Origin of the sequence: Calothrix sp. NIES-2098 (assembly GCF_963875125.1) — a bacterium.
Classification (GTDB): Bacteria; Cyanobacteriota; Cyanobacteriia; order Cyanobacteriales; family Nostocaceae; genus Aulosira.
The window spans coordinates 7,634,601-7,749,943 of record NZ_CAWNKJ010000001.1 but is presented as its reverse complement, the minus strand read 5'-3'; the positions used below and the strand labels follow the sequence as shown (position 1 = coordinate 7,749,943).

Genomic DNA, 115,343 nt, shown 5'->3' with positions numbered 1-115,343 from the left:
ATTTTCTAGACCTAAATCAGCAACTTGATTGTGTAATTGTTTTACATAATCTTGTTCGCCAAATAATGCATCTCCGACTAAAATTACTGTTACTTGTTGCGGACATTGAGCTAGTGCATCAATTAAAATATGTTGTCCTTTCCAAGGTGCAAGTCTGCTGAAGTGACCAATAACAAATTTTCCTATTAAACCTAATTCTTGCTGTAATTGTCTCACATCAGACTCATCAGTTTGATAAATTTCTGGTTCAAAGCCGTTATAGATAACAGTAGTGAGATTTGCGTGTCCTCCCGCTTGCACAAAGGCTGTTTGACTCGCTTGGGAATTGGCAATTACTACAGAGGCAAAATGATTGGCTAGGTTAACAGCAATGCGGCGGTTAGTTTGGCTAAAATGTTCTTTTGAGAGAATATCATGCAAATGATACACCAACGGACGTCGGGCAAAAAAACTAGCGATCGCGCCTATAACTAATGCTTTTTGAGTATTAGCATAAATTAAATCATATTTCCTTGCTCTTTTTATGACTTTAATGATTAGCGGAATTATAAGTCTGAGACTTTTTAACCCTTGAATTAAACCACTAGATTTTTTAACTTGAATTGCTTGATTTGTTAAAACTTCTACTGGAATTTGATTTTGCTGTAGTAAAGTTTTAAATCCTCCATCTGCAAATAAGCCAACAAGAGAGCGATCGCGATATGGTTTAGCAATATCTATTAAACATAATTCTGCTCCCCCTGGCTTACCACTCTGGTCTAAAAAAAGAATTTTCAGCATATTTGTCATTAGCCATTTGTTAAGAGTCAAGAGTCAACAGTCAACAGTCAAGTGCTAATAGATAATAGTGATTTCTTCTCCCCCTGCTCCCTTCTTTGTCTCCCTTGTCTCCCCACAATTCCCACACTCCCCACACTCCCTCATCTCCCTAATCAATCTCTATTTCCTAACAGAACTTCCCTTACTTGCTGGGCTATTTTCTGCCAGTTAAAATTTGTGGCGGCGTACTGGTGACAGGCTTCACGGGAAGGGATGAGTATACTTCCTAGCAAGACTTGTTCTAATTTATCGGCAATAGCTGAAACTTCTATAGAATCAGTAATTAAATCAGGAGATAATGGTTCTACAATTTCTGGCATTCCGCCTACGGGAGTACATAAAACAGGAGTACCACAGGCTAGAGATTCTACTACTGCTAATCCAAACCCTTCAAAAGATTGACTGGGCATAATTGTTAAGTCAGCAGCTTGGTAAGCTAAAGGTAGCTGTTCGTCGGGGAGAAAACCTAAAAATTTAACGTTGTCTTCTAACCCCAATTCTTTTGCTTGTTGTTGTAGCGCAGCTTGTATGTGACCGCGCCCGGCGATCGCTAGCCAAACATCAGGGATTTTTGGTTTAATTATTGCTAGGGCTTGCAACAGTTTATCCAGTCCAACTCGATGCACTAAACGGCGAGATGTAAATAATATCTGGCGGCTATCAGGCCAGCCTAATTTGCTTCTAGCTTCTTGCTGCGATAGATTTGCTTGAAATTTATTAATATTAACTCCACCAGGAATAATGTGAATTTTCTCCCAAGGAACTTGATATTGTTGATGTAAGATTTTACCAAAAGCTTTGCTCAGAACAATAAAGCGATCGCAGCGTTTATAAGTGCTTTCTTCTATTAGCCAGCGTTTGAGTAAAACACTCAATCTCTGATTATCTATTTCCTCTTGGCTCTCCGATGCCCAAGGGCCATGAAAGTTAAAAGTAATTGGTACTCCTTTCGGTAAAATATCTAAAATCGGGAAGCTATATAAGGCAAAATGCAGGTTAATTGCATCAGGCTTGCCTACTCTAGTTTTCTGAAAATTAGTGCGAATAGACCACAATCTTCGCCAAATTGCACTATCTGGCTCTGCTAAATTAGTTAGTTTGATTGGTGTATTTACCTGATTTTTAGGTAAACCTACTCCACATAATTCAACTAAGTCGTGATTCGCTGCGAATTGATGAGTTAATTCATAAATATAGCGTTCTAATCCTCCAGGTGTTTTGGGAAACCAGCCCATTCCCAGGGTGAGGATAGATGCTGAAGCGAAATGATTTTTTTTACCTTCCATCTATTTTACTCCTGCGATTTATTGAACTTGCTTCCGTTAGTTTTCACACCAAGTTCAACTGCTATTATTGAATTTCAGCAGAAATTAATGTTGCTATTCTTTCTATTCGACCCTTTACTATATCATCAGTACTTTTAAGTTAATAACTCATAATTTTTTTATAGCAAAGTCACAACTTGCTTGAGTTTTTATAGCAAACCCCAATATGGATGAAAAGTACCGAGTAAAAATATTCCTAGCAGAATTCTCTTTTCTAAACTATTTACATTGGACTGTCAACTAGTAAATTTAAACTTGTATTTTTATTGACTACATAGTACTAGTAACGATGAATATTATACTATTGTATTTAGCAATTACTGAATTATTCTAGGCGTACAATGTCAGATGTGTCGATAAATATTCTGTATTCAGTTTTACTATATTTGATAATAAAAAAGTAAATATTAATACCTTGCCAAAAAATATGCGATCGCTTGAAGTAAGAAAGTTAAAAACATATGTGGTTTTGATAAAGTTTTAGTAAATCCGAACTTTTTAATGTCATGTCTTTGTTATCTATGTATAGACAGCAGATGGTAATTTGTTGAAGTACAAACTTTATGTCTAAAAATTCCGGATAAAACCCGTTGTACCTTTGAATTCTGAAATTCTGCTGCATCTAGATTCAATAATTTATTGATTTAGGTCTAGACAATTTTAAGTAACCCAACGCAAAATCAACCTATAAGCCCAGAATCAGTAATAATTCGGGGTTTTGACAATTAACTTAGATTTCAGTAATTAGCTAATATCAACTATTAATTGCTAGATATCAAGTCCTATATTTCAGTTATGTGAGAATTTTTGATTCTCATAGATAACTATTAGCCATTAATATTCTCCGAAGCAATAAAAATGTACTTTTTATACCTTATTTATATAAATTTGGAGATGATATGAAATTTAGATTAATGCAAGAACTCAGAAGAATCTGCTATCAAATTAACCAATTGGCAAAGCAGATGTCTCGAAAGCGAAGTTTTAAACAAAGAAAGTTTGTCACGTTTTTACTTTGCTTGACAATCGGAGTAATTGTTAGTTCTACTGCCATAAGTACACGCTGGACTGTCAGCGGCTCGCCTACCAGCGCGTATAAAACATCTTGGATTGGTAATACTTTTGGTGGCGGAAAAGAATGGGTACAAAACCATATAGAAGCAATGTATGTTGCTGCTAATGGCACAGTCTATACCAATAGTATTTGGGATGAAGCAGGTAGGGAAGCCGGAATTTATAAAGATGGCAAAATTATTGGTATGGCTGATGATACTCACGGTTGGAGTCGTACTGGTGGTAAAGCCGTAACAGCAGATAGTAAATATATTTACTTAGCTATAGCGCAAGGAGCAATTGGCAAAACAGAGAAAGATTATCCGCCAGAGGGAACAAATTGGTACTGCGTCAGACGCTATGACTTATCTGGAAAACCTGCACCTTTTGCTGATGGTCGTGGTTGGGATAAAAGTATGCTAATTGCTAGTACGAAAGGTGAAATTACAGGATTAGCAACTGCAAACAAAGAATTATATGTCAGCGATTCGGCTGCTAATCGCATTCGGGTTTATAGTACCGAAACGATGAAGGAACTACGCAGTTTTAGCGTTGCTAGACCAGGTGCAATAACTGTCGATCGCGAAGGGAATTTGTGGATTATTCAAAGCAAAAAAGGTAAGATTCCTGCCAGAATTCTGCATTATTCCCACACGGGAAAACAATTACCTCAAGAGATTACTCAAGTTGTCCAACCAACTGCGATCGCCATCGATCCTCAAGGTAGGCTTTTAGTAGCTGAAAATGGGCCGCATCAACAGATATTAGTTTACAACGTTACAGATAAACCCTTACAGGTTGGGACTTTCGGCACTAAAGGTGGTGTTTTTGCAGGTAAAGCTGGAGAAATCCAAGATTTAAAATTTTACGGCATCACAGGAGTAGGTGCAGATGCCGCAGGTAATATTTATGTAAACAGTAATGGTTTTAATAATTCGGGAACAGACTTAAGAAAATTATCACCATCAGGAAAGCTAGTTTGGCAATTGTTGGGATTGTTGTTTATCGATAATGCTGATGCAGATCCGCAAACTGATGGCGTCGATTTGTTCACCAAGCAAGAACATTTTGTGATGGACTACAGCCAACCGCCAGGAAAGCAATGGACTTTCAAGAACTACACCCTCAATCCTTTCAAATATCCTCAAGATCCACGGTTACATACATCCCCAGATGCTACGATTTTCCGCCGCATTCAAGGCAAGCCATATTTGTTTATCACAAATATGTATAGTAGCTTTCTGCAAATCTATCGTTTTGATTCCAACAACAAGAACAAAATAGCCATTCCATCGGGAATGTTTGTTGAAACTAATGGTGCAGGTAAAGCATCAATTTCTGGTAATTGGCCGCCACATCAACCACAAAAAGGCGAATGGATTTGGCGCGATCGCAATGGTAATGGTGCGTTCGATGAGGGTGAGTACGACAAAAGCGAAGATTATCCCTACTTAGGAGGCTGGTGGGTAGACAGCAAAGGCGATGTTTGGAAAGCGTTGCGTAGTATAGATGGTATCGGTATCCGCCACTACCCGCTACAGGGAATTGATCCTCATGGCAATCCTATCTATGGATATAGTTCCATGAAAAAGCAAAAAACGCCGAGTATCTTTAGCGATTTGCGGCGGATTGAGTATTTCCCAGAAACAGATACCATGTATTTGTCAGGCTTCACTGTAGCTCGTCCGGCAACAGGTGACGATACTGGTGTTGTCGGATCGGAGATTGTCCGTTTTGATAATTGGAGTCAAGAAAATCCTACTCTGCGTTGGCGCACTGTAGTTCCTTACGACACTACAGGGAAGCGCGAAGTGTCTACCGCCGCCATGAGTGTAGCAGGAGACTATGTATTTATCGTCACATTTAAAACAGCAGAAGTACACGTTTATAATGCCAAAACAGGAGTACAAGTTCAACAATTCAAACCCGGCCCAGAAGTTGCAGGTGAAAGTGGTTGGATTGATATACCTTATGGTATCCGCGCTTTTCAGCGTGCCAATGGTGAGTATTTAGTATTCGTTGAAGAAGATTGGAAAGGGAAAGTAATTGTCTATAGATTACAAGGATAATATTCTTCTTCATAAAGTCGAGATTTTGGGACTTTCAAACTCTAGCAATTTATAACAATTTTAGAAGGGCACAACATTGTTGTGCCCCTACGTATTTTTTAATTACTGTTAGATTTTTAAAATTTAAATTACATTTTTACAAATAAGCTGTTAATACCAAAACTTGACTGAATATTAGCGCCAATTAAACACCATATTTTACTTAGACAATAATTATTTTTGTTTTGATATTAATAGAGGCATAAAATTAGCATATTCTGTTTTAATGCGTTTGTTAAAACTTTATATTCATATTGCTAAATAGCTGATATTTTTACACAAATAACAAAATATTATAGATGACATTTTTGGTTGACTAAACTATGATTTGATAACAAGATAGGTCAAAAAAACAAGTTATAAATGCTTGTAAATCTCATAACTTTTTCAAGATTCATTAAATATCTTGCACTTTAACTATGAGTTATCCAAGCCTAGATAAAGCTAATAACAATGAACATCAAAAGTTATTTACAGCAGTTACAAAAACTAATTCCTCATACCTGGCTTGAGCAAGCGCAATATCTGCACTCTAGTTTTATCTTGCGCTGGATTTTGCAGAATGGAAGTCAGCCACTCACATTAAGCCACAAATCAGCAATGGTGTTTTCTCCTCACCAAGATGATGAAACATTGGGTTGTGGCGGAACGATCGCGCTGAAACGAGAACATGGCGTATCAGTAGTAGTAGTTTTTCTAACGGATGGACAGGAATCTACTAATTCTGATGTAATTACTGAGATTCGCAAAAAAGAAGCAGAGAAGGCATTAGAAATATTAGGAGTAAATTCATCAGAAATATATTTTTTAGCAAAACGAGATGGTACTTTACCACATTTAAATGATGAGGAAAAACGACGAACTATTACACAGTTAGTTGATTTGTTAAAGTATTATAAGCCAGAAGAAGTATACGTACCTCATCGGAAAGATTGCCATCGAGATCATGAAGCTACTTATGATTTAGTCAAAGCTGCGATCGCTCAAGCAGGAATTACAGTCGAATTGTTACAATATCCTATTTGGCTGTTCTGGAGAGCGCCATTATTTATTATGCTGAAATTGCAGGATATAGCCGCAGCCTACTATCTCTCGATCGCATCAGTTCAAGACAAAAAAAATAGAGCAATTTCTTCATATTGTTCTCAAATAAATAGCCTACCTCGTGGCTTTATACAACGATTTTCTAGGTCGCCGGAAATATTTTTTAAATCTGAGTCCTAATATTTGGCGATCGCTATAGTTCTTTGCTCAAGACTACCCCTCTTCATTTAGGTAGCAAATAAATCAACACCAGGACATATAAGACTATTTTCTTTTTTGTGTCTACATACCTTTATGTTCTAAAACATTCATTTCTAAAACGTGCTTTCTGTGGAGTAAATTAAAATGCGGATACTACACCTTACCAATCATGTACAACAAATTGGCAATGGAATCGTCAATGTAGCAGTAGACCTAGCTTGTTTGCAAGCAGACGATGGCCATGATGTCGCTGTCGCCTCAGCTGGGGGAGAATACGAAACATTACTCGCACGTCATGAAGTTCAACACTTTCACCTCGATCGATCGAGAACACCAATAAATGCGATCGAGGTTGCTTGGCGTTATCGACAGATAATCCAAGAGTTTCAGCCAGATATTGTTCATGCACATATGATGACAGGGGTTGTGCTAGCAGGACTTTTGAGAAAAGGTTTTGAATATAGTTTAGTTTCTACCGTACACAACGAGTTTCAGCGTAGTGCTGTACTGATGGGATTGGCAGATCGAGTAATTGCAGTTAGTAAGGCTGTAGCCGATTCAATGGTACAGCGTGGTATACCTAAGAGTAAGTTACGAGTAGTATCCAACGGTACATTAAATAGCCCCCGCCATCGTAGCATTAAAGATTATCAACCATTACCTTTATGTCGTCCAGCAATTACTACAGTAGCTGGGATGTATACTCGCAAAGGTATTGTCGAGTTAATTGAAGCATTCACCAAAATTGCACAGGAGTTTCCGCAAGCACATTTATATTTAGTCGGAAACGGCCCCGATCGCCCAATGTTTGAAACAATGGTGCAAAGTACACCTTTTGCAGACCGCATTCATTTTGAAGGCTTTCAAGCAGAACCACAACGCTATATGCTCTCAAGTGATATTTTTGTTCTCGCTTCTCACTGCGAATCATTTGGATTAGTGCTAACAGAAGCGCGAGAAGCAGGTTGTGCAATTATTGCTAGCGATGTCGATGGAATTCCAGAGACTTTGGATGGTGGACAAGCTGGTTTATTAGTACCGCCAAAAGATAGTCAAACTTTGGCAAATGCTTTAGGCCATTTGCTCAAAGATTCGCAACAACTACAAAAGTTTCAATACCAAGCAAAACAAAACCTAGAACGGTTCAGTGCCAAGCGAGTTAATGAAGAAACCCTAATTGTATACTATGAATTAATGAGTAACTACAGTCTGTTTAAGGTAATAAGAAACAAAGAACTTGTAGTTAGTAAATAACATAAAAAATCTCTTGAAGGCGATCGCAATATCTACCCCCAAGAGTTATGTTCCAAGTTTGTTATTTAATTTCCAACTTTTTTATTCCTCCACACCAACTCACATAAGCCGTATTATTTTATTCCACTGTTACTGATTTGGCTAAATTTCTGGGCTGGTCAACATCTAAACCGCGACGGGCAGCGATATGATAAGCCAATAATTGCAGAGGTACTACGGAAACAAGTGGGGAAAGTAGTTCATCTACAGTTGGTACTGGTAATAAATCGTTGAAGATTTCGCCTGCTTCGCCATCTTTGACGGGTGTGACACCAATTAAGCGAGAATCTCTGGCTTTGGCTTCCTGGGCGTTAGAAATTACCTTTTCATAAACACTACCAGGAACTGCGATCGCAACTACTGGTACTTTCGCATCCAAAAGCGCGATCGGGCCGTGTTTCATTTCTCCGGCGGGATAACCTTCGGCGTGAATGTAGCTAATTTCTTTTAATTTCAAAGCGCCTTCTAAAGCGATCGGGAAGTTAATTCCTCTGCCTAAAAAGATGAAATCTTGAGTTTCAGCAAAATCGTGGGCTAAATGTTCGGTTAATTTTTCTTGAGTTTCTAAAGTTGCTTCAATTTCTTTGGGAATGTGTCGTAAACCTTCAATAATCTCTGCTATTTTATCTGGGGAAATTGTCTGACGATGCGCCGATAAATCTAACGCTAAAGCGTAAAACGCCATTAATTGCGCAATAAAGGTTTTTGTTGCTGCTACCCCAATTTCTATTCCTGCTAAGGTATTGATAATATGGGGAAGCATATGACCGAGGCTGCTTTCTGGGCGATTAGTAATCCCTAGCAATCGCGCTTGATATTTACTTTCTCTACCTTGGCGGCGTTCTTTTTCCATCGCTAAAGCTGCTAGAGTATCAGCTGTTTCACCTGATTGTGTCACCCCAATAATTAATGTGTTGGGTATCAAAGGTGATGGCGCATAGCGATACTCAGAAGCATAGTGTACTTGTGTAGAAATCCCTGCTAGTTGTTCAAGCAAGTATTTTCCTACTAATGCGGCGTGCCAACTAGTACCGCAAGCAACGATTTGAATTTGTTCTATGTCTGCGTAAAATTCTGGAGGTAAACCGAGATTAATTGGTGACTGAGTAGATGCAGCCGAATTACCATTATTACTGAAATAAGCTTCTAAACTAGCGCGTACTACTCCTGGCTGCTCGTAAATTTCTTTGAGCATAAAATGCTTGAATCCCTGCTTTTCTACCATCGTGGGATTCAAGTTAAGCAATCGAGGTTGCTTTTTGAGGCGATCGCCAGCAAAATTGTAAATTTCCACGCCTAACGGAGTCAAGCGCGCAATTTCTCCATTATCTAATGGTAGTACTGCGCGGGTATAAGCAACGATCGCGGGCGTATCGGAGGCACAAAAGAACTCCCCTTGTCCAAAGCCAATTACCAAGGGTGCTTGTTGCCGAACGAGAATCAATTCATCTGGATAGTCTGCCGAAATTACTGCGATCGCAAATGCACCTTCCAGGTGCTTGACTGCTTGACGAACTGCATCTAGCAAAGACGAGGAAGATGTTTTGAGAATTTCGGCAATTAGGTGAGGAATGACTTCTGTATCTGTGTCTGAACGAAACTGATGTCCTTTTGATTTCAGTTCATCTCGCAACTCGCGGTAGTTTTCAATAATGCCATTTTGCACTACCGCTACTCGCATCGCCGTATCTAGATGGGGATGGGCGTTGTACTCTTCTGGTTTACCATGAGTCGCCCAGCGAGTGTGACCAATGCCTATTTGCGCCGGATTTTCTGTTTTTTCGAGTTTAGAACGTAAGTTATGCAGTTTGCCTTTAGCCCGCACGCATTGAACATCACCTTCCCAGATGGTAGCGATTCCCGCGGAATCGTACCCACGATACTCCAGTTTTTCTAACCCAGCTAGTAGAATTTCTGTCGCCGCTTGAGTGCCGATATAGCCAACGATTCCGCACATTTTAGTTCACTACTCCCTGTTGAGGATGATTCCAACGTGTTTAAGTTGATACCATTGAAGTGCCATTTTAGCAAAGAAAAAAGGAGCTTATCGCTCCTTATTACAGTATTTATTTTTAAAGAACAATATTGTAGGGTGGCAAATATCCACCCTACGATCCTAAAGGTGCTTGCTAACTAAGACACTTGATTGCGAGCCAAATGAGAAATTAAAAAGAATTCCTCAATAAGCTAGACCCATGCTGCGAGTTGTTTCAGCGCCCAGGTAAACCCGGATGCTTAAAAAGTCGGTGGGACAAGCGGTTTCACAGCGTTTGCATCCTACGCAGTCTTCTGTACGGGGTGAAGAGGCAATTTGAGCAGCTTTGCAGCCGTCCCAAGGCACCATCTCCAATACATCAGTAGGGCAAGCGCGGACGCACTGGGTGCAGCCAATGCAGGTATCGTAGATTTTTACGGTATGAGACATTGAAAAAAGGCTCCTTTCGAGTGTTCTTCTCTGCGAAGGAATCATAATCAAGGCATAGTTTACCGCAGTGGCTGAGGCTCCGTAATCAAAAGGCTACATAACTTTAAACTATGTAATAGGCATTCTGTGAAATTTAGCCTTCGTCATATCGTCCCCAACGCCCGATTCCCCGATAAATCAACCACATCACAGGACAGCTTCTTTCCTTTGCCTCTCTGCGACTGCTGCTATTTGTAAAGATTTATGAATCTTTACTCAATCTCTTCTAGGCAGCAAACAGAGTGTTAGGAAATTCACCTATACTACTCAGCAGGCTAAACCTGGATACAAAATTCAACTGAAGAGTTGACCGAGTAATATTGTGATTGATTCGATGCTAATCATAGCATTTTGTCAATGGTAATTTGAAGCGTAATCAGCGTTTCATGATAACTACAAATCATGCGTGCATTCGTGAATTTGGTAGTTTAAATAACCGATCGTATTGGACAAATAAGCATTCTGAGAATTAGATTGTTTTACACATAATTATTCATCTGTTAAATTACAGACAATGCGATCGCTCTAGAAAGTTATCCATAATAATCTTGATTGATATTTTGACTGCTAGTAAACATCCTGAAAGTGGTTTCTCGAAGTGACGAGCGATCGCTGGTTCTCAGCCCAAAAAATTTAGCAGACGATGATTAATCTTCATGCGAATTTACTTAGTATAGAATTTTATATCGACCCAAAAATTTAGCGATCGCCTCAGCGGTTTCATCCATTTTTTGTCTACCTTTGAAATAATTAGTATGATAACTAGTCAGATGTATGTCCTTACCAGAGTTTCTTAATAAGGTAATGCGATAACCTGTAACGCTGCGATTTCGCCTTTCTTGAACATGAATATCAATAATATCTTGTAATTGATACTCTACAGTTCTAGAGATGATAAAAAACCACTGACATTTTTTAGTTAAAGAACCGCGACTTTTATCAAAAACACAAGTAACAACATCACTACAGAAAGCAAGCCATAACAGATTCATTATGACTACAACTACAAAAATTCTAACTATGAAAATATCTTCCTTCTCTATCTTTAAATTTGACTCTTGAGGATTGTTGACAAACAGATTAATTTTATCCGTAATATTATTGAGTTCATAACTAGTAATGTTAGGGCGAAAAGTCTTGACCGAGGAAAAGACTATTTCTCCTACATTGGTAATTAAGATAACTCTTTGGAATTGACCAGTCGAATCGCTAATATTATGTTTATCAAATTTAGCTCCTTGCAATTTCCCTATCGGGATATTTTTAGTATGAAAAAATAAAATGTTTGTCTGAACTAAATGACAAGTTTCTGACTGTGCTTGGGAACGCTGACAAATTAACGCATTAGTAGTGAATTGGGATGCAAAGATGCTGAAAAAAGGCAACCAGATGCAGCAGCATAATCCCGCTACGATCCACATATACCAAGGTCGGAATGTCAAAATAAGTTTATTTGGACTCTCTTGTATAAATGCCATAGGCGCTCGTTACTGATATTGAATGCTTTAATATAGCCTCAACAACGATCTACAGTTGGCAGATTTTGATTTACATAACTCAAACAGACAGCGATTGTCTATCAACGATCCACTTTCACAACGCGATCGCTGTATCTCAACCCAGGAGATTTAGCAAACTATTAATTATAATCTAAATTCGTTAAGCTAAAAGAGGTTACTAAGATACCATTTTTATAATGTAAATCAAATCACATAAGCTTATGGAGCCAGACTCTTTACCAACCGAGGTGATTTTGACGCATCCGCGTCAATCCCTCGGTAGAGCGCAACTTGATTGGACACCCCAACCAGGAAATTACCTCGATTTTGAAGGTAAAACCTACGCAGTTTTGGAACGCCGCCATAAATACCAACTTAAAGCAGGGCGTTACCGCTTGCATAATATCGCCCTTTACGTACAGTCTGCTCAAAGACCAGCTGAGAAAAGCTTGGTAGACGGACGCTGGGTAATCGGCGATGCCACTTGTTGCTACAATGCGCAATCAGAAATCGTTCGTTGTGCAGTCAATCCCAGCGGCCCTTGTACATCTTGCCGATTCTATGAAAGAATCGAGGCTGAAGGATGAAATTCATACTTCACACTTAACACTTCAGCCTTTTTCAAACACCTCTCCTACAGTTAAGCGGGTGCCATTAACAAAATCCCATCCCGACTGAGGACGTTTGCCAGCTAACTGAACCTCTCGCAACAACAACATACCTTCACCAGTTTGGACAATCGCTCCAATTCCCTTGGTAATGTTTACCACTTCTCCCGGACTACCGGATAACGTTGACAAATCAGGCAATTTGTGAGTTATTTTTTCTAATTCTGGTGGTAGCTTATAGCTGTAAGCAGAACCAAGGGGAACGGTAGCAGTAATTTTTAGTGCTTGGTTGCGAAAGCTGGCAGTGCAGTTAGGGTAAAAGCCTCTGATTTGGTTGTGTAATTGCATAGCGCTCTTTGACCAATCTAAACTATAGTCCTGCTTTTTAATTAGTGGTGCATAAGTCGCTTCAGAATTATCTTGAGGAATTGCTGTGATTTCTTGTCGTTCCAGTTTAAATAAGGTTTCCAGCAATAAGTCTGCACCTAATGTAGCGAGTCTTTCAGCCAAAGTGTAAGCATTATCAAGTAATTCAATAGGTGTAGTTGCTTTCAGCAGCATTGCACCTGTATCCATGCCAGCATCCATTAACATGGTAGCGATCCCCGTTTCTGACTCACCGTTATACAAACACCATTGAATGGGAGCAGCACCCCGATATTTAGGCAAAATTGAACCATGCACGTTAATGCAGCCTAACTTCGGCATATCTAAGATGTTTTGTGACAAAATTTGCCCATAGGCTACAACGACAAAGGCATCTGCATCTGTTTCTTGGAGTTTGTTTAACGTTTCAGTGTGTTTTTTTAGCCGTTGGGGTTGCCATACAGGCAAGTTAGCAGCAGTAGCAAGAGTTTTTATTGGTGAAGGTGTCAGTTTATTCCCTCTTTCCCGGCGTTTATCTGGTTGAGTGACAACTGCTAATACCTCAATATCTGGGTGATTCAGCAATTTTTCGAGAGTGGGAACAGCAAACTGGGGAGTACCAAAAAATACGATTTTCATGCTAGTCAATAGTCAAATATTAATAGTTAATGGTCAAGAGTCAAGGGTTATATCGTGTCTGGTGAAAGACTGATCGTTGAGACTGCAAGGGGTCAGGGGACACAGAAAGAAAGAGTTTTCAGATTTTTGCACAGATATGGGATTCATAACTCATTAACCGGACATGATGTTAATAGACTTTGGACTCTTGACAATAAAGATAAGTTTTTTAGTGCTAAAGTAGTTTGATATTGGTGAAACTCAAGGTTCCTTGATAAACTTATAATTAAGTTTAAGTTAGCCAGCAAATAACGTAGTAATAACTGCTGCTGCTGCTAGCGAAATCAACCCTTTGGCAATGTTTGACGGCAATCTTCTGGGCGTCTACCAGCTAAATCTCGTTTCGTGTGTTCCCTTAAATTGAGCTATGTCACTGTATTCTCACAATTAATGTAGAACAGATGACAATTTCTGCTCTTGGGTAGATACTAGTAATGGTTTTTGAGTTATAAATATGTTGCGCGTCAGCTTTGCCAGCTTTTCAAGTAACGCCTCAAATTTCCCTTAATTCAAATTCTGCGATTTTGTCGCAGGTTATATGTAGGGAGAGAGCCTGCGGGTTAGCGATCCCTAAAACAACTCCTAACAGTCCACTTATTTAAATCTCGGCTGTTGTTATTAACAGCTGAAATTGGACTCTTAATGCCTTTTGAGCGATACCCCTAGGTACGATTAGGTGTTAAGTGTCAAACTAGCTTGTTTTGTACTTTATATGGCTTAGTCGATCTGTATTATTACTATAATAACAGAGGGCTGACTAATACCAGTATATTAGCTTTTATTAGGTGTAAACTATGATACTTAAGTTTTGTAAAGCTGTGATAAATTTGAACAAATTATCTCGTTAAAAATTTGAGTTTCTTGTTATACCTATAGTTATAGCCAAACCTCATTGCTGCCCAGGTCTGCTCCTCACACAGCAACCGCCCCCCTAGAGAGTCAACCCATGCTTAAACCTCTTTTGCTGTCTGGATGGTTTCGCGTAAAACCATTTATTAAATATGCTGTCGTTGTGATACTGATTGCACCGCTAGTAGCGGCATCAGGTCATTCTACCTCGGCTAGGCAATCAGAAGTAGCAAAAAGCACCTCTGAGAGTGAATCATCCGGTTCAAACTCAACAGAAATAGCTGCTGTTAGCGAACCTGATGTAGCTGATATTTTACAAGCAGCACCAAGTAACACCTTGACGAGAGAATCTGACTCTCAACTACAAGGTATGGGTATTATTGGACAACCGCAATTCTCATCAACGGAAAAAATAGAGTCTTCTCCAGAAGCAGCAAATGTTGTTACAGAAGATTCTGTTGCCAGCAATGATGTAGCTGCTAAAGATTCATTAACAGCAGTAGAACTCGCGCCCTCTACCAAGCTGTCTTCTAGCCAATTAAATTTATTACAAAAATTAAGAAATTCTAAAATCCAATCTTTAACAGCAGATAATTCTCTGCCAAAAAAGATAATTGTTACGCAATCGTTGGCAGCAACTCAAGTTTCTCCGATTTTGAAAGAAACACAACCAGAAGCCAACAAGGAAGTACCTGTTTCGGAACAATCTGGCCCAGAACAAGCAGCAGCAGATCCTATCGGTAGCCCCCATCCTATTCCCTGGAAATGGATTATGGCTACGCAAGAGGCAATTGGCTCTAAGGGCGGTGGAGTACGTTACTACCGTAGCGTTCCTGTAGTTTCTCCAGACGGCAAGCATATTGTTTATAGTCGGGTACGACTGGAAGTAAAACCCGAAATGTACAACAGCCGTGTTACTAGTGTTTTGTTTGTGGAAGAAGTACAAACCAAAAAGTTACGGGTAATTGCTTCAACTTCTGTACTTAGCGATCCCCTGTTGCAAGCAAAAGCTCAGTCTTCAGAAGCAACACAAGATCAAGGTAAAATTGGCGTGTTAGTGCCTGTTAGTTGGTCAGAAAAAGGCGAGCGCTTCTTAGCACGGAGATTTGAAGGTATATTCAACACAGCCGATGCGACAGATCGAGCAGTTATTTGGGATAGACAAAATAATCAAGCTAACACTGTTTCTCCTGTAAATAATCCAGATGAGCATGAAAAGATTGCAGTGTTATTAGGTTGGAGTAAGAGTCAACCCGATCACGTACTATTCCGTGCTGGCGAACTAGGTGATGAAGATTGGCCTTTAGTAAAAGTGGCAATTGATGGTAAGACTGTCAATACAAATCCAGATACAGATCAGCCAATTACTTTTGGTCAAAAGCTGACAGATGCTTGGGCAGGCCCCCAAGTCGCCTATCGATAGTTTTTTGATCTAAAATCCCTATAGAATCCCGTTGTTGCTGAGTTGACAACGGGATTTTTTTGTTATTGCAAGAAGCTTATTAGTCGTATGATTAAAAATAAGTTTTGATATCAAGTTTCAATTAAAGATAGTATCTGTCATTGCGACCGGAATGCAGTGAAGGGAAGCAATCTCATTAATTCTGAGGTACTACAACAAACTGCAACTTAGTATGAGTTTGATATTTTCAATTAAATATAGCGATGTGCTTGAGGAATCGAGATGATTGAAAATAGTATTCCCGTATCAACTCTTTTTATTGGGCTGAATGGTCTTATTGCCTTTTCTCTTTCTTATATTGCAGCAGATGAAAGGCTAAAAACAAGGGTTTGGCATGGGGAATCTAAAGCAGATGTCGCACAACAGCCCAACCCTCTAGACAATCCTAATCCTTGGGCTAGTAGTGTTGAGAATATAACTCAAAAACTCTTTCCTGAACTAAGAAAAGATCATAGTCTGCTACAAAGAAAGGTGCGCGCGCATGGCAATTTTGCTGAGTATGTACCTCATGGATTGTTATTTATAATTGCTCTGGAATTGATGCACACACCAATATGGTTGGTGTGGCTTTTGGGTAGCGCTCTTACTGTTGCTCGGATTGCTCATGCATGGGGTTTAATTAATACTTATGGCCCTTCTGTTGGGAGAGCAATTGGCTTTTTCACTACTTGGTTTGTTTATTTAGTTGGTAGTTTTGCTTGTATTTATTACGGCTTGAAATCAATAATGTAGAAGATGTTTTGTTCAATTTTATGAGCAATTCAACATCGAACTCAAGGCGAGGATAAACATCTTTGAAATTTTGGCTTTCGCACAAAATTATTAGCCATTAGCAATTAGCCAATCGCTATTAACTAGAAAAATACTTAGTATAAAACTACAAAGTCGTTTCGCTACTAGTTTCTACTAATTCTTCTGTATCTTCTTTGACTCTACGGATGGGCAAGTTGGCAATCAAAGCTGTAGTTCGTTGGTTGCTTTCTAGAGAAAACTCCAAGTGATCTGTATCAACTTCTACATAACGACAAACAATCTCTAGGATTTCTTGTCGCATTTTTTCCAACTTCTGCGGGTCTAAGTCAGCGCGATCGTGGGCTATCACCAATTGCAGGCGGCGTTTAACGTGAGTGCGACTGGTATCTGGAGAACGAACAAAAAGCCTTTCTAAAAGTTCAAGAATCATTGCAAATAGGTCTGCGGGGACAGGAAAATTAGTTAACCAATCTTAGTCCACAACAACTTTCTCAAACGAGTAAAGATGTTGTCATGGTGTGAGTCGAGTTCAAGAAATTCGACAGATTCCCCTTCCAATCTGCGAGCAATGTTCTCAAAGGCTGTGGCAGCTAAAGAAGGTGTGTCTGATAATACCAGAGGTTCGCCGCGATTGGTAGAGACAATAACACGCTCATCGTCGGGGATCACACCAATGAGGGGGATGGCGAGAAGTTCCTGAACATCTTGAACAGACATCATATCATTGGCTCGCACCATTGCGGGTCTGATCCGGTTAATTATGAGATGAATCCGCTTAATACCTTGTGCTTCTAATAACCCAACTACCCGGTCAGCATCACGGACGGCAGAAATTTCGGGTGTGGTGACGATAAGGGCTTCTTTTGCGGGTGCGATCGCATTTTTGAAACCCATTTCAATACCCGCCGGACTATCGATGATTACGTACTGGTACTTTTGCGCCAGGGCGTTCACCAATAACTTCATCTGGTCGGGTGTAACTGATTCTTTGGTGCGATTTTGGGCTGCGGGTAGGAGTACGAGATTAGTTTGTCGCTTATCTTTGACTAAAGCTTGTTCTAAGCGACACTCCCTCGCTAGAACTTCCACCGCCGTATAGACAATGCGGTTTTCTAGTCCTAGTAGCAAATCCAAATTTCTCAAACCAAAATCCGCATCAACTAAGGCTACTTGACGCCCAATTTTGGCTATAGCCATGCCCAGATTTGCTGAAACTGTGGTTTTACCCACCCCTCCTTTACCGGAGGTAATGACAATAATGCGAGTCATGATCGAAACACGCTCAATAGGGTTTAGGAAATATAGTAATTACTTAAGGCTCCCGATCGATCCTACTTAAATTGGTTGCGGGAAAAATCAATAGCCCTGGCGATGCGAATGCCTTGCGGTGTTATGTGCGCTACTTCGGGAGAAAACTGTGTTGGCGATTTTTCTGGTGCCCTAGCTACGGCATCTGCAATCCGCAATTGGGTTGGTTCCATTTGCAAGGACATAATCAGACACTCACGATTGCCACTAGCACCAGCATGGGCGATACCCCGTAACCGACCCCAAACTAAAATATCTCCATCTGCAACTACGATACCACCTGGATTTAAATCTCCCAAAATGATGACACTTCCCGGATGACGAATTTCAACTCCAGAACGTACTGTCATTTCTAGATAAAGGGCATCTGCTAAGGGGGTGGGGGTAGTTTTAACTTCCGAACTGAGAGAAGTTTCTAGTTGGAGTTGTTCTACAGAATAACCAGAAGAGACAGCCGCGATCGCAGTTTGACGGCGACTAGTAGCTACAGATTTTAACTGTAATTGAACTTCACTTAAAACTTCCGCCAGTTCTTGGAGTTGTCGGCTATCTAACAAGCGGTCTTTTGCCATCAGATACACTGGTGTATTGGGTGTGCGAAAGCGTTCTGCTTGTAGGCGTTGGCGCATCTGTTGCCAAACTTCGTACCAGCTAAATTCTGCGGCTGGTACTTGTGCTTCTGTCGGCAAAATTAATAAAAGTCTTCCCTCCTCAGTTTTCCATTGGACTTGAATATTATTTTTTACCTGATTTTCTGGTAATGGTAAATCAAGAGCATTTAGATCGGAAAGGGCAGAAATTGAATCTAAATTGGGTATAGCAGCATGAGAGGCTGCATCTTGAGGCGGAGAATTTATCTGTGAGTCAGGGTTCTCTAGATTTGATGATGCATCAACAGCAGCAGAATTTGTCTGTGAGTCAGGCTTGTCTGAATTTACTTCCGCATCAGCAGGCGCAGAATTTGTCTTTAAATAATGAAGAACAGAATTTAGTTCTACCTCAGGGAGAACAGAATTTGACTCTCGATCGGAAACGTTAGATATTGAATCTGCATCAGGAAGTGCAGAATTTGACTCTAAATCGGCAGAATCAGAAGTCATGCAGCACCAGCCAAAAAACAAGGAACAATCGGAGCAATTATCAATACAAAATTAGTTGCATTGGGCAACAATATCCTCACACCAGAAAGTGCTGAGTATATCAGACAAAATAAAAATCTTCACTCATAACTCAGGACTCCTTACTCAAAACTTTGTTCGTCAACCTGCGATAAATGGTTGCTAAAGAATCAGCATCGCCAACATTACCAGGAAATAATACTACTGGCAACTTCGGAAATTGAGGATGGTCTGTTGGTGTCAGAACCATCGAACAACCAGCTAAAATTTGACCGAGTAAACGGGCTGAAGTTAAGGCAAGGCCAGTACTGAGGACATCATTAGAAGTAATGCCGCCTTTACCGATTAAGAATCCTATATCAGCTGGTAAACCTCGAACAATATCCATTAATAAAGCAGACACCTTGATGCCAAACTCTAACCTTGTATTAACGTCCTTAAAAGTTAGTTCTTGACGGCTTGTATAAACTACTGGGGTTTTACCAGCGTTGTGTGCCGCTTTTACACTTTCCAGGATCTCGGTTAGCAGTGTAGCAGATTGATTCGCTGGATCGTGAAGAAGTTGGGCAACATTGACTTCAATTCCTACCGTTTCTGTTTCTTGTAAGAGTGCTTCTAGTTGTTGCGTTGTCTTTTTGACGTGGGAACCAACGATAACTGCACCTGGTTTACCACCACGTACATACTCTGCCATGTTTTCGGCGGCAATCGGTTGGGGAGGTAAGGCGGCTAAAGCGGTTAAAATACTGGCGGCACTGCGGAATAAAAAGCGTTTACCCTGACTAGCTGCTTTTAAGATATCTCTGGCAAACGAGTTGAGATCGGCTTGAGTTTCACCATCGACAACAACGCATTGATTACCACTCAGTTGCAGTAACCGTTCTAAAGTTCCAGCACGAATATCGTCCAGCAAAAATCTTTCCACAGACTCAGCCGGAATTTGTCCTGCGGTTTTTTCTTCTACGTACTTGGGCAAATAACTGTGATGGTAGCTGAATACTGAATCGCGAGCAAACTCAGTTTCATGCACTGGCGTAGGGACACCATCAATAAATAAATAATGTATGCTGTCGCGGGTGATGCGTCCGCCTTCAAAAAATGCTGGGACGAGAAAATGGGCATCAAAGGGGCCGAGTTCTTCAGCGATCGCATCTGTTTCGATGGGATAATGTCCTCTTAAGGTCGAATCAGAACGACTCACAACCAGAAAATCTGCAATTCCTTCCGCATCTAAGGCAATTTTCAAATTACGGCAGACTTCTTTGGTAACAGATGCAGCTGACTCTGGTGGTAAAGCGCGGGTATTTGTCAGAATAAAGAAAATCGGTGAATTATCTTGCAATCCCAAGCGTAAAGTTTCCACATCCCAATGCATCAGCAGCAAACAGCTGTGGACTGTTTGAGAACCTGTCGGGTCATCATCCAGGACAATAATTTTTGGTTTGTTGCTCATTTAAATCAACGCGGCGACTGTAGTTTGCTGATTTCCGCTTGCACATCCAGGGCAATCTGCAATGATTGATTGAGGAATTGCGCGTATTCACCTGCCTGACTACTAAGTTGTAAGGCTTGGAGATTAGCTAAATTATTGACAAATAACTCTTGATTATTAGCAAGCAGTTTTTTATTATCTCGTAAAATTCGTTCGGTTTTCAAAGCTCGAACTAAATCTTCTCTGATTAGTTGCAAGGCTGAGATGACTTTATCTCGGTCATTGATACTGCTTTGCGTATTGCCAGATGTTGCTAATTGGTCGTTAATATCTATGGCTTTGATGACTGCATGATATTTATCGACTTCATCTAAAAGAATTGACAACGCTTGCGGACAAGTGAACCGCCGCCAGAGCGATCGCCCAACTATCACCGCAATTGGCACTAGAATTAGTAAAATGATTCCTAATTTAATTGAAGAACCAATTATTGGCAAAATAATAAACGCATAAATCCCACCAACAATAATTGGTGTGAGCGCTAAAGCCACCAATCCTTCATTCATCAAAAATCCTAATCGCTTCTCGCGGTCTGCCATAATAGAAGGTCGAAAAACGTCTTCTGAATCAAATCCAGTTAAGCGTCTTAATTCTCCTTTACTAATTTCCAAACCTAATAAGTCCGGCTGCACTACTGGATACTCCTTCAGGAAGCGCGAGTTGCGTATATATTGTAGTCGGTTTAGCGTAGATGCGACGGTTGTTGAGGTATCAGGTTCAAATGTAATAACTACTCTCGCCACCGATTGAGCCAATCTACCTGACCAACCCAATCTGTCGCTTCTGCTTGAGATAAAAGGCGATCTAATGCCGCAATCAAATCTGAAAGTGACCAACTATTCTGAGCAGCAAGAATAATACCGCCATGTTGAGGATACTGTTGCGCTAGAACAATAAAGTCTCTCACGTTGAAAGTAAAGATACATCTACCCTGAGCAGTTGCGCGTAATAATTGAATTTCATCACTAGCATCCAAGGGCATCCAGTCATTTGGAGTACGCGTGACATCATGCCCTTTCGATACCAATGCTGAATGTAGCGATTTAATGGATGTATCTGCATCCAGATGAAGCTTGAGCTTAACCATTCACAATTTCTAAGGATTGCTCAGAAGCGATCGCAGCGTCAATTTGCTCCTTATTTACTGCATAAAAACTCAGAGCTTCTCTTACCTGTGTCTCAGTCAGATCGTACTCATTCTTTATCTGACTTGTATTCATACCCCATTTTTGGGAAGCGATCGCCACAGTCTGCACTCGAATTCCTGTTCCTTTGACGATCGGTACAAGTTGCCCATTTGACGCCTGACGATAAGCAATTTGTGGAAAAGATGCTTTCAGGGTACTGACTTTTTCGGTTACAGCCCATAGAATAAATTGGTCAAGCGAAATCCCCTGAATCTGAGCTAATTGCTCAATTTCATGCTTCAACTGGTCAGGTAAATTTAGGGCATATGCTGTCATTTTCAGTTTTTAGTTTCTAGCTCTAAAAAAATCATATTCTAAATCTTTTGCTTCCTTGCCATCTCGTCTTGGAATCAATTTCAAGGCTAATAGCTAAGATGAAGATGCTCTTGCCTCCCGTACCGAACGTTAGGTGATGTCTACCACAAGCTGCTCCGCGTCTACGCATCCACTAAAAGTTACATTGCATCGGCTTACAATGCGATCGCATCAACTCAGATTGCAATTGTATCGACTGCCTAACTTAATTGCTCAAAGCCAGCACAACTCCCAACTCTACAATCGGGCATTCTAGGAAAGACATCAAGAAAGCGATCGCTTTATTAACCAAAGTGATTAGTCTGTTAAAGAAAATCGTTGCTTTGTTAAACAAAGTAATTAGTCTGTTAAAGAAAGTCGTTGGTTTGTTAAACAAAGTGATTAGTCTGTTAAAGAAAGTCGTTGGTTTGTTAAACAAAGCGATCAGTCTGTTAAAGAAAGTCGTTGGTTTGTTAAACAAAGCGATCAGTCTGTTAAAGAAAATCGTTGCTTTGTTAAAGAAACTACTTGTTACGCAAATTTTGAGACACCTTAATTGCTCGACAAACTCAGCGCAACTCGAAAACCAACATTGATGTATTTATTATCTCGCGCGTTACAGTTGCGTACCGCTGAACGGCAATTCCACGGGTTCATATTCCAGGAACCACCCCGCAGCAAACGAGTATGATTATCACTCATCCAAACACTTCCATCGGCTGGCGCTCCTTTATAATTTTTGTGCCAGCTATCTTCGCACCATTCCCATGTATTACCATGCATATCAAATAACCCAAAGGGGTTGGCAGGAAATATTCCGACATCCGTTGTCTGTCCGCAATATTTACCCTTGGGCCCAGAAGCGTAAGTGTAATTCCCGTTGTAATTAGCTAAATCGGTTGTAATTGTTTCACCAACACAAAACGGAGTAGTTGTTCCTGCACGACAGGCGTATTCCCATTCTGCCTCAGTTGGTAAGCGATAGGGTTTTCCCGTTGCTTGCGCAAGTCGAGCACAAAATTCAACTGCTTCATCCCAGGAAACTTGTTCCACAGGTCGATTAGTGCCTTTAAAATGAGAGACTTCGGGATTTAATTGAATATTCACCTTCTCTAGCGCCGCAACAGCTTTCCATTGGCTCTGAGTAACCAAATATTTCCCCATGAAAAAGGGTTGAAGCGTAACAGTGTGTTGTGGACTTTCAGAGTTATATCGTTCTGCTTCATCTCTTGGAGAACCCATCAATAATTCTCCACCGGGAATTGCAACCATTTCTAAAACTAAATCATTACCCAGGTTTTCTGTAAAAAACTTGGCTCGTCCCCAAATGCGATTAATTATCCAGGCTCTGGTGTTCTTTGATAAGTCGGATTTGACATTTAGAGTAGCAAACTCAAATTCAAACAGCTCGGTTTGAATTTGCGCTTTCCACTGCGGCGATTTTTGGGTAATGACCCTTTCTTCTATCGCCACGATATCTTCATGGTGTAATCCTAAATATTGCTGATAGTCTTGCAAATCTTTTTGAGTGGTTTGGTCAAAAGGATATTGATGTTTAACTGCATCAATTAGTGCTTGTTCATACTCCTGTAATTTCTGCTGATACTCGCGATAGGGTTGGAGAACTTCTTCTTGAATTTCCTTAGCTCGATCCTCAGATAAACCTAACTCATGTCGCTTAGATTCTAGTATTTTCAAAGCAAAAATCGAAAAAGTCCCCTGACCTTGTTTTGCGCGACTTCTAGCTTCTTGAAAGAATATTTGCTCGGCTGAGGGATTAAGAAGAATTGTGGGCGCTAGTTTTAAGGCTTGCAACGCTTCTGCAGCTTGAGAATAGCGCAAACTGAAGTGACGGCGTACCATTTGAGTTAACACCTGAGCCAGATGGTCGCTCACCTGTACTTGATTCTGCCAGATGATTTCACCTGTCAATGGGTCTTCTTGCAAGTCAGAGGGTAAATCACCAGTCAAAGCTTGAATTATCGTCATCCCCACAGCATACACATCACTACCCAAACAAGGTTTACCATTCTTTTGCTCGTTGGGCATATAGCCGGGAGTACCGATAACAACGCTAGAGTATACCTCACCTTGAGAATTCACTATCAAAGAGCCAAGTTCTTTCACTGCTCCAAAATCAATCAGGAAAATTCGACCATCTTCATGTCGTCGCATTAGATTTTGCGGCTTAATGTCGCGGTGAATCACTCCTTTACTATGTATAAAAGACACAACTTCTAGAATATCTTCCAACAACTGAGTTGCATTATCCTCACTCAGCTGCGCACCAGGAATGAATTCTTGGCTCAAGTCTTGTCCTTCGATAAATTCTTGAATTATGTAAAGATTTTCGTTTTCGTTAAAATGTGCTAATAATTGGGGAATTTGGGGATGTTGGCCTAGCTTTTCGAGAATAGCCGCTTCTTTTTCAAAAAATTCCACAACACGGGGATGAGACTGATTAGGACGCAGTTGCTTGACTACACATAAAGGCTTGCTAGGTTGCAAAATATCCCTAGCCAGAAATGTTACAGCAAAGCCACCGCCGCCTAATTGTCGAATGATTTCGTAGCGTCCAGCCAGTGTATTCAAGATGACTGTCAACCCCCAGAAACCGGATGAATTTTAGTGTAATTGTCAATGATTGAATGTGACAAGTCAACTTCAGCAATGGTGAAGAGAATTCGCATCTACGCAAACTTAATTCTGCCTTTACCTCTTTTGATGTAGACTTTATGCAGAGTTTAACTCCCCATAGGGATATAGAATGCTAGGCGATCGCTATGGTCAAAATTAAAGCTTTTGCGCCATTAGTTCTACACATAATTTAGTATTATTACGTTATAAACTTTCTCCAGCTTCTTTAAGTGCAAAATCAATAACTGTTTGACTTAAGCGAATATTATGATTTAGCATTTCTTGAATAGCTGTTTTAATAGATAGAGGATAACCTTCACGTTTAGCACGTAATAAAATCCCAATTGAACCTGTCACTGACAGACCGCTTAATCTAGCTATTCTTCTACCCACAGCTTCATCAATACAAACAGTTGAAATATTTTCGTTTAATGCTAATTGAATAACTGATGCTTCTCCCAAATCTAAGGAATTAAATAGAAAGGGAGAAATGTTTAAAGGCGAACTTTGCTTTTGTAACCACGATGCCGATTGAAATTCATTGACAGCCAAGCCTGTAGAACCACCAATGAGTATTTCTTGTGAGACTTCAAAAGGAACAAGAACATCTAGATAGAGAGACTGTAAAATCTTCAAATCACCTAAAGCAGCAACGATAGCAATTAAGGGAGAAGTGTTAATCACTATTTGGTTAGGACTAGGCATTTTCTAGATCTGATAATAATTCTTCTTCACTTAGGTCAATCAAGGAAACTTCGTAGTCTTTAAGTTTGAGGATAAAAGTTACCCTGTCAACGCCTACTAATGCCGCAGCCATACCAGATGAAAGACGTTTCATTTCATATAACTTAACTGCCATTGCCCATTTAGATTCTTCTTCAAATTGTTCTCTAGTTTTGCCAACAGCATCAGGTAATGTTGCGGGGTAGTTAATTGTCATTTTTAAAGACATATATCTTTTATTGTCTAGATTAATTTGAGTTTATCAAATCTAAAGAAAAGTTGATAACGGTAAGTAAGTTAGAGAATTTAACTGATTGATTTTTAGGTATTAATTTAGCGATCGCCAAAAAAAAGAGGCAGATAAATCATCCGCCTCTAAAATTAGATTAGTATAAAAATTATGGATAAAGACCGCGATCGCTCAGTGCTTGCGCAACTCTTCCCACTCCCAGCGTGTAAGCTGCTAAACGCAGAGTCATTTGCCTTTTCCTTGAATGTTCAATTACTTGACGGTAAGCTTGCACCATCAAATGTTCCATTTCGCGGTTAACTCGATCTTCATCCCAGAATAAATAAGAAAGTCCTTGTACCCATTCCAAATAACTAACTACAACACCACCAGCGTTCGCCAAAATATCTGGTAGTACTACTACACCCCGTGCCTCTAGTGATTCGCTAGCTTGCAGTGTTACCGGGCCGTTAGCTGCTTCTGCAACAATATGCGCTTGTATTTGATTCACATTCTCTTCGGTAATTTGGTTTTCCAAAGCTGCTGGAATCAAAACATCGCAGGGTAAAGTCAGCAAGTCTGCATTGCTAATTGCTACGGTTTGTGGGAAACCGACAACACTTCTGTGATTTCTAGCAGCGTAAGCTTTCAATGCAGGAATATCTAAACCAGTTTCGGAATATATCCCCCCAGCACTGGTGGAGACAGCAATGATGATTGCACCTGCTTCCTGTAGCAATTCAGCAGCAGCCATACCCACATTTCCGAAACCTTGAATGGCTATGCGCACACCCACCAGGGATTTACCTTCATCCGCCAAGGCTTCCCGGACAATAATCATTGTCCCACGACCAGTTGCCATTTCCCTTCCTCTGGAACCACCAACTGAAATCGGTTTACCAGTCACAACCCCTGGTACAGCATGGCCAACGTTAACTGAATAAGTGTCCATCATCCACGCCATTTCACGGGCGGAAGTACCGACATCTGGTGCGGGAATGTCTACTGATGGGCCAATATCTTTAATTAATTCGCTGGTGTAACGGCGGGTAATTCGCTCTAATTCACCAACGCTGTAATACTTTGGATCTATAGCAATACCACCCTTTGCACCACCATAAGGAATACCTAACAGCGCACATTTCCAAGTCATCAGCATTGCTAGGGCAGAAACTTCTCGCAGTGTTACAGCCGGATGGTAACGAGTTCCTCCTTTATAGGGGCCTAAAATATCCGAGTGTTGTACCCGATGCCCTGCGAATACCCGTATTTCCCCATTATCCAGTCTTACAGGAATAGAAACTGTAACAACTTTGCGTGGGTGGCTGAGAATTTCTAAGATTCCTTGATCTAATTTTAATTCTTTTGCTGCCGCTTCTAGATAGCTACAAGCTTGATCGAAAGGACAAATATGCGCTGGACTTGCAGGTTCCAGCGGCATTACAGGTGTTGCAACCATAAAATTTACTCCTAATCGCGGTATCTTTGCGAACCGGATATATATATATGCCTAGCTTATCCTTTCTTTTAAAGAAAATTAGAGTTTTTGTAGTTTTTGTTACAATTTAATTTCGCTTTTATGCATTATATGAAAAATGAACACAGATTATTCTGTGTTCATTTATAGCGATCGCTTTTATCAAAATTTACTAATCCCGATTAATTGGGCGCGAATACCTCAGGCGTAAAGCTACCATGCAAACCATAAGGTATGTGATGCTTGAGATGCAAACGCGCGATCGCTCCTTTATTTAGATCGCTAGCATCCAAAATTACTACATCCGAGCGATGGTAAGCCGCATCATAAACCAAAGCCAGCACCCAACCGTCATCTTCCTTTTCTGAACCTGGACGGGGAACAAAAATCGGTTCGCCCATAAAACCACAAGGTGCAGCACTCCATAGTTGTCTTTCTCCTGAATCTAAATCAATTTTCAAAATTGATTGCAAGGGAGCATTCCCCGTCTCTGCATGAGTCGCACCTATATACAAGTAACGATATGGGCGTCCCACATTATTAGGATGAATGCTAGGAAACTCACAACAACGACTTTCAATTAACTCTTTTTTTACTGTTCCATCCGTGAGGTTGAGAGTAAACCGCCAGAGTTGTCCTGGCGAACCAGCCTCGAAATTAACTTGGCGAAAATCGCTTTCCGGTTCAACTTCTGGTAAAGATTCGTAGCAAATCGAGTCAATGATAATTTCATCTCTCACTTCAAAAGCATTAACATGATGAAAGACAAAACCCGATTGAGTTTCCAGAATCTTCATGTCTGCTTTTCCAGCCTTGGGATTGCGGGGGATAACTATCAGTCGAGTTGGCTGCTTTGAGTCAAACTTGATACATTCTCCGGCGGCACGAATTCCCAAAGCTAAAGGTATGGGATTGAAGGTGACAGGATTCTGAAAGAAAATGCAGTAATTGGGAGTAATGACAAAATCGTGAATAAAACAGAAACCCGGAACGCTATGGGCGCGCTTTCTAATAATTTGACCTGCTGAATTTAATTCAAAAATCGTAATTTTGGTAGAAAGTCCTGGCTGAATCGAAAAGTTGACCAAGCAAGGTGCGCCATTATCTTGATTGCAACTGGGGTCAAGGCGGGGGTGGGCGCTAAAAGCTTCACCTGGAGATAAAACACCGTTGAAATATTCTCTTCCCAAGGTTTCTAAAGTGTAAGGGTCGAGAAGATGGGGTTCAGCCGCTTCCCAAAGTGCCAATAGTTTATTACCCCAGTAGATGACGTTGGTGTTAGCAATATTTTTAATTTTGAAGTCAAAAAGATTAGCTAACCAACCACCTGGTTTTTGTGTGCCAAATACACCACGATAAAGAATTTTTCCGGCTTTTTGTTCTGCTACATAGCCTTCAGTGCGGACAAAGCGATTGCGAAAATGAGCGCGACCATTAACAAAGCTGATGCGGCTAATCATGCCATCGCCATCAAAGGGGTGATGAATGCGTTGACCATTGATATCTAGTAAACCAGGGCCGTTTCTAAACAGCGTACCTTGGAGTTCTGGAGGAATTTGACCTTCTATATCATCAATCCAATAATCAAATTCTTGATATTGAGATTCATATCCTCCTTGCCAGTCAGTGCGACTGTAAGATTTTTCTAAAATTGCGCTTTCTGTAATTTTTGAACTCTGCATATTTTTTATATCCTTTTGTTATCTTGCGCAAAGACACAAAAGAAATCTCGACTTAGTAAAGGCTTCAGTTCGTGAAAAATAAAGCACTAAAGTCCTGACCGCGAAATCATCGCCGTTTCCTTGTCTTTGGGCAAAATAATTTTTTATTAACGACTTTGGATGTGATTACTTGTAGCCTCAATTTCTGAGATCAATTCAGGCACAAATGGCTCACTAGTACTTGCTGAGACTGGTTGCAATGATGAAATCTGAGTTTGCTCTTCCGCCGCTGGTAGCCAGCTAAGAAATGGCAGTGGTAATAATGTGCTGAGGTTGGTAAAGATCACTAAAAGCCACAGCAATTCAAAGTTAGTTTCAGTGATTCCCAGCCAATGCATAACGATCGCCCCAAATTCATAGGAAACCATTCCTGCTAAGTTAGATACCGACATTAACAAAGCAAATAATGTCGCTTCCACTCCCGGAGGGCAGATTCTGGCTGCTAATACCAGTACTGGCATATAGGCAATTTGGCCCATGACAGTGAGAATCAAGCTATCACCCAAACTAAACCAATGGTCATCTATACCCAAAGTGCGGTTAGTGTGAGTAACAAGTAGCAGCATTGTCATCCCTAAAGTTGCAGAAAGAACTGTACTCCAACCAAAGATGACGCGAAAAGGTAAAGTTTTGAGATAACGCTGGAAAATCCAAATACCAACTAAAGAAGCCAGATTTGTTACTAGGCGCACGCGTCCCAAAAATTCTGGTGCAAAGTGCAATTCGTTAGTTGTGAAGAAGAAAAAAGCTGCATCAGCAGTTGGGGTAGCTTGCCAAATAAAAACAAATGCTGTTGGTAGCCAGATTGCTTTTTGGGTAACGGCTTGGCGGAGTTGTCCCAGTTGATGCTTGATGCTATTTAAGTTGTTTTGATGAGGATTTTGAGGATCTCGATTAACAGGAGACTCGGCAATTAACCAAGCAACAGATGAAACTAACAGGGGAAAAACTGCGGTAATTGCAAATACAGTATGTGTAGAAAAATGTTCTAGCAACCACCCACTTAAATAAGCTGTCAGCAAACCTCCAAAAGCGGAAGCACCCCAGCAAATAGATTGTAGCGAACCTGCGTCTGCTTGAGATTCTGCTCTTGCCCTTTCGACTACTAGGGAATCAACGATGACATCGCTAACTGCAACTGAGAGTGACCCCAGTGCGATCGCAATCGTAGCTGCCCAGGTAGTATGAACTATTGTTGCCAGACTCAGCCAAGAGACGGTTCCTAAAATTCCCGATAAAATGAGGTATGGACGCCTGCGATAGCCAAATATAGGCAAGCCATCTGAGATAAAGCCAAATACTGGCTTGATAATCCAGGGTAAGGCGACTACGCCCAATAGCGCCGATACCTGTGTCGGACTTAGCAACAGTTCATCTTTCAAAAAAAAGCTGACGGCTAAACGCGCCAACCCTAAGATGCCTTGGACAAAGTAGACGGTAAGAATTGCGATTAACTCGGCATTAGGTTCATGACCGAAGAAAATTTTTTCTGTTACTGAGTCTTTGACCTTGGACAAGCCAGAGGAGTGAATCAGCATTTGATGAATATTTTTTAAGTTTTATCTACTTTTCTATCATATCGATTTCTGTAAGGAGGGGCTAGAAAGCAGAGCGATCGCTTTTATGGGCTGCGGAAAAAGCAGTGTATAAAATTTTTGTAGCTTTGATGCTTGCTGAAACGATCGTGAAACCACAGGTTACGCTGCTCGATTAGAGAGTGCGATCGTGAATGCTGCTGCTGCTAAAAGTGCTGCTACTGTCCGAACGTGATTCCACATCGTCCAGTTAGCAAGGTAGTTGACCCATAGATTCGCACCGTCAGTACTGCTGGGATCGACCTTTGCCAATGCATCGTTCAACGGTACATTAAACAGGATTGTCACGCCAAACGTGCCCAGGAGATAGAGCAGGCTGGCAACGAGCAGGTAGGCAGCACCGGGTTGATACCACTTTAACAGCGAGGAAACTAAAACAAAGACACAAGCCGCAGCCGTTCCTAAGAACGCCAGCATGAACAATGGATTGATTACCGTGATATTGATCGATTGCATGGCACTAATACCCTGCGTCGCTTGCAGTCTGCCAAGGGCGTTCATTACAAAAGACGAGAAGGCGAAAAATACTCCAGCCATCAGTCCGCAACCCAAAGCCGAGAAAAGCTTCAATAGGAAATAATAGTCAACATTTGCCATAGAGCCTCCTGGAAATTGCTGCCCCACAAGATGATGCGCCTATTTCAACAATGGCATGATTTCATCACACCAAGCCAACCAACCTGTTTCGTAGTGAATTCCGCGCAGCAACGTCATGTACCGAAACTTGAGGGCTTCTGATAATGCTTGCTGCTTCTGGAAGTGTTGGCTCTGAATTTCTCGGTAAATCGCTAATCGCTGCTGATGTTGCTGACGATGGGCTTCTAGTTTTGCCACCAGTGTTTCGCCTGACACTAAATGTCCAGCATAAAGTTTCACCAGCAAATCATCCTTGATTGGTGCCATCTCTTCTGACTCAACAATCCACTGACACAACTGCTGTTTACCCAATGCTGTCACTGCATAAATTCGTTTGTCAGGTCGATTCTCTTGCTGCACGGATTCGGCTTGCAGCCACTGCTTTTCTTCTAAGCGGTTCAGTTCTCGATAAATCTGTTGGAAACTGGCACTCCAGAAAAAACCAACCGAACCTTCTACTGAAGGATTGAAGCGCTTGGCAAGGTCATAGCCGCTATTGGGGGCGCTGACCAAAACCGACAGAATGGCATAGGTAAGAGACATGGGCTATGAATTGACATATTCAACAAGTTGAATATACACTAATTATTATATTCAAAAATTTGAATAATAAGTTTATTGAGTATGTAGAGCTTGCTGGCTAAAAAGTATCTCAAGAAGGCAAATATTATGAATTATTCGAGTTATCAAATCGATCTGCCAGAACATCCAGAGGCGGTTGTTTTTGTTAACGGCTTTTTGGCACGCGATCGCGCGGGGTTTTTCTGGATGTGGAAAAATATGCGGTGGATCAAGAATGCAACAATTCAATCTCAAGGCTGCGTGCAGGTGAAAGCTGGTATTTGCGGAATCAACGAAGTAATCATGGTAAGTTACTGGCGTTCCGAACAGGATCTTAAACAGTTCTTCCGCAGCGAACCGCATCGACAGATGATGCAATTTGTCATCAAAAATCCCAACAGCCTCTGTTTGTATAACGAGACATATCAGCCTTGGCACAGTGGAAAGTACAGCCACGAACCGCAAGGCATGGCAACGCTTTACGCGATAGCAAGATAAAATGGTTCGCAAGCGATCGCTACCAAGGATGAAATGATATGTCAGCCCAAAAAGAGCGATGGGATATTTTTGATGAGCATTATTTAGAAGGTACTGTTTCACTAGCAGTAGAAGAAATCCGATTCACAACAAATATATTGCGATTGCGGTTTCCGACTCTCTCGTAGGTAAACCTGTCAACACCTTGAATAGTCAAGTAAACACCAAGTCCACCAATCCGGCGTTGCTCCATAGGCAAATCCATATCGTCTGGAAGGGCTTGCTTGGTGGGGTCGTATTGTTCGCCTGTGTCCTCAAGAGTAATTGTTAAAGACTCATCTGCAAGTGTCGCTTGACAAACTACTTGACCCTCGCGGCCTGCTTCCTCATAACCATGTACAATGATGTTAGTTGCAATTTCGTCTACTGCCAGCCGCAGTCTATAAGAGGTTTTTTTATCTAAGCCTGCTGCTACTGCTGATGCCATGACGTATTGTGCAATTTCGCTCAAAGAGTCGAGCGTTCCCGCGACCGTTAAAGCTTCCATAAAATATCTCGTCAATACCAGTAATAATTTCTACTCAATAAGTAAAAGGAATCAGTAAATTACTCACTGATTATTTCCTAATCGCTGCACAGCCAGCATGGTAATATCGTCAAACTGAGGAGCATTATCCATGTAGGCAAACAAGTTGGTCTTGATCCACTCTAGAAGTTGGCTAGCTGAGGCTGGCGGCGGTTGGAAAAGAGAGAGCAGTCGCTCGCTAGTGTATAACTTATTATCTGGTGCGCGGGCTTCTGTGACACCATCCGTATAGCCAATTAAGATGTCGCCAGGATCGAGTTGTACCTGCTGAACTTTAAATTTCATATTGGGCATCATTCCCACTGCTGGCCCTGTGGGTTTGAGAGTTGCTTTCACACCTTCGGAACCGATAACAAACAATGGTTCGTGACCGCCATTTACGTAGTCTACGATACCTGTGTTAGGGTCTAGTACTCCAAAGAACAGGGTCGCAAACATACTCATCTGAGCGTGCTGTTGCGCAATATAGTTATTGATCAGCCCTACAGCTTTGAGGGCATGAATTTGTGCCTCGTGATTGTTCAGATCGAGATCGTTCAAGCCTGCCAGTACTTCCTCATCGCCAAGAATTGCTAAATTGCACAAAAGACTCTGTCCAGAGAAGATGCGAATCAGACTGCGGAACAAAGCCATAAACAATGCTGCGCCTACACCTTTGTCGCACACATCGGCAATGACTAGCCCGACATAACCCCCAGGAAGCATAAAAGAGTCATAAAAATCGCCTGCAACTTGGCGAGCTGGGTAAAAACAAGCCGCAATCTCCCAATCAGGAAGTTTTGGTAAATCTTCTGGGAGAAAATCTCTCTGAATCTGTCTCCCTTTTTCTAATTCATAGTCAAGTGCTTTTGAATAAGCCTCGATCTCTTGTTTGGCTTGATCCAGAAAATGGTAGGATTCCTCTAATTTTCCATATATCTCTGCATTTTCTAAGACTAACGCGATCTCATTAGCCGTTTTTTGCATCAAATTGGCTATTTCCCAGCTAAAGCGATTAGGTTCAGTATGTAGCAAAGTGAGAATGCCTAGCAAAACTTCATCTTTGAGAATTGGGATGGCTAATGCAGAGCGTACAGTATAAGGCTGATTAGGCAGCTGCAACCAGCGATCGTCGTTAATCGTATCGGCAATTAGTCCAATTTGGCGGTGACGATTTACCCAACCTGCCAAACCCTTGTCTAAAACGCTACCAATTAATCGAGAGCGAGTATCTTGTGCTGTGGTCTTCTGGGTGAGAATACTATCAGTAACTACTCCCTGGCTATCAAGTAAAAATAAACTGCCTGTTTCTGCTCCTGTAAGTTTGCAACATACGTGTAATGCTTCCTCTAAGGTAATTTTTAGCATTTCCTCCTGTTCTGGAGAACGTGCCATTGCTACTACCTTTGCCAGTAGTTCTCTTTGAGCCTCAAAAGCAGCTTGTGCAGCTCTAAGTGCTGCTACTTCTTGACGTAACGACTCCAGTTCTTCGTAATAAGGTTGTTCCCTTAATTGTTTATGAGTATCCATATATTTTTTGTCGCGGTAGATAATAGGAGTCGTTTTCTATAGCCATCCTATTTGTATTGTGAGATTTTTTGTTAAAGCTGTCATTTATCCTTATTCATTTGTAATTTCTCACAAGCAATTTATGAAGGCTATATTTGGCTGGAATAAGTACTTAAATATAAGAAAAGCTAAAGGCTAAAATTGTTTAGCCTTCATACTTCATACTTATTCCTAATCCTCCAATTTTTAGGAACTAGGCAACTTCGTACTCATCTTGTAAAATTACGCTTTGGCTGAAACCTGTTTTCTCAAGAGTTTCTAATACTTGTTCTTGTCCGCCGACTACATAAATATCAGCATCAGCGCCCATCTTTTGCTTGGCGAAAATTAGTACTCGCAGCCCAGCACTGGCGATATATTCCAGGTCTTGGATGAACAACACTAGACGCTTAACTCCGGCTTTAGCTGCATTCTCCACTTCGACTCGGAAAATGGGCGCAGAACTCGCATCTAGTTCGCCAGTTAAAGTAATTTTAGCGGTATCGCCGTCAATTGCCAGAGTTGCACTAAAAGCCATATTTTGAATCTCCTTTTTTGTTAGATTTTGGTTTTTGATTGGTCTTTCGCCATTTTTGATTGACAAAAAACAAAGATTTATTTGCCTACGAGAATCACAACTGAGCGATCGCCTAGTAAAATTCCGTGCTGATTTTCTAGTACGGGTTCTTTCCCTGGTTCCCAGCTAGCTTCTGCTGGGTTCGCGCCAGTATTCGCAAAGATATGCCACTTGATACCCGCTGGTGGTTGGGGAATTTCAAACCATTGAGCTTCCCAGTGCATATTCATGGCAACGTAGATATAGTTATCTTCGACTGTGCCACCTTTAGCGTGTTTGCCACAAAGCATAAAAGCTAGGGTACGGCTAGAGTCAGACCAGTCTGCATTCCATGCTTGAGTACCGTGCCAGGTAATATCAGCATAGCCGCTGCCTACGTAGTCACGGTTTTGGAAGTGCCAGTGGTTTCTCAATACCGGATGTGCGTTGCGGAAAGCGATGCAGTGCTTGGTAAAGTTGAAGAGGTCGGCGTTTGACTTGAGTAAATCCCAATTCAACCAGCTGAGTTCGTTGTCATGACAGTAGGTGTTGTTGTTACCGTTCTGACTTCTGCCAACTTCATCCCCCATGAGAATCATCGGTACGCCTTGGCTAACTAGCAACATGGCGATCGCATTTTTCATCTGCCGTTGACGTAAGGCATTGATCCCCGCATCTTCTGTCCAACCTTCTGCACCACAGTTCCAACTATCGTTATCGTTGGTGCCGTCGTTGTTGTTTTCCCCGTTGGCTTCGTTATGCTTGCCGTTATAGGAAACCAAGTCAGCTAAGGTAAAACCATCATGGGCAGTAATAAAATTAATCGAAGTCGCAGGTGCCCTTCCCGCCCAAGCATACAGATCTGGCGAACCTTGCAGTCTTTGCGCCATATCTCCGACGCGCCCCTCGCCTTTCAGGAACTTGCGAATGCCATCGCGGTACTTACCATTCCACTCAGCCCAGCGACCAAAAGCTGGGAAAGATCCTACTTGGTATAAACCGCCCGCATCCCAAGCTTCCGCAATCAATTTACATCTAGCAAGAATTGGGTCAAAAGCCAAAGTTTCCAACAACGGTGGATTTGCTAGCGGTGCGCCCCAAGGATCGCGACCGAGAATCGATGCTAAGTCAAATCTAAAGCCGTCGATGTGATACTCTGCTGCCCAGTAGCGCAGACAATCCAGCACAATATTACGCACAATTGGGTTATTACAATTAAGCGTATTGCCGCAACCACTGAAGTTAAAGTAGTAACCTTCAGGGGTAAGCATGTAGTATGTCTTATTGTCAATACCACGGAAAGAAATTGTCGGCCCGTGTTCGTTACCTTCCGCAGTATGGTTGAAGACCACATCTAAAATAACTTCAATGCCATTGGCATGGAGGTCTTTGACTAGCGCTTTCAATTCATCAACCTGCATCCCAAACTTGCCTGTGGCTGCATATCCCGCCTTGGGTGCGAAGAAACCAACAGTGCTGTAGCCCCAGTAGTTCAGCAACATTTCCCCTGTCTGGGGATTGGGTCGAGAATTTTCAAACTCGTCAAACTCGTATACAGGCATGAGTTCGATGCAGTTCACACCTAACTCTTTGAGGTAGGGGATTTTCTCCCGAATTGCTGCAAAAGTTCCGGGATGCTTTACCCCTGATGATGAATGGCGGGTAAAGCTGCGAACGTGCATTTCGTAAATAATCAAGTCTTCTGGCGGCAATTCCAGCGGTCGCTCGGATTCCCAGTCAAAGTCATCAAAGGCAATCCGGGCGCGATGATGATAAATATCACTCCAATCGGGTGTGACTCCCCAAACATCCCGTCCGCCAATAATTTTGGCATAGGGGTCTAAGAGAATTTTGCTCTTGTCAAACCAGTGTCCAGCCTTCGGATCGAATGGGCCATCCATGCGATAGCCATATTCGATTTCCTCATAATCCAAATCAAAAACCACCATGCAAAAAACATTCCCAATCCGAAACTCTTCGGGAAAAGGAATTTCTGCAAACGGTTCGGGCTGATGTTTCTTAAACAGCACTAAAGAACAGGATTTGGCGTGACTGGAAAAGATGGAAAAGTTCACACCTCCTGGAACCAACGTAGCTCCAAAAGGGAAAGGTTTACCCCGACGCAGCTTAAAGTCGCCGTAGGTATGGGTGGGATTAACGTCGATGCGCTCCATTGTTCTCTGGTAGTGAGTTGTCATTTGTCCTCTGTCATGAGTCGTTTGTATTTACAAATGACTAATGACTAATGACAAAGGACGACCTTAGATGTGTTTTAGCCCTTAAAAGAGGGAGTTAAGTTTTCACTCAACCTCCCTCTTTGTGGATTAAGCAGGTAGAGCGTGAACCTTGAGTTGGAGAGCTTCTAAGCCCGCTTCTACGGTGTCGCTGATGCTAAAGAAATTGAGAAACCCAGTAATCGACATCGTATCTTGAATTTCTGGGGCAACTCCTACCAATACCAGCTGTCCATCTTGACCAGCAAACTGCCGATGTAGCAATAGCAATGTGCGTAAGCCAGCACTGGACATATAGGGCACATTGGTTAAATCCAGCAGCAATTTACTTTTTGGGTGAACCAAAGGTAAAACTTGTGCTTGCACCTCAGGTGCAGTTTTGCCATCGACATCGCCATCTAGTTCTACAACAGTGACTTCTTCATGTACTGCTGGAGGTGCATCGCCGTTTGCAGTAGCGATCGCAGTTACTTGCAGTGTCTTGATAATAATCTCCATAATTAATTACTTCCCGCAGACTACGCATTAGGGACAATTGTAACTTTGACTTTGACTTGCGCTTTTGTTTCTGGTAGTTTCACAGTCAAGCCGTTGGCGTCAAAATCGGTGTATGGTTCGTCATCGATCCAACAAGCACCAATCTTGATGCTACCAGGAGGCAAAATATCTGGCTGCACCCGCAGGATGTTGTCCTTAAATGCACCTGGTTGGGGCTTGAAGTAGAGGTCTAGTGGTTGCTTAGTAATTAGCAGATTAGTATAGACTACTGCCAAGTAGCACAGTTCTGTTGAGTGGTAGGCACTCATGGAGTGAGAGCCTTTGAAGCGTTCGTTACCCAACAGGTAGGGTAAGCCATTGGCGAGAACGTTGAAGTAAACTGCACCGTCATCATGATCCAAGAAGAAGGCATTGTAGAAGGCTGCGGCTTCGTGGGCTTGACGCTTGTATTCTGACTTATCTAAGATCCCGTGGAGGATCAGGTAGGCGAGGATGGCTTGCTCTTGTTGCCACCAAGCTTTGCGATCGTGCCAAACAAAGCGATGTTGTTCTTCACCTTCACCGAGAACGCGTTCAACTACGTCATACCAGCCGCCTCTTTGTTGGTCGCTACCAACTTTGGGCATTAAATAGGCGATTTTCTCAGCTAATTGTACGTACTCGTCTTTGGACTTGAGGGAATTCATCCGCATCAAGTTCCAAGCAATTTTCAAGTTATGACCTACAACGGCGCGGTTTTGCTGCCAACCCCATGTTTGGTCTTTGCTCCAGTCTTCAAAAAACTTCTCTTGGACAAAGGGGCTGTCGTCGTAGTCTGGGAAATATTTGGCGATCGTGTCAAAGGTATATTCTAGGAAGTCGGCGTATTTCTTCTCGCCTGTTGCTAACCATAAATTGATCAGGTAAGCAGGCGCATGGTCGCCTACAGAGTTCCAGTTTTTGCGGGCGCGGTTCCGACCTAGAGATTCGGCACGAGGATCGAGGGTAATCGGGTCAATATGGGAGAAATAGCCGCCGCCTTCTTTATCGAGGAAGAATTTATCGAAGAGATCGACGGTCATTTCCGCATCTTTGAGAATGCGGGGATCGCCTGTAATTCTATAGGTTTGAATGGGGCCAGCTAGGGCGTAAATCTGTTCGTAGGCGGGAATTGCGTCGTAGTCGTCACTAAACTCGGAGGTGAGTAGCTTTTGTTCGCGGCGTCCGCTAACTTTAATGCCGTGATACCAATAGATGAGGTTTTCATCGGGATCGTAGAAGCGCATATGTTCGCGCAGGTACTCTGTCCCTCTTTCGGCTGCTTCTAGGAAGCGGTCTTCGCCTGTTAATAAAAACGCGGAAGCGAAACCATAAACCAGACGCGAAATGGTATCAGTTTCTTGCAAAAAGTCGTCGCGCTTTTTACCGCCGGCCAAGTGTAGATACGTGCGGTATTCGTGATAATCAATTTCGCGATCGGGATAGTTGAATTGCCATCTCAGGTAACTATCAGCTATCGAACGAATTTGTTTGATCCACCAGTCTGGTTCTTCGTGGCGATAGACACCTGGTTTATCGTTAGGGAATACTAAGGACTTGACTTCAAATTTATGGTCATTTCCCTGAGGATAAAAAATACCGTAGGCAAATACGTGCTGACCGGGTACTAGGAGTTGTTCAATTTGACCAGTGCAATCTCTATAAGGCTCTTCTAGGTTTTGCGCGATTCTGGCATAAACAGTCGGGGTGAGATATGCTCTATATTCCCGTTCATCTGAGGTTTTAATGCCAAAAGACTTATCGCTAGAGTTAAAGTCAGTGACGTAACCAGTGATTGTGTCTGAGAAAGAGAAGCTGATTTTGTTCATCTTTACTGTTACAGAAATAAAAGGGTAGATATTGTTGCTAAATCTAAAACTCGACTGATGTAGCCCTTTAGTTTAATGTCGCAGGTTTGTTACTGATGGAAACGTCGGAGTAATTGTTTGTAATAGTGCTTGAAGTCATGAATATCTAACACTGCTATCCTCGATATTTTTGAGGACAATTTTAAATTAACCGACGTAACTTTTTAATAATGGGCGAAGATATCGCTTTACGCACTCTAGCTGTCTATCTACTCAGCAATATCAAGTTAAACTCTTGGAATTGCACTGGCTGAAGACAACAGACATTCTACATGGTTTTTGTTTGGTTGTGTAGCAAAAACTCAGGATAGCTTGGTAAAAGTGCTGAAGGTAAAGTTACTTAATATCTCTACATAATATATACGCCTGAATTTCGATAAATTATGCAAACTAGCTGAGAAACTAACCAAAATTAATTGCGAACGGAAAATTTATATCTTTGGTACTTCTGGAAACTCGTAAAATAGTTTTCCATGAGTAGTTGATTTTACCGTTCTGATGAACAAAAAATTATGGCAGCCGCCAAGATTACGAATTGGCGAAGATCGGGGAGAAGAAAGACGTGCTACCTGGCTGGAGTTGTTTTACGATCTGATATTTGTGGTAGCGATCGCAGAATTAGCTCACAATCTCAGCAAAGATGTTTCTGTGGTAGGCGTTTTGAGTTTTATTGCCCTGTTTACACCAATTTGGTCTTGTTGGTTAGGAGCAACTTTTTACGCCAATTTGTTTGATACTGATGATTTAGGCGATCGCTTATTAACCCTCCTGCAAATGATCCTGATTGCGGCTTTAGCTGTGAATGTCCATCATGGTTTAAGCTCATCTGCTGTCAGTTTCGCAATTACTTACATCGGTGCTCGCAGCGTCCTGATTGTGCAATTCCTAATTGCCAAATATCATGTTCCAATAGCTCGTCCCCTACTCAATCGCTATCTATTGGGCTTTACTCTTGGTGCTAGTTTTTGGTTAATCTCCCTGTTTGTACCAGCACCTTGGCGGTTTCTACTCTGGGCAGTTGGGCTAATTGTAGAATTTTTGGCACCCTTGGGTACAGGTCGTTTTGCTACTCAAATCACACCAGATATTGCGCATATGCCAGAACGACTAGGGCTTTTTACCATGATCGTTTTAGGTGAGTCTGTTGCTGCTGTGGTGAGGGGTGTAGCACAAAAGGAATGGATTATTTCATCTACTACAGTTGCTTTGTTAGGCATGATCGTTGCTTTTAGCTTCTGGTGGCTTTACTTCGATAGCATCGATGGCTCACCATTAGAGACCATGAAAGAAGGTAGAATCAATATCTTTCTCACTTGGCTTTATTCTCACCTACTCCTGGCTATGGGTTTAGCAGCAACTGGGGTAGGAGTTGAACATCTGATTTTCAAAAGTGCAGTTGATGTCTTACCAGACAACGAACGTTTACTTTTTTGCGGTGCGGTGACACTGTGTTTAGTAACTTTAGCGGTAGTTAATTTGACAACTTGTATTCTGGAAAAACAACGACAAGGTAAGATTTTGAGTGCTTATCGCCTAGGTGCAGGAGCGTTTGTTTTCTGCCTGGGGATTTTTGGTAAAAGTCTAGCTCCTGTGGTTTTAACTGCATTGGTTGCGGCTGCTTGTGCGATCGCAGTTGCCTTAGATTTACTAGGTAAGAGTCGATCGCAACTTATGTCTGGGGATTAATTTTGCATCCGGTTGTGTACTAACACAACCGCTTTGCTTTTCATCCTCAGACAGGCTGAACAACTTCCTGGTTACGAGCGCTAGCTTTCTCAATTTCTTTGACAAATTCTGCCATGAATTCGTCTACCACACCCGGATGCTTGCCTGTAATTAAATTGCCATCTATAACTAAATCGGCAGTGACATCATTGTCATAAACAACGTCTGCTCCGGCATTTTCCACATCACAAATAATGTTATGGGCACAGGTTACTTTTCTACCTTTGAGTAAATCTGGATCGGCACAGAAAAGCCACAAACTATGGCAAATTGTCCCTAGTTTCACATTATCTGTTGCCATTGCTTTTCTCAAGAAAGCAACTGCTGGAGCTTGATTTTTTTGACCTTTTTTAACATTTACTTGATATCTCAGGCGATCCATTGCATAGGCTCCGATGCAAATGATCCCTTTATAATCAGCTGGGTCAATATCATTAACTTCGGTGGTGACAGTGACATGAAATTCTATTTGGTCATTTTCGGGATTAGAACCAAAGTGTAATTCTTTATTACCCCATAAATGCGAAATATATTCTACTTCATAACCTTGTTCGGGGAAGTACTCATTGAAGCGCCGAAATTCTGTAGCATCAAAATGTTCTTCAATAAGTACACCTATTTTGCCTTTAATTTCTTTTGTCATGAGGTGTTACCAGTTATTTGTTGTTGTAATTTTCTGAGTAATAGCAGAGGGAGTTTATCAGATATTAAATTCAACTCACCTCTGCTGAAATAGTCAGAATTGGCTAATTCAAAGATATTTTAAAATTTCAGATTCAACTGGGAAGGATCTGGATATACGCGCCATTCGTAGATGCGATCGCCGTCAAAGCGATAGATATCTGTACAAGGAACTTGAATAAAGCGCTTGTCAACTTTGTTGACATAATTCGCATCCATTTCCAGAATCACAGTGTTACCGATTTCCCATGTGCCTCTAGCATTATGGGTTGTCAGTTTCAGCACTTTGTAGATATTAACTAAAAAGTCTCGACAAGCTTCTGGGCCAATTACTGGGTCGTTAGCACCCACTTTGTATAACAAGTTAGGTGTGAAGAAGCTCATAAATTCATCCCAATTTTCAGCGTGCAACGCTTCGTACATTTTGCCAATAATTGTGAGCAAGGAACCGTTAGAAGCAGTAGCTTTTGCAGCTGGGGGTTGAACTTTTTCTGTTTGGAATACTGGACTAATGTCCATGTAAATTCTCAGTTCTTGGACTTTATCACCCTTGAAAATGATAGTGTCACAACAAGGCAGTCGGAAAACTTTACCATCATGACGGATATAAGTAACTTCCATTTCACAGATTACTGTGTCCCCCTGTTCCCACATATTTTTGATGTGGTGGTAACATTGAGCAACTGTGTTCAAGAAGTCAGTTGAACTTTCTCTAATTCCTTGCGGGCCATAAGCAACTGGGAAGTTACTAAATTGGTAGTGAGCATCTTCGGTGTAGAACTTCACAAAGTTTTCTACATTCATCGATTCGCCTGCTTCAAACATCCGTCTGACTATTTCCGATTTGGTTCCAGGACGGCTGATTGACTGAGTCATAGTTTTGTCCTCCTTATTTGTAAGATTCTCTACACTTTGCTTTAGTTGTTCGACAGCCAGACGGATATTTTCTGGTTTAGCGGTTTCAATAAACCCTTGTGCATCTTTATGCTGTAGCGCACTTTCACTGACAGGTTGTAAATCAATGATGAAAGTTACTATTGGTAAAGCGCCAGGTTCTTGAGGTGGAAACAGGTAATTGATAAACCGACCTGTAAATAGAGGATGGTCTACAAGATTAATTGTCAGACTTCCCGCTTGGCGATCGATAGAAACTCTTTGCGTCATCTCCATGCCGGGCATTTTGACTTGGCGTAGAACTCCATCGCTATACCGTTCTAAAATCGGAAACTTATCAGTAAAAGCTTGATCTGTCCAAACTTGCCAAATCTTCTCTACTGGAGCATTGATAGTAGAACTATATGTTCCATATAGGCGGTGGTTTGTATTAGCACTGATGGCTGAAGTTGTGGGTGCAGAATTATTGTAAAACCAGTAGTTTGTGCCGTTAGCTTGGTTATATTCTCTTTGGGCAATGCTAAATCTTTCTTTAGCTTTCCTTCTAACTTGGTTAAATTCTAACTGTTCACCATTTGGGCCTTTACAGTAGAATAAAGACCAACCATCAAAATCGGCAATAAAGTCTACCTTGGCATACTTTAGAGGCGCATTTCTTCTAGCAGTTTCCGAATCAATATGAATAATTCGGTTAGCAACAACGTTAGTCAGACCTCGCTTTTGACATTCATCTTCTAACATCTTGGCGAAGTCATTGATATCTACATCATCTTTTACATAAAAAGACAGGTGTGGTGCGTTGACATAACCAATACCTGAAGGTATCTTACCAATACAATTTGGTGCTTGCGAGTTTAACTTAGCATCTCTAAAATGGATGAGTTCAACGCAGGTGTTACCAAAGGAAATAAATCTGACATCCAAGGCTTCTTGCGAGCCATCTCTAATATTTGGGACACCGATTGTTTTGGGATTAAGACCTTGCTTCCATGCTTCCAATTCTTCTTTTTGGAAGAGGAGATTGTGCAAGTCTTCGCCAACAAATCCATCCCCACCAATTGCTATTTTTCCACCCAACACGTCAATGTAAAATTCTAGGGCTTTGGACATATCATTAACGGTTATGCCGACGTGTTGCAAACCTTGGAGATAATGACCTAAACTGCTAGAGCTACCGTTGACTGGATTGGACATAAGAGATACTAAGTCCTCTTTTTGTTGATTTATAGCTCCTACATTGTTGTTAAGCGACGCTACTTGTCCGTTCATCAGAGATACTATGTCCTCTTTTAATTGATTAGTGGCTCCTACACTTTGGATAAGCGACGCTACCTTGGAACTGCGTTGACCAGCTAAGGTGATCTGAGAGTTGTATACAAAGGTGTAAGCCGTTCTTTCGGGAAATGGTTGAATTTGTTTGATATATCTAGCCGCATCTTGAGTTGCAGCTGCATACTCCCAAGAGGCGAAAAACTTCTCTCTTTCCAAATGATTGGCGAAAGCAATTTCAAAAGCCGCTTGATATTGCTTGGCTTCTGGTTCGTAATGACTCACCCCAGCCGCATCGGGACGAGAATTGTCGACTTCTTCAAATAGGTGCAGACGTAGCTTCAGTACGGCATCGCTACTACTGACTTTGGGAGCAAATGTCTCGCTCAGATAACGGCGGAACGCTTCGTTACTAGTACCATTAGCTTTTTTCACCAAAACGTGAAATTTGATGGCTCCGACTTCGCCGTTGGGATCGCCAGTGGGAATGCGGTCTACATAGGTGATGGAATTACCAGGGTTAGTGTTGTAACCGATGGCTTTGCGGAACAAATTGTGTTCGTCATCCATCAAAATAGCTGAAGCTTTGAACCAGGTATTGCGATCGCTTTCACTTTCAAAGGTTAACTCTGCAATCCCATCGAAGTTATCTTCTGCATCCCATCTGTAATCCAAACCAGCGATTTCTGGCCACAAACCGCCTTCGTTGTGCGCTACGTGAAACTGCCAGTATTGATATTGTCCTGGTAGTCTGGCGCAGACTGGCCCGTGTACATCTTTCCAATAATTATCAAAAAGCTCCAGGGAAATGGACTCCCGTTTCCACAGGAGTACATAAAAAGCTACTTTTCCTTTACGATCCCTCGCTGAATAATCAGCTTGGTTTGATTTTTCAAGCGCTGAAACCATTGCTGCTGTCCTTGGTATGTAATTGACTTTGTCAAAAATCTGATTCAGGGCGGCGAAGCAAGGCGCAACCTTATTAAAGCCCGCATAAACGCATAAGAACAGCAGCAGTTCTTCAATTTCATCGCGGGTGGCTCCCTGTTTGAGAGCCATATTTACATGGGCGGCGAAGGGGTTTCCCGGGCCTCTATGATCCTGATTAACAACATCAATAGCGATGGTAATCAGAGCCTTAGTTTTTTGGTCAATTAGTGGTAAACCCCAAGCTTCACCTGCTACCCGAATTACAAAATCACCAAATTTGGGATTGATTTGTTTTAAATTCTTTTGCAGTTCTGGATCATCGAGGACGGCATTTTTAACTGCTAACTCCAGTTTCATCTCACGCGGTAGTGATCAATTGAATTAGTTCGCTAGGAGCATAGACATCACGGTAGAAAGTTAGTTGCTCGGTTTTCAGATAGCAAGCACCACGATGACCGCGACGTACCCATGTCACATTACCTTTAGCCAAAGTTTCGTTGGTTTCGTCGTCCACACACTTCCACTCGAAGTAAGTATGCTCGCCATAAAACATCACAATTGGCCAGCACATAGTAACGCCTGGTTGCGCAATTAATGCCCACCAATGTTTTTCTCTTTCTTTTTGCTGTTCTAAGCCGCGATAGGGGCCGTCTTGACATAGATAAACTAGGTCATCACGATATTCTCCAGTTAAGATATCGCCTCTTCCTTGTCTCAACGCCTCACAATGAGTAGGCCACCACTCTCTGTTTTCTCTTTCAATTTGTTCGAGGGTATAGTTAGGGCCAATTTCGGGCAATCTTGATTCTTTCATGGACACAATTCTTTCTGCATCCTCGATCAGTTTCTTAGCTACATAAGAGCTAACAAGTCCGGGACGAGAATAGTCCGCCGACAAACCTTCGTAATAATTGGTGCGCTTTTTCGTTGGCTGTGGCTTGCTTTGGGTTGCTTGCGCCGCAGAAGTATGACCGTTGGTTTGTGGGGTGAAGAGATTGTAATTGAGCATGAGAGATTCTATATCCTCCTTAAGTTGATTTACTGCGCCAATTTCTGTAATCAGTTCTGCTACCGAGGAACTACGTTGACCTGCTAAGGTCATCTGAGAGTTGTATACAAATGTGTAAGCCGTTCTTTCGGGAAATGGCTGAATTTGTTTGATATATCTAGCCGCATCTTGAGTTGCAGCTGCATACTCCCAAGAGGCGAAAAACTTCTCTCTTTCCAAATGATTGGCGAAAGCAATTTCAAAAGCCGCTTGATATTGCTTGGCTTCTGGTTCGTAATGACTCACCCCAGCCGCATCGGGACGAGAATTGTCGACTTCTTCAAATAGGTGCAGACGTAGCTTCAGTACGGCATCGCTACTACTGACTTTGGGAGCAAATGTCTCGCTCAGATAACGGCGGAACGCTTCGTTACTAGTACCATTAGCTTTTTTCACCAAAACGTGAAATTTGATGGCTCCGACTTCGCCGTTGGGATCGCCAGTGGGAATGCGGTCTACATAGGTGATGGAATTACCAGGGTTAGTGTTGTAACCGATGGCTTTGCGGAACAAATTGTGTTCGTCATCCATCAAAATAGCTGAAGCTTTGAACCAGGTATTGCGATCGCTTTCACTTTCAAAGGTTAACTCTGCAATCCCATCAAAGTTATCTTCTGCATCCCATCTGTAATCCAAGCCAGCGATTTCTGGCCACAAACCACCTTCGTTGTGGGCTACGTGAAACTGCCAGTATTGATATTGTCCTGGTAGCCTAGCGCAGACTGGCCCGTGTACGTCTCTCCAGTAGTTATCGAAAATCTCTAAAGAGATTCCTTGGCGTTTCCACAGGAGTACGTAGAAGGCTACTTTTCCTTTACGATCTCGTCCTGAATAATCAACGCTTGTCGCCTTGTTGATTGTTGAAACCATGCTTGCTGTCCTTTGTCCACACTATGGTTAAACTCTCTTGATGTCACACTCTACTTATGTCACCCTAGGTAACAAAAAAGCTCAACTTTAGGGAAAATTAAGGTCTTGGGTTGTAATCTCTACGTTAGTAGAAGGTTACAAAAAATGCTTCGGCGAAAACCCCAAATTCTCTGATGAAAGTGCCTCAAACTGGCTACGACAGCTATCACCATCATCAATATCAAGAGATTTTTCTCGTTTAGGAAGCGAGCAACTATTGGCGATCGCATTCGGATCTGAATAAAAACCAAATTTTCTTCGATCCTGAATCTAAAAGCCTATCAGAGAGTGTTTGGAGTATCCTATGAAGGCACTTCGATCGCTACTTCCTGACTCCTCACCTTCTGACAATCTTGCTCTTGCTCCCTTCGTATTTGGTCTTTCCCTTAATGAATGAGGAAAATACGATGCTTTATCTAGGCGAGTTTAAAGATGTATCTCTTTAATCTCTGCATATCTCCATCACAGCCACTTTCTGGGACTACATCTCGGTATTTACTGATTTCGGAAAATCCCAATTATTTTTTTTAGGATGGTGTATCTAGTATTTCGTTCAGTACGCCAAAGCAGCCAGCTACCTTATTGAAGCCTGCGTAAACGCACACAAACAATAGCAATTCTTCAATCTCCTCGCGGGTTGCGCCTTGCTTAAGTGCCATATTTACATGTGCACCAAAAGGATTACCCGGGCCAACCTGATCCTGATTGACTGCATCAATAGCGATCGTAATCAGAGCTTTAGTTTTTTGGTCTATTAGTGGTAAACCCCAAGCTTCACCTGCTACCCTAGTCACAAAGTCGCCAAACTTGGGATTGATTTGTTTTAAACCTTCTTGAAGTTCTATATCATCTAAAACCGCATTTTTGTATTTCATTGCCTGACTTTTCCCTAATTATCTAAGTAGTCATATTTTTATGAACTGCGTACACTGTCAAGCATGAAAATTGAAATCAGTACTCAAAAATCAGGATTGGGAAGATTTAGACCGAAATTCTGACTTGATTAATTCTGAATTCTATTTTCAATTTTTATTTTAGGTGTAATCAGTATCTAACCAATATTCAGCATAAACCCGGAAAAGTATATTTGCAATTTTTGATCGTATATGTTCCTTAGGAAATATTGGCATGACTCTATTTTTTTCTCATCATTATTTTAATAACTTGTTACATAAGAGAATGTAATAATATCAAATCTGTTGTCCTATAGGTCATTTATAAATTAAAAATAAAGTTTTTCTCTGGTGGGTCACACACCTCTAAATCAAAATAAATTATTAACATTTTCCGCCATTCCCAAGTCAAAGTCTGCGGCTTTAAGTAGTGCATTAAGCTCTATTAAGCCAGTTTACAGACTTAAGATTTACTTTATGAATTCGGGTAGAACCTATTTTGGCAAATTAAACCCGAACTGTCAGATATTAGCTCCTAAACAGAGTCATTTGAAGTCTCTATCTCTATAGCCAAGCCGTTGTTGCTTTCGCTAGCTTTGCCATATGATAAAGCGATCGCTAAACTTAAAGGTGTGGTTAATAAACAGCGGATTATATTTGATCTACAGTATATAGTTTTAGATAGTTACTGTATGCTTAAAACTTTAAATCTTTAATAGTTAAACAGTTATATAACTATTAAAGATTTTGCTATTTAGCTTTGCTGCATAATTGTGTCTAGCCAAAATAACCCTTGCATGGATCTTGTATACTAAATTACTAAGAATCTAGTCAATTAAACTGAGTAATTTTACTTATTTTCTGGGCTAATTGTAATTTTTTAAGTGTTAATGGGCATTTATTGTATTAAATAGTACTTAAATATTGTAAATGCGTAAAAAATGCTTTGTTGCCTATGTTGCAAAAAATGTTGTTATTTTGGTAAGATTTACATAATTGTTTAAATAAACCTCATCAAATACTTACGTATTTTTTGTTATGATAAAAGTATTTTTTTAAACTAAATTTTAAAAGAATCAGATTGCGATCGCAGTCCAAGCTAGCTCAAATCTAGTAAATGCTCTCAGAACAGACGTTCCGAAGCTTCTGAAGTTGGTAATTTTCAGATTCGAGACTAAATTACTGACCATCACTTGAAAAAAATGACATTGTACTTAAATTTACATGAGTAACTTTACCTAAAGCAAAAAGCGTGTTATATGTTAAACATTTAACCTAACCTCAGATTTTAAGCTTTATGGAGAATGAAAAATATAGAGTTTGATATTTAGATAAATCCATAAGTTATCGTTTTGGCTGGGAGTGAGTGCTGGTAAATTTCTCAATATCTGCATAACAATCTTGATTAAATATGACTTTTATTCAAGAGCCTGAAAAATTCCGTAAATTAATTTCATTTCAAATGTAAAGAGTTGCTTACAAAGTTATTGAGGTTATATTAGAAATCACGGTGGAAAGATTTAGTTCAATAATACAGACACATCAAAAAGATTGCGCAATTCAGCATGGTAACAAAAAAACATCACTGTTTTAGTGGTTTCAAATTTGAGGTGTCTTAGAAAAATTATGTTTAAACCAGAAGTATTAGCATAGCTACTACTTTAAGTAGGATAGCTCAAATATAAATTAAGTTGATTTAGAGCAAGCTGTGCAATTGTTACTAAACAATATGCAAATTTTTTGAGTAAGCTCAAGATTAGAAATGTTTACTAAAAGCCAGCTCTGCTAATCATCCAAAAAAACTTTAACCTTAAAGTTTCTTAATAAATGTAAGTTGATGATTATTCAATGCTTATAGGAAAAAGCTGTCGTCAAGAATTGACATATTGAAATCATCAACAGCAATCGTTTGTCAAATTAATATATATTTTTTTGAAGATTTTTAATACCAATGACAATCAGGTGAAACTTTTGCTATTAAATCAAAATCATCCTAGTATTGGTATGAGTATGAGCATAACATTGTGTAAGTAATTACATAGTAAGTATTTTGCTAAATATCCAAGTCCACAAAATCTAACCAATCTACCTGCTTGCGCCTTACGCGATCTCGCGAAGAGGAGATTGGAAGACTCTCTCCTCATTAGGAAAGAAGTCTCATAATTTATGATTTTTGAGTTCTTAAGCAGTTCTAAGTGACATTGATTGAATTTATTACTAATGGTTGTGTAAGGAGACTGTTCGATCATGGCTAATCCCACATTAGAGAACGCATACGTTATTGGTAAAAGTAATTTTGATAGTTGGAGTCAAGCTTTTCCCAATGACACAGCAGGTTACTTAAAAGTTTTACCGCATCCCAATCTGGAAGTCGCTTTTAAAGACCCTTTTATTGACTGGCAAAAAGATAACCAAAATTATAAAAATGGTCAGTTTAGCACCACCAATGCTCAGGGTACTTACTATTCCAGTTGGGGTCCATCTAAAGAACTAAAAGTTACTCTGAAGATGTCAGAGCTGACCCAGACCCAAATTGATGGGTTAGGGATTATTCAGAAAGGAAATGGGGTAATTGAATGGTTAAATAATGAAGCAACTCCCTATGACCTTTTGCGGGCGTATAACAGTCTGATTCCTGGCCCTATGCTGATTACAGAGCCAGGAGACACGCTCAAGATTACACTTGTAAATGACTTAACCGATCCCACTAACTTACATACTCATGGGCTGCACGTCTCAGCTAAAGGAGAAGGGGATAACGTTCTTGTTAGCGTTAAGCCTGGTGAATCCCGGGAAATAAACATACCCATCCCCGACAATCACTTTATAGGACTTGACTGGTATCATCCTCACCTGCATGGAGAAACAGCCGATCAAGTGGGTTCAGGATTAGGTGCTCTCTTGTCCGTTAACGCGCCTTATAACCTTCCCGATCTTGATAAATTTAATCCAGTCACAAGTCCAATATATACATTCGCAATCAATACCCTTGGACTTCAAGAAGTACTTAGAAGTCCGAGTTCGACTGACCCGCTTAACCAAAGTGCAGATGCAAATGTAAAAGTGCCTGCGGGTAGTCCCCTACAAATCTTTGGGCAGGATAGTAATGGCCAGAATATTTATCAGCTTTCGGATGCGCCTTTTGAAGGTTACAACGCCAAGCCTACTTTCTACAACCCTGCCAAGCCAACAGGAGATCCACAGAATGGCACACTTGAATATGGAGGTGGTGGTCTAGCAGAACCAGTAGAAAATGTTATTCACACTGTCAATGGACAATACAATCCAACTTTAACAGTAACAACTAATCAATGGGATTTGTTTTCATTCGCCAATATGACCACCAATGCATTTCATATATTGCAATTGGTGTATGACGATGGGACACAACTAATTCCCCAAGAAGTTAATTTGGTGGGTATTGATGGTGACGCTTCTGGTGTCGTAGATGTTGTTAGAAGGCAAGTAACAGATTTTCCAGTTTTAAATCCTGGTTCTCGGGTAGCTGTTCAACACTTATTTGATAAACCAGGTACATACTACTTTATTTCTAACCCCACGGAAGAAATTGAGGATAAACAGTATGTACCGACTTTAATCCAAGGTAAGAAGGGATTTAACGATGGTCACTTAATTTGGGGACCACAAGTTTTAGCGACAGTCAAAGTTACAGGAAATCCAGTCGATCCTAATACAAATCCGCAGGCACCATTCCCTCAAGCTTATGACATCCTAACCCAACAAAGTAAAAAAATTGATGACCTGATAAATGGACCAGTCGATCGGGAAAGGCAGTTTACTTGGGACGCAAATGTAGGTGGTGCATTACAAGTATTAGGGCCTAATGGAGGGTTTCCCAAAGACACGGATGTTTCAACCTTTCAGGGAACGTACACCATCAACGGGAGGTATTTCTCTTCTAGCGAACCTGCTAATATTCCTCCGCTAGCTATGCCGATGTTGGGTACTACAGAAATCTGGAATGTGATCAATAGATCTGGATTGCCTAGTGCCTCGTTACCACAAGCCACGCCTCCAAATATTCCTTTATCAGAATGGCATCCATTTCACATTCACCAGAATGATTTTACCGTCCTATCCATCAACGGCATAGATGTTAAGGACATTAATGATAATTATCTTTCTGGGGTTTTGAGCGATACGATTGCCCTACCACCTGCCTATATTAAAGGCACTGCCACAAAAGATAATCCCTACGGTCAACCATTCATTTACAATCCTGGAAATCCTGGTGATGTCGCTAATGCTCAGGCATCAGAAGTCAAAATCTTAATGCATTTTGAGGACTTCCCTGGTAGCTATGTAAATCACTGTCACATTCTTTTCCATGAAGATGCAGGAATGATGATGGTTCTCAGACCTATCCTGAATACAAAAGAGACTTGGTTAGGTTTGAGTTCAGATGATACTAGTGGACAAATAGATTTATCTAGAGCTAATAATCCTAGTGCGGCAGGTATTAGCCTGACACCTTATGGTACTGCCTTTAATAAAGGTGTAGATGTCGCAATTGCAGATGTTAATTACAAAAGTAAGGATGGAGAAAATAAAAATGTAACGGATAACGTTACTGATGTCATCACCATACAAAAATCTTTGGATAAGCCTACTGATAAATTCAAAGTTAAAGTATTTGATGGGGCGATATTAATTCAAAAGCAAGAATCCCAAACTAAAATCGATGGTTTAGACCCATCACCTCTGCTAACAGAAATCAATCCTTTCCAAAATATTGCTCCCTCAACTAATCAAATTGCCTCGGTAGCCTCTGGTGATATTGACGGTGACGGCTTCTCAGATATAGTTGTGGGTTTAGGAGGAGGAATCACACCCATCATTGAGATTTATAGCGGTAAAGATTACCAGCTGAAAGCTCGTTTAGCCCCATTTCACCACGAAAACTTCACAGGTAAAATCAACCTAGCAGTGGGTGACGTGAATGGAGACAACTATGACGACATCATTGTTGGTGAAGGTAGTGGTGGACGGGGATTAGTGGAATTATACGATGGGAGAAAGCTGCATGAAACAGCAACCTTATCAGAAACTCCCAAAGATACAGCACACCATACAGCTCTGCTATCTCAAGACTTCCAACCCTATGGAACCAGCTACACAGGTGAGGTAGATGTTACATCTGGTTATATTCTTCAAAGACCAGATGTACCAAATGATGCGACTACCCAAACTAATAATGCCAACATTACAACCATTGCCAAGGGTCCCGTACCTCAAGGTCAAGAGCAGATTCAGGTTTATACATTCTTAGGAGGAGATCATGTTCATGATTCTTCTACTACAACCGATCCAATGGCGGAGCAACTTCGCAAAGAAGTATCATTAACTCCTACCGGTAATACGCAAGAAATTTCTGGAACTTTTGCGGATCTTCCTGGTTTACCTAAAGGTGAGCCTGTGCTGTTTACCAAAAAGCAGAACGGTGATTATGAGATAATCCATTTGGGAGATAAAAATAAACCTGAATCCACAGCAATTGCGGCAAGCACAACAACTTTCACGCTGAAGAATGTTAACAAAGACATCTTTATTATCAACAGTAGTGGTGGTGGCAATCCCAAACTGAAAGTCAAACTTACAGGACGCAATTCCAATCTAGTAAATGAACTTGGAGTATGTGTTGTTGATGATGATAAAGGTACGATTAACGGTATTGCCCCTGGAGCAGCAGGTTACATCGAAGCAGCGTTAAAGCGATCGCAAATTATTTTCTCTGCGATTGCTAATAACCCCAATGGTTTCGATACCAATAATCTGGCAAGCTTACTCAAATTTAACTCTGGTGCTAACCTGAAATTTTTCTTAGTCAGAAATAGCACCATAGAAACTGTACTGGCTGGGGGTGCTTCTAGCACAGATGTAATATTTGCTGATGCTTCAACACAAAAAATAACAGACTTGGGCACTGATGGTTTCTCCCTCGGTTGGAAGGTCAATAGTAGCAGTGCTGAGTTCAGCGATCTGGTGGTGAATATCCAGTCTTCAAATGACTCTTTACCTTTGGGTACGGGTCTGCAAGGAAAGCCAGAAGGAGAACAGCTTGATTTTCGTGGTGTGACGCAACTCATCAAAGCTGAGTTTGTAGTCAATAGAGAAGCTGCTTTCAATAACTATATCGGCTTTTATAAGACAGCTGATGAGACTGGTGGTATTGACACTAACGGCGATGGTAAAGCAGATATTCTCCCAGGACAGGCTGGCTACATTCAAGCAGCTATTAATCAGAGGATTTCAGACATTAATCTCTCAGTTAGTAACCAAGGTACGGCAAAATTTACAGGAAATTTCCAGCCTGGTGGCATCGTCGTCCCATTTATTGTGATCAATGAAAAACTAGACGCCCTTTTGGATGGAAATACGACTAACGATCCTTCCGTTTACTTCCCGTTCTTAGGAGCTAACTCAGACAAGGTAGATCATATTCGGATGTTAGGAAATAACATCTTTGGCTTTGAAGATTTACCTCAGGGTGGTGATAAGGATTATAACGATGTCATTGTCAAAGTAAATTTGAGTCTGGCATAGTTCTAATGGGTCATATGACACGCTATAGCTCAAAAAGTCTCAGTATGATTCAAATTTAGATTTGCAGTCACTGGTAATAGCTATGGTTGTGGCATCTGACCCAATAAGCTCATACGTGTCTAAATTGGGCATTTTTTCGTAAAGACTGTCATTTGTCCTTAGAACTAAGGATACAAAAGACCGTGACGAGTTGATATACAGTTTATATGCGTTACAGCTTAATACTTAGTGATGTCTTTGCGTATTTATGTTTCTAGCAATGCTTCACAAAAGTACAATCTTTCACTCAATCTCAACGCTTAAACAGGAGTAAATATGACTACGACAATTAACGAAAAAGATGGACTATTGACTGTAATTAACGTTTTTACAGTTGAACCAGATCAGCAGCAAACCTTAGTAGATCACCTAGTGAGTAACCTCGCAACAGCCAAGAAACAAGAGGGCTTTGTCTCAGCTAACATCCACAAAAGCTTGGACGGTACGCGGGTGATCAACTATGCACAGTGGACTAGCAAAGAAGCTTTAGACTTGGCTCTGCAAAATCAAGAATTTATGGCTCCCGTGAAGGTAGCCGTAGAACATCCCCATGATTTCCATATGTATGAGGTCGTCCATACAGTACAAGCATAGGATGAAGCTGGCATGGGGATGAGATTGTGCCTCGACTAAACTAGCTTCAGCGCATTCAAAATTACGAAAATAGCGATCGCATTAGGTAAGATGCTTGATATTAGAGTCGCCCTTGACTATATCAAAGAAAATCTTCAATGAGCGAACGACATCTATTCGCTCCTCTTTGCAGGCTTTCTGGTGCTAAGTACTCAAGCGGGAGACCAATTTAGTCTGTTCTGTGTCTTTATGGTCGAGATCGCTCTTAATTTTCGCACGCCTCAGCGTTAGGGAATGTTCCCCAGGCTAAAGGCGTGCTAATTGCTATAGCTGCCGATTCAAAAGTGAGATTGAGCAAATTAAAGCCTGGGCGGCTGCATGACCCTCTAACGCTCTCAGGTTACAGTCTAAAAATTCAAGTATCAATTTGATTTTTCAGTTATCAGCGCATTTAGTGTGATGTGTGAGAGAAAGCAAATGTTGGAATTCAAAAAAATTTTGGCTAGTCCGATAGTAAAATTTGTGGCGATCGCTACTTCATCAATCATCCTCAGTGTCAGTCCCTCTCAAGCAGCAATTCAAGACGTTTCAGAAACTCCCACTTCTAACTCATCAAACTTATTAAATCCAGAAAATACCAAAAATCTTGCCGCTGTTGATTCTATTGCCCAATTTGCTCCCGTCTCTACCAATACTGCCTCGAATCTCAAACTAGCAGACAAGACCCAACTAGAAGCACAACCAAACATCTTCACGTCAACCTACGAGTTGGATGATGAGCAAAGCAGCGCTGATGATAGCATGAGTCAAATCAACAGTGTGTCTCAGTTTTCTGATGTGCAACCTACAGACTGGGCATTTCAAGCTTTGCAATCTCTAGTTGAGCGTTATGGCTGTATTGCAGGTTATCCCAATGGCACATTTCGTGGTAATAGAGCGATGACTCGCTATGAATTTGCCGCAGGTGTCAATGCTTGTCTAGGGAGGATCGAGGAACTCATCGCTACAGCTACTTCTGACCTCGTTAAAAAAGAAGATCTCACAACTTTACAGCGCTTACAAGAAGAGTTTGCCGCAGAACTAGCAACTTTGCGCGGTCGTGTCGATACCTTAACTGCACGCACTACAGAATTGGAGGCAAATCAATTCTCCACTACTACCAAGCTACTTGGTAATGTCATCATGCAAGCTAACACCTATTTTTCAGGTGATAACAAGGCACAAGCAAACTTTCAATATCTTACCTTCCTAGGGTTTTTAACTAGCTTTACTGGGCGGGATTTGTTAGTCACAGGTATAGGCACTACAAACACTACCTTTGCTGAGACAGCATCTACTAATAATGGCAGAGAAGTTGGTGGAACAAGAGAAGGCGCAAGTAATGCTTCTGGTGCAGGCGATCTCGGCAATAACTTCCGCATCATCGGTTTAGAGTATCAATTTCCTATAGGTGATAATTTAAACGTAAATGTAATCGCTGGGAATAGATATCGTTTTAGTCCGATTTTACTTCCCAAATATGCTCCTTACTATATAAGTGGTGTTGGCCCTGTGGGGACATTTGCCGAAGCACCACCAATTTTCCTCATTGGGGGTGGTTCAGGAATTTCACTGAGCTATAAAGTTTTAGATTCGACAGTATTAAATTTGAGCTACTTAGCAACATTTGGTGATAACTCAACTTTTGGAGGTTTGTTTAAAGGAGAATATGTAGCTGCTGCCCAAATTAACTACAATCCCAACCCTGGATTATTTTTACAATTTGTTTACCAGCATGGTTACTTTGGTGCTGGTAACTTTGGCTTCAATAACGGTCAAGGTTTTAGAGGGAATGGCTTTGTCGGTACAGCCTTAGCAAACCGCTTTGATGATGCTGGTGTATTGTTCGATCGCGCATCGGCTGTGACTACTAATGCTTATTCTCTTGGCGGTTACTTCGCTCTTAGCCCTAAATTTGCTCTTGGCGGTTGGGCTAACCTGATCAAAGCCAGACTGCTGGGTACAGGAGATGCTGATATTTGGACTTACTCGATTCAAGCAGCCTTTCCCGATCTATTTAAAAAAGGCAATCATGGGGGGTTAATTGTCGGTATGGAGCCTACCCTTACTAATGTGAGAAGCAATGTTCCTTATGCAGCATTTAAAAGTGATACATCGCTGCATATCGAAGCTTACTATGCACATCGAGTCTCCGATAAGATTTCGATTACGCCCTCTCTCACCTGGATTACAGCACCCAACCAGGATGCAGATAACAAAGATATTGTTATTGGTGGATTGAGAACGACCTTTAGTTTTTAGTAATTAGCGATCGCTCTCAATTTCATGTATAGTTCGCGCTTAGTTGTCAAGAGTCCAAGATGAGCTTTGACTCTTGCATCAGCTTACTTCCACTCACCTTGGAGAGTGAAAGCTGCCCAGAAATAGGGCGCTTTATAATTGGAATCGCGCCACATCTGAGTTTGTGCAGCTCGTAGTGCCGCAGCAGGTTTCAAGCCATCTTGCAACATGAAGCTATAAAACTTCTTCATCAGTTCTGAGGTAGCTTGGTCATCCACACTCCACAAACTCACCAAGACTCTAGGGCTACCTGCATACATAAACCCTCTTGTCAAGCCAATTAATCCTTCGCCTTTGACTTCTTCACCCAAACCAGTCTCACAGGCACTCAGTACAATTAGTTCGGCTGGCAGTTTGAGGTTAAAAACATCACGCAAGCGCAAAAAGCCATTTTGGGGTTTACCAGTTTCATCAAATAGTGACAGCACCACACCCGATAACTCTGGATGACGACTATTCAGGATACCATGAGTAGCAAAATGTACTATCTGATACTGGCTTAGGTCAGCATTCGTGACGACAGCACGATTAGCAGCAAAATCAAAGGCTTGCTTGCGCTCTTTTGCAGGTACTAAAGACAGAATTGTTTCGGCTTCTTGACGAGTAAATGGCAAACGCTCAAAGTTGATATTTGCATCTCTGGCAGATCGGTCTAGTTGTTGCAAATCCAAGTTCTGATTTTTTGAGGTGTCATTTTGAGGGTTGGCTACTCGACCCTTGATGCGCTCATCGTTGGGTGAAAAGATGGGATCGGCAATTACCGCTAGTGTTTTCGGTGCAGTTTTGCGTCCAGTAATTTCTTGTCTGAGTACGGCGACTGTTGAGGCTGAGGGCAAAGTGATAATTTCGTGGTTGATAGCTAATGGCTCATAGCGATTATCTTTTTGGCCAGTTGTGTTTAAGGCAGCAAAGGGTACGTACTGCAAAGCCCCATCAGCCACGACAACTAAGCGTTTTTGTCCTAATTGTTGGGCAACTGGTGCCAGTAGTAATTTAGTTAGCTCGTTGGCGGCTCGATCTGGTTTTGCTGCGGGAATTGGTGAGACTAAGATTTTGCGGAACTGTTGCACTGCGGCTTCAATTTCCGCACGTTTGGGTAGTTCGTAACTGCTGATGCTGTTTTTAGTGACAGCCCAGAGGTAGCTGCGTTCTTCTCCCAGTGAGTACTCTAGTAGTAAGGTGTTGTCATCGAGTACTGAGGACTGAATTTGTTTGAGTGAAAGCGGTTGTGGCTGGGTTAAGGCGGCGTAACGGGGGCTTGTAGCTCTAATTTTTGCTTGCAGTTGCCGATACTGTTCCAGGTTGGCTTCAGTTTCCTGTTCTAGCTTTTGTACCAGGCTTTGAGTATCGTTTCCACTTAGTAATTTGAGTCGGCGTTTTTCTAGCGCATCAAGTTGTTGCTGCAAGCTGCGTTCGGCTGCGAGTAGGTTGGGGTCTACACCTTGACGAATATCTGCATTGGCTTCGGTGAGCATATCTAAAAGACTGCGGGCGCGGGCGCGTTCGCTAGCTTGTAGTGCTAGCGCATCGTAGCCTTTAGATGGTTGCTGTTTATGCAGCCGCATTAATAGATCGATGTAGAACTCGTAATATTTTTGAACTGAGGCAAAGTAGGAAGTCCGCAAGTCTTGGCTGGTAACTCTGGTGCGGATATCTTCAACGATTTTAATTGTTGATTCAATTTGATTGCGAGCAGCCTCTAGATTATTGCGATCGCGTTCGCTTACTGCCATGCTATACCGTGTTTCAGCTTCCCCGGTGCGATCGCCCAAATTTTGCCGCAGTTTTAGTTCCCGATCGTAAATGGCAATTGCCTGCTGGGGCTGTTTTAACGACTCGTAAACTTTGCCAATATTGCCCAAGACATTAGCTTCGGCGCTAGGGACGCCTAGCTGTTGAAATTTCGAGGCTGCTTGCTCAAAGAAGTCTAGCGCTTGTCGGTAATCGCCTGAAGCTAAGTAAACTCTGCCTAATAAAGCTAGGGCAGAAGCCTCAGTAAAGCTACTTTGTTGTTTGCGAGATAATGAAAGTGCTTGCTTCCCAGCATTCAGTGCCTGAGGATAATCTTTCAATGACTCATAAACCCTAATGATGCCTGAGAGAGTAGCAAATTCTTGAAATAACCCTCCTTGTTCGCGCCAAAGTTGCAGAGCCTGGTTGTAGTAGTCTAAGGCTTTTTGGTAATCTTCTGCCGATCGGTAAACACTGCCAATTTTATCAAGGGTTTGAGCAACTTTACTGCGATCGCCTACAGATCGGAATTGAGCCAAGGCTTGATTATAAGTATCGATACTTAGCTGATAATTGCCTAAGAATTGATAGAGTTTAGCAATATAAGTCAGTGTATTTGCTTCCCCTGGCAGATCCTTGAGCTGGCGCTGGAGAGTTAAAGCTTGGTTGTAAAAGTCGAGGGCTTGTTGATAATCGCCAAATGATGAGTAAATATCGGCAATATTATTAAGCGTAAAGGCTTCTCTAGAGCGATCCTGTTTAGCACGCTGGAGTGCAAGTGCTTGGTTCAAAACTTCGAGGGCTTTTTGCTGTTGTCCCAGTTGGTCGTAGACAAAGCTGAGTTGTGACAATAATTCGGCTTCTGCATAAGAGTTCCCCGCCTTTTGTAAGAGCGATCGCGCTTGGTTATAGTAGTTTAGAGCCTTTTGATAATCATTCACAGCCGCGTAGGTAGCACCTATACCCATATAAGTTACGGCTTGGCTGCTAGGATCGATTTGTGGCGATCGTTTTTGCAATTCCAGCACTTGGGTTAATGCTTCCCTTGCCTTCTGATTCTCACCCAATGAGCTATAAAGGGTGGCTATTATCGTGAGCGTATCAGCTTGCCCAGCTATATCTTTCCTTGTACGTTGAATCTCTAATGCTTGATTTAAAGCTGCTACAGCCTTTTGTGCTTCACCAAATTGGGCATATACCTTGCCCATTGCTTGGAGAGTGTCTACCTGTCCAGCCGCATCGCCAATGGCACGTTGAAGCTCTAAAGCTTGATTGTAGTAATCAAGTGCCTTTTTAGTTTCACCCAAACTCAAATAAACTCTACCAATGCTAACTAAAGTCAAAGCTGCCAAATTAGATTGTTTCTGAGCTTGAAATATTGATAATGCTTGATTGTAAAATTCTATAGCTTTTGGCTTGTCTCCTAAATTAGAATATGCTCCGGCGATTGATTGCAGCATTATCGCTTCCCCAAAACTATCTTTGAGTTCGCGTCTAATGACTAATGCCCGATCGTAATATTCCAGTGCCTTTTGGTTCTCGTTCTGGAGATAATAGATAGTCCCAATACCTAATAAAGTACCAGCTTCATTCGCGCGATCGCCGATTTCTTGCCAAATTTTCAATGCTTCTGAGTATTTAGCAAGAGCCTGTTGTCGAGATGTGGCTGTTCCTTGCCGTAAAAGTTTGTCTGCTGCTTGTAAAAGTTGCTTTGCCTGTGAGTATGCTCTTTGTTGAGCCGGGCTGAGATTTTGCGGAGTAGTTGTTGGCTGTTGGGCTATTGCCCTAAATGTCATCCCAAAAGATGACAAAAAAATCATATTGACAAACAGAATAAGAACACGATGGCTAAAAACTGATAGCATTCGCCTTGACATCAAGCTGCGCTCCCTTTTTTGAGTTATGACTGTATTTTTGAGTAAAAAATTCCGTTTACTATACATTTTGCAAAAATCCTAAGTTGATGATTCGGAAGCACAGATACACATAATATTTATCAGTGTTTATCGTGAGTTATCTGTGCTTTTTTTAAGAAAATTGATTTTTGCAAGTAGCTAATTATAAAGCTTCTACAATTCTAGATAGACAACCTCACTTCCATTCACCTTGGAGAGTGAAAGCTGCCCAGAAATAGGGCGCTTTATAATTGGAATCGCGCCACATCTGAGTTTGTGCGGCTCGTAGTGCCGCACCAGGTTTCAAGCCATCTTGCAACATAAAGCTATAAAACTTCTTCATCAGTTCTGAGGTGGCTTGGTCATCCACACTCCACAAACTCACTAATACTCTAGGGCTACCCGCATACATATAGCCTCTTGTCAAGCAGATTAATCCTTAATCCGGATTGGTAGCCGCAACACGATTAGCAGCAAAGTCAAAGGCTTGCTTGCGCTCTTTTGTATGCACTAAAGACAGAATGGTTTCGGCTTCTTGGCGCGTAAGGAGTCTACACCTTGACGAATATCTGCATTAGCCTCGGTGAGCATATCTAAAAGACTACGAGCGCGGGCGCGTTTGCTAGCTTGTAATGCTAGTGCATCTATATAACTGTAATATTACAGATTTTGGCTATTTTTGAAAATCAAATTTCTATGTGTTAGACGCCATCTGACGTAGTTTCTCAAATATTACAGTCGCCTTTGGTGGAACGGCTGTGAAACGAATGAGAAAACAATGTCCATCATCCTGAGATTTTTTTAACACCTTGGCATAGATATCGCCATCTTCAGGATCGAGTTCTGGTAAATTCAATAACTTGAATTTGATATTAGTTAAAGCTTCTAGTGAATTTTCCGAGCGCAATTTTGCCGCATTTTCTGATAAGCAAACAAGCTGACCATGAAATATAGTTCCTACAGCATGTTTACCTTCCAAAATAGTGTATTCAACTGCAATTTCTTCATTCAAATGTACAAAATTATCGTCAGATTGAGGCAAGTAAAGATTATACTTACCACCAATGCCGCCAATTTCGTAGATGGTAATAGGAGCTTTAATTCCTTTAGGTTGTACCTGTAATTGCCCATCAATTCTCATCTCAATGTCGGCATCTTTTAGGGTTTCCTCAGAAATCAGAATTTGACCGCCCACCGTGTAAGATTCAATTCGGGAAGTGAGATTGACATGGCTACCTACAACCGAATATTTAGCACGTTTTTGCGAACCGACATTTCCGGCAACAACTTCACCTGTATGAATGCCTATTCCCATTTCCAGAATGGGTAAATCCATCTGCTGATTATGTTCGTTTACAGGCTTCATTGCCAATTGCATCGCAATAGCGCAGGCGATCGCTCTGCGAGAATCATCTTCGCGACTTACAGGCGCACCAAACATCACAAAGATGCCATCACCAATAAACTCATTAATTGTACCGTTGTACTGGTTAATTACATCCGCCATCGCTCCCAAATAAACATTGAGAATCGCCACTACTTGTTCTGGTGCTAATCGCTCTGATACAGCGGAAAATCCTCTTAGATCGGACATCAAAACTGTGACTTTTTTCCGTTCTCCCCCTAATTTCAGCCCAGAAGGAGTTTCTAGTAAATTGGCGACGACTTCATTTGTTAAGTAGCGACCAAAGGTGCGGCGCATTTCGGAAGCACTACGAGCGATATATTGGGTGACAGCGATCGCAGATCCAGTTAAAGCTAACAGTGGTGGGATCACAGGAATCCACCAAGCAAAAACAAATGCTAAGAAACTCCCACCTACCAAACAAGTAGTTGCTAATAGAATACTGCTACTAGTATTAGCTAGTAAGCGCCATTTCTTATTTTCAGCCGTACTATGTCGATGTTGCCAACACAAAGTCCCACCGACGATTGACCAAACTAAAATCCACAACCACTCTATCGGTTCCGATAAAGTTTTGATTTGTGGACGACCTTCCAAAGCCGAACTCAAAATTTGACTAATTAAATTAGCATGAATTGCGACACCAGCCATGCGTTCCGGCGCACCAACTATCCTACTGCTATATGGTGTCCAAAAAAGATCGTTTAAACTTTCAGCGGTAGCACCAATTAATACAATTTTTCCTTGCATTAAGTTTGGTGATATCCGATTCTCTAACACATCATTGATAGATACTACTGGGAAACGATTAATTGTTCCCCGGTAGTTTAATAGGATTTGGTAACTACCAGCATTTGCTCTAAAGTAACCACCATCATTAGTTTCAAAAGTAGGAAAAATTCCTTTACCTAACTGCAAATAGTTGGGATTATTTGCTGCGGGTTTTTCAGTAATTCCTTGAGGTTGCAAATACAATAATGCTAATTTCAGCCCAAAGCTTTCAAGATTGCTACCATCTTTCAAACCTGCATACAGCAAAGCTCGACGGATTTTGCCATCTTTATCTAAGGGAAAGTCATTCGCTCCAACTTGATTTCTTTTCCTGAGTTCTGGAGGCGAACCAACAGAAAAACTATTAGAACTTTCAGATACCTTTTGTACCCCAATTAAGTTAGGTGTAGTCTCAAATACTTTTACTAATTTTTGATGACCAGGATCTAAAGGTAAGTCTCGATAAATATCAAGACCTATTGCTATCGGTTTTTGCTGCTTTACGCGATTTAAGACATTAGCAAGTATTTCATCATTGATCGGCCACTGCCTCAATTTGGTGATGTCTGGTTCATTAATCTCAACTATAACAATGCGCTCATCAACAGGCTGTTGTTGACGTAAAAGAAAAAACTGATCTAGTGTAGTCAACTCAAATAATTCGAGCAATCCCATACATCGCAGTGCAATCACAACGGCTGTGACATTGGGAACTGCTAGCAAAACTCCACGCCATTGCCATATTAGCTGTTTCAGCTTTGCGTGCATACTATATAAGTCCTGAGTTCTGAGTATTTAGTTTCCTAATCAAAAGTGAATAAATCACTTGCTAAGTTTCCCTTGAATTAGTTTGAAGGAAAATAAGAGCTTTTAAACTGATTTTGTAATTTTTATGATGTTGTATTAATTGATGTAATTGCTAATGGGAAAAATCCCCTACTCACCCGTCAATATCTCACTTTCTATCACGCCACTTGCTACAACAGAGGAAACCTCTGCAACGCAGTGGCTTCTCTGTCTGCTTGAGAAGTCAGTACTTATGAAACTTTTGAACACTATTTTGCATCAAAAGAAACCAATAGTCAGCAATTATTATATTTTCGTTCTTCTTTCTTTGCAAAGCTTATTACATACCCTTGAGGCTAATACTATAAATCTCTGCATGGGGTCGTTTCATTGACAGTCATAATTGGAGCGACACATAAATTATAAATGCCAGCTGCTTAGGTTAGGCTAACCCTTCCATAGCGCTGGCTTTCTACTAAGGCTAATAGCCTGAAGTGTCATGTCTAGCAACAACTCGCTACCCTGCGGAACCCCCTTCTGCTAAACAGACACTACGCCTAGCTTGCTTATACGCAGGGAAGAGAACGAGAACCTGTCTACGTAAAAAGCGCTGACACCACTTGACAATGGCAGCAGCGTCTACAACATTCATAAGTTAGCACTGTATTAGCGATTATTGCTTGTTTGGGCAACAGTCAAGTATTTGGTCTGATGCAACCTGACTCAAATCAACTGATTGAAAGAATCTTCTCCAATCAGCTCTAACCTTCAAATTATTTGGTTCAGCACAACGTAACTCCACCAAACTGGCCAGTGCTTCATGCCAAATTCCAGCATCTGCATACAGGGCTGGACGTTTGCGCAAGTCGGCTTGTTCTATCGCTTTTGATAATGTTGGTTCTGGTTGTGTGCGTTCTACCCACCCTTCTAAGTTAGGATTTCTGCTGGGATTTTGTTCATCACAAACCAATGTCATGTACCAATGGTAGCGCTTACCAACTTTTAGCGGAGACGCGCTAGCAGGAAGAGTCAACTTCATGATTCCTGGTTTAGTTGGCAGGGTGACAGTTGTTTCGTAAACTACATCATCATCTGCATCATTTTGATTTCCATCAGCCAAAATTACAAACTGGGCTGTTTTGACTGTAGATTGTGGTACGTGCCAGAAAAAGGTTGGACGTTCTGAAAAGGTTAATCCTATATTCTCTTTTGGTATTAAGGGAGTTAATAACTGATTTTTTTGGACGCAAGAAGAAGAGCCACGGGTTGCACCACCAGCACTTGCAGGTGGTAATCCTCGTTGTGGAGGTGTAAATTGACGAGTAGCACCGCCAGCGCTTTCTGGTGGTAATCCCCGCTTAGGTGGCTTAAAAACCTGAGAGATTAGCCAAGGCTGTTTTTGCTGTTGACTGAGCGATACAGGGTCAACCTGGGCTTGTGCTTGTATTGCTAGACTAGGAATAGTAGCAAGTTCCAAAAACATTGGTATGGAAAAGGCTACTATTCTTAGAGATTGCTCGATCCATTTCATGCCTAAATCCCCTCTCAACTAGTTATATAACCATATAAATGCCTGAATTGTTGATCGGCCAAGATTGAGCAACAATCAACAGGGACAATCACAATCAATAGACTATAGAAGTACTGAATTATTGGGAAGCTAATATACAGCAATACCTGAAGACAGATATTACACTGCGATCTCTTGTCGAAAATATACTGGTATTGTTCCCAATAAGTAGTAAAGTAGCGTGGACTTTAAAATTTACTCATTTAAAATTCACAAACCTTATGGATGAGTTTTTCTTTATGTTTTCTATGCTTGTGTCTGTTTAAATTAGCTAACTACTAATTGCGCTGTTCAAGAAGTTATTTACTGAAAGCTACTACTGCATTTTGACCGCCAAAACCAAAACTTAAACAAAGTGCGTATTGAATTTTATCTTGACGAGCCGACCTAACTAGATCCAAATTAAACTCTGGCTCCTGCAATCCTACACATGGGGGCAAAATTTGATGTTGCAATGCTAGTAGGGAAAAAGCTGCTCCTAAAGCTCCCGATGCACCTAAAGTATGTCCTGTGGCTCCTTTGGTGGAACTAACTGCTACTTTTTGGGGAAATACACGCTCAATAATCATGCTTTCTATGCGATCGTTCAGCTGGGTCGCTGTACCATGAGCGTGAATATAATCAATGTCGGCTGGTGTGAGGTAACTGCGATCTAAGCATTGTTTAATAGATGCGATCGCACTTTTACCCTCTGGATCGGGAGCATTGGGATGATAGGCGTCATTAAGTAAGCTAAAACCAAGAACTTCACCATATATCTTGGCTTGTCGCTGCTTTGCCAACTCTGCTGTTTCTAGAACAAAAACCGCTGCCCCTTCACCTAGAACCAAGCCTTCACGGCGTAAATCAAAGGGATAAGCCCCAGTTCTCGCTAAAGCGCCCATCTGCTGAAATCCGGCCAAAGTCAGGGGTGTGATTGGTGCTTCTACTGCTCCCGCGATCGCTCGTTGATATTTTCCAGTTTGCAATAAACTAGTAGCCTGGGCGATCGCCCAAATTCCCGTAGCACAGGCCGCCATTGGCGCTAAAACGCTTCCAGATGCACCAATTTGCCTTGCAGCGGCGATCGCATTCATGTGAGGTAAAGTATCCAACCAGTTTTCCATCTCCTTGATTTGTAAGGAGGATGACAAGCGATCGCTACTGTAGATTTGCCTTGCTAGCATTTCCCACGATGCTTGATAACCGCGACTCGATCCGATAACTACAGCGCAGTCATCTAAAGGCGCTGATAACCCAGCATCTTTTAAAGCATCAGCAACAACCAACTCAGTCAGTATTTTCAACGAAGCTGGCTGTTGTGCAATTAATCCTAAAGGAAGTGCTTCCATCTCTGGAAAAGGTTGATGGAACTTAATTCCAGATTTACCTGTTATGAGCTTTTGCCAGCTAGCTGCTAAATTTTCTCCTAAGGCAGAAACTAGCCCTATACCAGTGACAACAACCTTAACCAATTTGGACTTGTGAATTTGGAATTTTAGATCGGTCATGGGTAATAGGAAAAACTATTACCTATTACCCAATCTCTAACTATTGACCGGGGGTTTTCAAGTTTTCTGCGCCTTTGGTGACTTTAGCAGAGTCAATGCGATCGCCTTGCTGAATTTTGTTAACTACATCAAAGCCTTCGGTGACATTGCCAAAGACAGCATAGTTCCCATCTAAAAAGCCTAAATCTGCTAAAGCAAAGTAAAACTGAGAAGATGCAGAGTCTGGTTGTTGCGATCGCGCCATTGCTACTGCACCAAGTTTATGAGACAACACAGGTGGTTGAGTAATAGTCTTACTATAAATCGGTTGCTCTGACCCTTTGGGCTTAATTTCTAAGGGTATATAACGCTCGTTCTTCGTTTTGGGATCGATAAAGCCACCTGTTCCCAGCCTATTTACTGAAATTTTCGGGTCTTTACTTTGGGGATCTCCACCTTGAACTACAAATGGTTGGGGATCGCGTACTACTCGATGAAAAGCAGTTCCATCGTACACACCCCGTTGTACTAAATCTACGAAGTTGCCAGCTGTAATTGGGGCATTAGTGCCGTCTACTTCGATAGTAATCGGCGAGCCTTTCACCGTCATCACCACAGTAGCTTTACCTTCGAGCCGTGGTAAATCTTTCATTCCAGGAATACTCTCATTAGTAGTTTCTGATACAGACGTTGCTTCAGTGGTTGACCTGCTGCTTGTCTCGGTTGCTGTAGAGGTAGCTGTTGAAGTTGGAGAAGAAGCATTAGAAGCATCTTGCTGTGTTGAACAGCCTCCCAATGCCAACGCACCAACAATTACAAGCGCAACCAAAAATTGTGAAAATTTTAACCGCATGACCAATTACTGACTCAACCAGAGTATCTTATCGTTTCCCACGATTATAGATTTTGGATTTATTTATCATCCAAAGTTGGTTTTTCACAATTCTTTACATTTCTTTTTCCCTGGCATAAATAAATGCACAGAGCAAGGGAAAAAGAAATAAAAAATTCCCCTCAATTATTGTTAAAAATCTTTACAGACCTTCTAGAGGTACTCCTAAAAACCGAGCTAACTCTGCACCTTGAATTTCTAACTCTGTTAAGGATAAAGGTTGACCTACTCTAGTTAGAGGAATATCTCGCCGTCCTTTAACTCTTAGGTAGAGGGCGCGACGAGGATTGAGACCCTCTTTGATAGCTATTTGTACAGATTGCGCGTCTTGAATCGAACTTTCAAGCTCAATCCGACGGTTTTTACCAGGAAATCCGTGGCGGAAAATTTTAATATTACCGGTTTCTTGATTAAACTCGTTATACCCACCGCCTATATCCCATAAAATCGCTAACCAAAGGTATAAAGCTAAAACTAAGCCAGCCAACCCGTATAACCCCATAACTAAACCTTGGGGTACAAAAACTAGTTGTGTTGGGTCGGTAACTATGAGTAAATTAACTTTTAGGTAACTAGAGACCCCAGCTAACACAAAGCCTGTGGCTCCTAAGGTAACGACTGTTGCCCACCAGTAGTTGCTTAACCGACGAGAACCTAAAACTTTTTGATGTAGGACACGTGCTGTGGAGCTATCGCCGTTAGGTGAATCGCCTTTATTAATTGTTGATGCCGTCATTGAACTACCTTGGCCTGTGAGATATACCCTTTAAAAGTCTGCCATTTGAGCAGTATGTCTTGCAAGTTGAATTTTGGGGATTGGTCATTTGTCCAAAAGGTTCAAATTTCTAGCATGTCTTCCCCATGCTTTCGATCTAGCTTATCCAATCTGCTGTGTTGTCATTGCTAATTGTTTAGATTTCTGAGAAAACTTGTGTCAGATTGTAAAATTTCTGATAATCATAATATTTATATAGCTTGGTGTTAAATCACCTGATTCACTTGCGTGGATCGGTCAAAAACCCGAATGGATGTGATAAGTTAAGAATCATTAAGTTACCACAGACTAGACTCCTAGCCAATGGTACGGGTAATGGCATAACCCTGAGAAACGCTGACTAAATAAGCAGCTAGTTCTCAGAATCTCAGTAGTTTTCAGGCTACTGAAAATTGTCAAAAAAAACGTTAATTCCTCAGAAACGCTGAAATTTTAGTAAAAAAGAGGATTTTAGTCCAATGACCATCGCAGTTGGGCGCGCCCCCAGTAGAGGGTGGTTTGACGTTCTAGACGACTGGTTGAAGCGCGATCGCTTTGTATTCGTAGGTTGGTCAGGGATATTATTGTTTCCCTGCGCATACCTAGCACTCGGCGGTTGGCTGACCGGAACAACCTTCGTCACGTCATGGTACACCCACGGTTTAGCATCTTCGTATTTAGAAGGTTGTAACTTCATCACAGTAGCCGTATCCACCCCAGCAGATAGTTTGGGACATTCCCTGTTATTGCTGTGGGGACCAGAAGCCCAAGGAGACTTCACCCGGTGGTGTCAACTCGGCGGCTTATGGACATTCGTCGCCCTCCACGGAGCCTTTGGTCTAATTGGCTTCATGTTGCGGCAATTTGAAATCGCCCGTCTGGTAGGCATTCGTCCTTATAACGCATTGGCATTCTCGGCTCCCATTGCGGTATTCGTCAGCGTCTTCTTGATGTACCCCTTGGGACAATCGAGCTGGTTCTTTGCACCCAGCTTTGGTGTGGCGGGAATCTTCCGGTTCATCTTGTTCGTACAAGGTTTCCATAACTTCACCCTCAACCCCTTCCATATGATGGGTGTTGCTGGTGTGTTGGGTGGTGCATTGTTGTGTGCGATTCACGGTGCCACAGTCGAAAACACCCTATTTGAAGATGGCGAAGCAGCAAACACCTTCCGCGCCTTCAACCCAACGCAATCAGAAGAAACCTATTCAATGGTGACAGCAAACCGTTTCTGGTCACAGATTTTCGGGATTGCGTTCTCCAACAAACGCTGGTTACACTTCTTCATGTTGTTTGTGCCAGTCACCGGTTTGTGGATGGCAGCCATTGGCATCGTCGGTATCGCTCTCAACTTGCGGGCTTATGACTTCGTATCGCAAGAATTGCGGGCGGCTGAAGACCCAGAATTTGAAACATTCTATACCAAGAACATTTTGCTGAACGAGGGTATCCGCGCTTGGATGGCTCCTCAAGATCAGCCCCACGAACAATTTGTATTCCCTGAGGAGGTATTACCTCGTGGTAACGCTCTCTAATAGACCATCGATCATGGGCGGAGGACGTGACATCGAATCAACAGGTTTTGCCTGGTGGTCTGGTAACGCTCGTCTGATCAACCTATCTGGCAAACTGCTTGGTGCTCACGTTGCCCATGCTGGTTTAATTGTCTTCTGGGCTGGAGCAATGACTTTATTTGAAGTCGCTCACTTCATTCCAGAAAAGCCTATGTATGAACAGGGCTTAATCCTGCTACCTCACCTTGCTACTTTGGGCTGGGGTGTTGGTGCTGGTGGCGAAGTTATCGACACTTTCCCTTATTTTGTTGTTGGTGTACTCCACTTAATTTCCTCAGCCGTACTGGGTTTTGGCGGTATTTATCATGCCGTTCGCGGCCCAGAAACCTTAGAAGAATATTCTTCCTTCTTTGGTTATGACTGGAAAGACAAGAACAAGATGACCAACATCATCGGGTTCCACCTGATCGTTTTAGGATGTGGTGCGCTCTTGTTGGTGCTGAAGGCAATGTTCTTTGGTGGCGTATACGACACCTGGGCACCTGGTGGTGGTGATGTTCGTGTTATTACCAACCCCACACTTAATCCAGCAGTTATCTTTGGTTATCTCATCAAATCTCCTTTTGGTGGCGATGGCTGGATTGTCAGTGTCGATAACATGGAAGATGTCATCGGCGGTCATATCTGGGTTGCCTTCATCTGTATTGCTGGCGGTATCTGGCATATCTTTACCAAGCCTTTTGCTTGGTCTCGCCGTGCATCCATCTGGTCTGGTGAAGCTTACCTCTCCTACAGCTTGGGTGCGTTGTCCCTGATGGGCTTCATTGCTTCCTGTATGGTTTGGTACAACAATACCGTTTACCCCAGTGAATTCTACGGCCCTACTGGCCCTGAAGCTTCACAAGCTCAAGCTTTAACCTTCTTAATCCGCGACCAACGCTTAGGTGCTAACGTTGGTTCCGCACAAGGCCCTACAGGTCTTGGTAAATATTTGATGCGCTCTCCCACTGGTGAAATCATCTTCGGTGGTGAAACCATGCGCTTCTGGGATTTCCGTGGCCCTTGGTTGGAGCCTTTACGCGGCCCCAACGGTCTTGACCTAGAAAAAATCAAGAACGATATTCAGCCTTGGCAAGCTCGTCGCGCTGCTGAATATATGACTCATGCTCCTCTGGGTTCTCTGAACTCTGTGGGTGGTGTGGCTACCGAAATCAACTCCTTCAACTATGTATCTCCTCGTGCATGGTTGGCAACTTCTCACTTCGTTTTAGGTTTCTTCTTCCTCATTGGTCACTTGTGGCACGCTGGTCGCGCTAGAGCAGCAGCAGGTGGTTTTGAGAAAGGTATTGACCGTGAAAACGAGCCAGTTATGTTCATGAACGAACTCGACTAGTTCGGCAGTTTTCTTTCATCACTGACAATTAAATGCTTATAGCTCTTGTGTAAAAGCAAGAGCTTTTTTATTACGCTTTGCATGTCATTTGTCAGCGGTAATTAAGCTTACTGAAGTATTGTTTTTAATTAATTGTTAATAGTTAATGTTGCTGCAATATGACACAATCAAATTGATCGGAAATAGATTGAGAAATTAGAAAATTTAGAAAATTAAATCTATTAATTTTTATTGCTAGCGGTGATTCAATAAAGGAGGATTAAATATGAGCCAATCAAATTTCTCAGATGCTTTGGCATGGACAGCAGAAGCCAAAGAAAAACTCAAAAATATCCCTTTTTTTGTACGCACCCAAGCGAAAGCGCGAATTGAACATTTGGCGCGTCAAGCAAAGCAAGAGATTGTTACAGCAGAGTTAGTAGAACAAGCGCGGCTGGAATTTGGACAGTAAGTTATGCTCGCCTAACTTGACGATGAATGTTTGTTTATGGAGTTGCTAGGTTGAATTTTGAATTCTTCCACAGAATGTTGACCCCATTCTAAAGTAATCTCTAAATTTGCTGTGGAAGTACCTTTAACTAGTACGGGCGTGAGTTTACCTGCTTCCATAGCAATCTCTATCCCAAATTTCACACTAGCTTTATCTGGTTTAACTGTTTGGATTGCTTCTGCAATTTCCTTAGTCAAAGATTCAATAGCAATGGCTACTTCATGAAAAGGTCGGGTGGGAACATTTAATTTGCGTTCCCCAATCAGCGTAGCTTCGACTTTGACATTTGTACCATCAGATAGTTCTACCGTAATAACTTTATTTTGCGCTTCCATGTGGGTTTAACAGGAGTACTCTGCATTTATACCATTCAATTACATGTAATAAATACAACCATGCACACAAAATTAAGTTATCACTCATAGAGATGGAAATTTTCCATTCAAAACCACGCTGGTGGCTACCATACAAGCATTTTTAAGCGTAGCTAACAAACGCACTGGCTCTAAAATCAAAATTGGTATTAACCTTCTCCTACATTCATTGCAGCTAAAACAGCCTTCTGCCTAACATCTTGGTAAACTGTCTCCAAATACTTCATTACCACATCAGCAGAAGTTATATTTAATACATTTTCCTCATCTTTGGCTAAGGGTATTGCGCCCAATACATCTAAAACTGTCTCGCTAGCACTAGGCGCAATTACTACTAAAGAGGAATCGAGTGGTTGATTGTACTGCCAGAATGAGTCAAGTTTAATTGTGGATTGATTGTTAGTAATTGGCTGTTGAATATCAGCAGATGTTTCTGTTGGCGAAACTTCAATTTTAGCGCTACGTAATAGGCGTAAATCGTTGATAATTTGCTCTTTGCTACGTCCGCGCAATTTAAATAGTACAAAAGGATCTTCACTGAAGCGATCGCCTAACTGATAATACACTGCTCCTACGTGTTTACAAGGGTTAGCTTTATCAGGACAAGAACATTTACTGCGAACATCTGAAAGAGTAAATGGAAATAAAGAAAGTCCATTTGCCGTAAAGACTTCTTCGATATTCTGTGGCATTTCTCCTGCTAATAACTTAGCCGCAAAAATTGCCTTTTTGGACATTGTTTCAATTACATAACCCCATTCTTCATCGCTAAATGGTTCCAGAGAAAGAGAAACTTTATAAGGTTCTACTTCGCTACCTTGTACTCTAGCTAATACTTTTGCACCTTTAAATTCAATGCTTAAGACATTCCCTTGACGAGAATAGTTTCTTGCACGTTCTAAACGCTTTTTAAAACGATAGGAATCTAATAAATCTAGCCACCTTTGTGACCACCATTCACGACTTGCTTGCAAAGTGTAATTAGTCATAAACATTTACAATTTAAGATTAATTCCCAGATTAAATAAATCTTTACTAACCACAGATACACACAGATATTTATCGGTGTGCATCCGTGTTTATCTGTGGTTCTGGCAAAATTGTTTATCCTTCATCCTCTTCAATGACAGAACTGCGATCGAGTAAAAGTAAATTGCGGAGTTGGTCTGTATCTAGTTCAGTTAACCAATCTTCTCCAGCACCTACAACTTGTTCTGCAAGTTGTTTTTTACTTTCAATCATATCGTGAATTTTCTCTTCTAATGTGCCAGTGCAGACAAATTTGTGGACTTGGACATTGCGGGTTTGACCAATCCGAAATACTCGGTCTGTAGCTTGATTTTCGACTGCGGGGTTCCACCATCTATCAAAGTGGAAAACATGATTTGCTCTCGTTAAATTCAACCCCACACCCCCAGCTTTTAAGGAAAGAATCATAATTGGTGGCCCTTGGGGGTCGTGTTGGAAACGGTCGATCATTTCCTCACGTTGTTTTTTACTAGTGCTACCATACAAGAAAAATATTTCTCGCCCTAACTGTTTTTCTAAATGGGGTTTGAGTAACTTACCCCATTCCGCAAATTGAGTGAAGATTAAAGCGCGATCGCCTTCCGATAAAGCTTCTTCTAGCATTTCATCCAAACGCTGAAGTTTGGCTGAATGATATTTATCTAATGTGCTTTCTTTTAAATATTGGGCTGGATGATTGCAGACTTGTTTGAGCTTGATTAATAAAGCTAAAATCATACCTCGGCGTTGTAATCCTGTGGCAGTGTCAATCTCTGCTAAAGAATCTTCCACCACTTTTTGATAAAGCGTGGCTTGTTCGGGAGTAAGTCCACAAAATACCGTCATTTCCTGCTTTTCTGGCAAGTCTTGAATAATATCACGATCTGTCTTCAGTCGCCGCAGAATAAATGGTTGTACTAATGAACGCAATTGATTTAATGAAGCAGAATCGCCATACTTTTCAATCGGCATGGCAAATCGCCTTTGAAAAAACTGCTTATTGCCCAAATAACCAGGATTGAGAAAATCTAAAATAGACCATAATTCTTGCAATCTATTTTCTACTGGTGTACCAGTTAAAGCAATACGAAATGTTGTTTCTAATTGTCTAACTGCTTGTGATTGCTTGGCATCAGAATTTTTAACATTCTGTGCTTCATCTAACACTATTGTTTGCCAATCAACACTCTGCAATGATTTGATATCTCGGTGAATCAGTGAGTAACTAGTTACAACTAAATCATACTTTTTCACGGTTTCTGTAAACGTCTTACCTTTGGGGCGTTTATCACCGTGATACTGTAAAATTTTGAGTGTAGGAGCAAATTTTTTAACTTCCCGTTCCCAGTTTCCTAATACAGAAGTAGGACAAACTAGTAGAGTAGGTTTTTCTAGTGCATCCTGTTCTTTCAAATGTAAAAGAAAAGCGATGAACTGGATGGTTTTCCCTAAACCCATATCGTCTGCAAGACAAGCACCCAAACCCCAACGTTCTAAGAAAGCTAGCCAAGCTGCACCTCGCTCTTGATAAGGTCGCAACTGTCCTTTAAAGTTGGCGGGTGTGGGTAAAGGTGCGATCGCCTGATTATTTGTCAGCGCCCCGATTAACTCTTGTAATGCACCAGATGCTTCAAAACTGACTACTGGTAATTTTTCAATTGCCTGGGTATCCCCTGTACTCAAGCGCAAAGCGTCTTCCAAGGAAAGCGCCATTTTTTCTTTACGGGAAGCAAAAAAGGCTTGCGCTGTCTTAATATCTTGGGATCGTAACTCCACCCACTCACCGTTAATTTCTACTAGTGGGCTATTTAATGCTACCAGCCTGTCAAACTGAGCTTTAGAAATTGTTTGCCCACCAATCGCCAATTGCCACTGAAAATTCAGCAAACTCTGCAATCCTAAGCGCCCTTGCTTTTGATTTGGCGTTTCCGCAGTAATTTTCAAACCCAAACGGTTCGCCCATCCTTCACGGTTTGCCAAACTAGGCGGTAAAACTACCCCTAAACCACTATCTTCAAATCTCCAAGCTACAGACTTAATAAATTCATAAGCCTGCATGGGGTTAAGACTACAAGATTCAGGATAGTCACTTTCTAAACTGGGTGCAATTCCTCCATACAATCGGGAAGCTAACCCCAAGCCGCGCAGAAAAGTTTCTTGGGGTTCTGCGATGGTGCGATTTTGATATGTTAATTGCTCAACTGGGTGTTGCCAAATAGTGGCCGCATCTACCAAAAACTCTGGATCGTCCGCAGCTTGGAGATAATATACCAATTTCCATTCTGATTCTCCAGCCTCAGGCGATCGCAATTCAAAACAAGTACGAAATAGAGCTTTATGAGTTAATTGGTATTGTAGCGGCATCGTCCAAGCTGTTAGTGCCGCTTGTAATCTTTCTAAGCCAATAGGATCTGCACTAACTGTTTGAGATTCACTAATTAAAGCTTGCAACCACTGACGCACCGCTGCTGGTAAAGATGCCATCACCCTACTTTCAATTGGGGATTGGGAACCTACCATTTCTCGGACTTGAGTATCTATCGTACTGTTGAGAAATCCTAACAGTAATTCTTGCGGTTGTAGCGGTAAATCTATATATATTTGGGATGCAGTTAATTCTTCATTCTCCAGCGGTTTCTGATAAGTGCGGCAAGCTAATGGCATCAACTGAGAAAATTTTTCCAATCTTGTGCCATCTACAGCACTATCCAAAAGTACTTGCCACCTAGCATCTATCGAACTATCAGATTGTTTTTGAATTGTTGGTAAAAACTTACACCGAGAAATTAAATCTAAACTCCAACGGGCAACCTGCGACCAAAAGCGTAAATCTCCGCCTAAAAAAACATCTTCCCCGTTAATCGTACTTAAAGGAAGAGAAGAAAGAAATTTCATTGCTGCGGCAGGATTTAAACAAAAACCCTCAATTCGCCAAGGGTGGATATATGATGTAGAGTCTGTTTTTTGTATAGGAATAAATTGTGTTTCGACTACAGCAGAATGTATCGGCAAAATGCTGCTGTCTGATATTTGAGTTGGTAAACCAATGATTTGGGATGCTCCCGGCAAATTTACTTCAGTAACACTTATACTTTGACGTTTTCTTCCTGCACTTACAGCTACTTGCGGTTGTTGGATAAAGTTAGCAATTTTCAGATTTCGAGAATGCAACCACTCGCTTAACTCCTGTGGTGCCATTGCCAATGGATGTGATGGTATATCAAAATCAGCATTAGAATCAAGATTAACTTGTGAAGAACGCCAAGTTTCTCCCCAAATAAATAAACAACTATTTTGCTTTTTACTTAACCAAATACCGTGTAAAATCGCCATTTTTAACTACCAAGCTACTAATTATCTGTTAGGTTATGTCAATAATTCATTATAAATATTAGGCTATAAAAATCACTGTTACTCATATTTTTGATCGGTTATTTTAGCTAATTGAAATATAGCATTTGCTATGAATTCAACAAATTGATTTGGTTCAACGAGCCTTTAACCTCTTTCTTTGCGTTTGGTTCTCTTATGCATCAAATTAAGTTTGGTGAACTACTAGCATAATTAGATACAAATTTATCTGCCTTTATCATCTTCTATCGGCGGTTAATTATTACAAATATAGAATTGTCACTATATAATAAATATCAATAATTAATAAATAATCATAATTAATGGAATTTCCCCTTTATCAAGTTACAACAAATAGCATCAAAGTAGAACTAGATTATATACATCCTCAAGAGCAGGAGATAGTCAGGGCATTACTAAATCTAGTAATTATTGAAGGGAAAACTTATCCTCAAAAGCAACCCCTTTCTTCAGCAGAATTTGCGGCTTATTGGTTGAGTCAGGATGCCTTTGTTGTTAGGGCAGTTGAGCAGAGCAATACACACAAACCTAAAGAGATATTAGGCGCATTTTATTTGAAACCAAACTTCCCTGGTCGGTGCAGCCATATTTGCAACGCTGGTTTTATTGTACAACCACAGTTACGAGGTCAAGGCATAGGGCGGTTTATGGGAGAGGCGATGCTAGCGATCGCGGCTAGCCTCGGCTACGAAGCAGTCATGTTCAATTTGGTCTTTGAAACTAATATACCGTCAATTACACTGTGGCAGAAATTGGGATTTGAAATTATTGGGCGCATTCCGCACGCAGCTAAATTAGCCGATGGGCAAGTGGTAGAGGCACTAATGATGTATCGTGCTTTATGTTGACAAAGTTGTTTATCTTTGTATGTTCCTGAAGCCAGCCATAGTGCATAAATGTTAGGATTGCCACAGAGAGAGAATAGCGTGCATAGAAGGAAAAAAAACTGAATGACAGAAGTTGATAAGTCAATATCCTTTGACGGACGGGATATTCGACTGAAGGTAGGCCTGCTAGCACCCCAAGCTGGTGGGTCGGTTTTGATACAATCAGGGGATACAGCTGTTTTAGTGACGGCTACGCGATCGCAAGCCAGAGAAGGCATTGATTTTCTTCCCCTCACAGTAGATTACGAAGAAAGACTATATGCTGCGGGTAGGATTCCCGGCGGGATCATGCGGCGTGAAGGTCGTCCACCAGAAAAAACAATTCTTACTAGCCGTCTGATAGACCGTCCCCTGCGTCCGCTGTTCCCTTCATGGTTGCGGGATGACTTGCAAATTGTCGCTTTGACATTGTCAATGGATGAGCAAGTACCACCCGATGTGCTCGCTGTTACAGGTGCTTCTATTGCTACTCTAATTGCTCAAATTCCCTTTAACGGGCCAATGGCAGCCGTCAGAGTAGGTTTGGTAGGCGATGATTTCGTTATTAACCCTACCTACGCAGAAATTGAAGCGGGAGATTTGGATCTGGTGGTTGCAGGTTCGCCAGATGGTGTGATCATGGTAGAGGCGGGAGCCAATCAGTTACCAGAACGCGATATTATCGAGGCGATTGATTTTGGCTACGAAGCTGTCCGAGATTTAATCCAGGCGCAACTAGATTTAGTTCAAGAACTCGGTCTAGAAATTGTCCACCGAGAACCGCCAGAAGTCGACCCAACTTTAGACCAATTTATTAGCGATCGCGCCAGTGAAGAGATTAAGAAAATTCTCGCGCAATTTGAATTAACAAAGCCAGAGCGCGATGCCGCTTTGGATGTAGTTAAGGAAAGTATAGCAAATGCGATCGCGGAACTTCCTGAAGAAGATCCCATTCGTGTTGCGACAACCGCTAACAGCAAAGCCCTTGGTAACACTTTCAAGGAAATTACCAAACACTTCATGCGCCGTCAAATTATCGAAGACAACGTTCGCGTTGATGGTCGCAAACTCGATGAAGTGCGTCCCGTTTCTTGTTTAGTTGATGTCTTACCTAAGCGCGTTCACGGTAGTGGCTTATTTAACCGGGGACTCACTCAGGTATTATCTGCTTGTACCCTAGGTACACCTGGAGATGCTCAAAACCTCAGCGATGACCTGCAAGTAGACCAATCTAAACGCTACTTACACCATTACAACTTCCCACCCTTCTCAGTCGGGGAAACTAAGCCGATGCGCGCCCCAGGAAGGCGGGAAATTGGTCATGGCGCATTAGCAGAGCGAGCGCTGTTACCCGTGCTACCACCGAAAGAACAATTTCCTTACGTAATTCGCGTAGTATCGGAAGTCCTATCTTCCAATGGTTCTACCTCGATGGGTTCGGTGTGCGGTTCCACCCTAGCGTTAATGGATGCTGGCGTACCAATTATTAAACCTGTTAGCGGTGCAGCAATGGGTCTGATTAAAGAAGGAGATGAAGTCCGCGTTCTTACTGATATTCAGGGTATCGAAGACTTTTTAGGCGACATGGACTTTAAAGTGGCTGGTACGGATGCGGGGATTACAGCCTTACAAATGGATATGAAGATCTCTGGTCTGTCATTGGACATTATTGCCCAAGCCATCCATCAAGCCAAGTCAGCCCGCTTGCACATTTTAGACAAAATGCTGCAAACCATCGAGCAACCACGCACAGAAACTTCACCCTACGCTCCACGTCTGTTGACCATTAAGATCGATCCCGACATGATTGGTCTGGTGATTGGGCCTGGAGGTAAGACAATCAAAGGCATCACCGAGGAAACAGGTGCAAAAATTGACATTGAAGATGATGGCACCGTTACAATTTCCGCGGTGGATGAAAGCAAGGCGAAGAGAGCCAGAAATATCATCCAAGGTATGACCCGCAAGCTGCACGAAGGTGACGTTTATGTAGGACGCGTGACTCGCATTATACCTATTGGTGCCTTTGTAGAATTTTTACCCGGAAAAGAAGGCATGATCCACATTTCTCAACTAGCTGACTACCGCGTTGGTAAAGTTGAAGATGAAGTAGCCGTTGGCGATGAAGTGATTGTCAAAGTGCGCGAAATTGACAACAAAGGTCGGATTAATCTCACACGTTTAGGTATTCATCCTGACCAAGCAGCTGCGGCACGAGAAGCAGCAGCAGTAAATCGATAAATCGATTTGGGATTTTAGATTGAATCTAAAATCCGCGATGCCTTAGGGCAAGGCATCGCTGTATGCTTCTCTAAATAGTTGTCAAAATTATTCGAGCTGAACGACTGAAGTTGCGGCTAAAGAAGCTCCGCCTATATAGACAGGCTCAATGTAATTAGGGACTTTCAAAAATTAAAAAATACCTAAATCTTAGGGGCATGGTATAGATAAGATGTTTGTTTTACTAAAAGTCTTTAGATGCCGTGTCCCTACTTGTCGAGCGATTTATTTTCGTTCTTTTGTACCTGGTATGCCAAATTATTAGTTAAACATCAAAACTTGTTTAAAAAATATAGGTCAAAAACAAACCTCTACTTGATATCTAAAATATTATTAAATAATGTCCATTTTTATTGTTTGACAAGGGTTTTATGATTATTGCGGATGAGATTTAGCATAACATCTAATGAAGAGCCAATATAGATATTTATGCTCGTTTACTTATACGAGTTAAAAATCTGATTTAAACAATTATTCAACCCTTACGTAAATTATTAACAGTGATGACTATCACACAAAAGTTGGTAAATATGAGGTAATAGGTATACCTGAATATTGGATTGTAGATTACCTTGCACTGGGTGCTCGTAAGTTTATCGGTAATCCCAAACAACCTACTATATGTATTTATTTTTTAGTTGAGGATGAATACCAAGTTAGCCAATTATCAAGAGTTGATGCTGGATTTTACGGCGTTCTACTAACTAACGAATGATTAAATTTCATACCCTTTTTGTAATTGGCCATACTTAGTCCGTATAACTACGACTTCAGTCGTTAGGCTCAATTTACAAATACTCACTTTGTCAGTTTCTCAATTTACGCTATGTTTGGTATTACAAGAATTAGCCTACTTGGTTACTTTAATTTCCAACTTAACATCCAGCATTGTGAGTGCTAAACGTCTGCCAGAAACCATCGCCCATGTCAAAATTACCCGCCAATCTTGGCAACACGGCTTCCTTGAGGGTGAAGTGAGTGCGGGTGAGTTTGAGTGGCAGTTCCAATGGCATTTTCGCCGGGGAGAACTGTCTGTGAAGCCTTCTCAAGGTCGCGCTTTAATTAAAGAACCTCTAGGTCGGTTCTTGGAAAAACAAGACTACCAGTTAGAGCCTGGAGGCGATTATGCTTTTACTATTCGCGCTGAACTTTAGTTAAGCAGTTATTTAACTGTTAACTGATTCAGCTAAACGATTTAAGTACCTTTCGATTAAAAGAATGGCAACAATATCATCTATTGGTCGTGGAGGTTGTCGCATACCCTGCGGTAATAGCTTTGTTAATCCTTTGGGAGGGTACATTTGCCAATAGCGATCGCGTGCTTCTAAAGTTGTGTAGCGCTCATCTACTAAAACAATATTTAGTGGTTCTGTTAATTCTTGGCCCAGTCTTTGTTTCCACTGCTTGGCTGTTGTTTGGTCGCCCATTACCATTAAGGATACAGGTAACTGCTGACGCAGGGTTTCGATTGTGGCGATCGCTTCACTTGCCGCTACAACCTGATGATAATGTATTTGTCGATCTAGTCCAATTACTGCTAAACCACACTTGTCTCGACCGGGATCAAAGCCTAAAATGACTGGTTGTGTCGGTGAGAATTCACGGAAAGTCATAAGTAATTTAAAATTCAAAATTTTATTACAATTCTGGCAACAAGCTTTTTGGTAAGAGCCTATTTAATTATGTAAATAGGCTGATATGGCTATTAAGTTGTGTTGATAATTTTTTAAGTGCTAAAAATAACTTGACCGTTGAATATTGCCACTAGCTTCACTCTCAGCGGCCCAGCTGTAAAAGTATCCTCAGCTGCGATCGCTTTAATTTCTAAAGGTTGATCGAATTGTCTCAGTTGGGCAACAAAGCGCAAAAAAGTACCATCTATTTGTACATTTTCAATAATTCCAGCGTTACGAGCGCGAAATTGAGAAGCAGAAATCAGCAGATCTAGCCGCTGTCTTAACTGATAAGAAGTCATCGTTTTGGGATCGGCAGTAGTAGTGGCTAATACCTGTCCCCCGGAAAAGACTAGTTGGTTTTTTGCTGTATCAGTAAAAAATTCTATCTGTTTTTCACCTCTAACGTAATTGCCAGCAGAAAAAATTCGCATGACATATTCACGACCATCATTAATCTGCTTGATCAATTGCTCAATTCTATCTTGGGTAACGTGCAGTATCTCTACATTATTTACTGTATTTGTCCCAGGTTCAGCTAATTCAAGCAGTGCATTCTGATTAGCTTCCTTTAGTAATTGGATAACTGCCTGACGCGCTGCGGTAGGTTGGTTAACCTGAATTACAGCCGCAGCCAGAACTTGACCCCGCACCAAAGCCAATTTACCTAAACGGAGGTCACGGTAAGACTGATAATATTTTTCCAGCCTTGCTACTTCTTGTTCTAGATAATTTTGTTGCTTTTCCAATTCTTGAAGACGAGATTCCCGCTTGGCAATCACCTGTTCGCGGGCTGCAACTTCTAGATTGCGCTGTTGAATCAGTTTATCTAACTGGGAAATTTTTTGATCTCGCTGTTCAATTGCTTCTTGCCGATTGGCTAATTCGCGATCGCGTTTGGCTATAGCTGTTTTGGCTTCGTCAATTGCTTTTTTTGCTTCAGCATAGAGTCTTTGGCGTTCTATCTTCCGTTGTTCAATTTCCGCCAAGAGATTCTTTTTCTCATCGTAAACGCTTTGCAGTTCGGCTATTGCTTTTTGATATTGCGCTACAACTTGTCCCAATTGGCTTTGAGTGCGGTTGAGTTGGGATTGGGTTTGGGCTTGTTGAGTAACAGTACGATTTAATTGAGCCTGCGTTGCTTGTTGTTTAGCATTCGCCGCCTGTAAGGACTTGTTAATTGCTTGTAAGTCTTGTTGAGCTTGGGCTTGTTCTTTTCTTGCCTGGTTGAGCTCGCTTTCTACCTGGCTTTTCTGGGTTTCTGTGGTTTTTAACTGTTCGCGCTTATTCCTCAGATCCCTTTGAATATCTTCTAATTCAAATACTCCTTTGCGCAATCCTTCATCCGCAGCAAATAAAATTGCCAGGGTTGATGCTGAAATTAAAGTACCCGTAAAAATAGTTACCAGTACTGCCGTATTTTTGGGACGTAACTTAAATAGAGAGAGGCGCGCCTTGCCAACGCGCGTGCCGATGCGATCGCCCACGGTGGCAAGCAAGCCTCCCAAAATTAAAATTGCTGCGATGAGGATGTACCCAGTGGTCATCTTCAGCTACCGAAATGCTTCCAGATACAGCCTACTACTTTCAACCATTTTTTGTGGGGGATAAGAGAATGACAATAGCTGAATTTACTCAATTTTTAGCTCTACCTCCATTATGGGCGTCATCTCTAAAAAAACAACACATGCCACCTCTACTTCCCCCAATTGGGTTTAAGTAAATTGCCTACTTAAGGTGACGGGTTTATGCACAGTAATCTTTTTTTTGTGGATAGAAATCATTTTTTTCTCGCGTAAATCTCCAAGTAACCTAGTGACGGTAACGCGAGTAGATCCAATTGCTTCCGCGATCGCCTGATGAGATAGCTTGAGATCGATTGTGATTCCATCAGCACAAGGAACGCCAAAATCGCGACAGAGAATTAATAAAAAACTTACTAACCTTGAACCCATATCTCGGTGTGCAAGAGTTTCAATCATCATCTCTGTTTGTAATATTCGCGAAGACAAACCTCGCAGCATTAACATTGATAATTCTGGATTTTCCTTGAGTGCTTGCTCCACCTGTTCAATTGGAGCTGACAGTAATTCTACAGGGGTAAATGCAACGGCATGGTAAAACCTATCTGACTTATTTCCTGTCAACAATGACAACACACCAAAAACACTATTTTCCCGCAGTAGTGCTACCGTTATTTCTTCTCCTGCTTCATAAACCCTGGAAAGCTTAACAGCACCTTTTAAAAGAAAATAAACTCGTTCAGCAGGATCGCCAGGAAAAAAGATCGTTTTATTGCGTTCAAACGTTTCTACAACCGGAGGAAACGCTCCGGTTGCCATCTGACGAAAAACATTTGCTAGGGCTTTATCTTGTGTCACGATCATCTCCCTTCCCCTACCCAATGCCGGAAAAACAAAAACTGATTACCTAAGAATACACCTGAAAAATCAATAAGGCACCGTCAACCTTTCTGTACTTTCCTATACTCAAAATCTCTGCTTCATAGTTATTTGTTTATAATGATACATAATTATTGATATTTTTAGCTAGAGCTTTTTGAAAAGGTACTTATAATAGCTGTATTCAAAAGGTTTTTTGAAGAAAAAATCAAGATATCTTGAGAATATCTTAAGGAATAAAGAGTAATTTTATTGCTGTAAACACTCTCACCAATAATCATTTTTACGAATCCTGTGTAAAACAAAGACAAACTAGTGTCAGATTCTAGTATGCTCAAGCATGATTGTTCACATTAAAAATTTATATGCTGAATCTGACTGGAAAAAACGCGCTTGTTACAGGTATTGCAAATAACCGTTCAATCGCCTGGGGAATTGCTCAACAACTACACAAAGCTGGAGCTAACTTAGGTATTACCTATTTGCCAGATGAGCGAGGCAAGATGGAGAAAAAAGTTGCGGAATTGGTAGAACCTCTCAACCCCAGCTTATTCTTGCCATGTGATGTCCAAAACGACGAACAGATTCAGTCTACCTTTGAAACAATCGGCAATAAGTGGGGCAAGCTAGACATTTTAGTTCACTGTCTGGCATTTGCAAATAAAGACGATTTAAGTGGAGATTTTAGTCAAACATCACGCTCTGGCTTCAACACAGCACTACAAATTAGTACTTACTCGCTGGTGCAGTTGAGTGGTGCAGCCAAACCTTTGATGACAGAAGGAGGAAGTATCCTCACTCTCTCGTATTTAGGTAGCGTTAGAGCAATTCCCAACTATAACATTATGGGAGTTGCTAAGGCAGGATTAGAAGCAAGCGTCCGTTACCTAGCGGCTGAACTCGGCCCGCAAAATATTCGCGTAAATGCCATTTCCGCAGGCCCCATTCGCACTTTAGCATCTAGTGCGGTGGGAGGCATATTAGATATGATTCATCATGTAGAGCAAGTTGCTCCTCTACGGCGTACAGTCACTCAACTAGAAGTAGGCAACACTGCTGCTTTCTTATGTAGCGATTTGTCCAGTGGAATTACAGGACAAGTTATATATGTGGATGCAGGATATGAAATTATGGGAATGTAGTAATAAGATTTGGGAATAGAGTATAGGGAATTGGGCATTGGATTGAGAAACACTCATCCTCTATACTCTATGCCCCATCGCCTATGCCCCATTAACTATGCAAATCAGCGACCGTCAAGTTAACTTCCCCCAATACGACCAATCTCACCCCAGTCCTCGGATTGCTTCGGTTCATCGCACTACTGGTGAAACCGATGTCCGAGTTACTGTCAACCTCGATGGTACAGGGATTTGTCAGGCAGCAACTGGCATTCCATTTTTGGATCATATGCTGCATCAAATAGCCTCCCACGGTTTGATTGACTTGGAGGTGCAAGCCAAGGGAGACTGGGAAATTGACGACCACCACACTAACGAAGATGTGGGCATCACCCTAGGACAAGCTTTAAGTAAAGCACTAGGCGATCGCAAAGGTATTGTCCGTTTTGGTAATTTTCTGGCACCACTTGATGAAGCATTAGTTCAGGTAGCACTAGACTTTTCTGGCAGACCTCACCTCAGCTATGGTTTACAAATTCCTACCGAGCGCGTGGGAACTTATGATACTCAACTAGTACGGGAATTTTTTGTGGCACTGGTGAACCACAGTCAATTAACACTACACATTCGCCAGCTAGATGGCATTAATTCCCATCACATTATTGAGGCAACATTTAAGGCTTTTGCTAGAGCAATGCGCATAGCGGTAGAAATAGATCCCCGTCGTGCTGGTATGATTCCCAGTTCTAAAGGGGTTTTATAAATCAGGAGGGATGAGGAGTGTGGGGAGTGTGGGAAGAATATAAAAAACCTTTCCACCGCTATTAATCGCTATCAATACCCATGCCCCATGCCCCATTTTTCACCTAGTGTTAGTTCTTGGTAGCCAATGGGTAATCTTTAATTGATACCAAGTTACTGCCTAAAGGTGCATGAAACCGAGATGAAGTCTGTTGCAGACGCTCCTGATGCTCAACTAAATACTCCTAATACTCCGCCAGTAGTATTAACTTCTGAACTGCGAAAAGTTTACCGTACTGGCTTTTGGATGCATCAAAAAGTTACATCGCTCAAAAGTTGCTCTTTAACGGTTTACCAAGGAGAAACTTTTGGACTATTAGGGCCTAATGGTGCTGGTAAAACCACTCTGTTGAAATTATTGCTGGGAATTATCCGTCCTACCACTGGGCGGGGATTATTAATGGGTAAACCATTAGGCGATCGCAGTGTTAAACAGTATATTGGCTACCTGCCAGAAAATCCCTATTTGTATGACTATCTCACTGGCTGGGAATTCTTGCAGCTAGCAGCCGGAATATTTCAAATTCCCTACAGCGTACAACGCCAACGCATTCCCCAACTGCTGGAATTAGTCGGTTTATCTCAAGCTGATGCCCGTAAAAAGCAGATGCGTCGCTACTCGAAGGGGATGTTACAGCGGGTTGGTATGGCACAAGCCCTGATTAACGATCCGGAGTTGGTATTTTTGGACGAACCAATGTCTGGTCTCGATCCTGTGGGACGCTATCAAATGCGGGAAATTATCCTCAAACTCAAAGCCGCAGGTAAGACCATTTTTTTTAACAGCCATATTCTCAGCGAAGTAGAACAACTTTGCGATCGCGTTGCTATTCTCGCTAGAGGTGAATTAATATGCACTGGTTCTTTTGAAGAACTTTTAGGAAGCTCTAGTACATATCACATCAAAGGTATCGGCGGTGATGAAGAATTTCTCCACAAATGGATGCCTGCTGTAGTATTTAAGCCTGATGGTTCTTGGCAAGGGACACTACAACAAGATAATTACTATGACTTTCTTGCCAACCTCCGCGTTATGGGAGGACAAGTTATGGCAATGAATTTATCTCGTACCTCTTTAGAAGAGTTTTTTATCCAACAGATTCAACAAAAAAATAATTCTGTTAGCTAAAACTACTATCTCAGTATATTTCTGATAATCCAAAGAAAAATTTTTGAATTTCGCATTTTGTATAAATGCACTATTTTTGTTGCGAAATTGCGCTTTTTTCTGAAAAAGTTTTAACTTTTAGGGTGCGATAAATACGGAGCAAGTAATTAAGGGATCGGAGAATTCGGATAAATTAATAGTAGCGATCGCTAATACAGTTTGCAAACAATTCAATCTAGACTAATATTACTTTGTACTCTAAGCAAAAACTATCAGTAGATTTATATACATAGTTATAAAAACTTTGCATTTAAGTTGCTGAGACTTTAAGATAGCTTTACTGAAAATTTAAACTCAAACCCTAAATACTCCTCCGGAAGGTCAAGTTTTTCTAAGAAAATAAGAATGTCGGGGAACTTGAATATTTAAGTATAGTCACGATTAAAATGTTTAGACAGTACTTTAGCAATTGTAGTTTCAGAGTCTCGGGTAAATATGCTTAATACAGGTTTGCTGAAAATCCTCACCCAATCAACTCTGGGTGTGGTCTTGTTAACGGCTGTCAATGTCGCTGCGCCATCTGCCAGCCTAGCTCAGCGACAACCAGTATCACCTAATAGGACACCAGTATTACCTACTACGACTACACCACCAGCAGCATCATCAGCTACTATAGATACAAATTATACATTAGGTGGCGGCGACCTTATCCGTGTAAATGTATTTGAAGTACCAGAATATACTGGTGAATACCAAATTCCCCCTGGTGGATCGATCAACTTACCTCTAATCGGTAGTGTCTCGGTTCTAGGGCTAACTACCGAACAGGCTGCTGACGACATTGCTCAAAGATACGCCCGCTTTCTGAAACGCCCTCTGATTTCAGTTAACCTTTTATCACCTCGACCAATCAATATTTTTGTGGCAGGGGAAGTAACACGCCCAGGAGCTTATACTCTGAGCTTGCAGGGAGGAGCCGGAAATAATCCTGGCGTACAATACCCCACTGTATTAGCTGCACTCACTACAGCACAAGGCGTAACATTAGCAGCGGATGTAACTCAAGTTCAATTACGTCGCAAGCTGGGACGGACTGGCGAGCAAACCGTCACACTCAATTTGAAGGAACTCATCCAAACCGGCAGAATCGGGCCGGATATTACCTTACGGGATGGAGATACTATTGTTGTGCCCACAGCAACTACCTTCAACGTAGCCGAAGCACGCAATTTGTTTGCAGCTAACTTTGCTTCCGATCCCAGCAGACCGCGTACAGTCGCAATCATTGGTGAAGTTAACCGTCCTGGATCGTATCTAGTAACAACAGGTACTACAGATGCTCAAGGAGGTGGAGCCAGTGGAACTGGTCTACCAACACTAACACGAGCAATTCAACTAGCCGGGGGAATTACACCACAAGCGGATATTCGCGGTCTTAAGGTACGCAGACCCACAAGAATTGGTACAGAACAAACTATAGATATAAATCTCTGGCAACTATTGCAGAGTGGGGATGCGAATCAAGATGTGATTGTACAGGATGGCGACACAATTGTTGTTCCCACTGCTACTGAGATTAACCCCGCAGAAGCTACTCAATTAGCTACAACTAGCTTATCGCCTACAAGCATTCAAGTTGGTGTGGTAGGCGAAGTCAAACGACCCGGATCTGTAGAACTTAAGCCCAATAGTTCCTTAAACCAAGCATTGCTGGCTGCTGGTGGATTTAACGATGCTAGAGCGAAAAGCGGTGCTGTAGATTTGATTCGCCTCAACCCCAATGGTTCTGTGACTAAACGAGTAGTACAAGTAGATTTCTCTCAAGGCATTAATGAGAAAACCAATCCTATACTCCGCAATAATGATGTGGTGGTAGTTAGCCGGAATGGTGTAGCCCGCACTGGTGATACCCTCGGTGCATTGTTCAGTCCGATAGGTGGTGTCTTGAGTATTATCAGAACTATATTTACCGGATTTTAAATTTGGGCATCAACTGGGGACAATGGTTAAGTATTTTTGTCCCCAAACTGCAACAAAAGCGAATCTTCAGCAGTCAGAGTTATGCGTTATGAACTGTTAGTAACTAATAACTAATGGCTAATCTGTGTTCTCGGCTTGGCAGACAAGGGCGTAAAATATCCTGGGTGCAAGGGTTGGTGTGTAGCATGACCATTGCTCTGAGTTCGGCTTTTGGGATGTCTTCTACTTTAGCCGCCGAGAAGGTTACTATTCGCCTAGGCCCGTTTCAGCAATCAATAGCGATCGCTGATTTAGAAACATTTGCCAAAACAGGAAAACTCCCACAGCACCTGCAAATTTATGGTGCCTTACTGACCCCCCAATTCAGAGAATTGCTCAATCGGCGTTTGGAAGTAGATCCAGATGTTGCAGACAAATTCTTTGATGATTTGGTGCGATCGCCACAAGGTCAACAATTAATTTCATCCTTAGGAGTCGCCATCCCAGGTAGTACGATTGAAGGGTTACAAACGGCACTTAACCTCTCTCTACGTCAAGTTAACGGTTTGAATGCTGTGGGATTCTTACGTGCATACCCACAGGAGAATGTCACTGTAGATGCTACTAAAGCCATTCAAATAGCGATAGAATTCAATGCGAATTACCTGCAAAGTCAAGCTTTGGGTGCTTTACTAGAACGCGATCTGTTTGTCAAAAACCCTACAGCTTTTCAACCGAGCTTCGATCCTGCTGCTATGGGTAAAGAAGTAGTACAGCAGCAAACCCTAACTCTACAAGACAACAAACGTAAAAGAATTATTCCTGTAGATATTTATTGGAGTAAGAATCAGTCGCCAGCTCCACTGGTTGTACTTTCCCACGGCTTCGGTGCTAACCGGAGATTTTTTGGCTATTTAGCGCGTCATTTAGCTTCTCACGGCGTCACTGTGGCTGCGATTGAACATCCAGATAGTCAAGTTAATTCTGTGAAGAAAAGCTCGCAAGCAGCTGATTTAGCGCAACTACTACCTGCTACAGAATTTATTGAACGACCAAAAGATATTAGTTTCTTACTCAACGAACTAGCAAAGCTCAACACTCAATCGGGGCAATTTCAAGGCAAATTTAACACCGAAAATGTTAGTGTAATCGGTCACTCTTTGGGAGGTTATACTGCTTTAGCGTTGTTAGGGGGAGAAGTCGATTTAGAAGAATTACGGCGATACTGTAAAAATTCTCTTTCCTTAAACGAATCGCCTGGAGATTGGTTGCAGTGTGCAGCAGCGCCTTTAAAAGAGCAAAAACTTCAGTTAAAAGATGAGCGAGTTAAAAGTGCGATCGCTCTTAATCCTTTAATCGGCAAACTCTTTGGCAATAAGGGTTTATCTCAAGTTACCAAGCCAGTATTATTTTTAACTGGAACCGAAGATGCTCTAACCCCAGCATTAAAGCATCAAATAGCACCTTTTGCGCAACTGGGTGGTGCGAAATATTTATTAACAGCGATTGGTGGTACTCACTTAAGTATTAGCGATCCTGCATATAGTGTTAGTACAGTTACTACTCTGGTGAAAGAAAAGCGAGGCGAAGAAACCAATTCCCTACGCCAGTTAATTCGTGGCGTCACCTTAGCGTTTGTGAAACAGTCAACCCCAGAAGCAAAAATTTACCAACCGTTTCTCACACCAGCTTACGCTCAATCTCTTTCGACATCTCAATTACCCTTACGTCTGAATTCTGATTTGCCAGGAAGTATCAAAACTTGGTTGAGTTTTGGGTCAAAATTGGAATTTTAGGTATCTATTAATATAACTAATTAAAATAAGCTAAGTACTGTAGTTGCCAAAATACTGTGTGCGGAAGATTATTGCTGAGACTGAAATCTGCGATCGCTCAGACAGTACCAATAACGTATAAGGTATAGCCTAAAACCATTGTGATTACGAAGTTATACCTTGCCACTATGTAATCTAAATGCTTTAATAGCGATTGCATTCAGCCAAACTTTTCTCACTGCACAAGGCTAGCTGAGACTTACGCGCGGCTGTTGCTCCTGGTGTTCGGAAAATTACAGATACAAAACATTAGACTTAGAAATAGGACAAGATAGTACCATGTCCTTTAAACTAAAATTTCTCCAAAAGCTAAATTAGGAGCAGATATGGAGCCAATCATTGCTATAGTCTTAGCGCTTATAGGTTATGCCTTAGGATCTGCAAAACTGATAAATCAAGGCAATGTCGCCTTGGTAGAACGATTAGGAAAATACCATCGAAAACTTAGTCCTGGGCTAAACTTTATTGTTCCCCTTGTCGATCAGATCGTCATGGAAGACACGACGCGAGAACAGTATATAGACATTAAACCCCAAAATGTCATCACTAGAGATAATATCTACTTAGAAGTTGATGCTATCCTCTACTGGCGGATTAAAGATATAGAAAAAAGTTTTTACGCAATTGATGATCTTCAAGGCGCACTTGTACAGTTAGCTCATACGACACTTCGGGAAATCATCGCTCAAAATACAGTGGAAGAAACCAATGTCTCGCGATCGGAAATGGACAGAGCCATTTTAGATCAGTTGAATGAGACAACGGCAGGCTGGGGAGTTGAGATTATCCGTTTAGATATTCAGAGAATTACCCCACCTGAAAGCGTACGCAAGTCAATGGAAGAAGAACGCGCTGCTGAAATCAAAAAACGAGCGCTAATTTCAGAAGCTGAAGGCGAAAGGCAAGCTGCGATTAAGAAAGCTGAAGGAACCATGACTTCAATGCAAATAATTGCTGAAGCGTTACGTACAAATCCTGAAAGTAAAGAAATTCTCCGCTATCTTGTTGCTCAAGACTACATCAATGCTAGCTACAGGCTAGGAGAAAGCCAGAATGCCAAAGTTGTCTTTGTAGATCCAGGTAAAAGTGGTGACTTGATGAAAGAAGTAATTGCCGAATCAGTCACTCATGAGAATGGCAAGGAAAATGGCAATGGTGCTGCTTAAGCTTGTGCTGACTGCCGAAATATCGCATCCGTAACCAGCGATACATCGCGCATTTCTTTAACATCATGAACTCGGAGGATATCAGCGCCATTAAAAATGGCCGCAGAACAAGCCGCCGCTGTTCCCCAGACTCGTGCCTTTGGATCGGGTTGATTTAAAATCCGACCAATGAAACTTTTACGGGATGGCCCTACTAAAATAGGGCAATTAAGCGCTGTGAGCGATCGCAAGTGGCGAAAAATTTCTAAATTTTGCTCGTAGTTCTTAGCAAAGCCAATACCAGGATCGATCATAATTTTTTGCCGATCGATACCCGCATCTGTTGCAGCTGCAATTTGCTTTGCGAGAAAACTATAAATTTCTGCCATTAAATCTTGATAATTAGTTTGTTGTTGCATCGTCTGCGGGTTTCCCCGGATGTGCATCAACACAATAGGCACGCCTAAACTGGCTACTGTTGGTAACATTTCTGAGTCAAACGTGCCGCCAGAAATATCATTAATCATATCAGCCCCAGCCGCTACAGCAGCTTTAGCTACATCGGCTCTAGTTGTATCTACAGAAATCGGTATAGTAATTTTGGCTCGGAGTTCGCGTATAACTGGTAACACTCGTTCAAGTTCTTCAGCCAGAGTTATTTGCTCTGACTCCGGCCGCGTTGATTGACCACCTACATCAATAATGTCAGCACCAGCTGCTACCAGCGCTTGTGCTTGTGCTAAAGCCGCAGTGGTAGTATTAAACTGACCGCCATCACTAAAGCTATCAGGTGTTACATTCAATACACCCATTAAATAAGTCTGCTGTCCCCATTGGAAACAGCGTTCTCGAATTATCAAATCAGTTGGCATATCTTCATCAAATGCTGAAGCGCATCCTCAAGCACCATTGATGGGGCAAAACATGAGTTACCAGGCTCGGCCTGGTAATGCGCTGACTGTAGTGAAGCAACATCCCAAACAGCAGGCATTCCTTGGCAGAGCGAGGAAAAGAGAATATAGGATATGACACTACTTATAGTTCACAATCCTGGCGAAACTGTCAGGTTCTAGGCTGGCTCCTCCTACTAGAACACCATCAATTTCTGGTTGAGCCATAATCTCATCAATATTATTGGGCTTAACTGAGCCACCATATTGAATCGAAACATTGGGATTACTTAACTGGCTGCGAATTAAGCCAATTACCCGATTCGCCTCTGTTACTTCACAAGTATCACCTGTGCCAATTGCCCAAATCGGTTCATAGGCAATCACCAGGTTATCTTGATCGACACCCACCAGTCCTTTGTCTAGCTGGCGGCTAATCAGTGCTTCAGTCTCCCCACCATCTCTTTGTTGTTTTGTTTCACCTACACATAAAATTGGGGTAAGACCGTACTTTTGCGCAGCTTTGAGGCGGAGATTAACAGTTGCGTCTGTTTCACCAAAGTATTGCCGTCGTTCGCTATGACCGACAATAACAAAGCGCACACCAGTTTCTTTGAGCATCGGGCCAGAAATTTCACCAGTGTAGGCTCCATTTTCTTCCCAGTGGACATTTTGTGCCCCTAGCTGTACACGACTACCGTGCAAACTCTTAGATAAAATGCTTAAGTTAGTAAAAGGAGGGCACAATATAACTTCTCGCTCTTGGGGGGTTTCCTCCAAGTGAGGCAAAAATCCCCGTAAAAAATCTAGGGATTCTGCCTGAGTTTTGAACATTTTCCAGTTACCGGCAATAACGATTTTCCGCACAGGTGATTTAGTCAAGTTCCTAACGCTACTAGATGCATTTTTCACTCTAGAACATTTTGCACCCCAAAATCTTCAGCTATTTACGGAAATCACAGCCAAAAGTCTTGATGGATCTCCAACATCCTCCTATTTTCCTCTCTCCTCAAACCCTTGCTAAAAAACACTAGGATCGGATATGAGGTAAATCCAAAATCTCAAATTTAAAATTCACATGACTTCTACATTGCCCGAACCTCATCACAGCAATTCACCCAATACTGATGCCGATTCCCTGAACTGGGAGGAAGAACTTGATAGTGCCATTTTCAGCTTTGAAGACATCCAGACAGAACTCAACTATAAAAAGGCACAAACGGCGTTACGAAATTTGGTAGCCAATCTCGACCTTTCCCCCCAAGAAAAGCGCGGTTTAGAGACAGAAATTAACGATCTGGAAACCATGCTAGGGAAGTTAGATCGCATGGTGGTACAGATTGCTGCTTTTGGGATGGTGGGACGCGGTAAATCCTCCCTACTTAATGCTTTAGTTGGGCAACCAGTGTTTGAAACTGGCCCTTTGCATGGCGTAACGCGAGATGCTCAAAGAGTTAATTGGAGTATTAACGAGGAAGCCATTGGCGAAAAAGATCGCGCTTTGCGAGTTACTCTACCAGCAGTCGGTCAATCTCAGGTGGAATTAATTGATACGCCGGGATTAGATGAAATTGATGGCGATACCCGTGCTGCTTTAGCCGAACAAGTAGCAAAACAAGCAGATTTAATTCTGTTTGTAATTGCTGGCGATATGACGAAGATCGAACAAATTGCGCTTTCGCAGTTGCGGGAAGCTGGCAAACCGATAATTCTGGTGTTTAACAAAGTAGACCAGTACCCAGAAGCTGACAGGATGGCAATTTATCACAAAATTCGGGATGAGAGAGTCAAAGAACTAGTTTCACCCTTAGAAATTGTCATGGCGGCTGCATCACCATTGGTAAAAACGGCGGTTCTTCGCCCTGATGGTAGTAGGGGTATACAGTTGCGTACGGGTAATGCCCAAATTGACGAACTGAAGCTGAAAATTTTGGAAATTCTGCACCGTGAAGGTAAAGCTTTGGTGGCTCTGAATACAATGCTTTACGCAGATACAGTGAATGAGCAATTAGTGCAGCGAAAACTCACGATTCGCGAACAGAATGCGAATCAACTAATTTGGAAAGCTGTGATGACCAAAGCATTAGCGATCGCACTCAATCCTGTCACTGTAGTAGATATACTCAGCAGCATCGCCATTGATATTTTTCTCATTTTACGTTTATCTAAACTCTACGGCATTCCCATGACCGAAGCTGGCGCTGTGCAATTGTTGCAAAAAATTGCTCTGAGTATGGGTGGTATCGGTGTCAGCGAACTTCTGGCAAATTTGGGCTTGAGTGGATTAAAAACTTTACTGGGTATCTCTGCAACTGCTACTGCTGGTGCTGCTATTGGCCCTTATATCTCAGTAGCAGTAACCCAAGCTGGCGTCGCTGGTGTTTCTTCCTATGGTATTGGACAAGTGACGAAAGCTTATTTAGCCAATGGTGCAACTTGGGGGCCTGATGGGCCAAAAGCAGTAATTAGCCGGATTTTGTCAACTCTAGATGAAGCTTCTATTCTCAACCGCATTAAAGAAGAATTGCTACTCAAAGTAAAACTAAGAAATTAATGTAGAGAAAAAGTGATTTAGCAAACGATCGCTACTGGCAATTGCATACATCTTCGCCTAACAAAAGATGCATCATTAGGAAGGTAAAAATATCAGTTAATAATATACTGGTCGTCATAATCGCCAGAGTATATCATTATGCGTCTTATGCGTCGCTACATTATCTTTGGTCTTGGTGCTGTTGCCTTATTGTTATTGCTCAAACCTTTATACAACTCGAAAATTCAAGAAAAGCAAATATCAACTGTTAAACAACCTCAACAATATCTGGAAAATAACAAAGAAAGTTCAGCTTCAGCTTCTATAACTAATGTTTCTGCTAACTCTGAAGCACAAATTTGGTCTCGTCTTCGCCAAGGAAGAGGCTATGTAGTGATTATGCGTCACGCCTTAGCCCCAGGAATTGGCGATCCTCCTGATTTCAAGCTTAATGATTGTTCTACGCAACGCAATCTCTCTGATGAAGGCAGAAAACAGGCAATTAGAATCGGAAAAGCTTTTAAAAGTCAAAAAATTCCAGTTTATAGAGTATTATCAAGCCAATGGTGTCGCTGTTTAGAAACTGCAAAACTGCTGAATTTGGGTAAAGTAGAGCCTTTCCCTACTATCAATTCCTTTTTTAATAATTACAAAACCCAATCTCAGCAAACTGCACAACTGCGTCAATTTATTTTGAATAATCGTAATACCCCTGGTGCGATTGTCATGGTTACTCACGAAATTAACATTACAACAGTCACTAGTGATATTTACCCGAAATCTGGAGACTCAGTAGTGTTACGAGCTAGCGATCGCAACAAAATTGAGGTAGTGGGGCAGATTAAAGCTATTTGATGCTTCTGTGCCTAGATGGGTAGACAAATATAATAATTTCACGTGGCAGCTATTTTGCTCCACAATTAATATATGAATCGCTACATTTAATATGCGAACAATTGCGGAAATTAACGATAAAATCAGCAGCCTACGTGCGGTGGTGTTGACAGTTGAAGAATTAAAAGCACGTGTTGCTGAAGTTGGTGTTACTCAGGTTGCTCAGGAAGTTGATGTAATTACCACAGGCACTTTTGAGCCAATGGAATCGAGTGGTGCAATTATTAATCTGGGACACACTGACCCCCCAATCAAAATTCGCCGTTGTTGGTTAGATGGCGTGCCAGCATACTCTGGTTTTGGCGCAGTAGATTTATACCTGGGTGCTAGTTGTGCCGTTGAGACAAATGATGGAGAAGAAGTTCGGGAACGTGGCGGCGGTCATGTCATTGAAGATTTAATTGCGGGTAAAGCTGTACAAGTCCGCGCACAAGGACAAGTGACAGATTGTTACCCACGAGCCACCTTTGAAACCACAATCATGCGGGAAACAATAAATCAGTTTTACTTATTTAATCCGCGTAATCTTTACCAAAATTTTATTGTGGGAGTAAATGGAGGCGATCGCCCACTGTTTACTTATCTCGGCCCTTTACAACCACGTTTAGGCAATGCTGTTTATTCTAACCCCGGTGCAATTTCACCTTTACTCAATGACCCAGATTTACAACTGATCGGTATTGGAACCAGGATTTTTTTAGGCGGTGGTATTGGTTATGTCGCTTGGGAAGGTACTCAACACTTCCCCTTACAAAAACGTTTAGCCAATCATACCCCCATTGGGCCTGCTGCCACTTTAGCTTTAATTGGTGATGCCAAACAGATGGACGCTCGTTGGGTGAGGGGATGTTATTTCAAAAGCTATGGCCCTTCATTGATGTTGGGCGTAGGCGTACCGCTTCCTGTTTTATCCGCAGAAGTAGTTGAACATTGTGCTGTGCAAGATAAAGACTTAGTAGCGCCCATCGTAGACTTTTCCATTCCTCGGCGTGTTCGTCCGACGTTTGGGTTGGTGAGTTACGCCCAACTCAAGTCTGGGCGTGTCACCATTGAGGGTAAAACTGTGCGTGTTGCACCTCTAGCAAGTTTGTTTTTATCTAGGCAAGTCGCTCTAGAGTTGAAACACTGGATAGAAGCTGGCAAATTTACCCTGACAGAACCAGTTTCCCCAATTCCGATGGAGCGTTCTTTTTTACCTCAAGACCGCTGGACGGAATTTTGATACTGGGGAATGGGAAGGGAGATGAGACAGACAAGGAGAATAATTAATGCCCTATGCCTCATGACGCCAGTTCGCTCAAGTGGGGAAACCCTTTCGACAGTCGCTCATGGGGGAAACCCCCAAGACCGCGCTGCCTCACCACGCGACTGGCTCCCCCATGCCCTACTCTTGAGGTGGTTTTACCCGCTTGATCGGCTTAGGAGCAGGTGTTTTTGGGATAGGTTTCGACACCACAGAGGAGTCGCCGCCTGTTTTTTTGATGGGGCGTGGGGTTTCGCCATTTCGTCTGGGTGGAAATGGTCTTCTACCACCACCGCCAGCACCACCACGAGGAGCACCTCTGAATGGTGGTTTGCGCTTTTTGGGTAAGTCCGCGATCGCTTCGGCAGTTTCTATTAGTAGTAAGTCAGCTTCTCGCTTGGCTTGAAAGTCCCAAAACTTCCCTACAGCTTTAGTAGTCAGAACACCGGTCAGTTTCAACTTGAAATATTTGGGTTTGTCAGTTGGTTTACGCGGAGCCTGCTTGATTTTGACTACTATGCTCTTAGCGTCAAAAGACTGATATACTACTTCACCACGAACTGAGAACCCACCATCAGGAATATCTGATGAGGTCTGTAGGGTGCTTGTAGATTCATCGGTATTTGCGGACACATCATCCGGAACTTGTAATTCTTCTGTTTCCGAATCTGGATCGTCCTCCTCTGTCAGATGTTTAGCCAGTTTTTCTGGCTCCCAAACCCCAACAATTTGGAGGTGCAATGCGTCATTTTCTTGTCTTGTCCGCGGATAAACTACCCACAGATGTTCTTGTTCTAAATCTAAGTGATTCTTAACTAAACTCATAATCCGTCCTAGGAGCACGGCATTGAGTTCTACACCATCTGCGGTCAGCAGATTACCTTGAGTAAATTGTTCGTCACTAGCACGGTAGCGACCTCGGACTAACCCGATCGCGCGGTACTGCATTGGTTCGCTGGGAGGCGGAATCGGTTGCTGCCGATTAGCGAAGTTCCCATTTGAGGCAGTCTCGCTAGGGTTAACAGTCGAATTCTCAAGTTTAGAGGCCTGGGCTGCTACTGTGGGAACATTAGCGGCTGCCTCTACTTTAGTTTGGCCCTGGTTAGAGGCAGAAGAGTTGGAAGATTCAGGCGACGGCATCAGGTCGGAATTCATAAAAAACTCCTTGCGGCGGAGACACATCCCATTGTGGGATTTTACAAAGGCAGCTGAAAAGAGCGTTTGTGCGGCTGATGAAAGTATATTTGCTTTCAACCAACCACGACTTAGCGCTCTATAGGATTCTAAAGGAGCATTTGTACACTAAAAGTGTAATTTAGCGTCTTTAGACTAGTTTCGGGAAGCATATCATAGGTAGAATTCTGACGGCTCCTCCTAAAGTCATCACTTACTTTAGCAGCGTGAATAGTTATTTGTTATAAAATTCACAGACAAACGACGGTATTCCGCAAAGTTTTTGAAATTTTAACTTTCGGATTTATGTAAATGATAGTGTCAATAAAGTTCAGGAGAAATAAGTCTTGTGTCTCAACCGCGAAGCTGGATAGTTAAAGTCATACTGGCTCTGGCAGTTCTGACTTTTGTAGGAATTTCAATGGTTCCCCTTATCAGTGCATTTAATAATAATACACAACCCCCAACTCAGAATAATGCCAGCACTGGGGGCAAGTTAGCTTCAGCTGACCAAAAATCAAAACTCCAAGATGCAGTTCGGGGTTATCAACTGGTTTTGCAAAGGGAACCAGAAAATCAGACTGCTCTTAAAGGTCTATTACAAGCAAGGCTAGAACTCTTAAGTATCAAAGAAGGTGATATTCAGGGAGTAATCGAACCTTTAGAAAAGCTAGCCAAGCTCAATCCCGATCAGACAGAATATGCAGTACTGTTAGCTCAAGCAAAGCAGCAAATTGGTGACAAAGAAGGCGCAGCGCAAGCTTATCGTTCTATTTTGGCTACAAAACCAGGTGACTTGAAAGCTTTACAAGGAATGGTGTCTCTCCTCTTAAGCCAACAACGCCCAGAAGCAGCTATTGGTTTATTGCAAGATACTTTGACTGCTGCACCCCAAGCAAATAAAATCCAGCCTGGAAGTGTAGATACGGTTGCAGTACAGGTGCTTTTAGGCACAGTTCACGCCTCTCAAAAACGTTATACTCAAGCGCTCTCTGCATACGACCAAGCAATCAATAAAGATCCGAAGGATTTTCGCCCGGTTTTGGCTAAGGCGATGCTACTAAAGCAACAAGGCAAAGTCGCAGAAGCTAAACCTTTATTTAATAGTGCTTCAGCTTTAGCACCTGCTCAGTACAAAGACGAAATTAATAAAGCCGCAGCAGCTTCTCCAATACCTACGCCTGCGGTATCTCCTACAGCCTCACCAGAAAGTAAAAAATGAAGATTCATGAGTACTGAGTGCTGAATTTTCACTGCTTAAGTTACAGCTATTAAGTGAGATAATGACTGTCGTAAAGGGCGGGAAAACCCGCCCCTACAGATCCGATGCTGTTGCATTCTTTTTTTAAATTGGTATAAGGCTTATGCTCCTTCGATAGCAGCAACAACACCAAAGATTAAAAACAAGCAGCCACCAATTAAAGTTAGTTGACGTTCAGAAATTTTACCAGCAATCATTTTGCCACCAATTACGGCGATCGCCGCACAAATGGCATGGCCTAAAACTGCGCCTGTAGTGACGCCAATGGGATTATTTCCGGCTGCTAGCGCAATGGTAGCAATTTGCGTGCGATCGCCCCACTCTGCCATAAATGTTAGTACAAAGGCTTCGGTTAAAATTGCCAGTGGTGTTTTTCGTTTAGGTAATTCTAGATCTGCTTGCTTCACCGCAGCTTGAGCTTCTTCTATTACTTCTGTATCACATGCGGGTGACATCTTACTACCTTGATACAGGAGCTTGATACCAAAAGCAATAAACAAAGCTATTTCGGCATAATGAATATAAACCTTTGGCAACAAAGATGCTGTTTGTCCCAACATCACCGAAAGAATTGTCATTGCAGCTAAAGCGGCTATCACCCCTGCGAATACCAACCGCCGCGAGTGGTGCATTGCTAAAATTACGGCGATAAAAAATGTTTTATCACCTAACTCGGAAACTGTAATTAATAACAAACCTGCGGTAAAAGCTGTTAGCACTCTCTCAAGCTCCTGAAGAATCGTTGAACGATGCGAAGCTTGATGAAAGCACTAAAACTCCACCAAGCTCCACACATTGTTGTGTGAACTTAGTGAAGGTCTCGCTTCCAAATATTTTCTACTTGTCATCTGAACCAGGCTCATCACCAGTATGTTGATTCAGATGGGCTGGGTATTAATTACCAGCAGCTACTCCCCTTCTATTCAATCTGAATTTTATAGCTGTCTTAGGCAAGAGTCAACTCTTTTGGGAAATTCCAAATTCTCACTTCTTGCCGCTACCTTTTTTCTATCAAGTTTCCGCAGATGAAAGTCGCCCGTGGAAAATTGGCATAGTAAATAATCCCCATGCCAAACCTGTAATCAATCCGAAAACTGTAACAACGTAATTATTAAAATCCCACCAACCAAAAACTTGCGCTGCTAATTCCAGAGGATAAGCCATCATCAAAACGCTGGCTAGGGCTACACCACGCCAGCCATACTGACTTAACCAATAAAAACCTTTACCATTAGTCACCGCATACAACAGGCGCGTGACAAACAAACCCGTGACAGTGCCGTAACAACGCATACATACAGCCATGATATGAGGTGGTGCTAAATCTAAACCCATATCTGGTTGCGGACACACAACATCGCCCATGAAATAAATAATATTCGCAATCCCTGGCAGTAAGGATACCCCAGACGCAGCCAGAAAGGGAGCAGCTAGCGGGCCAATAACCATACCCGCCAGTAGAAAATCAGCAATAAAACTGACCCAATTAATTTGCAACTCTCTTGTGAAAGCTACTCTTGCCATTCCCTTTCTTACCTTTGCGTCTACATTTCTTAACCTACCTTAGAAATGTATGGACTTGTCAACTTATCTAACTGCTGTGTCAACAGACTGAGGAATAATCCGACATCTGTCACCACACCCACCGATTCTATCGAACCGCGATCGCTTAACTTAGTCACCACTGCTGGGTTAATATCCACACACACCATTTTCACGCCAGCGGGTGTCATATTCCCCACACCAATCGAGTGCAGCATACTAGACAGCATTAAAATCATCTCCGCACCTTCTAGGAGTTTGGCGTATTCTTGCTGCGCTTTAATCAAATCCATTTGGGTATCAGGTAAAGGCCCGTCATCCCGAATTGAACCTGCAAGTACAAACGGTACGTTATTCTGCACGCACTCATACATCACACCACTCTTAATTATCCCCGCCTCCACAGCTTTGGCAATGCTGCCATAACGGCGAATGGTATTAATTACTTTGAGGTGATGGCGATGTCCGCCACGTACAGCCACACCCCGCTTCATGTCTACACCGAGAGATGTGCCCATCATATTTTGCTCGATGTCATGCACCGCGATCGCATTTCCACCCAAAAGCGCTTGCACGTATCCTTCGCGAATCAGCCGCGATAGATGTTCGCCACCACCTGTGTGAATGACTACAGGCCCCGCAGTGAAAACTACTTTACCACCTGCATCACGAATTTTGCGTAATTCCCAAGCGACTTGCTCAACAACTAACTCTACGCGCCGTTCGCTGGAAACGCCACCGGACATAAAGCTAAACTCTTGGGTATTACGCTGTTCCCGCGATTCGGTTTTACGGATCGTGCGGATACCCAAAACATCGACAATTACCTGTTCGCCTACTTCTAAATCGCGTAAAATTTTACACTTAGCTACTATACCATTGGGTGATTCGGTAATGGCGATCGCGCCATCCATGCGCTGATTTTCTACCTTGATCCACCGACCCTTGATCCGCACTTCCGTAGGATAAATCGTACTCACGTAAAAATCATCCGGAGCTACACCAGCTTGGACTACAGGTTCTAGTTTGGCGTCTCGCTCATCTTGGGGCAAATCTACCGCACCCAAATCAATTAACAGCGAGATAATTTCTTCCATTACCTCATGAGATGGCGCTGATACCTTTACTTCAGCGGCTGAGGTACTTTGACGCTGTTCTCCCAAGTTAAAATTCAATACTTGGAAGCTGCCACCTGTGTCTACAATCAAATCTAAAGCGCGGTTAATTAAGCCAGAGTCGAGTAAATGACCTTCTAAGCGGATAATGCGACTTTCTACAGAAACATTCGCATGAACTTCTTCTCTGACTGGTTCTGTCACCCGTAAGGTGAGACATTTGGCTGCACCACCAGCTTTGAGAAATTCTGTCAGTGGCGTTTCAATGATTTGGAAACCCACATCTGTAAGGCGCGATTTCAAAGCATCACTCGCCTTGTTCATGATGACGATGCTATCAACATTCACTGCATTACAGGCGAAGTTCACTGCGTCAGCTTCTTCAATAGCGATGCGCTTTTCTGCTGCTACGCGCATTTCAATTAAGCGGTTGGAGTAGGAATCAAACGCACCGGGATAATAGAGCAAATACCCATTGGCTAAGGGGCAAAAACAGGTATCCAAATGATAGAAGCGCTCATCAATCAGTCTTAAAGAGAGTACTTCAATATCCAGCCACTTAGCTAAGTAGGGATGAGAATCTAATTCTGAACGGAAGCCATATCCCGCCCATAGCCAGCGTCCTTCCCGATCTAGGAGTGCGTCCCCTGCGCCTTCAAAGGGCAAGTCTTTGGGAAGTACGTGTACTGTGTAACCGTTGGCTTCAAACCATTTTTGGAAGTAAGGTTCTTCTCCCTGACGTTCTTTGTGTAAAAAGCGACTAAGAACTACATTATCCCCCAACACTAAACCAGCGTTGGCGGTAAATACCATATCCGGCCAACCTTTTTCGGGGGGTACTAAGTCTACAATGGCGTGGTCTTTGAGGACATGATAGAGTTTTTGCCACTGTTCAACAGCGCGATCGCGGGATGATTTGTGAATGTTCCCTTCCATCCAGGGATTAATCACATAGTCCACATCGTAGTGGTCGGGGGCACACATCAAAAAGCGAATGGGGGAAGTCATAAAAATGTTACAAGCGTTGAGATGCTATAAGCTAATTTAGATACAGAGTCTTGCTGTACCATTTTGTCAACTTTGCTACAAAATGTCTGTATTCTACTAATTGAAGCCGAAACAAAAGTTTGATTTTATTCAATTACCCAAACGGATAAAGTGCAAAGCACATAACGAATATAACGTCAAATACCCAGGGGACTAATGGTACAAAATCGAAAGTTCAATTGTTGTGTAATTGTAGCGTTATTTGGTTATGGAAAATTAAGATGGCAGACCTAAAATTTACAGTTGAGGACGATCCTCAACAAGACGATATTCGTACTGTTATTAATAAGCTTGTTGAATATAACAGCGATCGCCAAAGCGAAAAAGACGAATACCAACCATTAGCTGTATTAATTCGAGACGATCGCGAAATTGTTGGTGGTTTAGTTGGTAAAACTCAATGGGGATGGTTGTTTGTCTCTCACCTATGGGTTGCAGAAGCATTGCGCGGTCAAGGATATGGAAAGCAACTCATGGCTAAAGCTGAAGCAGCAGCTAAACAGCGCGGTTGTAGTTATGCTTACCTAGATACGTTTAGCTTTCAATCTTTAGGTTTTTATCAACGCCTTGGCTACCAAATATTTGGCGTTCTAGAAAACTTTCCCCCAGGACATCAACGGTATTTTTTACAGAAAGAAATTTAGCTGTTTGTAGCGAATCGCGATGATGTCTCTAGAATTATGAAAATTATTTTTTAAAAAAGTATAACTAATACTAAGTTGAAAAACGAGCATAGGATTTGGATTCACAACACCCAAATATAAAATCTCAAATCCTAAAAATTAAATTAGGGGGCGATCGCTTCTACCCCCTTTGGATATGGGCAATTTAACCAATTGCTATATCTGGTTCGTCACAGAAGTTAAATACAGCGGAATCAGTTTCTGAGTCATCTTCAAATACAGCAGAGATATACCACTCGCAGGCTGAATCATTCGTATATTCAGCCCAAGCAATTGTTACTGTTTCACTGGGGGGGATTCCTTCCTCACCTAAGGTAAATTGAGACCACTGTTCATCATCTGGAGATGCCCACAATTCTGTAATAGCCTGATCGGTATTATTGGTAACGGTAAAGGTAAATTGGTCTGACATAAATATTTTACCTAGTCATCTACAAGTACATTACACAAGCTACAGACTACATTCTGCATTCGTAAATGTACTTAAGATGCGCCTAGATTTAAAAAATCTCCAATCAAGTGTGTGAAGCTCTCTAAAATATTGATTAATTGATTGTTTGGTATTCCCTGAGCCGATAGCTGTGTCTTATTTACCTGTAAACTGTTTGACTACGAACATCGCTTGTGGTGGAATCTCAGTCACTAGGCGAATGGGAAATGCCTGAGTAGAAGCAAACTGAGCATAATCTGGTGTGAGAAAAACTGCGTATTTTTCAGCTTCAGGAGTGAGTTGTGCCGCAAAGGACAAGGCTATAGCTTGTAGGTATTTACGAATATCAGCAGCTTGCTCGCCTACTACTTCACCACCAAATAAAGGTGTATTTGGTTTTGTCTGCTGATCCATTGTGGTACTGGGGTCTTTGACACTAAGGTGAGTACCGCCAAGTATCCCAACAAGCCATTTAGGAGATGGGATTTGATTAAAACCAACAATTTGTTCGGGTAAAGCTGGGACTGTTTTATCTGCGGAAGCAGCCCATACTAGAGTTGGTACTTGCAGCTTACTCAGACCAGTTTGACCAAAGATTAAAGCAGCGGTGGGACTGAGAGCGATCGCTCTTTTTATCCTGTTATCTCCTAGTTGATATCTATTGTTTGGTAATTCTTGGGCTACGCATTGCAGCGTTTCACCGAAACTAAACGTAGCTACATTTTGTTTACAACGTTGTTTGAGATTTTCTAGTTGCATTTCGGCTCCAGCAATTGCTAATGCTGTACCGCCACCAAATGAATAGCCAATTACCATCGCATTATTAGTTGCAATCTTTCCTTGCAATGGGTTCTTGGCTGTTTGGTTGAGTTTTTCGAGTTCATCTAAAACAAAGCTAATATCTTTAGGACGATCTAAAAACTCTTGAGGTTGTACAATCTTGGTGTTGTTTTTGAGAGCTAAGTTGACACTTGTCTCATTACTACCAGGATGTTCTAACGCCGCTACTATATAGCCGTGGGATGCGAGATGTTCTGCTAGGTAGCGCATATCTGTACGCACTGAGCCAAAGCCGTGGCTAAAGACGATGACAGGTTTATCAGTAGTTGCAGCGTTTGACCAATAAACATCAACAGGAATTTTGCGATTGCGTTTTTGGTCATTTAACTGCAAGCCAAGAACTTGAAATTGATCGCTTCCCCGCTGGCTGGGATCGAAAGGAAAAGACAGTTGGGATGTAGTGGGGCTGAATTGAGGAGCGATCGCCAACATAAACTGTTGCGTCAGCCAAAAACCTGAATTCAAATTGCTCGCAACAGCAAATGCTCGCGGTAAATTGATTTCCAGGCGGTTACTCGGATAGTTTTTGATAAATGACAGTATAGAAAGACCTTGTGGGGAAACAGATCCCAGAACAAATCCGGCTCTCAGTGCTTGTGCGCCAGCTCGATCTTTTCTCACTAAAGCAGTTGCTAAATCATTGAGAATTGTTGTTCCAATCTGCGTATTTAGTAATCGACTAACGGTGACAACATTGAGAGGTACTCGCGTTCTCAGCGCTCCTAAAACTAAGCGGCGCTCTTGTTCCGATAAACTATTGGTGAAAAACTGCAAATCTCTGGGAAATTTTCCAGTTTCAGCAGCAGTTTGGAGATCTGCAACAGAGATAGATTCTGCAAATGGGCCAAATCGCACAACAACTGTATCAGCAGCTTTTGCAGAGGTATTTATCCCCAAAATTTGTGCGATCGCTAGCCCACACAACCAACCTGTAAGATTTTTTAGACTTCCCCTGGTGTATCCTGTGAACATCTTTATTTTTCCACGCTTAGGGGAATATAGCTGTATTCGTGTATTTTACTACCCATGCTGTAAAAAATCTTATCAGTTGTTGAATTGCACATTACGAATTAGAATCAAACAATCGTCTTTGTTGCAAACACTTCTATCAATCTTATTAAATGCAAAGATTGTTTCGATAAATGCTTATACATAATCAACTTACGCTAAAGCAAAACTTATGGATGCAATGCTCAAATCGATTAACGCTTAGATAAAACAAATAAACGAAGAGACATTATAGACTAGCTTAATTTAACTATTTTTATAAATTACCTCTGTTAGCTTGTTCGCGCTCAATTGCTTCAAATAATGCCTGAAAATTCCCGTTACCTAATCCTTGTGAGCCTTTACGTTGAATAATTTCAATAAAAAATGTGGGTCTAGCCACTAAAGGTTTTGTAAAAATTTGCAGTAGGTATCCTGTTTCATCTCGATCGAGCAAAATTTTCAGTTCTCGCAAAGTATTAATATCTTCATCAATTTCACCAATACGTCTTGGTAAATTTTCGTAGTAGATATCAGGTGTATCTAAAAATTCAATACCATTACTCCGCAATTGTTTTACTGTTTGAATAATATCGTTAGTTCTCAGTGCAATATGTTGTATTCCTGCCCCGTGATGAAAATCTAAATATTCTTGAATTTGTGATTTGCGATATCCTGGGGCTGGTTCGTTAATTGGAAACCTAATCTGAGCAGTATTGTTTTGCAAAACTTTGGACATCAAAGCTGAATATTTAGTTGAGATATCATCACTAGTAAATTGTTGACTTTCCTGCAAATCCAATACTCGATGATAGAACTCAGCCCATAAATTCATTTTTCCGCATTCGACATTAATGACAATATGGTCAATATCAACTAGACCAGTTGATATTGCTATTGGTATGTTTTCAATAGGAACATATTGCGGTGCAAACTGTGTATAGTTATGACGCTCTATAAATGAATGAATGATGTCGCCGCTATAGCTGGCGATCGCAGCTTTGATAAGATATCCATTTTCTGTTGTGTAGATTTTTGGTTCTTGTATAGGTTTTGCTCCCCGTGCGATCGCGGTTTGGAAGCAAGCACGCGCATCATCAACTAGCAAGGCAATATTATATACTCCATCTCCGTGCAACCTGACATATTCAGCCACCGATCCATCTGGTGTCAGGGGAGAGGTAAACACAAAGCGAATATCAGACTGTTCTAGGACAAACGAGATGCGATCGCGCAATCCAGTTTCCAATCCAGCATAGGCGATCGCTTTAAAGCCAAAAGACTTGCAATAAAAGTAAGCAGCCTGTTGCGCATTGCCAACATAGAATTCTACATAGTCAATTTTTTGCAGTTTTATTGCAGGGTTGTGCTGTAAGTTGGCTAAATTATTTTCTCTAATCTGCATGAGTATTTCCTAAATTTTACAAATTATTTATATTAGTAATTTTAGATTTTTTTAATACCAAATAATATAAATTACTAATTGATTGGGGAAATAGGCATAGGGTGAGCAATGCCCACCTAATATATATACAAATAATTTAGGATGCTTATAAAATTTCTCAGCATAACAAGTTATTATGCTACAAAACATCTTTCTGTAATATTTTCTACCATTTTTTGATGATTTTTAAAATAATCCTTTAGATAGTTTGCACTAAGCATAATTTGTTGTTTAGCTTTCCTTGCGCGAGGCTAAGATGCTTAATGATTAAATTTTTTATTATAGATTGATATTGAGTGAGTGCAACCATTAATCAGTGTTGATTGCCACAAAAATTAAATAGGCGATCGCCTATTTTAATAGTGTAAATAAACTCTACAAAATTCGTGTAGTGAAAGTTTCTCTTCTTGCGATTGCAGCTTTCATCACTACACTTGTTGAGCAGATGTTATCAATTACATAAAATTTCTTGCTGACTATATGCGTCGTAAACTCATTTATATTTTACTTTTATTACTTTCACTAGGTATTGTAACTTTGTTATGGCCTGTAAATGATTCTGATTGTAATTCAGAAGCTTTCCTCGCCTCAAAAACTAAAAAATTTCAAGTACAAGCTACTAAAGTTGTAGTTCAGCCTTGGCGAGGAGAACATCATGTATATGGTATCTTTATGGTTCCTAATGAATATAAGCAATCCCCACTTTTTGTATTAACTGTCAAAGGTTTTGGTAGTGAATGTTCCAAGCCATTTGGCTACAGCCAATACTATGATGATATTTCTGCCAAACCTGGAACTCATTTGGTGAGAGACTACATTAGAACTCGTACTGCATTGCGGCTAATTCTGCAAGGTTTGTACTGGCAATTAAATGATAAACAGAACTGGACTTTGACCTATCCTCAACCTCAAAATAGATGATTTGTAAGTATTTTAGGGGCTAAAAATTTTGATTCGGGATTGTGCAATCGACCTTTTTTATTGAGCCATATGCACCCAATTTTTCAAAACTCCTAGACAGTATACCCGTATGTTTTGTAAGACCCATTATTTCTATACACACAACATAATCTGATAGCTATACCTATAATTTTCTCCAACATTGCTTCATTCGCGTATTCCATTGTGCTACAAGGTATTGGATCGTCTATTTCATCAAAATTACTTGGGAAGAAAATCGATTGAGGCTCATACATTTCGATATATTTCTTCGATATAGCTTGCACTGTGGCTTCGCTATCACCAGTACTTAAGATGTTGGCCATCAGATCCTCTGTGTTGCGATCCCAGACTGCTCCCCACATACCATCATTACAGTCACCATCGCCCACATTAAAAACCATACGTAACTGCAACGATTCTTGATTCGGGTACATAATATCGAAATCAAACCAGTAGTACTGTCCCACTTTATTGAGATAGTAAGCTGGATCGTTATACGACTGAGAATTTTCTATATGATGTTCAGGTATATTAGGACAGTCAGCATAAGCAGCTGTACTGCATGTACCTAAAATTGCAACTGGACGAACAGGAATAAAAATTTCGTCATCGTTTAATACTCCTGCATCGTTAAACGCTTTTTTCAGAAATTTTGGTACTTCCGGTCTTAATTCATGCGCAAGAGGCGAAAGTTCATTGATACATGCTGCCCACATTCGTTTATATTTGCTGAATAACAATGTCGTATCTTTCTTGAATAGAAGCTAAGTTGAAGGCTTGATTATTTCGGTTGCGAATAGCATTAAATTTCTTCTTTGAAGGCTCATCAATGAGTATCGGTCTTCTCCAACCATCTCTTATCTTAAAAATCTCTCTCTGGTAACACTCAAGAGTTGTAAGAACCATACTAGTTAGACTGGAATAAGCCAATCTCGTGTAATCATCATCGGTTATGACAAGAATTGGAGATGCTTCTCTTTGATCACAAACCGCAAAATGAACCCACCTCTCAAACTCCCAAAACATAACTAAGTTTGGAATTTTCACTCGTTCTCTAACAACCTCTGATACATTGTCATAGTAGCTATATTGAATAGCTTTTTCTAGAGAAATCAGGGCAAGGGCTTCATCCAAATGACATGGTGTGACAAAAAGACTACTACCATTTGTCCACTGATAAAGTTCTCGGATCTCTTGAGTAATTTGTATCGGAAGATTTCTTATTGTGTTATCAATCTCTTGTGAAGTTAACCCTGGATTTAAGGATGCTGCCAGATCTGGGTGATGTTGCCACAACCAGTATTCAAGTTGCTCAAGAGTTTCTGTCAGAACTGTCATAAATCCACTTCCCTTATCGAGAATTTCTCTGCATCATATCCAAATTACTGTTGAGTTGCTAAATTCTCCTCATTCTCTAACAAAGTATTCGTAGTATTCAGCACAATTTGCGCTGAACCTATGAAGAAATCACGGTCAATTGTGGCTGGAATATCGCTAGGTTGATGGTAGTGCGGAGTCCGAAGATTAGCAGTATCAGTTACTAAGACAGCACCTACTCCTTGATACCAGAATGGTGCATGGTCGCTGCGTAAGGTGTCTGGTGTCAGCAAGCCTTTAAGCGGAATTGGCAGCGTTAGGACTAACGGTAAATTTGAATCCTCTTTATTCCAGGCTGTTGGCGGGATTTTCTGGGAGTTTTGAAAGGCGTTCAGCAAAGGTAAATGTTCTGTATCGCCAATTACTGCTACGAAGTCGCCCTTATCGCTGGGTGGAGTCACAGGTAAACCTGCTGGATAATCTTGGCAACCAGAAGTATGGCAAGCATAACCTACCATATCCATAACAATAACCCCACGCAGGTTTTTTAACCTTGCTGTTTTGCTGACAAAAGCCTTACTACCTAAAAGTCCCGCTTCTTCTTGGTCAAAAAAAGCTAGTTGCAATGTGCGGGGTGTGGGACGGGAACCCAGAATTCTCGCAACTTCTAACATCACAGCTACACCGCTAGCGTTATCATCGGCACCTGGAGAGTTAGCAACAGTATCATAATGGGCTGCAACCAGAATTGCGCCTGCTTTTTTGTTAGTTCCTTGGCGTTCGACAAAGATGTTTACACCTTCAGAGAACTTTTCTAACTTAGGTGTCAAGCCTAATTTTCGCAGTTCAGTTGTAATATAAGTGCGAGTACGCGATCGCTCTGCATCTGTATAACGCTGAAAATTCAACTTTTGAATGTGGGTAAACAGCTTGTCAGCCGACACCAGCAAATTGCTAGATACTGGCTGAGATGTCTGTGCTGGAGTATTTTCTTTGGGAATACTCTCAACAATTGTCGGTGTGGGAGGCTGCTCGAATACCATATTTTTGGCAATACCTCTGCTACCGACAACTATCACTACCACTAGGAATAACAGCGCTAGCCAAATCCATTTTTTCATGCGATCGCTCTCTGCTTCTCAGACTTTAAGTTAACGCAAACAGCAAGTTTTACAGCTAGTCTTTTGACAGAGTCCACATTTTCACCTAAAGTTCCGCAGTATAACAGTGCTGAGTACCAACTGCTTAGTGCTGAGAAAGAAGAAAAAATAATTTTTTCATGCTTCCATCCAAAACTCAGAACCGCAGACTCAGGCTTTACATATGCTAGATTTATCACTCATCACAATCCTGGGTTTTTTGGGCAGTTTTGGACATTGTTTTGGGATGTGCGGCCCTTTAACAATGGCATTTTCTTTATCGCATCAGCAGGAAACTTCTAATTGGCGACAGCAATTAAAATTTCACATCTTGCTGAACCTGGGACGAATGTTAAGCTATGCCCTAGTCGGTACGGGAATTGGCGCGCTGGGTTCGGTATTAGTAGAGGGCGGACAGCTAGCAGGTATAGGCAGTGAATTACGTCGTTGGATCGCAATCATTACTGGATTGATGCTGATCTGGTTTGGTTTAGGGCAAATAAAACCCGATTTTCTACCGCGAATTCCAGTTTTACACCCCTTATTACAAGGAAAATTACACAATCGCCTGAGTGCAGGAATGGTCAACCTTTCTTTGCAAAGTAGATGGTGGACGCCAGCGCTTTTGGGGATGACTTGGGGATTAATGCCTTGTGGTTTCTTGTATGCTGCCCAAATTAAAGCAGCGGAAACTGGTAATTTATGGATGGGTGCAGCAACTATGCTAGCTTTTGGCTTAGGCACTCTACCGATGATGTTAGGTGCAGGGATTTCTGCTTCGTTGGTTAGTCAAGATAAACGCAGTCAGTTGTTTCGCTTAGGCGGTTGGGTAACTCTCATCATTGGCGCAATTACTTTGTTGCGAACTGGCGACACAATGGTCGATTACACTGGACACGCCGCCTTAATCTGCTTGATTCTAGCGCTGATTGCTCGTCCTATTAGTCGCATTTGTCCATCGCCCTTGCATTACCGTCGGGCTTTGGGAGTGGGAGCTTTTGTCCTGTCTGTTGCTCACACTGTTCACACGATCGAACATTCATTGCAATGGAATTTTGCTGCTTTCTGGTTCTTGCCACCAGACTTCCAGTGGAGCATAGCTGCGGGTGTTGTAGCTTTAGTTTTGATGGCTCCCGCTGCTTTCACAAGTTTTGATTTCTGGCAAAAACATTTAGGTAAGCGTTGGCGACAGATTCATCTGTTAAGCGTGCCTGCTTTAATTTTGATTGTGATTCATGCAATTTTGATTGGTTCCCATTACCTGGGTTCTTTACAATCAAATGGGGGGAATAAAATAGCAGCAGCGTTACTGGGTTGTTTTACCCTCTGTGTGTTGCTAGTGCGTTCGCGGTGTTTTTGGTCAAGCTTATCTATCGAAAAATTTTATGTTCCCCCAACTAAATCGCGCTAAATTTTCTCTTCCTTTAGTTTTTTTATTACTAACTTCAGTTAATGAGCTTCATACCGCCTCTGCCCATACAGTCAAAATATCCACAGATGTTGGTGGTACGCTCCATATCGAACCGAACGACAATCCTCAAGCAGGAACCCCTACAAAAGCTTGGTTTGCTCTTACTCGCAAAGGTGGAAAAGCGATCGCCCTCAAAGACTGCAATTGCCAGTTAGCTGTCTATGCCGAACCCCACACAGCAAAAGAGCCGCCACTGTTAGAACCTTCTTTAAAACCCGTGTCAACCGAACGCTATCAAGCTACACCAGGTGCAGAAATCACATTTCCCAAACCAGGGAATTATTTACTAGCACTCAGTGGTAAACCAACAGCAGGGGCAAGTTTCAAACCTTTTGAGTTAAAGTTTGACGTGACCGTAGCATCAAGTTCGGCAAATATATCACAAGCATCACAGAATGTCAATGTCAATACTGATGTAGTAGAGACTCAACCTCAACCATTCTCATTGTGGGCGATCGCCGCCGTCGTATTTGCAACAGCAGGAATTGTGTTAGCTGTGGTACAGAAGCGGCGGAGATAGGGGAGTGTGGGGAGTGTCGGAAGTGGGGGGACAAGGGGGACAAGGGGGAGCCACTGCGTTGGACGGGTTTCCCGGATTAAAGCAAGTGGCGTGACAAGGGAGAAATAGTCAATGCCCCATGCCCCATGCCCTATGCCCCATGCCCAATTACTTATGCCTTTGTTGATGCCACTGCCATGCGTGTAGAACTATATCTTTGATGCCTGGGTATTGGGGTTGCCAGCCTAAGATTTTTCTAGCTTTGTCGCTACTGCCGATTAAAGATGGGGGATCTCCGGGACGGCGATCGCATTCTTGTATGGGGATAGTCAAGCCTGTAACATCCTCGGCGGCTGCAATTACTTCTCTAACTGAGAAACCCAAACCATTGCCTAAATTGAAAACTTCGCTGTCACCGCCTTGCAATAAATATTCCAATCCTAAAATATGGGCGTCTGCTAAGTCGCTAACGTGAATGTAATCTCTAATGCAGGTGCCATCGGGCGTAGGATAATCAGTACCGAAAATGGAAATAGATTCGCGCTTGCCTAAAGCTGTCAGTAGTACCAAGGGGATTAAATGGGTTTCTGGGTTGTGATCCTCACCTAGCAGTCCACTGGGATCGGCTCCAGCTGCATTGAAGTAGCGGAAACGCACTGATTTTAGACCATAGGCAGCGTCAAAATCAGAGAGAATGCGCTCTACCATTAACTTAGTAGCGCCATAGGGATTAATCGGATTTTGGGGATGATTTTCGGGAATTGGCACAACTTCCGGTACCCCATAAGTTGCACAAGTAGAAGAAAAGACAAATTTCTTAATAGATGCTGCCAGCATTGCTTCTAACAGCACCAAAGTACCCACAACGTTGTTGCGGTAGTACTTAGCCGGGTCTGTTACTGATTCACCTACATAGGCGTAGGCAGAAAAGTGCATCACTGCTTCAATATTGCGAGTTTGAAATAATCGATCTAAAAGAGCGCGATCGGATGTGTCACCCGCTACTAGCTCTACTTGCAAAACTTTCTCTACTAAGTCGCGATGCCCATACACCAAGTTATCAAGAATGACTACTTCATAACCTGCTCGTTTGAGGGCAAGCACCGTATGAGAACCAATATATCCGGCTCCCCCCGTCACCAAAATCGTGGGCTTTCTAGGCGACATAGTTTTTCCTTTTGAGTTATAACTACTTAACTAATTTAAATTACTGGTGTCTCATTACTCATTTGCAAAATTCTAAATAATACACCCAGTGTCAAAAAATTGCACTAAAATCACTACGACGGTAGTCTTTGGTTGTGAGGTTTGAGGTATTTTAAGTCAGGTAACAGTGCGATTACAATTTGACGAGAAAATAAATCCGCTGCCGGAAACCTTGAGGCTGACCCTTCAGGGTCAGCCATTTAACGGCAGTTGCAACAATGAGAACTGCTTAGTGCAATGTGTTGGCTCGGAAATCCCAACCAACATTTGTTACCTTGCGGGTACTCCTTCTCCTTTGGAGACGCTAACGCGAAGGGAGAACTCGTTCGGTGCAGTCTTTCTCTCCTTCGCAACAGACTGCTTTACCAAGGCAATGGTTCACCGCATCGGAAAATTTGTGAGTTAATTTATTATGTTTCTACTGTTAAGCCGTGTATTACTGTGGCTATTAATTGGCACTGTTGTATATTCTTTGTTCCAAAGATTTTATCCAACAGGTAATTTTGTTGGTCGATTAGTCATAGTGATTATGTTGATCGTCCTAGCGCTGGCGTTCATTAACCCCAACGAACCAGCAGTAGCATCTTTGTGGAGGTTGATATCATTCCCCCTGAAACCTCTGGGAGCATCGGTTTTGATGTTAATTTTTGCTGCTCAGAGAATTAAGGGAGGTGGAATAGATAAACCAGGAGGATACTTACTTGGTTGGGCGCTAACAATTTTACTGTTAGCAAGTACACCAGCTATTGCCTACTTCCTTGTCAGGGCACCAATAGCAACGGTTGGTAATCCTCAACTGGCTACTGTTAGGCAATTTACTCCCACATCAGAAACTTTAGTGGCGTCGCTTCCAGATACCACAGCTAATATTTCCGATGTCGTGGGGAATGGCATTCTACCTCAGAGTAATATGGTTCGGTCAAGCATCGCTTTGAGTCCGTTAG

89 protein-coding genes and 2 pseudogenes (2 of these 91 cut by a window edge) are annotated in these 115,343 nt (G+C 41.8%); 33 read left to right on the top strand and 58 right to left on the bottom strand.

All coding sequences use genetic code 11. The features are described from left to right. A protein-coding gene (locus AACU33_RS32640; protein ID WP_096595464.1) for a glycosyltransferase crosses the window boundary here: on the bottom strand, positions 1-777 show its 5' portion. The gene continues 366 nt to the left of window position 1, outside the view; the window shows 777 of its 1,143 coding nt (coding positions 1-777); the start codon lies at positions 775-777; its stop codon lies off the left edge, out of view. Between the two features lie 155 nt (positions 778-932). Further along, positions 933-2,105 carry a glycosyltransferase family 4 protein gene (locus tag AACU33_RS32635; protein WP_096594415.1) on the bottom strand — a complete coding sequence of 391 codons (1,173 nt, stop codon included), beginning with the start codon at positions 2,103-2,105 and terminating at the stop codon, positions 933-935. Between the two features lie 938 nt (positions 2,106-3,043). Between AACU33_RS32635 and AACU33_RS32630 the strand changes: the two genes are divergently transcribed. The 3 genes from AACU33_RS32630 to AACU33_RS32620 all read left to right on the top strand — a co-directional run bounded on the left by AACU33_RS32630 (position 3,044) and on the right by AACU33_RS32620 (position 7,804). Next, a complete protein-coding gene (locus AACU33_RS32630; RefSeq protein ID WP_096594414.1) occupies positions 3,044-5,266 on the top strand; it encodes a hypothetical protein in 2,223 nt (740 codons plus the stop codon). A gap of 492 nt (positions 5,267-5,758) precedes the next feature. Continuing rightward, positions 5,759-6,529: a PIG-L deacetylase family protein gene (locus AACU33_RS32625; protein ID WP_096594413.1), complete on the top strand. Its 771-nt coding sequence runs from the start codon at positions 5,759-5,761 to the stop codon at positions 6,527-6,529. Between the two features lie 165 nt (positions 6,530-6,694). Next, positions 6,695-7,804 carry a glycosyltransferase family 4 protein gene (locus tag AACU33_RS32620; protein ID WP_096594412.1) on the top strand — a complete coding sequence of 370 codons (1,110 nt, stop codon included), beginning with the start codon at positions 6,695-6,697 and terminating at the stop codon, positions 7,802-7,804. A gap of 118 nt (positions 7,805-7,922) precedes the next feature. Here the strand turns inward: AACU33_RS32620 and glmS are convergent, their stop codons facing one another. The 3 genes from glmS to AACU33_RS32605 form a co-directional block, all read right to left on the bottom strand. Continuing rightward, positions 7,923-9,800 carry a glutamine--fructose-6-phosphate transaminase (isomerizing) gene (glmS, locus tag AACU33_RS32615; protein ID WP_096594411.1) on the bottom strand — a complete coding sequence of 626 codons (1,878 nt, stop codon included), beginning with the start codon at positions 9,798-9,800 and terminating at the stop codon, positions 7,923-7,925. A 222-nt stretch (positions 9,801-10,022) separates the two neighbouring features. Further along, on the bottom strand, positions 10,023-10,268 hold the full coding sequence (gene psaC / locus AACU33_RS32610) for a photosystem I iron-sulfur center protein PsaC (protein WP_012411495.1): 246 nt from the start codon (positions 10,266-10,268) through the stop codon (positions 10,023-10,025). A gap of 707 nt (positions 10,269-10,975) precedes the next feature. Then, positions 10,976-11,785, bottom strand: a complete 810-nt coding sequence (locus AACU33_RS32605; protein WP_096594410.1) for a hypothetical protein — start codon at positions 11,783-11,785, stop codon at positions 10,976-10,978. Positions 11,786-12,027: 242 nt separating this feature from the next. On the opposite strand from AACU33_RS32605, the gene AACU33_RS32600 reads away from it, so the two are divergent. After that, complete coding sequence (locus tag AACU33_RS32600; protein WP_096594409.1) at positions 12,028-12,393, top strand: DUF6464 family protein; 366 nt, start codon at positions 12,028-12,030, stop codon at positions 12,391-12,393. 24 nt (positions 12,394-12,417) lie between these two features. On the opposite strand, the gene fmt is transcribed toward AACU33_RS32600, so the two are convergent. Next, positions 12,418-13,419, bottom strand: coding sequence for a methionyl-tRNA formyltransferase (gene fmt / locus AACU33_RS32595; protein ID WP_096594408.1), 1,002 nt, complete (start codon positions 13,417-13,419; stop codon positions 12,418-12,420). A gap of 985 nt (positions 13,420-14,404) precedes the next feature. Here fmt and AACU33_RS32590 point away from each other — a divergent pair. Further along, positions 14,405-15,730 (top strand): hypothetical protein, encoded by a 1,326-nt coding sequence (locus tag AACU33_RS32590; RefSeq protein ID WP_096594407.1) that lies wholly within the window; start codon positions 14,405-14,407, stop codon positions 15,728-15,730. A 261-nt stretch (positions 15,731-15,991) separates the two neighbouring features. Then, positions 15,992-16,501 carry an MAPEG family protein gene (locus AACU33_RS32585; RefSeq protein ID WP_096594406.1) on the top strand — a complete coding sequence of 170 codons (510 nt, stop codon included), beginning with the start codon at positions 15,992-15,994 and terminating at the stop codon, positions 16,499-16,501. 145 nt (positions 16,502-16,646) lie between these two features. Here AACU33_RS32585 and minE read toward each other — a convergent pair whose 3' ends face one another. The 15 genes from minE to AACU33_RS32510 form a co-directional block, all read right to left on the bottom strand. After that, a complete protein-coding gene (gene minE, locus AACU33_RS32580) occupies positions 16,647-16,952 on the bottom strand; it encodes a cell division topological specificity factor MinE (protein ID WP_096594405.1) in 306 nt (101 codons plus the stop codon). A 32-nt stretch (positions 16,953-16,984) separates the two neighbouring features. Further along, positions 16,985-17,791 carry a septum site-determining protein MinD gene (gene minD / locus AACU33_RS32575; protein ID WP_096594404.1) on the bottom strand — a complete coding sequence of 269 codons (807 nt, stop codon included), beginning with the start codon at positions 17,789-17,791 and terminating at the stop codon, positions 16,985-16,987. Positions 17,792-17,853: 62 nt separating this feature from the next. Next, positions 17,854-18,930 carry a septum site-determining protein MinC gene (gene minC, locus AACU33_RS32570; RefSeq protein WP_096594403.1) on the bottom strand — a complete coding sequence of 359 codons (1,077 nt, stop codon included), beginning with the start codon at positions 18,928-18,930 and terminating at the stop codon, positions 17,854-17,856. Between the two features lie 130 nt (positions 18,931-19,060). Beyond that, on the bottom strand, positions 19,061-20,401 hold the full coding sequence (locus AACU33_RS32565) for a four-carbon acid sugar kinase family protein (protein ID WP_096594402.1): 1,341 nt from the start codon (positions 20,399-20,401) through the stop codon (positions 19,061-19,063). Between the two features lie 5 nt (positions 20,402-20,406). Continuing rightward, positions 20,407-21,072 carry a hypothetical protein gene (locus AACU33_RS32560; protein ID WP_096594401.1) on the bottom strand — a complete coding sequence of 222 codons (666 nt, stop codon included), beginning with the start codon at positions 21,070-21,072 and terminating at the stop codon, positions 20,407-20,409. Between the two features lie 98 nt (positions 21,073-21,170). Then, positions 21,171-21,527, bottom strand: a complete 357-nt coding sequence (locus AACU33_RS32555) for a DUF5615 family PIN-like protein (protein ID WP_096594400.1) — start codon at positions 21,525-21,527, stop codon at positions 21,171-21,173. Then, positions 21,520-21,903: a DUF433 domain-containing protein gene (locus AACU33_RS32550; protein ID WP_096594399.1), complete on the bottom strand. Its 384-nt coding sequence runs from the start codon at positions 21,901-21,903 to the stop codon at positions 21,520-21,522. The genes AACU33_RS32555 and AACU33_RS32550 overlap by 8 nt, the downstream gene beginning before the upstream one ends. Before the next feature lie 570 nt (positions 21,904-22,473). Continuing rightward, positions 22,474-24,525, bottom strand: coding sequence for a bifunctional serine/threonine-protein kinase/formylglycine-generating enzyme family protein (locus AACU33_RS32545; RefSeq protein WP_339376415.1), 2,052 nt, complete (start codon positions 24,523-24,525; stop codon positions 22,474-22,476). Between the two features lie 237 nt (positions 24,526-24,762). Then, positions 24,763-25,263, bottom strand: a complete 501-nt coding sequence (locus tag AACU33_RS32540) for a DUF3368 domain-containing protein (protein ID WP_096594398.1) — start codon at positions 25,261-25,263, stop codon at positions 24,763-24,765. Next, positions 25,256-25,510, bottom strand: coding sequence for a UPF0175 family protein (locus tag AACU33_RS32535; protein ID WP_096594397.1), 255 nt, complete (start codon positions 25,508-25,510; stop codon positions 25,256-25,258). Before AACU33_RS32535 ends, AACU33_RS32540 begins: the two co-directional genes overlap by 8 nt. A gap of 169 nt (positions 25,511-25,679) precedes the next feature. Next, a complete protein-coding gene (locus tag AACU33_RS32530; protein ID WP_096594396.1) occupies positions 25,680-26,969 on the bottom strand; it encodes a Glu/Leu/Phe/Val family dehydrogenase in 1,290 nt (429 codons plus the stop codon). A gap of 200 nt (positions 26,970-27,169) precedes the next feature. Further along, positions 27,170-28,669 (bottom strand): carotenoid oxygenase family protein, encoded by a 1,500-nt coding sequence (locus AACU33_RS32525; RefSeq protein ID WP_096594395.1) that lies wholly within the window; start codon positions 28,667-28,669, stop codon positions 27,170-27,172. Between the two features lie 146 nt (positions 28,670-28,815). After that, positions 28,816-30,246, bottom strand: coding sequence for a folate/biopterin family MFS transporter (locus AACU33_RS32520; RefSeq protein WP_096594394.1), 1,431 nt, complete (start codon positions 30,244-30,246; stop codon positions 28,816-28,818). 159 nt (positions 30,247-30,405) lie between these two features. Beyond that, on the bottom strand, positions 30,406-30,900 hold the full coding sequence (locus tag AACU33_RS32515) for an anthrone oxygenase family protein (protein WP_096594393.1): 495 nt from the start codon (positions 30,898-30,900) through the stop codon (positions 30,406-30,408). A gap of 39 nt (positions 30,901-30,939) precedes the next feature. Next, complete coding sequence (locus tag AACU33_RS32510; RefSeq protein WP_096594392.1) at positions 30,940-31,482, bottom strand: PadR family transcriptional regulator; 543 nt, start codon at positions 31,480-31,482, stop codon at positions 30,940-30,942. Between the two features lie 126 nt (positions 31,483-31,608). On the opposite strand from AACU33_RS32510, the gene AACU33_RS32505 reads away from it, so the two are divergent. Then, complete coding sequence (locus AACU33_RS32505; RefSeq protein ID WP_096594391.1) at positions 31,609-31,998, top strand: monooxygenase family protein; 390 nt, start codon at positions 31,609-31,611, stop codon at positions 31,996-31,998. Positions 31,999-32,077: 79 nt separating this feature from the next. Here AACU33_RS32505 and AACU33_RS32500 read toward each other — a convergent pair whose 3' ends face one another. The 6 genes from AACU33_RS32500 to AACU33_RS32475 all read right to left on the bottom strand — a co-directional run bounded on the left by AACU33_RS32500 (position 32,078) and on the right by AACU33_RS32475 (position 39,225). Continuing rightward, on the bottom strand, positions 32,078-32,524 hold the full coding sequence (locus AACU33_RS32500; protein ID WP_096594390.1) for an ATP-binding protein: 447 nt from the start codon (positions 32,522-32,524) through the stop codon (positions 32,078-32,080). A 63-nt stretch (positions 32,525-32,587) separates the two neighbouring features. Next, positions 32,588-34,072 (bottom strand): PP2C family protein-serine/threonine phosphatase, encoded by a 1,485-nt coding sequence (locus tag AACU33_RS32495; RefSeq protein WP_096594389.1) that lies wholly within the window; start codon positions 34,070-34,072, stop codon positions 32,588-32,590. Between the two features lie 232 nt (positions 34,073-34,304). After that, complete coding sequence (locus AACU33_RS32490; protein ID WP_096594388.1) at positions 34,305-34,628, bottom strand: STAS domain-containing protein; 324 nt, start codon at positions 34,626-34,628, stop codon at positions 34,305-34,307. A gap of 77 nt (positions 34,629-34,705) precedes the next feature. After that, positions 34,706-36,844 carry a glycogen debranching protein GlgX gene (gene glgX, locus AACU33_RS32485; RefSeq protein ID WP_339376414.1) on the bottom strand — a complete coding sequence of 713 codons (2,139 nt, stop codon included), beginning with the start codon at positions 36,842-36,844 and terminating at the stop codon, positions 34,706-34,708. A 126-nt stretch (positions 36,845-36,970) separates the two neighbouring features. Beyond that, the gene (locus AACU33_RS32480; RefSeq protein WP_096594386.1) at positions 36,971-37,378 is read right to left on the bottom strand and encodes an anti-sigma factor antagonist; all 408 of its coding nucleotides are present in this window, start codon (positions 37,376-37,378) and stop codon (positions 36,971-36,973) included. A 20-nt stretch (positions 37,379-37,398) separates the two neighbouring features. Beyond that, positions 37,399-39,225, bottom strand: coding sequence for an AGE family epimerase/isomerase (locus AACU33_RS32475; protein ID WP_096594385.1), 1,827 nt, complete (start codon positions 39,223-39,225; stop codon positions 37,399-37,401). A 537-nt stretch (positions 39,226-39,762) separates the two neighbouring features. Here AACU33_RS32475 and AACU33_RS32470 point away from each other — a divergent pair. Further along, positions 39,763-40,950, top strand: a complete 1,188-nt coding sequence (locus AACU33_RS32470) for a low temperature requirement protein A (RefSeq protein WP_096594384.1) — start codon at positions 39,763-39,765, stop codon at positions 40,948-40,950. 46 nt (positions 40,951-40,996) lie between these two features. Here the strand turns inward: AACU33_RS32470 and AACU33_RS32465 are convergent, their stop codons facing one another. The 4 genes from AACU33_RS32465 to AACU33_RS32450 all read right to left on the bottom strand — a co-directional run bounded on the left by AACU33_RS32465 (position 40,997) and on the right by AACU33_RS32450 (position 47,595). Then, complete coding sequence (locus tag AACU33_RS32465; RefSeq protein ID WP_096594383.1) at positions 40,997-41,632, bottom strand: DJ-1/PfpI family protein; 636 nt, start codon at positions 41,630-41,632, stop codon at positions 40,997-40,999. 119 nt (positions 41,633-41,751) lie between these two features. Next, entirely contained in the window at positions 41,752-45,120 is a 3,369-nt protein-coding gene (locus tag AACU33_RS32460) for a nuclear transport factor 2 family protein (protein ID WP_096594382.1), read from the bottom strand. 1 nt (position 45,121) lies between these two features. Further along, positions 45,122-46,681 (bottom strand): EthD domain-containing protein, encoded by a 1,560-nt coding sequence (locus tag AACU33_RS32455; protein ID WP_096594381.1) that lies wholly within the window; start codon positions 46,679-46,681, stop codon positions 45,122-45,124. 566 nt (positions 46,682-47,247) lie between these two features. Continuing rightward, positions 47,248-47,595 (bottom strand): carboxymuconolactone decarboxylase family protein, encoded by a 348-nt coding sequence (locus AACU33_RS32450; protein ID WP_096594380.1) that lies wholly within the window; start codon positions 47,593-47,595, stop codon positions 47,248-47,250. 2,265 nt (positions 47,596-49,860) lie between these two features. Here AACU33_RS32450 and AACU33_RS32445 point away from each other — a divergent pair. The 3 genes from AACU33_RS32445 (at position 49,861) to AACU33_RS32435 (ending at position 57,090) form a co-directional block, all read left to right on the top strand. Continuing rightward, positions 49,861-54,177, top strand: coding sequence for a DUF4114 domain-containing protein (locus tag AACU33_RS32445; protein WP_096594379.1), 4,317 nt, complete (start codon positions 49,861-49,863; stop codon positions 54,175-54,177). Between the two features lie 315 nt (positions 54,178-54,492). Further along, on the top strand, positions 54,493-54,810 hold the full coding sequence (locus AACU33_RS32440; protein WP_096594378.1) for an antibiotic biosynthesis monooxygenase family protein: 318 nt from the start codon (positions 54,493-54,495) through the stop codon (positions 54,808-54,810). Positions 54,811-55,266: 456 nt separating this feature from the next. After that, complete coding sequence (locus tag AACU33_RS32435; RefSeq protein WP_096594377.1) at positions 55,267-57,090, top strand: iron uptake porin; 1,824 nt, start codon at positions 55,267-55,269, stop codon at positions 57,088-57,090. 83 nt (positions 57,091-57,173) lie between these two features. Here the strand turns inward: AACU33_RS32435 and AACU33_RS32430 are convergent, their stop codons facing one another. The 8 genes and pseudogenes from AACU33_RS32430 to AACU33_RS32395 all read right to left on the bottom strand — a co-directional run bounded on the left by AACU33_RS32430 (position 57,174) and on the right by AACU33_RS32395 (position 68,384). Next, a complete protein-coding gene (locus AACU33_RS32430) occupies positions 57,174-60,737 on the bottom strand; it encodes a tetratricopeptide repeat protein (protein ID WP_096594376.1) in 3,564 nt (1,187 codons plus the stop codon). Positions 60,738-60,951: 214 nt separating this feature from the next. Then, a pseudogene (locus AACU33_RS32425) lies at positions 60,952-61,194 on the bottom strand (CHAT domain-containing protein); the annotation flags it as partial. A 255-nt stretch (positions 61,195-61,449) separates the two neighbouring features. Continuing rightward, positions 61,450-63,699: a CHASE2 domain-containing protein gene (locus AACU33_RS32420; protein ID WP_096594374.1), complete on the bottom strand. Its 2,250-nt coding sequence runs from the start codon at positions 63,697-63,699 to the stop codon at positions 61,450-61,452. Positions 63,700-64,234: 535 nt separating this feature from the next. Further along, the gene (locus AACU33_RS32415; RefSeq protein WP_339376412.1) at positions 64,235-64,369 is read right to left on the bottom strand and encodes a hypothetical protein; all 135 of its coding nucleotides are present in this window, start codon (positions 64,367-64,369) and stop codon (positions 64,235-64,237) included. A gap of 21 nt (positions 64,370-64,390) precedes the next feature. Further along, entirely contained in the window at positions 64,391-65,248 is an 858-nt protein-coding gene (locus tag AACU33_RS32410) for a DUF928 domain-containing protein (RefSeq protein WP_096594373.1), read from the bottom strand. Positions 65,249-65,586: 338 nt separating this feature from the next. Next, a complete protein-coding gene (locus tag AACU33_RS32405) occupies positions 65,587-66,777 on the bottom strand; it encodes a beta-ketoacyl-ACP synthase (protein WP_096594372.1) in 1,191 nt (396 codons plus the stop codon). A gap of 40 nt (positions 66,778-66,817) precedes the next feature. After that, on the bottom strand, positions 66,818-67,609 hold the full coding sequence (locus tag AACU33_RS32400) for a peptidylprolyl isomerase (RefSeq protein ID WP_096594371.1): 792 nt from the start codon (positions 67,607-67,609) through the stop codon (positions 66,818-66,820). A gap of 181 nt (positions 67,610-67,790) precedes the next feature. Further along, a complete protein-coding gene (locus AACU33_RS32395) occupies positions 67,791-68,384 on the bottom strand; it encodes a photosystem I assembly protein Ycf4 (RefSeq protein ID WP_096594370.1) in 594 nt (197 codons plus the stop codon). Positions 68,385-68,881: 497 nt separating this feature from the next. Here AACU33_RS32395 and psbD point away from each other — a divergent pair, with 497 nt between their 5' ends. From psbD to AACU33_RS32380, 3 genes are all read left to right on the top strand, one after another. Further along, positions 68,882-69,937, top strand: a complete 1,056-nt coding sequence (gene psbD, locus AACU33_RS32390) for a photosystem II D2 protein (photosystem q(a) protein) (protein WP_096587883.1) — start codon at positions 68,882-68,884, stop codon at positions 69,935-69,937. After that, positions 69,921-71,309: a photosystem II reaction center protein CP43 gene (gene psbC / locus AACU33_RS32385; protein WP_096594369.1), complete on the top strand. Its 1,389-nt coding sequence runs from the start codon at positions 69,921-69,923 to the stop codon at positions 71,307-71,309. The genes psbD and psbC overlap by 17 nt, the downstream gene beginning before the upstream one ends. A gap of 265 nt (positions 71,310-71,574) precedes the next feature. Further along, complete coding sequence (locus AACU33_RS32380; protein ID WP_096594368.1) at positions 71,575-71,760, top strand: PCP reductase family protein; 186 nt, start codon at positions 71,575-71,577, stop codon at positions 71,758-71,760. Positions 71,761-71,771: 11 nt separating this feature from the next. On the opposite strand, the gene AACU33_RS32375 is transcribed toward AACU33_RS32380, so the two are convergent. The 3 genes from AACU33_RS32375 to AACU33_RS32365 all read right to left on the bottom strand — a co-directional run bounded on the left by AACU33_RS32375 (position 71,772) and on the right by AACU33_RS32365 (position 76,514). After that, the gene (locus AACU33_RS32375; RefSeq protein ID WP_339376411.1) at positions 71,772-72,134 is read right to left on the bottom strand and encodes a CU044_2847 family protein; all 363 of its coding nucleotides are present in this window, start codon (positions 72,132-72,134) and stop codon (positions 71,772-71,774) included. A 188-nt stretch (positions 72,135-72,322) separates the two neighbouring features. Then, entirely contained in the window at positions 72,323-73,162 is an 840-nt protein-coding gene (locus AACU33_RS32370) for an SWIM zinc finger family protein (protein WP_096594367.1), read from the bottom strand. 115 nt (positions 73,163-73,277) lie between these two features. After that, positions 73,278-76,514 (bottom strand): DEAD/DEAH box helicase, encoded by a 3,237-nt coding sequence (locus tag AACU33_RS32365; RefSeq protein ID WP_096594366.1) that lies wholly within the window; start codon positions 76,512-76,514, stop codon positions 73,278-73,280. Between the two features lie 341 nt (positions 76,515-76,855). Between AACU33_RS32365 and AACU33_RS32360 the strand changes: the two genes are divergently transcribed. The 4 genes and pseudogenes from AACU33_RS32360 to AACU33_RS32345 all read left to right on the top strand — a co-directional run bounded on the left by AACU33_RS32360 (position 76,856) and on the right by AACU33_RS32345 (position 80,853). After that, positions 76,856-77,401 (top strand): GNAT family N-acetyltransferase, encoded by a 546-nt coding sequence (locus AACU33_RS32360; protein WP_096594365.1) that lies wholly within the window; start codon positions 76,856-76,858, stop codon positions 77,399-77,401. Between the two features lie 102 nt (positions 77,402-77,503). After that, positions 77,504-79,660: a polyribonucleotide nucleotidyltransferase gene (locus AACU33_RS32355; RefSeq protein ID WP_096594364.1), complete on the top strand. Its 2,157-nt coding sequence runs from the start codon at positions 77,504-77,506 to the stop codon at positions 79,658-79,660. A 541-nt stretch (positions 79,661-80,201) separates the two neighbouring features. Next, a pseudogene (locus AACU33_RS32350) lies at positions 80,202-80,363 on the top strand (Uma2 family endonuclease); the annotation flags it as partial. A gap of 226 nt (positions 80,364-80,589) precedes the next feature. Next, positions 80,590-80,853 (top strand): DUF3146 family protein, encoded by a 264-nt coding sequence (locus tag AACU33_RS32345; protein WP_096595462.1) that lies wholly within the window; start codon positions 80,590-80,592, stop codon positions 80,851-80,853. A 12-nt stretch (positions 80,854-80,865) separates the two neighbouring features. On the opposite strand, the gene AACU33_RS32340 is transcribed toward AACU33_RS32345, so the two are convergent. The 3 genes from AACU33_RS32340 to ntcA form a co-directional block, all read right to left on the bottom strand. Beyond that, positions 80,866-81,312 carry a pre-16S rRNA-processing nuclease YqgF gene (locus AACU33_RS32340; protein WP_096594363.1) on the bottom strand — a complete coding sequence of 149 codons (447 nt, stop codon included), beginning with the start codon at positions 81,310-81,312 and terminating at the stop codon, positions 80,866-80,868. A 113-nt stretch (positions 81,313-81,425) separates the two neighbouring features. Continuing rightward, a complete protein-coding gene (locus AACU33_RS32335; RefSeq protein WP_096594362.1) occupies positions 81,426-82,919 on the bottom strand; it encodes a DUF3084 domain-containing protein in 1,494 nt (497 codons plus the stop codon). A 168-nt stretch (positions 82,920-83,087) separates the two neighbouring features. Next, complete coding sequence (gene ntcA / locus AACU33_RS32330; protein ID WP_010998529.1) at positions 83,088-83,759, bottom strand: global nitrogen regulator NtcA; 672 nt, start codon at positions 83,757-83,759, stop codon at positions 83,088-83,090. A gap of 380 nt (positions 83,760-84,139) precedes the next feature. Between ntcA and fabI the strand changes: the two genes are divergently transcribed. The 6 genes from fabI to AACU33_RS32300 all read left to right on the top strand — a co-directional run bounded on the left by fabI (position 84,140) and on the right by AACU33_RS32300 (position 91,764). Continuing rightward, positions 84,140-84,916, top strand: a complete 777-nt coding sequence (gene fabI, locus AACU33_RS32325; protein ID WP_096594361.1) for an enoyl-ACP reductase FabI — start codon at positions 84,140-84,142, stop codon at positions 84,914-84,916. A gap of 97 nt (positions 84,917-85,013) precedes the next feature. Then, on the top strand, positions 85,014-85,658 hold the full coding sequence (hisB, locus tag AACU33_RS32320; protein WP_096594360.1) for an imidazoleglycerol-phosphate dehydratase HisB: 645 nt from the start codon (positions 85,014-85,016) through the stop codon (positions 85,656-85,658). Between the two features lie 180 nt (positions 85,659-85,838). Further along, positions 85,839-86,825 carry an ABC transporter ATP-binding protein gene (locus tag AACU33_RS32315; protein WP_096594359.1) on the top strand — a complete coding sequence of 329 codons (987 nt, stop codon included), beginning with the start codon at positions 85,839-85,841 and terminating at the stop codon, positions 86,823-86,825. Positions 86,826-87,299: 474 nt separating this feature from the next. Beyond that, positions 87,300-88,784, top strand: coding sequence for an SLBB domain-containing protein (locus tag AACU33_RS32310; protein ID WP_096594358.1), 1,485 nt, complete (start codon positions 87,300-87,302; stop codon positions 88,782-88,784). Positions 88,785-88,897: 113 nt separating this feature from the next. After that, complete coding sequence (locus AACU33_RS32305; RefSeq protein WP_096594357.1) at positions 88,898-90,559, top strand: alpha/beta hydrolase; 1,662 nt, start codon at positions 88,898-88,900, stop codon at positions 90,557-90,559. Between the two features lie 365 nt (positions 90,560-90,924). Then, positions 90,925-91,764, top strand: coding sequence for an SPFH domain-containing protein (locus AACU33_RS32300; RefSeq protein ID WP_096594356.1), 840 nt, complete (start codon positions 90,925-90,927; stop codon positions 91,762-91,764). Here AACU33_RS32300 and folP read toward each other — a convergent pair. Both folP and tpiA read right to left on the bottom strand, forming a co-directional pair. Continuing rightward, complete coding sequence (gene folP, locus AACU33_RS32295; protein ID WP_096594355.1) at positions 91,761-92,615, bottom strand: dihydropteroate synthase; 855 nt, start codon at positions 92,613-92,615, stop codon at positions 91,761-91,763. The genes AACU33_RS32300 and folP overlap by 4 nt on opposite strands. 159 nt (positions 92,616-92,774) lie before the next feature. After that, positions 92,775-93,500: a triose-phosphate isomerase gene (tpiA, locus tag AACU33_RS32290; RefSeq protein WP_096595461.1), complete on the bottom strand. Its 726-nt coding sequence runs from the start codon at positions 93,498-93,500 to the stop codon at positions 92,775-92,777. A gap of 211 nt (positions 93,501-93,711) precedes the next feature. On the opposite strand from tpiA, the gene AACU33_RS32285 reads away from it, so the two are divergent. From AACU33_RS32285 to AACU33_RS32275, 3 genes are all read left to right on the top strand, one after another. Further along, positions 93,712-95,187: a GTP-binding protein gene (locus tag AACU33_RS32285; protein WP_096594354.1), complete on the top strand. Its 1,476-nt coding sequence runs from the start codon at positions 93,712-93,714 to the stop codon at positions 95,185-95,187. 138 nt (positions 95,188-95,325) lie between these two features. Then, on the top strand, positions 95,326-96,021 hold the full coding sequence (locus AACU33_RS32280) for a histidine phosphatase family protein (RefSeq protein ID WP_339376410.1): 696 nt from the start codon (positions 95,326-95,328) through the stop codon (positions 96,019-96,021). 91 nt (positions 96,022-96,112) lie between these two features. Continuing rightward, positions 96,113-97,282 carry a homocysteine biosynthesis protein gene (locus AACU33_RS32275; protein ID WP_096594353.1) on the top strand — a complete coding sequence of 390 codons (1,170 nt, stop codon included), beginning with the start codon at positions 96,113-96,115 and terminating at the stop codon, positions 97,280-97,282. Positions 97,283-97,444: 162 nt separating this feature from the next. On the opposite strand, the gene AACU33_RS32270 is transcribed toward AACU33_RS32275, so the two are convergent. Next, positions 97,445-98,458 carry a hypothetical protein gene (locus tag AACU33_RS32270; RefSeq protein ID WP_096594352.1) on the bottom strand — a complete coding sequence of 338 codons (1,014 nt, stop codon included), beginning with the start codon at positions 98,456-98,458 and terminating at the stop codon, positions 97,445-97,447. A gap of 367 nt (positions 98,459-98,825) precedes the next feature. Here AACU33_RS32270 and AACU33_RS32265 point away from each other — a divergent pair, with 367 nt between their 5' ends. Next, entirely contained in the window at positions 98,826-99,698 is an 873-nt protein-coding gene (locus AACU33_RS32265) for a tetratricopeptide repeat protein (RefSeq protein WP_096594351.1), read from the top strand. A 140-nt stretch (positions 99,699-99,838) separates the two neighbouring features. Here the strand turns inward: AACU33_RS32265 and AACU33_RS32260 are convergent, their stop codons facing one another. The 3 genes from AACU33_RS32260 to argZ form a co-directional block, all read right to left on the bottom strand. Next, on the bottom strand, positions 99,839-100,456 hold the full coding sequence (locus tag AACU33_RS32260) for a TMEM165/GDT1 family protein (protein ID WP_096594350.1): 618 nt from the start codon (positions 100,454-100,456) through the stop codon (positions 99,839-99,841). Positions 100,457-100,748: 292 nt separating this feature from the next. Beyond that, positions 100,749-101,261, bottom strand: a complete 513-nt coding sequence (locus tag AACU33_RS32255) for a DUF2085 domain-containing protein (RefSeq protein ID WP_096594349.1) — start codon at positions 101,259-101,261, stop codon at positions 100,749-100,751. 29 nt (positions 101,262-101,290) lie between these two features. Next, positions 101,291-103,402, bottom strand: coding sequence for a bifunctional arginine dihydrolase/ornithine cyclodeaminase (gene argZ, locus AACU33_RS32250; protein WP_096594348.1), 2,112 nt, complete (start codon positions 103,400-103,402; stop codon positions 101,291-101,293). 260 nt (positions 103,403-103,662) lie between these two features. On the opposite strand from argZ, the gene AACU33_RS32245 reads away from it, so the two are divergent. Next, positions 103,663-104,085 carry a GNAT family N-acetyltransferase gene (locus AACU33_RS32245; protein WP_096594347.1) on the top strand — a complete coding sequence of 141 codons (423 nt, stop codon included), beginning with the start codon at positions 103,663-103,665 and terminating at the stop codon, positions 104,083-104,085. A gap of 184 nt (positions 104,086-104,269) precedes the next feature. Here AACU33_RS32245 and AACU33_RS32240 read toward each other — a convergent pair whose 3' ends face one another. The 3 genes from AACU33_RS32240 to hppD form a co-directional block, all read right to left on the bottom strand. After that, positions 104,270-104,536, bottom strand: a complete 267-nt coding sequence (locus AACU33_RS32240) for a hypothetical protein (RefSeq protein ID WP_096594346.1) — start codon at positions 104,534-104,536, stop codon at positions 104,270-104,272. A gap of 174 nt (positions 104,537-104,710) precedes the next feature. Continuing rightward, on the bottom strand, positions 104,711-106,366 hold the full coding sequence (locus AACU33_RS32235) for an alpha/beta hydrolase (RefSeq protein WP_096594345.1): 1,656 nt from the start codon (positions 106,364-106,366) through the stop codon (positions 104,711-104,713). Positions 106,367-106,658: 292 nt separating this feature from the next. Further along, positions 106,659-107,786 (bottom strand): 4-hydroxyphenylpyruvate dioxygenase, encoded by a 1,128-nt coding sequence (hppD, locus tag AACU33_RS32230; RefSeq protein ID WP_096594344.1) that lies wholly within the window; start codon positions 107,784-107,786, stop codon positions 106,659-106,661. Positions 107,787-108,305: 519 nt separating this feature from the next. Between hppD and AACU33_RS32225 the strand changes: the two genes are divergently transcribed. After that, positions 108,306-108,746 carry a hypothetical protein gene (locus AACU33_RS32225; protein ID WP_096594343.1) on the top strand — a complete coding sequence of 147 codons (441 nt, stop codon included), beginning with the start codon at positions 108,306-108,308 and terminating at the stop codon, positions 108,744-108,746. A gap of 92 nt (positions 108,747-108,838) precedes the next feature. On the opposite strand, the gene AACU33_RS32220 is transcribed toward AACU33_RS32225, so the two are convergent. The 3 genes from AACU33_RS32220 to AACU33_RS32210 are packed head-to-tail and all read right to left on the bottom strand — an operon-like array spanning position 108,839 to position 111,205. Continuing rightward, complete coding sequence (locus AACU33_RS32220) at positions 108,839-109,483, bottom strand: hypothetical protein (RefSeq protein ID WP_096594342.1); 645 nt, start codon at positions 109,481-109,483, stop codon at positions 108,839-108,841. A 4-nt stretch (positions 109,484-109,487) separates the two neighbouring features. Then, positions 109,488-110,105, bottom strand: coding sequence for a hypothetical protein (locus AACU33_RS32215; protein WP_096594341.1), 618 nt, complete (start codon positions 110,103-110,105; stop codon positions 109,488-109,490). A gap of 44 nt (positions 110,106-110,149) precedes the next feature. Further along, positions 110,150-111,205 (bottom strand): M20/M25/M40 family metallo-hydrolase, encoded by a 1,056-nt coding sequence (locus AACU33_RS32210; protein WP_096594340.1) that lies wholly within the window; start codon positions 111,203-111,205, stop codon positions 110,150-110,152. Between the two features lie 202 nt (positions 111,206-111,407). On the opposite strand from AACU33_RS32210, the gene AACU33_RS32205 reads away from it, so the two are divergent. Further along, positions 111,408-112,634 (top strand): urease accessory protein UreH domain-containing protein, encoded by a 1,227-nt coding sequence (locus tag AACU33_RS32205; RefSeq protein WP_096594338.1) that lies wholly within the window; start codon positions 111,408-111,410, stop codon positions 112,632-112,634. Then, the gene (locus AACU33_RS32200) at positions 112,609-113,214 is read left to right on the top strand and encodes a hypothetical protein (protein ID WP_096594337.1); all 606 of its coding nucleotides are present in this window, start codon (positions 112,609-112,611) and stop codon (positions 113,212-113,214) included. The genes AACU33_RS32205 and AACU33_RS32200 overlap by 26 nt, the downstream gene beginning before the upstream one ends. A 147-nt stretch (positions 113,215-113,361) precedes the next feature. On the opposite strand, the gene galE is transcribed toward AACU33_RS32200, so the two are convergent. Further along, a complete protein-coding gene (gene galE, locus AACU33_RS32195; RefSeq protein WP_096594336.1) occupies positions 113,362-114,360 on the bottom strand; it encodes a UDP-glucose 4-epimerase GalE in 999 nt (332 codons plus the stop codon). A gap of 451 nt (positions 114,361-114,811) precedes the next feature. On the opposite strand from galE, the gene AACU33_RS32190 reads away from it, so the two are divergent. Beyond that, on the top strand, positions 114,812-115,343 hold the 5' portion of the coding sequence (locus AACU33_RS32190) for a hypothetical protein (RefSeq protein WP_096594335.1). Its footprint extends 164 nt past the window's final position; 532 of the gene's 696 nt are visible here — the first part of the coding sequence; the start codon lies at positions 114,812-114,814; its stop codon lies off the right edge, out of view.

Bases quoted from the DNA above. Each gene is read 5' to 3' on its own strand.
- ntcA (WP_010998529.1), bottom strand. From the start codon at position 83,759: ATGATCGTGACACAAGATAAAGCCCTAGCAAATGTTTTTCGTCAGATG.
- AACU33_RS32635 (WP_096594415.1), bottom strand. From the start codon at position 2,105: ATGGAAGGTAAAAAAAATCATTTCGCTTCAGCATCTATCCTCACCCTG.
- AACU33_RS32335 (WP_096594362.1), bottom strand. From the start codon at position 82,919: ATGACCACTGGGTACATCCTCATCGCAGCAATTTTAATTTTGGGAGGC.
- AACU33_RS32565 (WP_096594402.1), bottom strand. From the start codon at position 20,401: ATGAGCAACAAACCAAAAATTATTGTCCTGGATGATGACCCGACAGGT.
- folP (WP_096594355.1), bottom strand. From the start codon at position 92,615: ATGCCAACTGATTTGATAATTCGAGAACGCTGTTTCCAATGGGGACAG.
- AACU33_RS32470 (WP_096594384.1), top strand. From the start codon at position 39,763: ATGAACAAAAAATTATGGCAGCCGCCAAGATTACGAATTGGCGAAGAT.
- AACU33_RS32455 (WP_096594381.1), bottom strand. From the start codon at position 46,681: ATGGTTTCAACAATCAACAAGGCGACAAGCGTTGATTATTCAGGACGA.
- AACU33_RS32490 (WP_096594388.1), bottom strand. From the start codon at position 34,628: ATGGCTTTTAGTGCAACTCTGGCAATTGACGGCGATACCGCTAAAATT.
- AACU33_RS32620 (WP_096594412.1), top strand. From the start codon at position 6,695: ATGCGGATACTACACCTTACCAATCATGTACAACAAATTGGCAATGGA.
- galE (WP_096594336.1), bottom strand. From the start codon at position 114,360: ATGTCGCCTAGAAAGCCCACGATTTTGGTGACGGGGGGAGCCGGATAT.
- fmt (WP_096594408.1), bottom strand. From the start codon at position 13,419: ATGAAAATCGTATTTTTTGGTACTCCCCAGTTTGCTGTTCCCACTCTC.
- AACU33_RS32440 (WP_096594378.1), top strand. From the start codon at position 54,493: ATGACTACGACAATTAACGAAAAAGATGGACTATTGACTGTAATTAAC.
- psbD (WP_096587883.1), top strand. From the start codon at position 68,882: ATGACCATCGCAGTTGGGCGCGCCCCCAGTAGAGGGTGGTTTGACGTT.
- AACU33_RS32535 (WP_096594397.1), bottom strand. From the start codon at position 25,510: ATGTCTTTAAAAATGACAATTAACTACCCCGCAACATTACCTGATGCT.
- minC (WP_096594403.1), bottom strand. From the start codon at position 18,930: ATGACTTCTGATTCTGCCGATTTAGAGTCAAATTCTGCACTTCCTGAT.
- AACU33_RS32415 (WP_339376412.1), bottom strand. From the start codon at position 64,369: ATGAATGTTGTAGACGCTGCTGCCATTGTCAAGTGGTGTCAGCGCTTT.
- AACU33_RS32395 (WP_096594370.1), bottom strand. From the start codon at position 68,384: ATGACGGCATCAACAATTAATAAAGGCGATTCACCTAACGGCGATAGC.
- AACU33_RS32310 (WP_096594358.1), top strand. From the start codon at position 87,300: ATGCTTAATACAGGTTTGCTGAAAATCCTCACCCAATCAACTCTGGGT.
- glmS (WP_096594411.1), bottom strand. From the start codon at position 9,800: ATGTGCGGAATCGTTGGCTATATCGGCACTCAAGCGGCGACAGAAATT.
- AACU33_RS32240 (WP_096594346.1), bottom strand. From the start codon at position 104,536: ATGTCAGACCAATTTACCTTTACCGTTACCAATAATACCGATCAGGCT.
- AACU33_RS32315 (WP_096594359.1), top strand. From the start codon at position 85,839: ATGAAGTCTGTTGCAGACGCTCCTGATGCTCAACTAAATACTCCTAAT.
- AACU33_RS32625 (WP_096594413.1), top strand. From the start codon at position 5,759: ATGAACATCAAAAGTTATTTACAGCAGTTACAAAAACTAATTCCTCAT.
- AACU33_RS32225 (WP_096594343.1), top strand. From the start codon at position 108,306: ATGCGTCGTAAACTCATTTATATTTTACTTTTATTACTTTCACTAGGT.
- glgX (WP_339376414.1), bottom strand. From the start codon at position 36,844: ATGACAACTCACTACCAGAGAACAATGGAGCGCATCGACGTTAATCCC.
- AACU33_RS32215 (WP_096594341.1), bottom strand. From the start codon at position 110,105: ATGACAGTTCTGACAGAAACTCTTGAGCAACTTGAATACTGGTTGTGG.
- AACU33_RS32360 (WP_096594365.1), top strand. From the start codon at position 76,856: ATGGAATTTCCCCTTTATCAAGTTACAACAAATAGCATCAAAGTAGAA.
- AACU33_RS32380 (WP_096594368.1), top strand. From the start codon at position 71,575: ATGAGCCAATCAAATTTCTCAGATGCTTTGGCATGGACAGCAGAAGCC.
- AACU33_RS32245 (WP_096594347.1), top strand. From the start codon at position 103,663: ATGGCAGACCTAAAATTTACAGTTGAGGACGATCCTCAACAAGACGAT.
- AACU33_RS32400 (WP_096594371.1), bottom strand. From the start codon at position 67,609: ATGCGGTTAAAATTTTCACAATTTTTGGTTGCGCTTGTAATTGTTGGT.
- minD (WP_096594404.1), bottom strand. From the start codon at position 17,791: ATGACTCGCATTATTGTCATTACCTCCGGTAAAGGAGGGGTGGGTAAA.
- AACU33_RS32405 (WP_096594372.1), bottom strand. From the start codon at position 66,777: ATGACCGATCTAAAATTCCAAATTCACAAGTCCAAATTGGTTAAGGTT.
- AACU33_RS32630 (WP_096594414.1), top strand. From the start codon at position 3,044: ATGAAATTTAGATTAATGCAAGAACTCAGAAGAATCTGCTATCAAATT.
- AACU33_RS32365 (WP_096594366.1), bottom strand. From the start codon at position 76,514: ATGGCGATTTTACACGGTATTTGGTTAAGTAAAAAGCAAAATAGTTGT.
- AACU33_RS32370 (WP_096594367.1), bottom strand. From the start codon at position 73,162: ATGACTAATTACACTTTGCAAGCAAGTCGTGAATGGTGGTCACAAAGG.
- AACU33_RS32585 (WP_096594406.1), top strand. From the start codon at position 15,992: ATGATTGAAAATAGTATTCCCGTATCAACTCTTTTTATTGGGCTGAAT.
- AACU33_RS32305 (WP_096594357.1), top strand. From the start codon at position 88,898: ATGGCTAATCTGTGTTCTCGGCTTGGCAGACAAGGGCGTAAAATATCC.
- AACU33_RS32270 (WP_096594352.1), bottom strand. From the start codon at position 98,458: ATGAATTCCGACCTGATGCCGTCGCCTGAATCTTCCAACTCTTCTGCC.
- AACU33_RS32495 (WP_096594389.1), bottom strand. From the start codon at position 34,072: ATGGATACTCATAAACAATTAAGGGAACAACCTTATTACGAAGAACTG.
- AACU33_RS32505 (WP_096594391.1), top strand. From the start codon at position 31,609: ATGAATTATTCGAGTTATCAAATCGATCTGCCAGAACATCCAGAGGCG.
- AACU33_RS32550 (WP_096594399.1), bottom strand. From the start codon at position 21,903: ATGACAGCATATGCCCTAAATTTACCTGACCAGTTGAAGCATGAAATT.
- AACU33_RS32275 (WP_096594353.1), top strand. From the start codon at position 96,113: ATGCGAACAATTGCGGAAATTAACGATAAAATCAGCAGCCTACGTGCG.
- hppD (WP_096594344.1), bottom strand. From the start codon at position 107,786: ATGCAGATTAGAGAAAATAATTTAGCCAACTTACAGCACAACCCTGCA.
- AACU33_RS32220 (WP_096594342.1), bottom strand. From the start codon at position 109,483: ATGTGGGCAGCATGTATCAATGAACTTTCGCCTCTTGCGCATGAATTA.
- psaC (WP_012411495.1), bottom strand. From the start codon at position 10,268: ATGTCTCATACCGTAAAAATCTACGATACCTGCATTGGCTGCACCCAG.
- argZ (WP_096594348.1), bottom strand. From the start codon at position 103,402: ATGACTTCCCCCATTCGCTTTTTGATGTGTGCCCCCGACCACTACGAT.
- minE (WP_096594405.1), bottom strand. From the start codon at position 16,952: ATGATTCTTGAACTTTTAGAAAGGCTTTTTGTTCGTTCTCCAGATACC.
- AACU33_RS32200 (WP_096594337.1), top strand. From the start codon at position 112,609: ATGTTCCCCCAACTAAATCGCGCTAAATTTTCTCTTCCTTTAGTTTTT.
- AACU33_RS32510 (WP_096594392.1), bottom strand. From the start codon at position 31,482: ATGTCTCTTACCTATGCCATTCTGTCGGTTTTGGTCAGCGCCCCCAAT.
- AACU33_RS32375 (WP_339376411.1), bottom strand. From the start codon at position 72,134: ATGGAAGCGCAAAATAAAGTTATTACGGTAGAACTATCTGATGGTACA.
- AACU33_RS32500 (WP_096594390.1), bottom strand. From the start codon at position 32,524: ATGGAAGCTTTAACGGTCGCGGGAACGCTCGACTCTTTGAGCGAAATT.
- AACU33_RS32460 (WP_096594382.1), bottom strand. From the start codon at position 45,120: ATGAAACTGGAGTTAGCAGTTAAAAATGCCGTCCTCGATGATCCAGAA.
- AACU33_RS32475 (WP_096594385.1), bottom strand. From the start codon at position 39,225: ATGAACAAAATCAGCTTCTCTTTCTCAGACACAATCACTGGTTACGTC.
- fabI (WP_096594361.1), top strand. From the start codon at position 84,140: ATGCTGAATCTGACTGGAAAAAACGCGCTTGTTACAGGTATTGCAAAT.
- AACU33_RS32355 (WP_096594364.1), top strand. From the start codon at position 77,504: ATGACAGAAGTTGATAAGTCAATATCCTTTGACGGACGGGATATTCGA.
- AACU33_RS32605 (WP_096594410.1), bottom strand. From the start codon at position 11,785: ATGGCATTTATACAAGAGAGTCCAAATAAACTTATTTTGACATTCCGA.
- AACU33_RS32340 (WP_096594363.1), bottom strand. From the start codon at position 81,312: ATGACTTTCCGTGAATTCTCACCGACACAACCAGTCATTTTAGGCTTT.
- AACU33_RS32205 (WP_096594338.1), top strand. From the start codon at position 111,408: ATGCTAGATTTATCACTCATCACAATCCTGGGTTTTTTGGGCAGTTTT.
- hisB (WP_096594360.1), top strand. From the start codon at position 85,014: ATGCAAATCAGCGACCGTCAAGTTAACTTCCCCCAATACGACCAATCT.
- AACU33_RS32210 (WP_096594340.1), bottom strand. From the start codon at position 111,205: ATGAAAAAATGGATTTGGCTAGCGCTGTTATTCCTAGTGGTAGTGATA.
- AACU33_RS32410 (WP_096594373.1), bottom strand. From the start codon at position 65,248: ATGAAATGGATCGAGCAATCTCTAAGAATAGTAGCCTTTTCCATACCA.
- AACU33_RS32285 (WP_096594354.1), top strand. From the start codon at position 93,712: ATGACTTCTACATTGCCCGAACCTCATCACAGCAATTCACCCAATACT.
- AACU33_RS32280 (WP_339376410.1), top strand. From the start codon at position 95,326: ATGCGTCTTATGCGTCGCTACATTATCTTTGGTCTTGGTGCTGTTGCC.
- AACU33_RS32300 (WP_096594356.1), top strand. From the start codon at position 90,925: ATGGAGCCAATCATTGCTATAGTCTTAGCGCTTATAGGTTATGCCTTA.
- AACU33_RS32515 (WP_096594393.1), bottom strand. From the start codon at position 30,900: ATGGCAAATGTTGACTATTATTTCCTATTGAAGCTTTTCTCGGCTTTG.
- AACU33_RS32435 (WP_096594377.1), top strand. From the start codon at position 55,267: ATGTTGGAATTCAAAAAAATTTTGGCTAGTCCGATAGTAAAATTTGTG.
- AACU33_RS32590 (WP_096594407.1), top strand. From the start codon at position 14,405: ATGCTTAAACCTCTTTTGCTGTCTGGATGGTTTCGCGTAAAACCATTT.
- AACU33_RS32480 (WP_096594386.1), bottom strand. From the start codon at position 37,378: ATGGAGATTATTATCAAGACACTGCAAGTAACTGCGATCGCTACTGCA.
- AACU33_RS32430 (WP_096594376.1), bottom strand. From the start codon at position 60,737: ATGTCAAGGCGAATGCTATCAGTTTTTAGCCATCGTGTTCTTATTCTG.
- AACU33_RS32525 (WP_096594395.1), bottom strand. From the start codon at position 28,669: ATGCAGAGTTCAAAAATTACAGAAAGCGCAATTTTAGAAAAATCTTAC.
- AACU33_RS32445 (WP_096594379.1), top strand. From the start codon at position 49,861: ATGGCTAATCCCACATTAGAGAACGCATACGTTATTGGTAAAAGTAAT.
- AACU33_RS32555 (WP_096594400.1), bottom strand. From the start codon at position 21,527: ATGGTTAAGCTCAAGCTTCATCTGGATGCAGATACATCCATTAAATCG.
- AACU33_RS32255 (WP_096594349.1), bottom strand. From the start codon at position 101,261: ATGGCAAGAGTAGCTTTCACAAGAGAGTTGCAAATTAATTGGGTCAGT.
- AACU33_RS32450 (WP_096594380.1), bottom strand. From the start codon at position 47,595: ATGAAATACAAAAATGCGGTTTTAGATGATATAGAACTTCAAGAAGGT.
- AACU33_RS32520 (WP_096594394.1), bottom strand. From the start codon at position 30,246: ATGCTGATTCACTCCTCTGGCTTGTCCAAGGTCAAAGACTCAGTAACA.
- AACU33_RS32600 (WP_096594409.1), top strand. From the start codon at position 12,028: ATGGAGCCAGACTCTTTACCAACCGAGGTGATTTTGACGCATCCGCGT.
- AACU33_RS32235 (WP_096594345.1), bottom strand. From the start codon at position 106,366: ATGTTCACAGGATACACCAGGGGAAGTCTAAAAAATCTTACAGGTTGG.
- AACU33_RS32465 (WP_096594383.1), bottom strand. From the start codon at position 41,632: ATGACAAAAGAAATTAAAGGCAAAATAGGTGTACTTATTGAAGAACAT.
- AACU33_RS32420 (WP_096594374.1), bottom strand. From the start codon at position 63,699: ATGCACGCAAAGCTGAAACAGCTAATATGGCAATGGCGTGGAGTTTTG.
- AACU33_RS32540 (WP_096594398.1), bottom strand. From the start codon at position 25,263: ATGCCTAGTCCTAACCAAATAGTGATTAACACTTCTCCCTTAATTGCT.
- AACU33_RS32530 (WP_096594396.1), bottom strand. From the start codon at position 26,969: ATGGTTGCAACACCTGTAATGCCGCTGGAACCTGCAAGTCCAGCGCAT.